This is a genomic window from Kitasatospora sp. NPDC053057, assembly GCF_044546945.1.
Classification (GTDB): Bacteria; Actinomycetota; Actinomycetes; order Streptomycetales; family Streptomycetaceae; genus Kitasatospora.
In genome coordinates this window covers 175,619-288,308 of record NZ_JBITZP010000003.1, presented here as the reverse complement: position 1 = coordinate 288,308, position 112,690 = coordinate 175,619, and the positions used below count along the sequence as shown (strand labels likewise).

Below are 112,690 nucleotides of genomic sequence, written 5' to 3'. Positions count from 1 at the left end.
GAACTCGTGCGCACACACCCGACGCACCGCCCCGGCCCCCTGCGGCAGATCCCCGTTGATCCACCGATGGCCCGCCTCCACCGCCTGCGCCCGCGAGATCACCCGTCCACCCCCGTCAACTCCGACTCCGAACCCCACCATCATCCAGCCCCGCCACACGGCCGTCAGTTCGGGCCGAAGACCTCGATGCGGCATTTCGCGGCACCGCCGCGTTCGATCCTCGCGTCAGACCCACGCCCGGGCCGCCGTGGGGCGGCCCGGCCGTGGCAGTGGGGAGGGATCAGGCGGCGGCCAGATCGAGGGGGCGGCCTTCCGGGGTGAGGGCGATGGCCCACAGGCCCTGGGCGGCGGGGTGGAGGGGGGTGGGGCTGTGGCGGGCGAGCTGGTGGTCGAGATAGGTGACGGTGTCCTGGTGGTTGACCGCGTTCCAGGCGTGGGGGCGGCCGTAGGCGTCGAGGGTGAGGAGGACGGCCTGGGCGCCGTGGCCGGCGCGGCGGAGTTCGTCGGTGAGGCGGGTGAAGGCCTGGCCGCCGTCGCCGAGGTCGCGGAAGGGGGCGCCGAGTTCGCGTTCGGCGCGGTCGCGGCCGCCGCGTTCGCCGGCGTCGCCCTCGGTGGGGATGCGCGGGGCCGCGCAGGTGGGGCGGCCGGTGTAGGTGTCGACGGCGGAGAGGGCGATCTCCAGGCTGTTGTTGGCCCGGCCGGGTTCGCCGTAGCCGCCCGCGTTGACGGCTTCGGCCCAGCCGCCGGCCGCCGGGTCGGGGTGGCGGAGGGGCAGGCCGTCCTCGTCGCGCGGCACCCGGCGTTCGAGTTCGGCCTGGTGCTCGGGGTCGACCGGGCCGAGCCCGCCGGGCAGGCCGTACGGGCGGCTGTCCGCGATGGTGCGCAGCCGGAGTTCCGGGTCCTCGGCGAGCGGGCCGCGCCGGGCGCGCAGGGCGAGCTGGAGGGCCATGGCGTGGGCGGTGGCGACCGGGACGGCGCCCCAGGCGAGGGTCGGGTCGGCGAGGGCGGCGGCGGTGTCCCGGCGGCGGCCGTCGGTGTGGTGCGGCTCGGGCCGGCCGATGACGGGTGTGGTGCCGACGATCGGCGGCTCGGCCGGGGCCGGGGGCGGGGCCGCGGGCCCGGGGGCGGCGCCCACCGGGGTGCGGGGCGCGCCCGGCCGGGCCTCGGTGCCGGGCTGGGGTCCGGCCACGGGGGCGCCGACGGGCGGGGACCCGGCCCCGGGTGTGCCCGTGCCGATGCCGCTGCCGAAGGGCGCGGCCACGTGCGCCGGGTACCCGGCGCCGGCCGCGAGCGGGCCCGGTCCGACGGTGCCCACGGTGCCGATCCCCGGGTAGCCGCCCGAGTAGGCCGGTGTCCCGAACTGCCCGGGCACGCCGACCACTCCGACCGGCCGGACGACCGACGGCGCGTCCGGGGCCGGGCCGTACGCCGGGCCGTACGCGGGGCCGTACGCGGGGCCGTACGCGGGAGCGCCGACGGACGGCTGGGCGGCGGGCGCGGGCGGTGCGCTCACCGAGTCGGTCCGTACGGTCACCGGCACGCTGCCGCCACCGCCGCCGTTGTGGGTGGGCGCCTGGAGCGGGTAGTCCCCGTCGGACCAGCTCGCCGCCACCGGTCCGCCGCCCTGGTGCGCGGCCACCCGTGCCGGCGACCAGTCGTCCCGCGCGGGCGGTGACCAGTCGGCGGCGGCCGTCACGGCCCGGTGCGAGCCGCTGTGGGAGGGGCCCGACGTCGTGACCGGTGCGGCGGCGACCACCGGATCGGCCGCCGAGGCCACGGACGGAACCGCGGACGGCCCAGCGGACGGGACCGCGGCGGGGTCCAGCACGGAATCCACGGCGGGGAGCGAGGCGGAGACCACGGACGGCGCCGCCGTCGGGTCCACCGGCGGCACCACGGCCGACGCCGTCACCGCACCGGGCACCTTGGGATCACCCTTGGCGTCGCGCGCGCCGGTGACGTCGGTGAGGTCGGCGAGCGGCAGCCCGTGCAGTTCCTTGCCCTGCTGGTCGGTGAGCACCGGCTGCCCGTGCTCGTCCAGCCGGACGGCCAGGTCGGCCACCCCGACCACCGGCTTGCCGTCCGGCCCGGTGACGACGAGCAGCCCGGCGGCGTCGGCCACCGGGGTGCCGTCGGAGCGCAGGATGACCGGTTTGCCGTCGGGGCCGAGGACGGGCTGCCCGTGGTCGTCGAGCTTGACGCTGAGCCCGGGCACGCCGACCAGGGGTTTGCCGTCCCGTCCGGAGAGGACGATCAGTCCGGTGCCGTCCTTGCCGAGCACGCCGGGCTCGCCGAGGGCGGCGGGCAGTCCGGCGGCGAGCGGGTCGAACCCGCCCTTGGTGCGGTAGGAGGCGGTGGTGACGCCCGTGCCGGGCGCGGTGCCGAGCCGTAGCAGGGCGACGGCGGCCGGCTCCTTGAGCGCGGTGGCCAGGGCGTCCTTCATGCTGCGGCCGAGTTCGGCGAGCAGCCCGGCGATCTTCAGTGCGGCGGTCTCCACCGCGACGGCCTCGACGCCTGCGGCGACCTGGGTGGTGGCCGCGTTCTTCACGCTGTCCGCGAAGCCGGCGACGGACTTCTCCAGCCCGCCGAAGACCCCGGTCTGCCCGGTCTGCCCGGTCTGCCCGGCGCTCCTGGCGACCACGGCCGCGGTCTGCTGGACCTTGGCGGCCTGCTCCTGGGCCTGCTTGAGCTCGGCGGCCAGGTTCTGCAGGGTGGCGATGATCTCGGCCTTGCAGCCGTCGACGGCCTGGGCGGCGGCGTCGAAGGCGGTGGCGATCAGCCCGACGGCGGTGTGCGCGTCCTGCAGGTGGCCCTTGCCGCCGTCGCTGTACGTCCGCCAGTACGCGGTGAACGAGTCGACGGCGTGACCGGAGTTGTCGGCGGCCACCCGCTGGACGGACTCCCCGCCGCGCCGGGTGATCCGGTCGGCCTCGGCGGCGAACTCCCGCCAGTGCGCGGCCGCCTTGCGCAGGGCCTCCTCGTCGGCCTGCGGCCACGGGTGGCCGGTCCTGGTCAGGAGCGGGACCAGTTCCTCGGGCAGTTTCCGGGACACGTGCTTCTCCCCCTTCGAGCCGGGCCGTTCAGACCGACATGTCCTGGGGGACGGCCGGTGCCGCCCCCGGGGTTGCCCCGGATCCCGAATAGACCGCCGGCCGGGCGACGGACCCCGGCGGGCCGGCCACCGGCGCGCCCGTCGAAGGATCCGGACTCCCCCCGAACCCGTCCGCCGTCGAGGTGTCGGTGTCCGTGGTCCGTGCCGCCATCGTGTGCAGCCCGGCGCCGACCTGCCCGACCTGGCCGGCCAACGCCCGCAGCCCGCCCATGAGTTCACCGTGCGCCGGGCCGTACACGGCGGCGAAGGCGCCGCCCGGCTGGTCGGTGCCCCAGGGCGCGCCGAGCACGGCGAGGCCCTTCTCCAGGGTGCTCACCGCCTTACCGAGTTCGCGCCCGAGCTTCTCGAACTCCCGCCCCTCGCCGTGCAGTTCCCACGGCTTGATGACGAACGCGCCGCTCCCGCCGTCGGACGTCCCGGTGCTGCCGCCTGCCATCCCCGTACCTCCCCGTAGCGGACTGGCCGCCATCCTAGGCACCCGCCCGCCCCGGCCCGCACGGACAGTCGGACCTCTTCACCCCGCCTTCACGCCGCCCCGAGCCCGCCCGGCGCCCGTCCGAAGCCCACCCGGCGCCCGTCCGAAGCCCACCCGAAGCCCGCCACCAGCAGCGCCCACCGGCCCGAAAGCCCCCGCGAAGCTCTACCCTTGCCGGGTGGCACCAGCAGAAACGTCCAAGAAGAAGGCCAAGGCGAAGCCCGAGGCCTCCCCCGCCCCCGTCGACCTCGCGATGCCGACCCTGCGCCGCGAGATCCCGCGCGACGAGGTCCCGCTCGACTTCCCGCGCGCCTGGGTCGAGTTCGCCGACCCCGCCGACGAGGAGCAGGTCTTCCGCTGCGACCTCACCTGGCTGACCTCCCGCTGGTCCTGTGTCTTCGGCCAGGGCTGCCACGGCATCCGCGAGGGCCGCGGCGAGTCGGACGGCTGCTGCACCCTGGGCGCCCACTACTCGGACGAGGACGACGAGAAGCGCGTCCTGGGGCACGCGGCGCGGCTGACGCCCGAGCTGTGGGAGAACTTCGCCGAGGGCACCGACGCCAAGGGCCGGATCAGGTCCGACGGCGGCGTGACCATGCTGGACGAGGACGGCGACCGCCAGACCCGCCGGGTCAACGGCGCCTGCATCTTCGTGAACAGCCCCGGCTTCGCGGGCGGCGCCGGCTGCGCCCTGCACGCGCTCGCCCTCAAGGAGGGCCGGGAGCCGCTGGAGACCAAGCCGGACGTCTGCTGGCAGCTGCCGATCCGCCGCACCTACGACTGGATCGACCGCCCCGACGACACCCGCTACCTCCAGGTCTCGATCGGCGAGTACGACCGCCGCGGCTGGGGCCCGGGCGGCCACGACCTGCACTGGTGGTGCACCGGCGCCCCGGCCGCGCACCAGGGTGCGGAGCCGGTGTACGTCAGCTACCGCCCCGAGCTCACCGAGCTGATGGGCAGGAAGGCGTACGAGGTGCTGGCCCGGCTGTGCGAGGAGCGGATCGCCACCAAGGGCGACCGCAAGGTGGCCCCGCACCCGGCGGACCCGGTCAAGAAGTCCAAGAAGAAGGACTGAGCCGAGTCCTACTTGTCGATGTCCCCGACCACGAAGAACATCGACCCCAGGATCGCCACCATGTCCGCCACCAGCGTCCCCGGCAGCAGCTCGGTCAGCGCCTGGATGTTGTTGAAGGACGCCGAGCGCAGCTTGAGCCGCCACGGCGTCTTGTCACCGCGCGAGACCAGGTAGTAGCCGTTGATCCCGAGCGGGTTCTCGGTCCACGCGTAGGTGCTGCCCTCGGGTGCCTTGAGCACCTTGGGCAGCCGCTGGTTGACCGGGCCGGGCGGCAGGGTGGCGATCTTGTCGAGGCAGGCGTCGGCGAGGTCCAGCGCGTTGAGGGTCTGCTCCAGCAGGCACTCGAAGCGGGCCAGGCAGTCGCCCTCCTCGCGGGTGACCACGGTGAGCACCTGCCGCAGTTCCTCGGAGCCGTACGCGAGGTAGGGCTCGTCGCGGCGCAGGTCGAGGTCGAGGCCGCTGGCCCGGGCGATCGGGCCGCTGACCCCGTACGCCTCAGCCTGGGCCCTGGTGAGGACGCCGACGCCGGCGGTGCGGGCGCGGAAGATGTCGTTGCCGAGGACGAGGTCCTCGAAGACCGGCATCTGCGAGCGGACGGTGGCGACGGCGGTGCGGACCCGGCCGAGCCAGCCGGCCGGGAGGTCCTCCTTGAGGCCGCCGACCCGGTTGAACATGTAGTGCATCCGGCCGCCGGAGGCCTCCTCCAGCACGTGCTGGAGGTCCTCGCGGCCGGTGAAGGCGTGGAAGATCGGGGTGATCCCGCCCAGTTCCAGCGGGTAGGAGCCGAGGAACATCAGGTGGTTGAGCACCCGGTTGAGCTCGGCGAGCAGGGTGCGGAGCCACACCGCCCGCTCGGGGACCTCCATGCCGAGCATCCGCTCGACGCCGAGCACGACGCCGAGTTCGTTGGAGAAGGCGGAGAGCCAGTCGTGCCGGTTGGCCAGCATGATGATCTGCCGGTAGTCGCGGGCCTCGAACAGCTTCTCCGCGCCCCGGTGCATGTAGCCGATCACCGGCTCGGCGGTGACGATCCGCTCGCCGTCGAGCAACAGGCGCAGGCGCAGCACGCCGTGGGTGGCCGGGTGCTGCGGGCCGATGTTGAGCACCATGTCGGTGGTGCCCGCCTCGCCGGTGAAGTTCTCGGCTCCCGCCCCGATGCCGACCGTGGTCTCCCTCATGACCCCAGAGTCTGCCATCCCGGCAGAGGCTCCAAGCTTTCCGGTACCGGCATGCGGACGGCCTGCAAGACCCACCCGAAGCCGCCCAGCCCCGCCGGGTCGGTGAGCTCGGCCCCCTCCCCCGCGCCACTCAGCGCCCGCAGGTACGCCGCCGGGTCGGTGGAGGCCAGCGTCAGCGGCGGGCGCCCGCCGCTGACCCCGAGCGCGCGCAGGGCCTCGCGCTGGGTTGTCCACAGGCTGTGGAGACCGGGCACGGCGATGGAGTCCAGCGCGACGTGCGCGGTCACGTCGCAGGAGCCGTCCGGCACCGGGGCCACCTCCCGGCCCTCCCGGAAGCCCGCGTGGGTGCCGAAGAACGGTCGCCGGTTCGCCGTGTGCCCGTAGTCGACGGCGACGGCCAGTCCGCGCTCCAGCCCGGCCACGGCCCGCGCCCAGGCGGCGTCCCGGGGCCCGCCGAACTCCACGAAGTCCCCGGGGTGCTCGACCGGCCACCAGCGCTCGGCCCAGGCCGCGTCCGCCGCCGAGACCGGCTCACCGAACCGCTCCTCACCGGTCGCGGTGTCCACCTCGACGTAGCGCAGCACCCCGTCCTCGTCCACCTCCCCGGCGTCCAGCGGCACGTTGTCCAGCCACTCGTTGGCGAACAGCAGCCCGGTCACGCCGCGCGGCGGCTCCGTCGTCCACAGGGCTGTGGACGAAAGGCCGTCGGGCCGCTCCGCGAGCTCCACGCCGTACGGGCGCAGCCGGGCGAGCACCTCGCCGGGCAGTTCGGCCAGCACGCCGGTCAGCAGTTCCCCGCGCCCGGCCCCGACGTCGACCAGGGCCAGCTCCTCCGGACGGCCGAGGGCCTCGTCAACCTCCAGCAGCAGCCGGGCCACCGCACGGGCGAACCTGGGCGAGGCGTGCACCGAGGTGCGGAAGTGCCCGGCCGGGCCCTCCGGCCTGCGGTAGAAACCGCCGTCCGGGTCGTACAGGGCCCGTTCCATGGCGGGCGCCCACCGCATCCAAGTCATGGGGCGGGACGCTACCGGGCCTCCGGGCCTCTCTGATAGAAGCGGGGGCCTCCCAACCGGAACCGGGACGTCTCCGACCTACGGAGTAGGACGGATCGCCCTACCGGCGGACCTGGGCACCTCGCACGACTGCCTAGGCTGGAGAGGTGCATCGACTCAACGCCTGGCTCCGCCGTCACCCCATGGTGGTCGACGCCGCCTGGGCGTCGATCGTGCTCTTCCTCGGCCTGCTGCCGGGCGACAACCTCCCCGACACCGGCTGGCGGCTCGACTCCGCGATCCTGGTCGCGGTGCTGCTGCCGCTGCTGATGGTCTTCCGCCGGCGCTTCCCCGACGTCACCGTCGCGGCCGCCGCCGGCGTCGCCGTCGGCCAGGTGGCCGCCGACATCGACCCGGGCGCCTCCTCCATCGCCTACCTGGTCTTCGCCTACACCGGCGCCGCCTTCGGCCAGAAGTGGACCTCCCGGCTCGCGCTGCTCGCCGGGCTCTCCGCCGGGCCGCTGGTGTTCTGGCGGATGCAGCCGATGAAGACCTCCGCCGACCACACCGGGATCTACGTCTCCCGTCCGTACGGCCTCGGCGAGGCGGTGCTGATCACCGTCCTGATGAGCACCCCGTTCATCCTCTGCTGGGCCTGGGGCCGGCTGACCCGGGTGCGCCGTGCCTACCTGACCGAGCTGGAGGACCGCGCGGCCCGGCTGGAGCGCGAGCGGGACGCCCAGTCCAAGGTGGCGGTCGCGGCCGAACGGGCCCGGATCGCCCGCGAGCTGCACGACGTGGTCGCGCACAACGTCTCGGTGATGATCGTCCAGGCCGACGGCGCCGCCTACGTGCTCGACAACTCCCCGCAGCAGGCGAAGGAGGCGCTCGGCACGATCGCCTCCACCGGACGGCAGGCCCTGGTCGAGATGCGCCGCCTGCTGGGCGTGCTGCGCACCGCCGACACCGCCGAGGAGTACGTCCCGCAGCCGGGCGTCGAGGAGCTGCCGGACCTCCTGGAGCAGGTCCGGACGGCCGGGCTGGCGGTGGACTACGCGACCTCCGGGCACCCGCGCGAGCTGCCGCGCGGCGTCGAGCTGACGGTCTACCGGATCGTCCAGGAGGCGCTGACCAACGTCCGCAAGCACGGTGGCCCCGACGCCCACGCCCGGGTCGCGGTCGACTTCGGTGAACGCGAGCTGGCCGTCCTGGTGGAGGACGACGGCCGCGGCAGCACCGACGAACAACTGGCCGCCGGCGGCGCGGACGGTCTGGGCCACGGCCTGATCGGCATGCGCGAGCGGGTCGGCATGGTCAGCGGCAGCCTCGACGTGGGCCCCCGCCCCGGCGGCGGCTTCCGGATCCGCGCCGTCCTCCCGCTCAAGGCGGCGCACTAACCCCCTCTTAGGAGCCCCCTTTGACCATCCGCGTGATGCTCGTCGACGACCAGGAGCTGCTGCGCACCGGCTTCCGGATGATCCTCCAGTCGCAGGGCGACATCGAGATCGCCGCCGAGGCGGGCGACGGCGCCCAGGCCCTGGAGCTGCTGCGGCACACGCCGGTGGACGTGATCCTGATGGACGTCCGGATGCCGCGCCTGGACGGGGTGCAGGCGACCCGCCGGATCTGCCTGGCCGCGGACGGCAGCCCGCTGCCGAACGCCCCGCACGTGCTCATCCTCACCACCTTCGACCTGGACGAGTACGCCTTCGCCGCGCTCAAGGCCGGGGCCAGCGGCTTCCTGCTCAAGGACGTCCCGCCGACCGAGCTGGTGGCCGCGATCCGCGCGGTGCACGGCGGGGACGCCGTGGTCGCCCCGACCACCACCCGCCGGATGATCGACCGCTTCGCCGAGGTGCTGCCCACCCCGCAGAGCGCGCCCGGCTCGGACGTCCTCGGCCGGCTGACCGAGCGCGAGCGGGAGGTGTTCCTGCTGGTCGCCCAGGGGCTGTCGAACGGCGAGATCGCGGCCCGGCTGGTGCTCTCCGAGGCCACCGTGAAGACCCACGTCGGCCGGATCCTGGCCAAGCTGGGGCTGCGCGACCGGGTCCAGGCCGTGGTGCTGGCCTACGAGGCCGGACTGATCCGGGCCGGGGCGGCGGACTGACGCGCCCGTACACTGGGGCGGTACGTCCGGTACCCGTTTGAGGACTGGAACGGTCATTCAGGGCAAGGGTGGGCGCGTGAGCGAGCGCAGCGAGCGAACCATCAAGAGGTGCGTGTGGGCGAATGCCCCTGCCGAGCGCAGCGAGGTGGGCGCATGAGTTCGTCCGACTTCGGTGACTTCGCCGAGTTCGCACCGCTCGGTGATCCCAGCGACCCCGCCAGCCGTCCGGCCCGGCTCGCGGTCGGTGTGCTCGGCACCGGCCGGGTCGGCCCGGCGCTGGGCGCCGCGCTGCAGCTCGCCGGGCACACCGTGGTCGCCGCCTCCGGGGTGTCCGCCGCCTCCCGGCGCCGCGCCGACACGCTGCTGCCGGGCGTGCGGATCGTCACCCCGCCGCAGGTCATGGCCGCCGCCGACCTGGTCCTACTGACCGTCCCGGACGACGCGCTGGCCGACCTGGTGACCGGCCTGGCCGCCACCGGCGCCGTCCGCCCCGGCCAGCTGCTGGTGCACACCTCCGGCGCGCACGGCGTCGGCATCCTGGAGCCCGCCACCCGGGCCGGGGCGCTGCCGCTGGCCCTGCACCCGGCGATGACCTTCACCGGCACCTCCGTCGACCTGGCCCGGCTGGCCGGCTGCCCGTTCGGCGTGACCGCCCCCGAGGAGCTGCGGCCGGTCGCCGAGGCCCTGGTGGTGGAGATGGGCGGCGAGCCCGAGTGGGTGCCCGAGGAGGTCCGCCCGCTCTACCACACCGCCCTCGCGCACGGCGCGAACCACCTGGTCACCCTGGTCGCCCAGGCCATCGAGCTGCTGCGCACGGCCGGTGTCGCCGAGCCCGGCCGGATGCTCGGCCCGCTGCTCGGCGCCGCCCTGGACAACAGCCTGCGCTCCGGCGACGCGGCCCTCACCGGCCCGGTCGCCCGGGGCGACGCGGGCACCGTGCGGCGCCATCTGGCGCAGCTCAGTACGGTGTCCCCGGACATCCCGGCGGCCTACCGGGCGATGGCCCGCGCCACCGCGCAGCGGGCGCTCGCCAACGGGACGATCGACGACGCGTCGGCGGCGGCGCTGCTGGACGTACTGAACGAGGAGAAGCCAGATGGCACGCGGTAAGCAGCCGAACAAGCCCCAGCGAACGCCGAAGGTCCACCGGGCCGTCGTCACCCGCACCGTGGACGACTTCGAGGCCGCGTTCTGGCCGGACGAGCAGCCGGTGGACAACGCCGTGGTGATGACCATGGGCGCCCTGCACGAGGGCCACGCCGCGCTGATCCGGGCCGCCCGCAAGCAGGTCGGCCGGGACGGCCGGGTGGCGGTGACGGTCTTCGTCAACCCGCTGCAGTTCGGCCCGTCCGAGGACCTGGAGCGCTACCCGCGCACCCTCGACGACGACGTGAGGCTGGCCGAGGAGAACGGCGCCGACGTGGTCTTCGCGCCCTCCGTGGAGGAGGTCTACCCGAACGGTGAGCCGCAGGTGCGCCTGGCGGCCGGCCCGATGGGCGACCGCTTCGAGGGCGCCACCCGGCCCGGCCACTTCGACGGCGTGCTGACCGTCGTCGCCAAGCTGCTGCACATCACCGACCCTGACTTCGCCTTCTTCGGCCAGAAGGACGCCCAGCAGCTGGCGGTCATCCAGCGGATGGTCGCCGACCTGGACTTCGACGTCGAGATCGTCGGCGTGCCGACCGTCCGCGAGGAGGACGGCCTGGCGCTGTCCTCGCGCAACCGCTACCTCTCCGAGGAGGAGCGCGGCCACGCCCTCGCCCTGTCCCGGGCCCTGTTCGCCGGCCGGGACGTCGCCGCCCAGGGCCCGAAGGCCGTGCGCGAGGCCGCCTCGGCCGTCCTGGACGGCGCCGAGGGTGTCACCCTTGACTACCTCGCCCTGATCGACCCGCACGACTTCTCGGAGGCGGCGGACGACTTCCAGGGCGAGGCGGTGCTGGCCGTCGCCGCGAAGGTGGGCTCGACCCGCCTGATCGACAACGTCCACGTCATCTGCCGCTAGGCGGATGACCGTCAAGCACAGAATCGTCCGGTAGTACCGGAAGCAAGAACCCCCCTTCAGGCATGCACTCACAGGAGGCGTGACCACATGCTCCGCACCATGCTCAAGTCCAAGATCCACCGGGCCACCGTGACCCAGGCCGACCTGCACTACGTCGGCTCCGTCACGGTGGACGAGGACCTGCTCGACGCCGCCGACCTGCTCCCCGGCGAGCTGGTCCACATCGTCGACATCAACAACGGCGCCCGGCTGGAGACCTACACGATCGCCGGCCCGCGCGGCACCGGCGTGATCGGCATCAACGGCGCCGCCGCCCGCCTGGTCCACCCGGGCGACCTGGTCATACTCATCGCCTACGGGCAGATGGACACGGCCGAGGCCAAGGGCTACGAGCCGAAGGTCGTCTTCGTGGACGAGCACAACCGGATCACCGGCCTCGGCGGGGACCCGGCCGAGGCCCAGGAGGGCACCGGACTGCTGCGCGGTGACCTGGGGGCACCTCCCGGCCGTCAGGCCGGGGGCGCGTACCGTGGCGAAGACGGCGCGGCCACCGCGGCCACGCGCTGAAGGAGCCACTGAGCCATGTCCGTTACGCATCGCCTCGCCGCCCCGACCCCCGGTTGGACCGCCACCACCGACGTGGTCGTGGTCGGCTCCGGGGTGGCCGGTCTCACCGTCGCCCTCAACGTCCGCAAGGCCGGCCTGCGGGCCATGGTGGTCACCAAGGCGATGCTGGACGAGGGCTCGACCCGCTGGGCCCAGGGCGGCGTCGCGGCCGCCCTGGGCGAGGGGGACACCCCCGAGCAGCACCTGGACGACACTCTGGTGGCCGGTGCCGGGGTCTGCGACGAGGAGGCCGTCCGCACCCTGGTCACCGAGGGCCCGGGCGCCGTCCGCCGGCTGATCGCCACCGGCGCCCTGTTCGACCGGGGCGAGGACGGCGAGATCCTGCTGACCCGGGAGGGCGGCCACCACCGCGACCGGATCGTCCACGCGGGCGGGGACGCCACCGGCGCCGAGATATCCCGCGCCCTGGTCGCCGCCGTCCGCACCGACCCGGAGATCGAGCTGATCGAGCACGCGCTCGTCCTCGACCTGCTGACCGACGCCGAGGGCCACGCCGCCGGGCTGACCCTGCACGTGATGGGCGAGGGCCAGCGGGACGGCGTCGGCGCCGTCCGCGCCCGCGCGGTGGTGCTCGCCACCGGCGGCATGGGCCAGGTGTTCTCCGCCACCACCAACCCGGCGGTCTCCACCGGCGACGGCGTGGCGCTGGCGCTGCGGGCCGGCGCCGCCGTCACCGACCTGGAGTTCGTCCAGTTCCACCCCACCGTGCTCTGGCTCGGCCCGGAGGCCGAGGGCCAGCAGCCGCTGGTCTCCGAGGCGGTGCGCGGCGAGGGCGCCCACCTGGTGGACGCCGACGGCGTCCGCTTCATGGTCGGGCAGCACGAGCTGGCCGAGCTGGCCCCGCGCGACATCGTCGCCAAGGCGATCACCCGGCGCATGCAGGAGCAGGGCGCCGAGCACATGTTCCTGGACGGGCGGCACTTCGGCGCCGAGATGTGGGAGCACCGCTTCCCGACCATCCTCGCCTCCTGCCGCGCGCACGGCATCGACCCGGTCACCGCGCCGATCCCGGTCGCCCCGGCCGCGCACTACGCCTCCGGCGGCGTCCGGACCGACCGGCGGGGCCGCACCAGCGTCCCGGGCCTGTACGCCTGCGGCGAGGTCGCCTGCACCGGGGTGCACGGCGCCAACCGCCTGGCCTCCAACTCGCTGCTGGAGGGCCTGGTCTTCGCCGAGCGGATCGCCGCCGACCTGGCCGGCCTGCACGCGGCCGGCGAGCTGCCCGAGCGCACGGTGGACGTCGCCGCCGCCCGGGCCGCCCGGCCGGTGCCGCTGCCGCCGTCCGAGGCGCGGGCCGAGATCCAGCGGCTGATGTCGCGCGGTACGGGCGTGCTGCGCTCGGCCGCCTCGATGGCCGGCACCGCGGCCGGGCTCGCCCTGATCGCCGAGCAGGCCCACTCGCACGTGGCCGAGGAGAAGCCGGCCGACCCCCGGGTGGAGACCTGGGAGGCCGCCAACCTGCTGCTGGTCGCCACCGCCCTGGTCGCGGCCGCCGCACAGCGCGAGGAGACCCGCGGCTGCCACTGGCGCGAGGACTTCCCCGAGCGCGACGACGCCCACTGGCGGCGCCACCTGATCACCACCCTCGCCGCCTCCGGCGACCCCGTCAGCACCCCTGAGGAGCAGTAGAACCATGACCCACTCCCACGAGGAACTCCCCCTGGCCGACCAGGGCGGCTGCGGCGACGGCTGCGCCTGCGGGGACGGCGAGGGCTACGAGACCGGCCTGGACCCGCAGCTCGCCGAGCTGCTGGAGCAGGCCGGGCTGGACCCGATCGAGGTCGAGGACATCGCCACCCTGGCGCTGGCCGAGGACCTGGCCGGCGGCGAGGACGTCACCTCGGTGGCCACCGTGCCCGCCGACGCCGTCGCGACCGCCGACTTCACCGCCCGCCAGGCCGGCGTGGTCGCCGGTCTGCGGGTCGCCGAGGCCGTCGTCTCGCTGGTCTGCGAGGAGGATTTCGAGGTCGAGCGGCACGTCGAGGACGGCGACCGGGTGGAGGCCGGCCAGGTGCTGCTGTCCGTCCGGTCCCGCACCCGCGACCTGCTGACCGCCGAGCGCAGCGCGCTCAACCTGCTCTGCCACCTGTCCGGCATCGCCACCGCGACCCGGGCCTGGGCGGACGCCCTGGAGGGCACCGGCGCGGTCGTCCGGGACACCCGCAAGACCACCCCTGGCCTGCGCGCGCTGGAGAAGTTCGCGGTGCGCTGCGGCGGCGGCGCCAACCACCGGATGGCGCTCTCGGACGCCGCCCTGGTGAAGGACAACCACGTGGTGGCGGCCGGCGGCGTGGCCGAGGCCTTCCGGGCCGTCCGGGCCGCGTACCCGGAGCTGCCGGTCGAGGTCGAGGTGGACGCCCTGGAGCAGATCGCGCCGGTGCTGGACGCCGGGGCGGACCTGATCCTGCTGGACAACTTCACCGTCGAGCAGCTGAAGGAGGCCGTCGCGCTGGTGGCCGGCCGGGCGAAGCTGGAGGCCTCCGGCGGACTCACCCTGGCCGGCGCGCGCGAGGTCGCCCAGACTGGTGTCGACTACCTGGCCGTGGGCGCGCTGACCCACTCCTCGCCGGTCCTGGACATCGGCCTGGACCTGCGCGCCTGACCGTCAGGTCGAGAGCAGTCCCTGCCCCGGCCCCGTCCCGACTCGCAGAAAGCGTCCCCGTGCTCCTCACCATCGACGTCGGCAACACCCAGACCACGCTCGGCCTGTTCGACGGCGAGGAAGTGGTGGAACACTGGCGGATCTCCACCGATCCGCGCCGCACGGCCGATGAACTGGCGGTGCTGCTGCAGGGGTTGATGGGCAACCACAACGCGGTCCGGGAGGCCAAGGTGGAGGGCCTGGCGATCTGCTCCTCCGTTCCCGCCGTGCTCCACGAGCTCCGCGAGGTGACCCGCCGTTACTACGGCGACGTCCCCGCGGTGATCGTGGAGCCCGGCGTGAAGACCGGGGTGCACGTCCTGATGGACAACCCCAAGGAGGTCGGCGCCGACCGGATCGTCAACGCGCTGGCCGCCAACCACCTGTACGGCGGCCCGTGCATCGTGGTCGACTTCGGCACCGCGACCACCTTCGACGCCGTCAACGCCCGCGGCGACTACGTCGGCGGCGCGATCGCCCCCGGCATCGAGATCTCGGTCGAGGCGCTCGGCGTCCGCGGCGCCCAGCTGCGCAAGATCGAGCTGGCCCGCCCGCGCAACGTGATCGGCAAGAACACCGTCGAGGGCATGCAGTCCGGCATCCTCTACGGCTTCGCCGGACAGGTCGACGGCCTGGTCGAGCGGATGGCCCGGGAGCTGGCCAAGGACCCGGACGACGTCCAGGTGATCGCCACCGGCGGCCTCGCCCCCCTGGTCCTCGGCGAGGCCACCACCATCGACGTCCACGAGCCCTGGCTGACCCTGATCGGCCTGCGCCTGGTGTACGAGCGCAACCGGCCCAGCTGACCGGCGAGGACGGGCCCTGGTTCCGTCGGGCCGATCGTGCGGAATTCCGCGTGACGTTACCGACAAATCGGATATTCCTCACGTAGTGTCAACCCATGCCTACGCCACACGGATCGCGCGGCGGCATGGCCTTCAGCGCCGACGAAGTCCGCGTGCTGCGCCGAGCCCTCGCCCAAGCCCTGCACCCCGCCGTCCCCGTCCACCTCCAGGGGCCCGACCGGACGGCGTTCGCCGGGCCGGGCGCCGAGCTGTGGGCGGAGGACGTCCAGGAAGCCCTGCGCCTGACCGAGGCGATCGACGAGGCCGTCCAGGAGGGCGGCCGGCTGCGCGCCTTCCTGCTCGCCGACCTCGGCCGCTACCGCTCCGCCCTGCCCGGCAGCGCCCCCGGCTACCTGGAGCGGCTGGAGGAGGCCGTGACCGACGGCTACCTGCCCGGCCCCGAGGACCTCACCGCACTGCGCGGGCTGACCCGCCAGCCCTGCGGCCACGGCGAACGGGCCCGCCGCTCCCGGCTGGCCGGGCGCTGCCACGCGCTGGCCGAGGCCGCCGTGCGCGAACGGCTCGCGCTCACCGCCGGGCACCCGCGCCACCTGGTAGCCGTACCGAACCCCGCCGCACCCCCGAGCAGTCACCCCACCCCTGTAGGAGGACGGACCACGATGAGCAGCAACGACTCCCGGGACTCCCGCCCGGAGCAGCCCGCCGCCACGCCGACCCCGCCCCGCCCGCACCGGATGCCCACCCCGGCCGAACTCTTCGGCCGCCGCCCCAAGCCCCCGGCCCGCCCGGCCGAGCCGGCCGAGGAGACCCCGGACGAGATCGAACTGCGCACCGGCACCGGCTGAGCCGCCCGACCCCCGGAGGGGAGGCCGTCGACCCGACGGCCTCCCCTCACGCGTCATCCGGTCGCGGAGCACGGTGTACGGCTGGCTACCCTTGTGGGGTGAGCGATCAGAGCCTTATTCCCGCGACCGACGACCTTCCCGAGCAGATGCGCGTCCGGCGCGAGAAGCTGGACCGGCTCCGGGCGGCCGGCGTCGACCCGTACCCGGTCGGATTCCCCCGCACCAGCACCATCGCCGACCTGCGCGCCAAGCACCCGGACCTCGAACCCGACACCGCGACCGGTGAGCGCGCCGGCATCACCGGCCGGGTGATCCTCTCCCGCACCGGTGGCAAGCTCTGCTTCGCGACCCTGCGCGACGGCACCGGCGACCTCCAGGTGATGTTCTCCCTGGACAAGCTCGGCCCCGAGCGGCTGGCGGCCTGGAAGTCCGACATCGACCTCGGCGACCAGGTCGGCGTCGAGGGCGAGGTGATCACCTCCAAGCGCGGCGAGCTGTCGGTGATGGTGGACCGCTGGGAGCTCACCGCCAAGTGCCTGCGCCCGCTGCCGGACAAGCACAAGGGCCTGACCGACCCGGAGGCCCGGGTCCGCCAGCGCTACCTCGACCTGATCGTGAACCCCGAGGCCCGCGAGATCCTGCACCTGCGCAGCAAGGTCGTCCGCTCGATCCGCCGCACCTACGAGGACCGCGGCTACATCGAGGTCGAGACCCCGATGCTGCAGCCCGTGCACGGCGGCGCCAACGCCCGTCCGTTCAAGACGCACATCAACGCGTACGACATCGACCTGTACATGCGCATCGCCCCCGAGCTGTACCTCAAGCGGCTGGTGGTCGGCGGCGCCGAGAAGGTCTTCGAGATCAACCGCAACTTCCGCAACGAGGGCGCGGACGCCACCCACAACCCGGAGTTCACCTCGCTGGAGTCGTACGAGGCCTACGGCGACTACGACACCCAGGCCGAGCTGATCCGCGAGACGATCGTCAACGCCGCCCGGGACGCCCTGGGCACCACCGTGATCAAGGGCGTGGACGCGCACGGCGTGGAGCACGAGATCGACCTGGCCGAGCCGTGGGAGGAGGTCAGCGTCTACCCGGGCATCTCCGCCCACCTGGGCGTCGAGGTCACCCCCGAGACCGGCGTCGAGGAGCTGCGCAAGCTGGCCACCGAGCACGGCATCCCGTTCGAGAAGAACTGGGGCCACGGTCAGATCGTGCTGGAGATGGTCGAGCGCCTGCTGGAGGAGAACGCCGTCCGGCCGACCTTCATCAAGGACTACCCGACCGAGGTCTCCCCGCTGACCCGCCAGCACCGCTCGGTCGCGGGCGTGGCCGAGAAGTGGGACCTGGTGATCTTCGGCACCGAGATCGGCACCGCCTACTCCGAGCTGATCGACCCGGTCGAGCAGCGCGCCCGCTTCACCGCCCAGTCCCTGCTGGCGGCCGGCGGCGACGTCGAGGCGATGCAGCTGGACGAGGACTTCCTGCGCGCCCTGGAGTACGCGATGCCCCCGACCGGTGGCCTCGGCCTCGGCGTGGACCGCCTGATCATGCTGCTGACCGGCAAGAACATCCGGGAGACCGTGCTCTTCCCGCTGGTGAAGCCGGAGCCGAAGGCTTCCGCCGCGCCGGCGGAGAAGACCGAGGAGGAGTGACCTGATGGACTACGTCAGCGCGATCGTGCCGCCGCTGGTCATGGCGATCGGCTTCGGATTCCTGGTGCGGGCGATCATCCGCAGCCAGGGCGGGGCCCAGAAGGCCAAGGAAGACGTCGACTGATCGACGGACGCCGTCAGCCGCTCCTGAACGACCCGTGCGCCGCCATTCCCGATTCCGGGGGTGGCGGCGCGCCGGTTTGGCGCACTTCACAAGATTTGCCCCATTCACTCCCTATCCTGGCCGCACTATGGTCCGGCAACTCGGCGAACTTGAGAACGCCATCATGACCCGGGTGTGGCGGTGGAACCGACCGGTGACGGTCCGCGAGGTTCTCCTGGATCTGCAGTCGGAACGCGAAATCGCGTACACCACGGTGATGACCGTCCTGGACAAGCTGCACAGAAAGGGCTGGTTGCGCCGCGAGCGGGCCGGCCGGGCCTATCGATATGAACCGGTCTCCTCGCGTGAGGCGTACACGGCGGCCCTGATGAACGACGCGTGGGCCACCAGTGACAATCCGGCGGCGGCCCTGGTGCACTTCTTCGGCCTGATGTCCCCCGAGCAGCGCGAGGCACTGCGGGACGCGTTGCGGGTGGCGGCACTGTTCCCGTCCGATCCGCCCGGCGCGGATTCCGCCGAGGACGGCCCGGATACCGGCGGCGCGGATACCGGGGAGACCGCGCCGGGCGCGACGCGATAACGTCCGGCCATGGAGGTCACCATCCGCCGCGCGCGGACCACGGACGTACGGACCGTACGCGGGCTCATCGACGCCTACTCGCGCGACGGCATTCTGCTCGACAAGCCCACAGTCACACTGTTCGAATCCGTCCAGGAGTTCTGGGTCGCGGAACGCGACGACAACGGCGCGGTGGTGGCCTGCGGCGCCCTGCACGTGATGTGGGAGGACCTCGCCGAGGTCCGCACGCTCGCGGTCGATCCGTCCTGCCGGGGCTTCGGGATCGGGCATCTGCTGTTGGAGAAGCTGGTGCAGACGGCCCGCTGGCTGGGCGTCCGTCGGATTTTCTGCTTGACGTTCGAGGTGCCGTTCTTCGCGAAACACGGTTTCGTCGAGATCGGAGAGGTTCAGGAAACCGACGATGGTACGACAGACCCGGCGGCGATCGCTACGGATGTCTATGAAGAACTCCTCCGCTCGTACGATGAAGGTGTCGCCGAGTTCCTTGACCTCGAGCGGGTGAAGCCCAACACACTGGGCAACTCGCGCATGCTGCTGCACCTCTGAGCGGCTCCGAGCCGGTCAAGGGTTTGTGTTTTCCGGAGAAAGGCGCTTTCCTTTCCTTAGGCAATGGGTCGTTTAGCGGAAAGGGAAGCCCGTGGCACAGAGGGTGCAGGTCATTCTTGAAGACGATCTCGATGGCGGTTCGGCGGACGAGACGGTGACGTTCGCGCTCGACGGCGTTGCCTACGAGATCGACCTGAAGAGCGCCAACGCGGACAAGCTGCGCGGTCTGCTGGCGCCCTACGTGGAGAAGGGCCGCAAGCAGAGCGGCCGGCTGGCCGGCGCTCGCCGTCCGGGCCGCGGCACCGCCGCGCGCCCGTCCGGCAGCGCTCCCGACACCGCGAAGATCCGCGCGTGGGCCAAGGAGCAGGGCATGGACGTCAACGACCGCGGCCGGGTGCCGAGCACCGTCCGCGAGGCCTACGACAAGGCCAACGCGTCCTGACCCCGGCGCCACCGGCCCGCCGGAGCGGATGCGGGGCCCCGGCGGCCGCGTACGGCACCGACGACACACGCGCGGGGCGCGGAGGGAACACCTCCGCGCCCCGCGGTGCGCACCCGCAGGACCGCGGCGCCACCGGCACCGGGGCCCGCGCCGGAACGACCGGCCGGGGCGGCGGGCTCGGGCGGCGGAACAATCACGAGCTGTGCAACGCTGTAGGAGCGAAGCGGTAACGCGGACACCCCGGGATGGCGTACGACCGACCCCGGCTGCCGTTGAACCACCGTCACCGCGGCCCGACTTCTCGCCAGGCGAACACCGCCACCGCGGAAACTGCGCGAGAAGCGCCCCGATACCGGGTATGAATGCAGGTGGCCGGGTTCTTCGACCCGTCCAGGGGCAGCACGTACGACCGGCCGAAGACGGTCCGGCTCCGCCCCGGCGGCTCTTGTTCGCCGATGGCGTAGCGGTTTCCGGTGCATCCGGCCCACCTGTGGGAACACCGATTCCCAGCATCAGGTTGGGATTGGTGTCGGCTGGTCGCGCAGCATCTCGCTCCTCTACCGGGGAGTGAATCCGTGGGCCGCGCCGCTGAGCGGGACTAGCATGCGGAAGGACAGGGCGGGGACGGACCCCGAACTGCCCGACCGCTCTGAGGAGCGATAAACGATGTTCGAGAGGTTCACCGACCGCGCGCGGCGGGTTGTCGTCCTGGCTCAGGAAGAAGCCCGGATGCTCAACCACAACTACATCGGCACCGAGCACATCCTCCTGGGTCTGATCCACGAGGGCGAGGGCGTCGCCGCCAAGGCCCTGGAGAGCCTCGGGATTTCTCTTGAGGCCGTTCGCCAGCAGGTCGAGGAGATCATCGGCCAGGGCCAGCAGGCCCCGTCCGGTCACATTCCCTTCACCCCCCGGGCGAAGAAGGTTCTGGAGCTGTCGCTCCGGGAGGCCCTGCAGCTCGGCCACAACTACATCGGCACCGAGCACATCCTGCTCGGCCTGATCCGCGAGGGCGAGGGCGTCGCCGCCCAGGTCCTGGTCAAGCTGGGTGCCGACCTCAACCGGGTGCGCCAGCAGGTCATCCAGCTGCTCTCCGGCTACCAGACCAGCGGCGGCAAGGAGTCGGCCACGGCCGGCGGCCCCGCCGAGGGCACCCCGTCGACCTCGCTGGTCCTGGACCAGTTCGGGCGCAACCTGACCCAGGCCGCCCGCGAGGCCAAGCTCGACCCGGTCATCGGGCGCGAGAAGGAGATCGAGCGGGTCATGCAGGTGCTGTCCCGCCGCACCAAGAACAACCCGGTCCTGATCGGTGAGCCCGGCGTCGGCAAGACGGCCGTGGTCGAGGGCCTGGCGCAGGCGATCGTCAAGGGCGAGGTCCCGGAGACGCTCAAGGACAAGCAGCTCTACACGCTGGACCTGGGCGCCCTGGTGGCCGGCTCGCGCTACCGCGGTGACTTCGAGGAGCGCCTGAAGAAGGTGCTCAAGGAGATCCGCACCCGCGGCGACATCATCCTGTTCATCGACGAGCTGCACACCCTGGTCGGCGCGGGCGCCGCCGAGGGCGCCATCGACGCCGCCAGCATCCTCAAGCCGATGCTGGCCCGCGGCGAGCTGCAGACCATCGGTGCCACCACCCTGGACGAGTACCGCAAGCACCTGGAGAAGGACGCCGCGCTGGAGCGCCGCTTCCAGCCGATCCAGGTCGCCGAGCCCTCGCTGCCGCACACCATCGAGATCCTCAAGGGTCTGCGCGACCGCTACGAGGCCCACCACCGGGTCTCCATCACGGACGCCGCCCTGGTCGCCGCCGCCACCCTGGCCGACCGGTACATCTCGGACCGCTTCCTGCCGGACAAGGCGATCGACCTGATCGACGAGGCCGGCTCCCGGATGCGCATCCGCCGGATGACCGCGCCGCCGGACCTGCGCGAGTTCGACGAGAAGATCGCCGACGTGCGCCGCGAGAAGGAGAGCGCGATCGACGCGCAGGACTTCGAGAAGGCCGCGTCCCTGCGCGACGACGAGAAGCAGCTCCTGCAGGCCAAGGCCAAGCGCGAGAAGGAGTGGAAGGCCGGCGACATGGACGTCGTCGCGGAGGTCAACGAGGAGCTCATCGCCGAGGTCCTGGCCACCGCCACCGGCATCCCGGTCTTCAAGCTGACCGAGGAGGAGACCTCCCGGCTGCTGCGCATGGAAGACGAGCTGCACAAGCGCGTCATCGGCCAGAAGGACGCCATCAAGGCGCTCTCCCAGGCCATCCGGCGCACCCGTGCGGGCCTCAAGGACCCGAAGCGTCCCGGCGGTTCGTTCATCTTCGCCGGCCCGTCCGGCGTCGGTAAGACCGAGCTGTCCAAGACGCTCGCCGAGTTCCTCTTCGGCGACGAAGACGCGCTGATCGCGCTCGACATGTCCGAGTTCTCCGAGAAGCACACCGTCTCCCGGCTGTTCGGCTCCCCGCCCGGATACGTGGGCTACGAGGAGGGCGGCCAGCTGACCGAGAAGGTCCGCCGCAAGCCGTTCTCGGTCGTCCTCTTCGACGAGGTCGAGAAGGCCCACCCGGACATCTTCAACTCGCTGCTGCAGATCCTGGAGGACGGTCGACTGACCGACTCCCAGGGCCGCGTGGTCGACTTCAAGAACACCGTCATCATCATGACGACCAACCTCGGCACCCGGGACATCTCCAAGGGCTTCAACCTGGGCTTCGCGGCCACGGGTGACACCCAGACCGGGTACGAGCGGATGAAGGCGAAGGTCGGCGAGGAGCTCAAGCAGCACTTCCGCCCCGAGTTCCTGAACCGCGTCGACGACATCGTGGTGTTCCACCAGCTGTCCGAGGACGACATCATCCAGATCGTCGACCTGATGATCGCCAAGGTGGACGAGCGGCTCAAGGACAAGGACATGGGCCTGGAGCTCAGCGTCGAGGCCAAGAAGCTGCTGGCCAAGCGCGGCTACGACCCGATCCTGGGTGCCCGTCCGCTGCGCCGCACCATCCAGCGCGAGATCGAGGACCACCTCTCCGAGAAGATCCTCTTCGGTGAGCTGCGGGCCGGCCACATCGTGGTCGTCGACGTGGAGGGCGAGGGCAAGGACGCCAAGTTCACCTTCCGCGGCGAGGAGAAGTCGGCCGTCGCGGACACCCCGGCCGCGGTCGCTTCGTCCGGTCCGGACCTGACGAAGTAAGGCAACATCCAACAGACAACTTCACATCCACCGAGCCCCCGGCGTTCGCGCCGGGGGCTCGGTGCGTTCCGCCTCCCTCCGCCTCCCCGCGCGGGGCTCGGGCCTGGGGTTCCCAACTGACCGTCAACTGACGGAAAATCGGCGAGCATAGCGCCGTGGCCATGTCAGGGTCAAGGTCTATCTTTTCCCGCCCCACTTCGGTCAAATGACGTCCACCTGTCTTTCATATTGGTTTACCGAGCCTTGGCCAAGAGTCGGCTCGGTCGGGGAGGGCGTCACAACGTTGAAGACCACCAGGAGGGCCGCAGCGGTCACCACCGCGGCGGCGGTCATAGTCACGCTCGGCGCGGGCCTGTTCCCGAGCAGCGCCGTCGCGGCCGGCTCGGCACCGGTTCCGAAGGACCCGGCCGACGCGGTCCAGGCCGTCAACACCGAGCACAACATCCCGGGCCCGCTGACCGCCAAGGTCGACGCCGAGAAGAAGGCTGCCACCGAGCAGCTGCTCAACGGCACCGCCCAGGTCGAGCAGCACAACGGCAGCACCAGCGTGAAGCTCGGCAAGGACAAGTACGTCGAGCTCGCCCGTGAGCGCACGGACAAGATCTTCACGATCCTGGTCGACTTCGGCGACCAGGTCGACAACACCACCAAGACCGCCGACGGCAAGGTCAAGTACGGCGGCGAGGCCGGCCCCAAGCACAACGAGATCGAGGCGCCGGACCGCGCCACGAACAACTCGACCGCCTGGCAGGCCGACTACAACCAGCAGCACTACCAGGACCTGTACTTCTCCAAGGACAAGCCCTCGCTGAAGACCTTCTACGAGAAGCAGTCCTCGGGCCGCTACTCGGTCGACGGCGTGGTCTCGGACTGGGTCCGGGTGCCGTGGAACGAGGCCCGGTACGGCTCCGACTACTGCGGCTCCAACGTCTGCTCCAGCGCCCAGGACCTGATCCGCGACGCCGTCGACATCTGGTACAAGGACCAGGTGGCGAAGGGTCAGACCGAAGCGCAGATCAAGGCGACCCTGGCCCAGTACGACCAGTGGGACCGCTACGGCTCGCACCACGACGGGAACTTCAACCAGCCCGACGGGTACATCGACCACTTCCAGATCGTGCACGCCGGTGAGGACAAGTCGGCCGGCGGCGGCAAGCAGGGCAGCAAGGCCCTGTGGGCCCACCGCTCGTACGTCTACGGCAACCTGACGGGCCAGGCCGGCCCCGACGGCAACAAGCTCGGCGGCGTCCAGGTCGGCAACACCGGCATGTGGATCGGCGACTACACGATGCAGCCGGAGAACGGCGGCCTCGGCGTCTTCGCCCACGAGTACGGCCACGACCTCGGTCTGCCGGACCTCTACGACACCGCCGGCAAGGGCATCGACAACTCGGTCGGCTTCTGGTCGCTGATGTCCTCCGGCTCCTGGCTCGGCGAGGGCAAGGACAGCATCGGCGACATGCCGAACGACCTCGACGCCTGGAGCAAGTACCAGCTCGGCTGGCTGAAGGTCGACCGCGCCAAGGCGGGCACCGAGTCGACGCACCACATCGGCCCGGTGGAGTACAACTCCGACCTGCCGCAGGCGCTCATCGTCGACCTGCCGAAGAAGAGCATCACCACCGACATCAACAAGCCCTTCGGGGGCAACAGCGAGTGGTGGAGCGGCAGCGCCGACAACCTGAACGTCACGCTGACCCGGGACATCGACCTGACCGGCAAGACCAAGGCCGTCATCAACGCCAAGGCCTGGTACGAGCTGGAGCAGGACTTCGACTACGCCTTCGGCGAGGTCTCCACCGACGGTGGCAAGACCTGGACCGTCGTGGACGGCACCTGGAACGGCGCCGCCCTGCCCAAGGAGAACGGCCGCCCGGCCCTCAGCGGCCTCACCGCCGCCTGGGGCGACCTGTCCTTCAACCTGGACGCCTACGCCGGCAAGAAGATCCAGTTCCGCTACCGCAACACCACCGACGGCGGCCTGCACTACCGCGGCTTCGCGGTGGACAACGTCTCGGTGGTCGCCGACGGCGCCACCGTGTTCAGCGACGACGTGGAGAACGGCGACAACGGCTGGACCGCCGCCGGCTTCACCCGCTTCGGCGGCTCGTACACCAAGGACTACGCGCAGTACTACATCGCGGAGAACAAGCAGTACGTGTCGTTCGACCAGACGCTGAAGACCGGCCCGTACAACTTCGGCTCGGCCGCCAAGCCCAACTGGGTCGAGCACTACTCGTACCAGCCCGGTCTGCTGATCTGGTACTGGGACGAGTCGCAGACCGACAACAACGTCAGCGCCCACCCGGGCCACGGCCTCGTCCTGCCGGTCGACTCGCACCCGACCCCGATGAAGTGGTCGGACGGCACCCTGATGCGTCCTCGCATGCAGGGCTTCGACTCCACCTTCGGCTCGCGCCGCGTCCCGGCGCTGACCCTGCACAAGGCGGACGTCGAGACGGTCATCCCGAAGTCCAAGGGCGTCGACGAGTTCTCCGACCTGAAGTCCTGGTGGTCGAAGGACAACCCGTACGCCGGTGTCGACGTGCCGAAGACCGGTACCAGCATCGAGGTCGAGAACGAGTCCGCGAACTACCTGGAGACCTGGATCCGGGTCCGCCCGGTCGACAACTGATCGTCCTGACGGTCAGGCCGTGATCGCACGGCACTGAAGTCCCCACGCCGGCCCGCCCCCGCATCGCGCGGGGGCGGGCCGGACGCTTTCGGGGCTCAGCCTGCGGCGCGGACGGGGTGGCTGATCCGGTCGCCGATCTCCAGCGCGACCGTCCGGGCGGCCTCCAGCGCCTCGTCCAGGTCGGCCACCGGCACCTTCTCGCCCCACACGTTCTCGGCAGGGAGGCTGTCCTTGCCGTCCTGCTGGAGCAGGAACATCGACGAGTGCATGGTGAACAGCGCCATCGCGGCGCGCAGCCGGTCCTGGAAGCTCGCCTCCGGCCCGTGCACCAGCTGCATCATGGTGATGATCCGCTCCTTGAAGGCCAGTCCGGCCGGGGACTCCCGAAGCGCGGGCTGATTCTCGTGGAAGAAGCGCAGCAGCGGGGCCCGCTCGGCCATCCCGTCCGCGAAGCGGCGGATCAGCTCGTCGCGCGTGTCCGGGCTCCACTCCTGCTCGCGGCCCCATGCGATGGTCTCGTCGATCGGCGCGGCCATCCGCTCGACGATGCCCAGGACGATGTCGTCCTTGGTCTTGAAGTGGTAGTAGAGCGCGGCCTTGGTGACGCCCAGGCGGTCGGCGATCTCGCGCAGTGAGGTCTGCTCGTAGCCCTGCTCCGCGAAGAGCTCCAACGACACCTCGATGATGCGAGCCCGGGTGTCGCTGCGGGGGCTGTGCGGAGTGCCCATGGCCTGCCTCATGACTGCGTCGGTGACTGCTGCGGACCCCCAGGGTGAGCGTCCGCCCCGGGCCCATTCTCCCTGCCCAGGGGGCCGGTCTTAAAACTGGCTTGACGACCGGCTAGGAAACAACCTACCGTGCCGACGATCGATAAACTAGCCGGGCGACAAGTAAGTGAGCCGCCACACGGCGCGACGCTCGTCCGAACCACCCCTCCGGGAGACCCCACCCCATGTCACAGTCCAAGACCGCCGGCCCGGTACCGGAGGACAAGACGGCCGAGGAGGAACAGCCGCGGTCGCCCCGCGAAATCCGCCTCGTGATGGTCGGCTTGGTCGTCACGATGCTGCTGGCCATGCTCGACAACCTGATCGTCGGCACCGCGATGCCGACCATCGTCGGCGACCTCGGCGGCGCCGAGCACCTGTCCTGGGTGGTCACCGCCTACACCCTGGCCACCGCCGCCTCCACCCCGATCTGGGGCAAGCTCGGCGACCTGTACGGCCGCAAGGGCACCTTCCTGACCTCGATCGTGATCTTCCTGGTGGGTTCGGCGCTGTCCGGCCTGTCGCAGAACATGAACGAGCTGATCGGCTTCCGCGCCGTGCAGGGCCTGGGCGCCGGCGGTCTGATGGTCGGCGTCATGTCGATCATGGGCGCGCTCGTCCCGCCACGTGACCGCGGCAAGTACCAGGGCATGTTCGCCGCCGTGATGGCCCTCGCCACCATCGGCGGCCCGCTGGTCGGCGGCTTCATCACCGACCACCTGAGCTGGCACTGGACCTTCTACATCAACCTGCCGCTCGGCGTGATCGCGCTCGCCGTCGTCATCGTCACCCTGAAGCTGCCGAAGGTCCGCAACACCGCCCGGATCGACTACCCGGGCGCCGTGCTGCTCACCGTCGGCATCACCTCGCTCGTGCTGATCACCACCTGGGGCGGCCAGCAGTACGCCTGGGGCTCCAAGGAGATCCTGGGCCTGGCCGCGCTCGCCGTCGCCTCGCTGATCGCCTTCTGCTACGTCGAGCAGCGCGCGCAGGAGCCGATGCTCCCGCTGAGCCTGTTCCGGAACCTGAACTTCACCCTGGTCTCGATCATCGGCTTCGTGGTCGGCTTCGTGATGTTCGGCTCGACCGTCTTCCTGCCGCTCTACCAGCAGATCGTCCAGGGCGCCTCGGCGACCAACTCCGGCCTGCTGCTGATGCCGATGATGTTCGGCATGCTGGTGGTCTCGCTGGTGGTCGGCCAGACCGTCACCAAGACCGGCAAGTACCGGATCTTCCCGATCATCGGCACCATCGTGATGACCGGCGGCCTGATCCTGCTCTCCACCATGGGCACCGCGACCAGCAGCTTCACCTCGGCCTGCTGGATGATCGTGCTCGGCGCCGGCATGGGCTTCCTGATGCAGATCACCATGCTGGTCGCGCAGAACAGCGTCGAGCTCAAGGACATGGGCGTGGCCAGCTCCACCGCCACCCTGTTCCGCACCATCGGCGGTTCCTTCGGCGTCGCGCTGTTCGGCGCGCTGTTCAACAACCGGGTGAAGGACACCATGGGCCAGCTGCTGGCCGGGAAGCCGCTGCCCCCGGGCGGCGCGAAGGACCCGGGGCAGACCAGCCCGGCCGAGCTGCGCAAGATGCCCGACTACATCCAGGACGCCTACCACCACGCGGTGTCCAACGGCATGCACACCGTCTTCCTGTGGGGCGCGGGGGTGGCCGTGATCGCCATCGCCGCCGCGGTGTTCCTGCGCGAGGTGCCGCTGCGCGGCACCGGCAAGGGCGAGAAGCCGGCCGAGACCTCGCTGGAGGCGGCGGCCGTCTGACGTCGCGGCTCGACGCCCGTAGATCCCCCTCCCGCCCACGGGAGGGGGATTTATTATTTACCGAATAAGCTATTTATATTGTTAATTTGAGTACGCATGAAACCGTCGAAGCATCCCCTATGATGCGAACGGTTGGAAATCCCACACCGAACAAAGGGGAACAGAATGAGCGGCAACGCCAGCACCCGGGCCCAGTTCGACGCGATCGACACCGACGGCGACGGCTTCATCAGCGCCGGCGAGCTGAAGACGTTCCTGCAGGAGAACCCCAAGGTCAGCGACGCGAACGCAAAGCAGGCCTTCGACTTCGCCGACGAGAACAGCGACAACCAGATCAGCTACGAGGAGTTCGCCAAGTTCGTCCGCTGACCACTCGGTAATTCCGGGGCGGCGACCGTTCGTGTCGCCGCCCCGGAATTACCGCGGCAGCCGGTAGACGCCCTGTTCGACGGGCTCGACCAGGCCGTCGGCGACCAGGCCGTCCAGGGCGCGGGCGCGCTGCACCGCGTCCGGCCAGACGGCGTCCAGCCGGGCCTGCGGCACCGTGCCGTGCGCCTCGCGCAGCACCGCGAGCAGCTTGCCGCGCACCTGGCGGTCGGTGCCCTCGTAGGTCTGACCGCGCCGGGCCGGGCCCTCGTACGGCGGGCGGCCGGCCCGCTGCCAGGCGCAGACGGTGAACAGCGGGCAGTCCCCGCACTCCGGGCCGCGGGCGGTGCAGACCAGCGCGCCCAGCTCCATCACGCCGACCGCCCAGGTGGCGGCCGTCCCGGCCTCGTCGGGCAGCAGGGCGGTCGCGGTGCGGCGCTCGGCGGCGGTGGTGGCGGTGGCCGGGTACTCGACGCCGGTCACCGCGCGGGCGAAGACCCGGCGGACGTTGGTGTCCAGCACCACGTGCCGCTGGCGGAAGGCGAAGGAGGCGACCGCGGCAGCGGTGTACTCCCCCACCCCGGGCAGCGAGAGCAGCGTGGCGTGGTCGTCCGGGACCTCGCCGCCGTGCTCCTCGGTGATCGCCACGGCGGCCGCGTGCAGCCGCAGGGCGCGGCGCGGGTAGCCCAGCCGGCCCCACATCCGGACCGCCTCGCCGGGCGCCTCGGCGGCGAGGTCGGCGGGGGTGGGCCAGCGGGTGAGCCAGGCCTGCCAGGCGGGCAGCACCCGCTTCACCGGGGTCTGCTGGAGCATGAACTCGCTCACCATGACCGCCCAGGGCGTCGCGTCCGCGGTCCGCCAGGGCAGGTCTCGCTTGCTGGCCTCGTACCAGTCGATGACGGTCGAGTGCAGCAGCGGCAGGGGCATCGGCGGCGAGGGGGCTTCGGTGGCGGTGATGGCAGTCATGGCCCTTCGATCCTCCCACGGCGGGGGGACGCGACCGAAGTGGAGACTTGCGTTCCGCTTTGACCGGAATGGCCCGGAAGTCACGGTTCGGGATCTCCCTCGAACGGATCAAATTGCGGATCATGTGAAAGAAGGGGCGACTGTGCGGTGTTGGTGAGTCAATCGCCACACACAGTCTCGTAGAGTTTGATCGTGCCCTCTCTGCGTCAACCCGTGGGACCGCTGCCGGCCTCGATCTACTGGCGTCGGCGCGTCGTCGTGCTCGTCGCCGTCGCGGCGGTCGTCGCCCTGATCGCCTGGCTGATGTCCGATCAGGGCGGGGGCGGTGACGGCGGTTCACAGAGCAAGGCCGCCCAGGCCGCACCCCCCCAGTCCGAGAGCCAGACGCCGGCTCAGGCGATCACGCCCGGCGCCTCGCCGAGCGGCCCTGCGGCGCACCCCGCCACTGGCGGCACCGGCGGCGGGCCGGTGGCCAGCGGTGGCGGCAGCGAGGTCGGCCTCAGCGGTGGCGGCACGGGTGGTGCCGGTGGCTCCGGCGGTGCCGGTGGCTCCGGTGGCTCGGGCGGCGGCAACCCGCCCCCGGCGGGCGGGTCCGGCGGCGGTTCGGCCGGCGGCTCGGGCGGCGGCGCCCCGGCGGTGAACACCCCCGAGGTGATGGCGCTTCCGGTCTGCTCCTCCTCGCAGGTGGCCCTGGAGCTGGCGGGCACCCAGAACTCGTACCAGCCCAAGGACAAGCCGAAGCTGGCCCTGACGGTCAAGAACTCCTCCGGCACCAACTGCCGGGTGGACCTGGGCCGCACCGCCTCCGTGATCACGGTCAGCAGCGGCAGCAACAACGACCGGGTCTGGTCCTCCGGCGACTGCCCGCCCGACAAGGGCAACATCTGGGTGCAGATCCCGGCGAACAGCAGCCAGACCGAGACCTTCACCTGGGACCGCAGCCGCAGCAAGCCGCAGTGCGCGACCGCCGACCAGACGGCGCCGGCGAGCGGCACGTACGTGGTGCTCGCGGAGCTCACCGGGCTCTCCGGGGACAAGGTGTCCGCGCGGACCTCGATCCGGCTGGACAACTGAGCGACCGTCAATCCACCACGGAGCCCTCGATCGCGTTGCGGTCGGGGGCTCCGGCGTCGTGGGCCCCGAAGATGCGGGACGGCCCCCGGGGAAGCGTTTCTCCGGGGGCCGTCCGCGGTCTGCCGCGCGTCGGGTCAGACGTAGCGTTCCAGGATGGACGATTCGGCAAGGCGGGACAGGCCCTCGCGGACCGAGCGGGCGCGGGTCTCGCCGACGCCCTCGACCGTCTGCAGGTCGTCGATGCTGGCGGCGAGCAGCTTCTGCAGGCCGCCGAAGTGCTCGACCAGGCGCTCTATGACCGTGTTGGGCAGGCGCGGGATCTTCGCCAGCAGGCGGTAGCCGCGCGGGGAGACGGCGGAGTCCAGGGACTCCGGCGAGCCGGAGTAGCCGAGCGCCTTGGCGACCGTCTGCAGGTCCAGCAGCTCGGCGTGGGTCAGCGCCTCCAGGTCACCCAGCACCTCGGTGACCGTCCGGCCCTTCTTCGCGGCGCGCTCCGGGAAGTAGTCCCGGGCGACCAGCTCGCGCTCCGGCTCCACTCCCGCGATCAGCTCGTCCAGCTGGAGCGAGAGCAGGCGGCCGTCGATGCCGAGCTCCAGCACGTAGCCGGCGATCTCGGTGGCGATCAGCCGGACCATCTCCAGGCGCTGGGCCACGGCGGTGACGTCCCGGACCGTCACCAGGTCCTCGATCTCCAGGGCGGAGAGCGTGCCGGCCACCTCGTCCAGGCGCAGCTTGTAGCGCTCCAGGGTGGCCAGCGCCTGGTTGGCGCGGGACAGGACGGTGGTGGAGTCCTCCAGCACCCGGCGGGTGCCGTTGACGTACATGGCGATCAGCCGCATCGAGTGCGAGACCGCGACCACCGGGTAGCCGGTCTGCCGGTTGACCCGCTCGGCGGTGCGGTGGCGGGTGCCGGTCTCGTCGGTGGGGATGGTGGAGTCCGGCATCAGGTGGACGCCGGCCCGGACGATCTTGGTGATGTCCTTGTCCAGCACCACCGCGCCGTCGAGCTTGCACAGCTCGCGCAGCCGGGTCGCGCTGAACTCGACGTCCAGCACGAAGCCGCCGGTGCACAGGGACTCTACGGTCCTGTCGAAACCCAGCACGATCAGGCCGCCGGTGTTGGCCCGCAGGACCCGTTCCAGGCCGTCACGAAGCGCGGTACCGGGCGCGATGGCGGTGAGGGAGGCCCGCAGCAGGGCCTCCTCACGGGAGGCCTTGTCCGCCCCCCGGTCGCTGGCTGCCACGTGACTCCTCCGGTCGACCCCGTGCCGCGCGCCTCGCGCCGTGCGCCGGTCCGCGGTCTGTTGCTCTGTCGCTCAGTACCGCTTCGGTACTGCCTTCTGGCCAATGAGACTGGGGAAAGTCTAACTGCGTGCGGCTTCGGCAGGGCTTGGGTCAGCGCAGTTCGTCGGAGTCGAGCGGCTCCCAGCCGTCCATCAGCTCCTCCGGGTACGCCGGGACCTTCGCCGCCCGGGGCGCCGGGGGGGCCGACGGGGCCTCACCACGCCCCTCGCCGCGCGGCTTGGCCGCGGCCCGGCGACGGCCGGGGATCGCCCGCAGCGCCTCGCCGATGTCGGCCACCTCGACCACCTTCATGCCCTGCGGCACCTTGCCCGGGTCCGGCGGGACCAGGGCGTGGGTGAAGCCCAGCCGGTGGGCCTCGGCGAGCCGGCGCTGCACACCCGTCACCCGCCGAACCTCGCCCGCCAGGCCGACCTCACCGATCGCCACCAGGTTGCTGGGCAACGGGGTGTCGGTGGAGGAGCTGGCCACCGCGAGCGCGACCGCGAGGTCGGCGGAGGGCTCGGTCAGCTTCACCCCGCCGACCGTCGCGGTGTAGATGTCCTGCTTGCCGAGCTTCACCCCGCCGTGCCGCTCGACCACGGCCAGGATCATCGCGATCCGGGGCGACTCCAGGCCGGAGGTGGTGCGGCGCGGGGAGGGGATCTGCGAATCCACCATCAGCGCCTGCACCTCGGCCACCAGCGGGCGCTTGCCCTCCAGGGTGACGGTGAGGCAGGTGCCGGGGACGGGCTTGTCACGCCTGGTCAGGAAGAGGCCGGACGGATCGGCCAGGCCGACGATGCCCTCGTCGTGCAGCTCGAAGCAGCCCACCTCGTCGGTGGCGCCGTAGCGGTTCTTGACCCCGCGGATGAGCCGCAGCCGGGCGTGCCGGTCGCCCTCGAAGCTCAGCACCACGTCCACCAGGTGCTCCAGCAGGCGCGGGCCGGCGATCTGGCCGTCCTTGGTGACGTGGCCGACCAGCAGGGTGGCCATGCCGCGCTCCTTGGAGGCCCGGATCAGCGCGCCCGCCACCTCGCGGACCTGGGCCGGGCCGCCGGGGGCGCCGTCCAGCTCGGCGGAGGCGATGGTCTGCACCGAGTCCAGGATCAGCAGGCCGGGGTTGACCGCCTCGATGTGCCCGAGCACCGCGCCGAGGTCGGACTCGGCGGCGAGGTAGAGGTGCTCGGAGAGGGCGTTGATCCGGTCGGCGCGCAGCCGGACCTGGCCGGCCGACTCCTCGCCGGTGACGTAGAGGGTGCGGTGCTGCCCGGTGGCCGCCTTGGCGGCGACGTCCAGCAGCAGGGTGGACTTGCCGACGCCGGGCTCACCGGCCAGCAGCACCACCGCGCCGGGGACCAGGCCGCCGCCGAGCACCCGGTCCAGCTCCGGCACGCCCGTCGAGCGGGCCGTCGCGACCTGGCCGTCGACCTGGGCGATCGGGCGGGCGGGCGCGCTGACCGGGCCGGCCGCGGTGGTGCGGATCGGCACCGCGCCGTACTCCTCGACCGTGCCCCAGGCGTTGCACTCCGGGCAGCGGCCGACCCACTTGGGCAACTGGTTGCCGCACTCGGTGCAGCGGTAGGCCGGGCGCGGCTTGGCGGTGGTCTTGGAACGCGGAGGCATGCGGCCCACGGTAGTGCCTGGGTGTGACAGCCGCGGTCCGCGACCCGACGCGCCGCGCGCCCACACAGATGGGCGATGTTGTTACCCGAAAGAAGTACATACGCGGCGAATGGCGGGGACGGGCGGCCCGTTGTCCCTACCGTCGGACGGGTGACAACGCGAACTGTTGGGCCCCTCGGGGCGCAGGACGCCGTGCTCGCGGCGTACGACCGGCAGGTGGACGGCCTGTTCACCTACTGCCTCTCGGTGCTGTGCGAACACGACGCGGCCGCCGACGCCCTGCGCGAGGTCCGGGAACTGGCCCGGCGGCACGGCGCCCGGCTGGCCGAACCCGGGCTGGTGCGGGCCTGGCTGTTCTCGCTGGCCCGGTACTGCTGCCTGCGGCGGCTGGCGGACGGGGGCGGCGGGGAGGCGGAACCCGGGGCGGAACCCGGAGCAGCGCCCGGGGCGGAGCCGACCGAGGCCGAGGCGGTCCGGCGGCGGCGCGAGCTGGCCTCGCTGGCCTGGCCGGAGGCGGCCGGGACGGACCCGGAGCAGCGCGAGGCGCTGGAGCTGTCCGTCCGGCACCGGCTGACTCCGCTGGAGGTGGCGGCCGTCCTGGGACTGCCGTTCGACCGGACCCGCGGGCTGCTCGCGGCCGCCGAGGCCGAGGTGGCCCGGACCAGGGCCGCGCTGCTGGTGCTCGGGGTGGGCAGTTGCCCCGAGCTGGACCGGCTGGGCGGGGCCGGGGCGGAGTCCTGGCGGGACTGGGTGCTCGGCCCGGCGCTGCGGCGGGAGCTGGTGCAGCACGTGGTGGACTGCCCGACCTGCCGGGGGACGGCGGAGCGGGTGGCCGCCGGGGAGGCGGCCGAGGGAGCGGCGGGGTTGTCGGGGCTGCCGCTGCTGACGGCGCCCTCCTCGGGGGGCGGGGTGGCTTCCTCGGCGGGCGCAGCGGCTTCCCCGGCGGGCGGGGCGGCGGGACGGCGGAACTCGGTGACGGCCGAGCCGGGGCTGCGGTTCGACCACGGCGGCTTCCCCCGGCACCGGGCGCCGGACGCGGGCCGGGGGCTGGCGGTCCGTCGGCGGGTGGTGACCACCGGGGTGCTCGCGGCCGTTCTGGCGGCGCCGGTGGTCGCGCTGTGGGCCGGGCACCGGGGCGGTGGCGGGGCGGGGTCGGCGGCCTCGGTCTCGGCGGTGCGGGTGGACGAGGCCGGGCGGGACGCCGGGGAGCGGTCGCCGTGGGCGGCGGGGTCGGCGGCCGGGGCGGATGCGGCCGGGGGTGCGGGGATGCCGGGGCTGGAGTTGGCGGGTGCGGGGGCCGGGGGTGCGGGCGGCGTGGGTGGCGCGGGTGGTGCAGAAACGTTGCTGCCCGGTTTTCCGCGGCTCACCTTCCAGGGACCGCTGGTCCCGGTGCCGGGCTGCGGCGCGACCCCGCTCGGCAGCCCCACCCTGGTGGCCGCGCCGGCCCCCGTGGTCGAACAGGCCTCCGCCCCCGGCCCGGCCGACCAGGCCCCGGCCGGGCTGCTCACCGTCGAGGCCGGGGAGTACGGCAGCCGGACGGTGCTCACCCTCACCAACTCCGGCACCACGGAGATCCGTTGGCACGCCGTGACGGACGCCGGCTGGCTCCGGCTCAGCCGCGACTCGGGGACGCTGGCGCCTGGGCAGCGGATCACCGTGATCGTCACCGTGGACGAGGACCTCGCGCCCACCACCCGCTGGACCGCCCGGATCGCACTGCCGCCCTCGCAGGCGGTGGTCACCCTGGAGGGCGGGCCGCAGAACCGCGGCGGGTCCGCGTCCCCCTCGGCGTCGCCGTCGTCGGAACCCTCGTCGACGCCGAGCGGGGGGCCGTCGGCGACGGCCACGGCCACGACCACCGCCACGGCTTCGCCCTCGTCGACGCCGAGCCGTACGGGCACGCCGTCGCCGTCGGGCTCGGGCGCGCCGTCGCCCTCCGGATCGCCGACCGGTACGGCGGCGCCCTCGGCGACTCCGACGGGCGGTGCGTCGCCGCACCCGACGGGGGCGGCGACGGCGTCGGGGCGGTAGGAGGAACCCGGGGCGGCCGGGCCGGGGGTGGCAGAGGTCGGCGTCAGGTGCGGTGGATCGGGGGGACCTGGTAGCTGCCGTCCAGCACCGACGGCTTCGGCTGGTAGAGCCGGATGATCGGGCGGAACTCGCCGAGCGGGGTGGGGAGCCAGTTGGCGGCGGCCGTCGGGTCCTCGGGCGGTTCGTGCTGGAGGGTGAGGGTCAGCGAGCCGTCCGGGCCGTACACCAGGCCGGGGGTGCGGTCACCGATCGAGTAGCGGCCGATCGGGTTCTCCACCAGGTAGTAGTCCGGCACCGAGTACATCGTGACGGACCAGAAGGCCTCGGCCGGCGGGGGCTGTTCGAAGCGGAGGGTGTAGCTGTTGGCGCCGGTGAGCGGGCGCCCGTCGGAGTCGTCGTAGGTCACCGCGTACGAGGCCTCGTAGGCGTGGTTGCCCCAGAGGCCGGCCCGGGCGGCGGCGGCGCGGCTGAGGTAGGCGGCGCGGCGGTCGGGGATGCGCCACTCGGGGTCGTCCAGGGTGCCGGGGCCCAGGTGGTCGAGGTTGTAGTCGAAGAGGTGGAGCGTGGAACGCCACTCGCCGGGCGGGTGCTCCTCGGGCGGGCGGGTGGCGTCCTCGACCCGTTCGCGTCCGGCGGCCAGGCCCTTGGCGAGCGCGAGGGTCCACTCCGCGGCGGCCGCGCGGTACGGCGAGGTGCCATCGTCCAGCAGGCCGAGCGGGGCAAACCGGCGCTGGTACTCGATGTCGGGGGTGGCCGGTGGGAAGGCCTGCATCCACACCCGCAGGCGCTCGAAGAAGGCCAGCCGCTCGGGGACGTCCGGGTCGGGCTCGGGCAGCCCGGCGACCAGGCCGCCGGGCTCCAGCGGCTCCAGGAGGAGCCCGGCCTGCAGCGTTCTGACCCGCGGGAGGTCGCGCGGGCCGTTGCAGGCGAAGCGGCCGATGATCGTGCCGAGGGTGGTGGGCAGTTCGATCACCCGGTCCGGGTGCGGGGCGGTGCCGTGCCAGTCGGGCGGGACGACCAGCCAGGTCTGCGCGGCGGTGCCGGTGGCACGGCTGCCGAGGTAGGCGATGTTGTCCGTCCAGGCGCCGATGAACTGCAGCACGTAGTAGGCGCCCTCGGTGTCCGGGACGTGCAGCACCTGCGGGCCCTCGGAGAGGTCGAGCTGGGCGATCGAGTAGATCGTGTCGTTGTTGACCGAGACGAACTGGTCGCCGGGGCCGGCCAGCCGGGTGGCGTGGCTGAAGTGGTTGAACGGCGCCGCCGGGAGGGTGCCCAGGCCGCCCTTGGCGAAGCGCTCGACCATGGTGAGGCCGGCGACGAGCGGATAGCCGTAGACGTAGGCGTCGGCGGCCAGGGCCTCCAGCTCGGGCAGGTTCATCGGGGGTCCTTCGTCGGGTCGAAGCCGGGTCGAAGCCGGGTCGGGTCGGGGCCTGGGGGCGCTGGTCAGCGCGGGGTGAGCGGCGGGGGCTGCCAGCGGCCGTCCAGGACGGACGCCTCCGGGCCGTGGATCCGGAGCACGACGGCGAACGGGCCGTCCGGGGCGGGCAGCCAGTTGGCGGAGTGCTCGGCGTTGGCGGGGCGCTTGTGCTGGACGTAGAGGGTGAGGCCGCCGTCCCGGTCGCGGACCAGGCCGGGGGTGTGGTCGCCGACCGAGTAGCGGTCCAGGGTGTTGTCGACCAGCCGGTGGCCGGGGAGCGCGTACATGGTCGCGGACCAGAAGAAGCGGGCCGGGGGCAGGGCGTCCGGGGCGAAGCGGATCAGGTGGTCGCGGTCGCTGGCGTTCGGCGGGCGGCGGCCCTCGGCGTCCGCCGCCCAGCGGCCGTACCAGACCTCCTCGACGGGCAGCCCGTACGGGCCGAGCTCGGCGGCAACGGCCTGCCGGAGGAAGTCCGCGCCGAGCTGCTCGCGGGTGCCGAACAGCCCGGCGGAGTCTCGGAGTTCGGCGACGGCGCGGGTCAGCCGGGCGCGGCCGTCGGCGATCCCGCGGTCGAGTTCGGCGCGGACCTCCAGCGGGAGGACGGCGGGCTCGAACTCGCCGCGGCCGTCGATGCCGAGGTCGGTGAGGCGGCCGCGCAGCTCGGTCTCGGCGGGCGGGAGTTCGTCGGTGAGGGGGAAGAAGCCGAGCAGGAAGTCCAGGAAGGTGAGGAACTCGACGCTCTCCAGGACCTCGTCGCGCCAGACCGGCCAGACCGGTTCGGGGGCGGGCGCGGGCGCCGGGGTGCCGGCGTACTCGTGCAGCGGGCGCAGCCGGTACTGGTCCTGGACGGCCCGCAGCGCGGCGAGGTCGGCGGGGGCGTTCCCGGTGAGGCGGGTGTGGCCGACCAGGCCGACCAGCCGGGTGGCGGTGCGGATCACGTCCTTGACGCCGGGTGGGGGCTCGCCCTGCCAGTCGGGGCCGGCCACCAGGTAGTCCCCCGCGTCCTGGCCGGTGGTCCGGGAACCGATCAACCCGGCCTGCAGGCCGTCGAGTTCGTGCACCGCGAGGACGTGGTAGCGGTCCTGGGCGGGGACCGAGAGCACCCAGGGTTCGGCGCGCAGGTCGAGCCAGGCACGGGAGGGGAGGGTGTCGTTGTCGGGGGTGACGGCGTCGGTGTCGGCGGGGGTGGCCGGGCGCGCGGTGTGGTGGAAGACGCCGAAGCCGCCGACGTAGCCGGGGTCCGCGTCGTCCAGGGCCTGGGCGTAGAGGGTGCCGTAGGTCCGCAGGACGGGGTGGCCGCGGATCCAGGCCTCGGCCGCGGTCGCGCGGATGGTGGCCGGATCGACGAGTGCCGGGTTGACCATGCTGTCGTTCTCCCAGGCCGGATCAGGTCATGGATCGACTCATATCGGTACATTTTGGATGCTAAGTGGGGCGGGGTGGGGTGGCACGTCGGGCGGCGCTCAGCCCGGCGCCCCGGCCGGTGCACCTGCTCCGGTGCACCTGCTCTGGCGCTCTGCCCAGCGCTAAGTCGGGCGTACCGGCGGGGCCGCTGGGGCAGGCTGGGCGGCATGAAGATCCTCCTGCTCGGGGGCTCGTCCTTCCTCGGACGCGCCTACGCCACCGAGGCACTCGCCCGCGGCCACCAGGTCACCACCTTCAACCGCGGCCGCCGCGCCCCCGACCTGCCCGGGGTCGAGGCCGTCCGGGGCGACCGCGACAGCGCCGAGGACCTGGCGCGGCTGGTCGAAGGCCGCCACTGGGACGCCGTCGTCGACACCTCCGCCCAGCAGCCCGCCCAGGTCGCGCTCTCCGCGCGGCTGCTGCGCGAGCGGGCCGACCACTACACCTTCGTCTCCTCGGTGCACGCCCACGCCGACTGGGCCACCCAGGTGATCACCGAGGACTCCCCGCTCCTCCCCTGCCCCGCCGACACCCCGCCCGACCAGCCGTTCGGCCGCGAGCTGAAGGCCGGCGGCGAGCGTGCGGCGCTGGGGGGCTTCGGCGCCGCACGCACCCTGGTGCTCAGCAGCGGGCTACTGGTCGGGCCCTACGAGGTCGGCGGCCGACTGCCCTGGTGGCTGGAGCGGATGACCCGCGGCGGGCGGGTGCTCGCCCCCGGCGATCCGGGGCGGGCCATCCAGGTGATCGACGTCCGGGACTTCGCCGCCTTCGGGCTCGACCTACTGACGGCCGGGACGGCGGGGCGCTTCCTCACCACGGCGCCGCCCGGGCAGCTCACCTTCGGGCAGTGGCTGGAGACCTGCCGGGAGGTCGCGGGCGCCCCGGACACCGAGCTCGTCCGGATCGACGACGGTCCGCTGCTGGCCGAGGGGCCGGACCGGGTCGAGCCCTGGTCCGAACTCCCCTTCTGGGCACCGGATCTGCCGGACTGGGCGTACGTCTGGCAGGTCGACAGCAGCCGCGCCCGGGAGGCCGGGCTGCGCTGCCGCCCGTTCGCGGAGACCGCGCGGGACACCTGGGAGTGGCTGCGCACCCGGGGACCGGTCGAGGACACCGACGCCGAGGGGCGCAAGGCCGCGCCGGGGTCGCTGTTCAAACAGGGCATCGAACCGGCCAAGGAGCAGCGGCTGTTGGCCGCGCACGGGTGACGCGCCGGAGTGGGAAGTCGGCCGGGCCGACTTCCCACTCCAGGAGGGGCCTCAGTGGGTGCGGCGGGTCACCAGCTCGGCGAGGGCCAGCAGTTCGTCGGCCGCGGACGGCTCCGGCACGGCCACGGCCAGCTGCGCCATCGCGGCGGCCATCCGCTCGCAGGACTCGCCCTGCGCCCAACCGCGCCCGCCGGCCGCCTCGACGGCGGCCGCGCACTGCGCCAACTCCTCCGGGCTGAGCGGGCGTTCGATCGCGTAGAGCTCGGCGAGCCGGGCGCCCTCGGCGGTGCCCGAGCCGAGCGCCTTGACCACCGGCAGCGACTTCTTCCGGGCGACCAGGTCCGCGCCGACCGGCTTGCCGGTGACCGCTGGGTCCCCCCAGATGCCGATCAGGTCGTCGATCAGCTGGAAGGCCAGGCCGATCTCGCGGCCGAAGCCGTCCATCGCCTGCGCCGCATCCTCGGACCCGCCGCCGTACAGCGCGCCCATCGCGCAGGCGGCGCCGAGCAGCGCGCCGGTCTTGGCCTCGGCCATCGCCAGGCACTCGGCGAGCGAGACGTCGTTGCGCCGCTCGAAGGCGCAGTCGATCTGCTGGCCCTCGCAGAGTTCGACCACGCAGTCGGCGAGTCGGCGGATCGAGCCGCGGGCGGCCGGGTGGGCGTCCTCGGCGACCAGGCGCAGCGCCAGGGAGTGCATCGCGTCGCCGGCCAGGATGGCCTCGGTGGTGCCGAACACCCGCCAGGCGGTGGCCCGGTGACGGCGGGTGTCGTCCCGGTCGATGACGTCGTCGTGGAGCAGGGTGAAGTTGTGCACCAGCTCCACCGCGGCGGCCGCGGAGACGGCCGTGCCCGGGCTGCCGCCGAGGGCCTGGGTGGCGGCGAGGACCAGGGCGGGCCGGATCGCCTTGCCGGAGGGGGCCTCGGCGGGCGTGCCGTCCGCCTCCCACCAGCCGAAGTGGTAGCCGGCCACCTTGCGCATCGTGCCGGGCAGTGAGTCGACGGCGGCCCGCAGGACCGGGTCGACCAGCCCGCGGGCGCGGGCGAGGATGTCGGCCGCCTCGTGGCCCTCTTTGTGGTCCCGCTCCAGCGTGGAGCTCGTCATGGGTTCCTCCCCCTGTAGGGCGCCTGTCGTGGGACGGCCGGCCCGTCGGGCGGCCGGGTGCGCCGGGACGGCGGGCCGGTGGCCGTACGCGCCGCGGCGCGCCGCCCGGCCGGGGCTGGTGCCCCCGGCCGGGCGGCGCGGATTCGGCTCGGAAGTCGAGCCGGCGGCTGTCGTCAGCGCTGGGCGACGTCCACGTTCTCCAGGACGCCGATGGCGTCCGGAACCAGGATCGCGGCCGAATAGTAGGCGCTCACCAGGTAGGAAATGATGGCCTTCTCGTCGATTCCCATGAACCGCACCGAAAGGCTCGGCTGGTATTCGTCCGGAATTCCGGTCTGGTGCAGGCCGATGACACCCTGGTTGTCCTCGCCGACGCGCATCGCGATGATCGAGCTGGTGTTCCCGTCGGCGATCGGGATCTTGTTGCACGGGAAGATCGGCACCCCGCGCCAGGCGCTGACCTGCTTGCCCTCGACCTCGACGGTGCCCGGGTAGAGGCCGCGCTTGTTGCACTCCCGGCCGAAGGCGGCGATGGCCATCGGGTGGGCCAGGAACATCCTGGTGCTGCGGCGGCGGCTGAGCAGCTCGTCCATGTCGTCCGGGGTGGGCGGGCCGGAGTGGGTCTGGATCCGCTGGTCGTACTCGGCGCTCTCCAGCAGGCCGAACTCGGGGTTGTTGATGAGCTCGTGCTCCTGGCGCTCGCGCAGGGCCTCGATGGTCAGCCGGAGCTGGTGCTCGGTCTGGTTCATCGGCTTGTTGTAGAGGTCGGCGACGCGGCTGTGCACCTTGAGGATGGTCTGCGCGACGCTCAGCTCGTACTCGCGCGGCTTGAGCTCGTAGTCCACGAAGGCGCCAGGCAGGTCGTACTCGCCCTGGTGGCCGGCGGAGAGGTCGATCGCGGCCTCGCCGTGCTTGTTCTGCGCCTGCTGGAAGCCGTTCAGGTACTCCATGATCTGCAGCTGGAGCGACTCGGAGCGGTCGTGCAGCTCCTGGAAGGACGGCCAGGAGAGCGCCATCACGGTGCCGGCGGTGGCGGCGCGGACGGTGTACGGCCAGCTGCCGTCCTCCTCCTGGAGCGCCTCGTCGCCCAGGTGGTCGCCGTCGGCCAGGGTGCCGACCACCGTCTCCTCGCCGTATTTGCCGGTGCCGAGCCGGTCGAGCTTGCCGTGCGCGATCAGGAAGACCTCGCTGATCGGCGTGCCGGCGGTGACCAGGACGTCGCCGGGGTTGAACTGCCGCTGCACGAAGCGGCCGGCCAGCTCCTCCAGCACGGCCTCGTCCTCGTAGCCGCGCAGCACCGGCACCTCGGCCAGCGTCTGCGGGACGATCCGCACCTCGGATCCGGTCTTGACGAAACTCACCCGGCCACGGCCGACCTTGTGGCGCAGGCGGCGGTTGACCCGGTAGGTGCCACCGGAGACCTGCACCCAGGGCAGCATCCTGAGCAGCCAGCGCGGGCTGATGCCCTGCATCTGGGGCGCGGACTTGGTGGTCGTGGCGAGGTTCCGCGCGCCCGCCGTGCTCAGGGACTGCTGCTGCCGGATTTCCGGCTGCCCGCCCGGCGCAGGAATACCGGCATTGGTTTCGGTCGACATAGGGGGAACCCTTCGCATGCCCGATGAAGTGTCGCCTTGCACATTCTTGTTGCAGCTTCATGGTGGGCCCGTTCGGGGGCGACCCGCAATCACTCGTTTGAGTGGTTCTGAATAACCGAACAAATAGTACGACTAGGTCACCTGATCGATATTTGTTCGACTATTTATTCGAAACCATCGGAACGTCGCACCACATCTTCCCCCATCGACCGTGCGGGTGACGCTACAGCGGGCCGTTCCAGTCCAGCGTCGGTTCCAGCACCCCCTCCAGGGTGAGCAGCCAGCGCTTCACGTCGATCCCGACCCGGCCGCCGCCGAAGCCGCCGATCCCGTCCGCCGCCACCACCCGGTGACAGGGCACCAGCAGGGCCACCGGGTTGGCGGCCATCATCTGGCCGACCGTCCGGGCGGCCAGGCCGGGTTCCGTGACGTCCTCGAACACCCCGCTGCGGGCGGCCAGTTCGCCGTAGGTGATGGTCCGGCCGTACGGCACCTGCTCCCAGAGCGTGCGCAGGACGGCGCGGTGCGGCCCGGAGCTGAGGCTCCAGTCGATCGGCAGCCCCAACTCCCGGGTGCGGCCCGCCAGGTAGGCGCCGATCCGCTCGGTGACGGCGGTGATCTTCGCGGGGTCGGTGCACGGCGGCGCCTCGCCGTCCCGTCCGCCGTAACCGGCGGCCGCCACGCCCAGCGGCGTCACCGCGACGTGCATCGGACCGCTGGGCAGCGGGGTCGGCACGGTCAGCCAGGACAACGACCAGGACTGCGGCACGCTCGGGCCCCCACCCTCCACCGGGCCGGCCGCCGACCAGCCCGGCGGCCGCGGGGCGTTCCGGACCGGCCCGCCCCGCGCGCCATCGTACGGCGGGCGGGGCGGGCGCTCGGTCGGTCCGGTCAGAGCTGCTCCTTCAACCTGCGGGCGGTCGACGCGCACCAGTGCACCAGTTCGGCGCGGTCCGGCGAGTGGCCCTCGCACAGCACGGCGAGCTGGGCCTCGGTGATCCGGTCCGGCGCCGGGATCTCCAGCAGGTACGCCAGGTCGGCCAGTACGGTGGCCAGCCGCTCCGCGTCCGCGTGGTCCAGGGTGGCCGCGGCCTGGTGGTGGCTGATGGTGAGCGAACCGGGCATGGTCAACCTCCTCCGTACCCCCTCCGTCCACGGTACGACCGACCCGGCCACCCCGCCCGCCGCGGAGGCACGCACGCGTGGGCGGAGCGACCGGCTGCGCTCCGGGGCCGGCCGGGTACGGTGCGCGGTGGGCCGCACCGGTGCCGGCCGGGGGTGCGCCCCGAAGCCGTCCGAGGGGTGAGTCAGTGGTCCGGGCCCTCCTCCCAGCGACGATTCCGTACGGCCGGTACGCCCAACACTACGGCCCCGGCCGCAACTTGCCAGACCGCTCCGACCAACAGCACCCCGCCGGCGCCGAACCGGGCCGACAGCGGACCGGCCGCCGCCAGGCCGAGCGGGCCGGCGACGAAGGCGCCGAGCGCCCCGAAGGAGGTCAGCCGGCCCAGCAGCTCCGGCGGGACCCAGTGCTGCATCGTGGTGTTGAACAGCGTCCCGCCGACCGCCGAACCGACCCCCGCCACCAGCGCGGCGGCCACCACCCAGGCCAGCGGCGCCCCGGCCGCCAGCGCGGCGGACGGCAGCGCCCAGCCGAGGGCGGCCACGGTGGCGACCGCGAGCGGCCGCTCCGGGCGGCGGCCGAGCATCAGCAGCCCGCCCAGCACCGCGCCGGCCCCGTACGCGCCCATCACCAGGCCCCAGGCCCGGGCGCCGCCGAGCTCCCGCTGCGAGATGAGCGGGCCGAGCACCAGGAACGGGGCCCAGACCAGCAGGTTGAACAGGCCCATCTGCGCGGTGGTGATCCACAGCCACGGGCGGGCGGTGAACTCCGACCAGCCGGCTCGCAGTTCCCCGAGCATCGAGTCCCCACCGTCCGCCTTCGGACGGTCGGGCAGCCGCAGACCGGTCAGCGCCAGGGCGCCGACGCCGTACGTCAGCGCGTCGATCAGCAGCACCGCCGCCGGGCCCCGCGCCGCCGTGACCAGGCCGGCCAGCGCGGGGCCGGCCACCGTGGACACCGAACGGGACAGGCCCAGCAGGGTGTTGCCGTCCGCCAGCAGCTCCTTGCGGCGCACCAGGTCGGGCACGATCGCGCCGAAGGCGGGCATGAACAGCCCCTCACCGATCCCCCAGACCGCCACCAGCGCCACCATCGCCCACACCGGCGCGTGCCCGGCCGCCAGCAGTGCGGCGAACAGTGCCTGGACGAGGCCGCGCAGGACGTCCGAGCCCAGCATCAGCCGCCGGCTGCCCAGCCGGTCGGCGATCACCCCGCCGGCCAGCAGGACCAGCACCACCGGGAGGATCCGGGCGGCCAGCACCCAGCCGAGGTCGGTGCCGCTCCCGCCGCTGTCGAGCACCGAGAAGGCGACGGCGACCGGCGCCATCGAGGAGCCGAGGAGGGAGGTGGTGTACCCGATGAAGAAGCGGGTGAATTCGCGCTCGCCCAGCACGGCGAGACGGTCTCCCAGGCGCCGTGGAGGGGCCGGGATCCGTTCTGTTTGCACTGCCATGGGCAGTCAGTCTGCGCTCGCGGGGGAACGGGGTTCAAGGGTTTCCGGCGAAAAACTTGAGCCTTTCATCCTCAATTTCGCGGGCAATGGATCCCGCCGCAGTAAATTGCCGATCGAATGGCTACTGAGCTGCGTTTTACTGCGGAGTGCGGATATATTTCCAGGGTGCTGATTCGACCCGTTTACTGCGGAAGAAGGCGGACGTGACGGAACTCCCCCCGGTCGAGTACGGCGTCGCCGTCGAGCGCTACCTGACCGCCTCCGGGCTCGCCGACGGCTCCCGGCGGATCTACCGGATCGCCCTGAGCACCTGGGCCTGGGCGCTCGCCGACCGGGCCGCCCCCACCGGCCCCGAACGGCGGCGCGCCCGCCCGCCCGTGCTGCCGCTCGCGCTGCTCGACCACCCGGACGCCGCCGAACGGCTGCGCACCGCCGTCGCCCGGCGCGCAGCCGCCACCGACCCGCGCACGCTCAACCGCGAACTCTCCACCCTGCGCGCGGCCGTGGCCTGGTGGCGGGCCCGGGGCTGGATCGACGGCGACCCGAGCACCGACCTGCGCCCCCACTCGCTGCCCGAACCGGCCGGGGCCGCGGCCCCGTTGACCGAGGAACAACTGCGCGCCCTGTTCGCCCGCCGGGCGCCGCTGCGCGAGCAGACGCTCTGGCACCTGCTGCACGAGTCCGGCGCCGCCATCGAGGCCGTACTGGCCCTGAACACCGACCAGTTGGACGTCCCCGGCCGCCGCACCCACCCCCGCTCCGACCGCGCCCGGCTCCACTGGGGCACCGGCACCGCCCGGCTGCTCCCCCTGCTGATCGCCGGCCGCTCCGGCGGCCCGCTCTTCCTCACCGACCGCCGCGCCCCGGCCGGCACCCCCGCCGCCGACCGCTGCCCCCACACCGGCCGCGCCCGCCTCTCCTACCGCCGCGCGGCCGAACTCTTCACCGCGCATACGAGCGCCCTCGGCCCGGGCTGGACGCTCCGGCAGCTGCGCTCAGCCGCGCCGCGCCGCCCATGAAACCCTTAGTGATCAAGAAGTAACGGTCCGACACTCACCGCGCGGCCGCCCTGGGAGGGGGCAACGGGTCGAGGGTGTCGGGGTGTGGGGCCAGCCGCGAGCCGGCCTGCCGGGTCGAGCCGCAGCGCAGATGTGTGCGGGGGCGTCTGATGGCCGGGGGCGGTCGGCGTTCCGGTGGGCAGCGGATCCCGGGTGTTCATCCGGCCCAGGTGGGGGTCGCGGCCCGGTCGAGGCGGGCGTAGCCGGCGTCCCGGGTGAGCAGTTCCCGGTGGCTGCCGGAGGCGGCGACGCGGCCTTCGCGCAGCAGGACGATCCGGTCGGCGTTCCGTACGGTGAGCAGGTTGTGCGAGATGATGATCGTCGTCCGTCCGCTCATCAGCCGGCCCAGCGGCTCCAGGATCCGCCGCCCCGACTCCGGGTCCAGCCCGGTGGTCGGCTCGTCCAGCAGCAGCACGGGCGCGTCCCGGACCATCGCCCGGGCGATCGCGATCCGCTGGCGCTGGCCGCCGGACAGCAGCCGCCCGTGCTGGCCCACCACCGTGTCGTAGCCCTCCGGCAGCCGGCTGACGAACTCGTGCGCATCGGCGGCCCGGGCGGCCGCCACGATCTGCGCGTCGGTGGCGTCCGGGCGGCCGTAGGCGATGTTGTCCCGGACGGTGCCGTGGACGACCAGGGTCTCCTGCAGCAGCACCGCGATGTGCTCGCGCAGGTCGGTCAGCGCCAGGTCGCGCAGGTCGGTGCCGTCCAGCCGGACGGCACCGTGCTCCGGGTCGTAGAAGCGCAACAGCAGTTTGGCGACGGTCGACTTGCCCGCCCCGCTCTCCCCGACCAGCGCCACCGTCTCGCCCGGTTCGGCACGGAAGGAGACGTCGTGCAGCGCCGCCAGGGTCGTGCCCGGGTAGCGGAACCGCACCCCGTCGAAGACCACCACCCCGCGCACCCGGGCCGGGCACAGCGGTCTCGGCGGATCGGCCACCTGCGGCTTCTGGTCCTGGAGTTCGATGATCCGCTCGGCGGCGGCCGCGGCCGAGAAGAAGCCGTTGCTGAGCCGTCCGATCCCCTGGACCGGCCCGTAGAGGCGGCTCAACAGGGCGACGAAGACGAGGAGTTCGCCGAGCGTGAGGCGGCCGCGGGTCAGTTCCCAGGCCCCCAGGCCGAGCACGATCAGCGCGCCGACCAGCTCCAGCAGCTCCACGATCGGCTCGAACAGCGCCCGTATCCGGGTCGCCGCCATGGTCGCCCGGAACCGCGCCAGGTTCTCCCGCAGGAAGCGCTGCTGCTCCCAGTCCTGCCGGTTGTACGCCTGGACGAGGGCGATGTTGCCGAGCGTCTCCTCGGCGAGGGCGCTGACCGAGCCGCTGCGGCGCCGCCGCTCGCGGGACGCCGCCTTCACCTTCACCGAGAAGCGCCGGGCGGTGATCCAGAACAGCGGTGCGACCACCAGCGCGGTCAGCGTGAGGTCCCAGCGCAGATAGAACAGCACGCCCAGGAAGACGGCCAGCTCGGCGACGTACGCGACCGCGTTCAGGACGCCCGAGAGCAGGAAGGTCTCGACCGCCTCGACATCCGCGGTCAGCCGCGACAGCACGTCGCCGAGCCGCCGCCGCTCGAAGAAGCCCAGTGACAGGCCCTGCAGGTGCCGGAACACGTCCGTGCGCAGCGCGAGCAGGAAGCGCTCGCTGACCCAGGTGGAGAGCGTCTCGTCGGCGAAGCCCAGGCCTCCTGCCAGCAGGGTCAGCCCGGCGTAACCGAGCGCCACCGGCAGGAACAGTCCGAGTCTGCGCGGCACCAGCACATCGTCGACGACGACCTTGAACAGCCAGATCATCGCCGCGTCGACCACCGGGCCGAGCAGGACGATCACCACCAGGAGGATCAGCCAGTGCCTTCCCCCTCGGGTGTAGGGCCAGAACTGCCGGAAGGTCCGCCGCAGCGGCACGGCCGGGGCCGGGGCGACGACCGGGTCCGCCCGACCGTCGCCGTCACGCGTGTCGACGGCCGTCAACCGCCGCAGGGACCACACCGGTTCGTCCTAGCCGGGGACCGCGATCGGTCCGTGGGCGTCAACCGTCAGTTCCAGTCCTTGTGGTGCCGACGGTGACGACGGCGGCGGCGGTCGTCGCCGAAGTCGTCCCTTTCGTCCCGGAAGTCGCCGCGGTCACCACGGTCACCGCGGTCGTCCCCGCGGCCACCGCGGTCGTCCCGCAGCGTCGGCAGGAGATTGGCGAGGATGCTCATCACTGCCACCTTTCTCTCGGTTTCTCCCCCACCGGGATGTACGGACGGGCGGGCGGGGGTGCTCAGCCCCGGGCACATGTCACCGGGCGTGTTCCGGCGTACGTGCCGGGTTCCGTCAGGGTCCCGGCAAGGGATCCGTCACGGGTCCGTCCCGATCGGCCCGGCGACCGTTACGAAGCCGACGGACGACCGTGACGCGGCCGGGCGGGCACCGCGACACGGCCCTCCTACCGTCACTGACGACGCACCGACCGGCCGTGCGGGCCGACCGTACGGGCCGGGGGCGTTCGCGAGAGCCGCGGTCTCGCCACTGACGCGTTCACCAGAGTCACGAAGGAGAACCACCGCATGAGCAGGAGCCGTACCCACCGTTCGCCCGCCCGTCGGATGCTGGCGGTCTGCGCACTGACCGGCGCCGCACTGGTGCCCGTCGTCACCGGCGGGCAGGCCTGGGCCGACGGGACCCCGCAGCCCGCCCCCACCGCCCACGCCCCCGCCAACGCGGCGCCGGCGGGCGCGGCCGCGGGCGGGGTCCGCCCCTCCGCCGCCCCCGCCACCGAGGCCGCGCCCCACTCCCCCGCCCAGCCCGCCCGCCCGGCCGGCTCCGCGCCGACGGCGCACCCCGCCCCGGCCGGCGCCCAGCCGCAGGTCCGCGAGGTGCCGAAGGGCGCGGCCCAGGCCGGTGACGGCTCGGGCGAGACCGACGGCAACGGTCTGATGCTGGCGGGCGGCGGCGCCGTCGCGGCCGTCGGCGCCGGTGCGCTGGGCTTCGCCCTGCTGCGCCGCCGTTCCAGTGCGCGTGGCTGACACCGGTCCCGAGTCCGCCGGGCACCCCGGCGCCCTTCCTCCGCACCCGGCCGGGCGGGGAAGCGGCGCCGGGGTGCCCCGGGCGGCGGGGACCGCCAAGCGGGACGGCCGTGGTCGGCGGCGCGCCGCCCGGCCCGCCCCGAGCATCCTGCGCCGGAGCGTCTTCGGCACGGCCGGTCTGCTCTGCCTGGTGCTCGGCACCTCGCTGGCGCTGTCCGGCCGGGACACCCCGGTGGTGCGGATCGAGACCTCCGGCCACGATCCGGCGGCCACCGCACCCACCGCGACCGCACCCACCGGCACCGCTCCCGTGGGTGCGCCGACGGCCGGTGCCCAGCCGCTCGCCGCCTCGCCGCCCACCCGTCTGCTGATCCCCTCCATCAGCGTGGACGCCCCGGTGACCGACCTCGGCCTGAACGCCGACGGCACCGTCCAGGTGCCCTCGGCCGACCACGCCGACCAGGTCGGCTGGTACCGCAACGGCCCCACGCCGGGCGAGGCCGGCCCGGCCGTCCTGATCGGGCACCTGGACACCAGGCACGGCGCGGCGGTCTTCCAGCACCTTCCCGAACTCCACCCGGGCGACCTGATCCGGATCCGGCGCGCGGACGGCGGCACCGTGGACTTCAAGGTCCGCGGCCTGGACCAGGCCGCCAAGGACCACTTCCCCACCGACGAGGTGTACGGCGACACCCCCGGCCCCGCACTGCGGCTGATCACCTGCGGCGGGCGGATCGGCTCGGACGGCCACTGGACGGACAACATCATCGTGCTGGCGGAACCGGCCTGACCGGGTCCGCCAGCACCGGCGGCGGAACCGCCGGTCACCGTCCGCGCGACCTACCCACCGGAACAGCCACCGGGCCAGACCGGCTACAACGGCTACGACAGCAGGACGGCCACAGGGACGACGAACCGGCACCGCACCGCGAACCAGGAGGACGAGCACCGACCGTGGCACCACCGACCCCGCTCCGCCGTCGCCCCGGCGCCGTACCCGCGGCCGCCCTCGCCACCCTGGCCGTCCTGGCCGTCCTCGGCGTCCTGGCCTTCGGCCGCCCCGCCCCCGGCGGCCTGCGGGACGACGGCCCGCGCGCGGCCGTCACCAAGCCGCCCTCGGCCAAGCCGCTCTGGCCCGGCCTGGCCACCGCGCCGCCGCCCGCCACCTCCGCAACCGGGTCCGCCACCCAGGCGCCGCCGCAGCCCGTACCCGACCTGACCGTCCCCGGGCACGACCTCACCGCGGTGGACGTCCACACCCTCCTCGCCAAGGACCCGGCGGTGAGCACGGAGGAGCGGCGCGCACTCGACTCCTGCACCGACTGCGAGGTGCGGGCGCCCGAGTTCCGCGACCTCACCGGCGACGGGCAGCCCGAGCTGATCGCCGCCGTCACCACCCCCGGACAGGTCGTCCTGCACGTCTACACCCTCGCCGGCGACCGCGTCCTGCCGATCCTGCGGGTGCAGGTCCAGCAGGGGTTCAGCGCCGCGACCATCGACTCCGACCTGTGGCTGTACGAGCCGACCACCGTCACCACCCGCACCACCAGCCACTACCAGTGGGACGGCGTCCGGCTCGCCCTGGTCGAGAAGCGGGTGGACGGCACCGGCCTGCTCGCGCCCACCGACCCGGGCGCCGACCCGCCGACCGGCCCCGGCCCCGGCCCCGGCGGCGCGGCGCCCGTCCCGGTGCGCCCCTCCGCGGGCGCTAAGCCGGGCGCCGGCGCGGCCTTCCCGTCCGCGCGCCCCGGCCGCCCCCAGCCCCAGCCCCAGCCCTCCCAGCCGCCCCAGCCGTCCGGCCCCGCCGTCGTCCCGGAAGCGAAGCGATGACCACCGCAGCCGCCCCCGCCCAGCCGCACATCCTGCTCGTCGAGGACGACGAGGTGATCCGGGAGGCCACCCGGATGGCCCTGGAGCGCTACGGCTTCCCGGTCACCACCGCCGCCGACGGCCTGGAGGGCCTGGAGGCCTTCCACGCCGTCCGCCCCGACCTGCTCCTGCTGGACGTCATGCTGCCGCTGCTCGACGGGGTCGGGCTGTGCCGCCGGATCAGGGAGGAGAGCCAGCTGCCGATCCTGATGATGTCGGCCCGCACCGACCCGGTGGACGTGGTGTCCGGCCTGGAGGCGGGCGCGGACGACTACGTGGTCAAGCCCTTCGAGAGCGCCGTCCTGGTCGCCCGGATCCGTACCGTGCTGCGCCGCGTCCGGGTGGCCCCGGCGGCCGTCCCCCCGCCTCCTGCCGCCCCTTCTCCTGACACCCCGGCAGCCCCCGTCGCCCTCTCCCCCTCCCCCGCCGTCCGCAACTTCGACGGCCTGCAGGTGGACACCGACAGCATGGAGGTGCGGGTCGACGGCCGCCTCGTCCCGCTCACCCCCACCGAGCTGCGGCTGCTGCTGGAGTTCACCGCCGCGCCCGGCATCGTGCTGGAACGCTCCGCGCTGCTGGAGCGCGTCTGGGACTACGAGTGGGGCGCCGACACCCGGGTGGTGGACGTCCATGTGCAGCGGCTGCGCGCCAAGATCGGCTCCGGCCGGATCGAGACCGTCCGCGGCTTCGGCTACAAGCTGCGGCGCCCCGCATGACCCTGCGCCTCCCCCGGCCGCCCCTCCCCCGGCTGACGCTGCGCCGGATGACCCTGCGCCGCCAGATCGCCACCGCCGTCGCCGCCATCTCCGTCCTGGTCGCGGTGGCCGTCGGCCTGCTGGTCCACCAGGCGATGATCCGTCAGCACGTCGGCCAGGCCCGCTCCTCGGCGACCACCGCCCTCAACTCCGCCCTGACCGACTACGGGCGCGACCTCCCCACCCCCGGCGCCGCCCTCGACGACCCGGCCCTCCCCACCCTGCTGCACGACCTCGCCGCCGGCGGACGGCAGGGCTCGCTGCTCGCGACCGACCAGCAGGGCGAGTCGATGTGGGCGGCGGCCCCGGTCCAGGGCGGGGTGCTCTCCGTCCGGGTGGACTTCACCCAGGACCGCCGGGCCATCGCCGACCTGGACCGGATCATCCTGATCACCGTCATCGCCGCGGTCTTCACCACCGTGCTGGCCGGCGTGCTCGTCGCGGACCGGATCAGCCGCCGCCTGCGCACCGCGGCCACCGCCGCCCGGGGCATCGCGGCCGGCGGCACCGACACCCGGATCGGCGAACTCGTCGACGGAAAGGACGAGGTCGCCGACCTCGCCGCCGCCGTCGACCTGATGTCCCGCACCCTGCACCGCCGCCTGGAGGACGAACAGCGCTTCACCGCGGACGTCGCCCACGAACTGCGCACCCCGCTCACCGGCCTGGTCACCGCCGCCGAACTGCTGCCGCCCGGCCGCCCCACCCAACTGGTGCAGAACCGGGTCCAGGCCCTGCGCGCCCTCGTCGAGGACCTCCTGGAGGTCTCCCGCCTGGACGCGGACGTCGAGTCCCCCGACCTCTCCGCCGTCCCCCTGGAACGCGCGGTGCGCCGCACCGTCACCCTCACCGGCCTCGACGTCTCCGTCGGGATCACCTCCGACCAGGAGGTCCGCACCGACCTGCGCCGCCTCGACCGCATCCTCGGCAACCTGCTGCTCAACGCCCACCGCCACGGCGCCGGCCCGGTCGAACTCCACGTCGACGGCCGCCGCATCACCGTCCGCGACCACGGCCCCGGCTACCCCGAGGACCTCCTCGACCACGGCCCCCAGCGCTTCCGCACCAACGCCCCCGAACGCGGCCGCGGCCACGGCCTCGGCCTCACCATCGCCACCGGCCACACCCGAGTCATCGGCGCCACCCTCACCTTCACCAACCACCCCGCCGGCGGCGCCCTCGCCACCCTCACCCTCCCCCCGGACTGACCTCCGCCCCGCCGCAGCCACGCCGCAGCCCCGCCGCTGCCGGCGATCCGGACGCCGAATCGGCCGCCGCCACTGGATTCCGGCGGCGCCGGACGGAACCCTGGTGCTCCCGGACGAAGGAGCAGGGTGTGATCGATGACAACGCGGCTTGGCAGCGGCGGGAGGAGCTCAGTCGGCTGGCCACCTCGCACACGGTCGCCATCGACGCACCGGGAAGCCTCGGCTCCGGATTCCTGGTCTCCGAGGACACGGTGCTGACCTGCGCCCACGTCGTACAGGGCTGCCGCGAGGTGTCGGTGACGACGCAGGGGCTCACCATCACGGCCGATGTGATCGAGGTGTTCCCGGAACACGACCCCGCGGCGCGCATCCACGGATTCCCCGATCTCGCCCTGCTGCGTCTCCGCGAGCCGCAACCGCTCCCCGGCGTGTGGCTGGGCGACCGCGCCCCGCAGGAGGGCGCCGAGGTGGTCGTCCACGGATTCAGCCGCCACACCCTGGAGTCCGGCCCACAGCCCGACAGCCTGCGCCTCCACGTGGCCGGAGCGAGCGGACAGTTCGTCAGGCTCCAGGGCGACCAGGTGGTGCCGGGGTTCAGCGGCAGCCCGGTGCTCGACCTGCGGACGGGCCGCGTGTGCGGGGTGCTCAAGACGTCACGCGACGACCGGCAGGTCTCGGGCGGCTGGCTGGTCCCGGTCGACGCGGTGCGGAGCCACTTCCCCGACCTGGCGGAGGCCAACGACGAGTACCACCGGACCGGCACCGCGTGGTGCGACCTCGCGCTGGACCGGGACGGGCGCCAGGCCAGACTGTTCGGACGCGACCGCCCGCGGTCGACCCGACGGCCGCCGACCCCGGCCCAGCTGCTCACCCACGGGGCGATGCCGTTCCTGGACCGCCCGGAGCTGGCCGACCTCAGGCAGTGGTGCGACGACGAGCCCGACCTCCTGCTGCGGCTGCTGCACGCACCGGGCGGCTCCGGCAAGACCAGGCTCGCCACCGAACTGTGCCGCCGCATGTACGAGGCGGGCTGGATCGCCGGCATCGTGGAGCGGAAGGCGATGGAGCGGCCGGAGTGGCCGGCTGAACTCACCGCCGCCCTCGCGGCCGGGATCCCCGCGCTCGTCGTCTTCGACTACGCCCAGGCCCGGCTGGAGGACATCTGCGCCCTGCTCGATCACGTGGACCGTCACGGGCCCGAGCGGATGCGGTTGCGCCTGCTCCTGCTCGCCCGTGCGGACAAGCCGCTCTGGCAGGCGCTGCAGAGCCGCGTCGACGACTGGGCGCTCGCCGACGCGAGCGTGGTCCAGCTCGCCAGGACCGTTCCCGCCCCCGGGGACACCTCTCTGGCCGTCACCGCGTTCAGGGTCTTCGCCGACCGGCTCGGCCACCCGCGGCTCCCCCCACCCCGCACGCTGGAGGCACGTGCCGACCGGGAGGATTCACTGCTGGGCGTGCTCGCGCTCGCGCTGGACGCCGTTCTCACCCTGCAACAGGGCCGCACCTGGTCTCCGGCCGGCGATCCGCTGGAGCGGATCTGCGACCACGAGATCCGGGTCTGGCACTCCTCGCTCACCGCGTGGCTGCCCGGGGAGACGGCGTTCGCCGGCGAGAGCGGCAGGCTCCTGGCCGCAGGGCTCCTCCTGGTCCCCACGCTGGCCAGCGGCAGGCAACGGGCCGATCTCGTCGCCGTGTTGGAGCAGGTGTACGCGGCGGCCTTCCCGCACCGACCGGCACCCGACATGCTCCGCGTCGGCACCGTCCTGGGTGCGCTCTACCCCGCCGAGGGCGACCTGATCGCCCCCCTGAGGCCGAACCGGATCAGCGAGGTCCTGGCCCGCCGGGTGCTCAGTACGCCGGAGAGTTCGGGCCACACCCACGCGTACCTCACCGCGCTGCTGACCCCCACCCGTCCGACCCCCGTGGAGGAGCGGTTCGAGGCGGCGAAGGCGGCCGTCGAGGTCCTCGCCCGAGCCCGCGGCTGCACGACCGTGGGCCGGGTCACCGACCACCCCGCACACCGCGCCCTGGACACCGCTCTGGCGCGTGCCGTCGCCGAGCAGCCGGACGTGCTCCTGCCCGCCCTGGCGGACAACGGCGCCGTGCTGCCCCACGCCGAGCCCCTCGCAGCCGTCATGCTGGCCGCCCTGGAGTCCTGCGCACCGCCGCTGCTCGCCGCCGTGGCGAGGCGGCTGCCCCGCTATCCGTCGAGCATGTCACCGGTCTCGGTCGTCGTCCTGCGCCGCCTCCTGGACCTTCCCGACGCGGAGTTCACCGAGGCGGATCAGCTGCTGAGGCTGCGCCGGCTCGTCGGCTACAGCCTGCGGCTCGACGACATCGACCACGACGGCGGCCGGAGCGAGGCCGCGCTGACCGCCGCCCGGCAGGCCGTCGGGCTCAGCCGCGACCTGGTCCAGCAGACCGGACGCCACCTGCCGGAGTACGCGGCGGCCCTCCACAACCTGAGCCTGCTGCTGCACCACGCCGGCCACACCGTGCCCGCCCTGGAGCAGAGCAGGTCCGCGGTCGCCCACTACGAGGAACTGCTCGCCGAGGAACTCCTCGCCCAGGACCTGCCCGCCGGAGCCGGACCGGGGAACGGCCTGCGGCAGGCCCGTCTGCTCGACACCGCGACCGCCCTGAGCTTCCTCGCCGTACTGCGCCTGGAGGACGGCCAGGTGGACGCGGCCCACGGCGAGGCGACGCGCAGTGTGCGGCTGTGCGAGGCGGCCGGCCCGGGAGCCCGGCAGGAGGACACCCTGCTGTCGTGCGTCGAGGTACTCGCCGAGTGCGACCGACGGACCGGCCGGATCGCCGAGGCGGTGACCTCCGCGGACCACGTCGTCACACTGCTGCGCGAACTGGCGGAACGTCACCCGGGCCGCTACCTGGCCAGGTTGCCCGAAGGGCTGCACCGGCAGGCACTCGCCCTGGCCGGCGCGGGTCGGGACCGGGAGGCGTACCTCGCCATGCGGGAGAGCGCGCAGCTGCGCGAGGACCTCCCGCCCGGAGACCGTCAACGCCGCGCGGCCCAGCGGCAGTCGCTGCGCGTCCTGGCCCAACTCAGCGGGGAGCTGCGGGAGTTCGCCGACGAACGGAAGTCGTGGGTGTCACAACTGGCCGCCATGAGCGATCATGACGAGCGAGGCCGCCTCGCCGGCGGTCCACGCGACGGCAGGCAGGAGCGCCATGACCACCGATGACCGGACGCCCGGCACGCCCGGCACGCCCGGCACGCCCGGCACGCCCGCACCGATCGTGCGTCACGAGGCCGTCGAGGTCTTCGCGAACCGCTTCGGGCAGCTCAACAACGACCTCGTCGTCGGGCCCGGGGGCGCACCCGGCAACTACCTCCGGTGGCAGTGGGCGCAGACCGGTGTCGTGGTGATCCCGGTCGGCCCCGAGGGCATCGCCCTGGTGCCCTCGTACCGCTACCCGGTGGGCGCCGTCTCCCTGGAGTTCCCGCGCGGCGGTTGCGAGCCGGGCGAGAGTCCGGAGGCGGCGGCCGCCCGCGAACTCCGGGAGGAGACCGGCCTCTCGGCCTCCTCCGTGCGGACGCTCGGGCTGGTCCACGCGGACACCGGCCTGATCGAGACCGGCATCCACGTCTGCTGCGCCACCGTCCGCCCCGCGGACAGCGGCTGCGCCCGGCCGGAGGCGATGGAGTCGGTGAGCCCTCCGGTGTGGGTCTCCCCGGAGGAGATGGCCCAGTGGCTGCGGCAGGGCCGGATCACCTGCGGGGTCACGCTCGCCGCCTACGCCCTCGCGACGGCCGACTCCGAAGTGCTGGCCCCGACCGTCAGAGCGTGATCATCCGGTGCAGCGGATCGAGGTGGTGCCGCGGGCCCGTCGCCACCCGGACCTCCTCGTCCCGCGCGGCCGCGCCGGGCTCGGCCACCACGTCGAGCGAAAGGTCCCGGGCCCCGTCGAGCGGCGCCCCGCGCACCTCCAGGCCCGCCCCCAAGCGACCGGTCAGCTGGTCCTCGTCCAGCCTGAAGCGCATCAACCGGGTCTCGCTCTGCAGGCGCGCCCACGCCAGGCCGTCCGTACCGCGGAAGGTGCGGTCGAACGCCTCCAGCATCCACGTGCTGAACTCGTCGACCGCCTCCCGCAGCACCCCGACGTCCGGAAGAAGGCCCCGACGCACTCGGCCGAGCTCCTGCACCAGGGCGTTCCGGGACGGCTGCTCGACGGCCTCCAGCGTTACCTCCAATGGGAGTTGGGACAGCAGCAGGTTGTCGAGCATGACGGCGGGCAGCCCGGTCTCCTCCACGATCCGACGGCTCCTGGCGGCCGACATGGTGCCCGACCCGTCCCTCGGGCCGGCCATGCCGACGTCCAGCACGCCGGGCAGGGCCCGCCGGTAGGACTCGCCCGCCCACTCGTCCACCGACTGCAGCGCGAGGATCAGCTCGGCGCTGCTGCCCGGGTCCTTCACCCGGTACTTGCCCAGCCAGTCCTTGAGCGCCTTGTAGTCGAACGGCTGCTGGTCCCTGATCCAACTCCGCGCGTCTTCCAGCGCGGTCCGCGTACCGCCGGTGGCGCACCGGCCCGCGGCGTCGATCCTGGCCAGCACGCCGGCCTTGAAGCGCGCCGCCACGGCCGTCCCGTCGTAGGACACCGAGTGCGCGGCCGACATCTCCGTCAGCTGCGCGACGTAGGCGGGCTCGGGCACGTTCTCCACGCTCCGCCGCTTGTGGTCGTCCCTGATCCCGTGGAGGGTCTGGCCCTCGCGCAGTGCCACCCGGATCCGGCCGGACTCCAGGAGCGGGGCGAGGTCCGGGAGTGCCGCGCCCCCCGCCGACCACGGGACGTGCCGGGACTCCTCGGCCGAGACGAGTGCCCTGAAGTACTTGTTGTTGAGGCTCTGCGAGTCCCCGATCAGCAGGGCGTCGGCGAAGAGCACGTGCAGCAGCACCCGCGATCGCAGATCCGAGGCCCGGTCGATCGGCGCCGCCGCGTGCGGCTCCACATCGGAGAGATAGATGCGCTCCGCACTCGACGGCGGCAGTTCCGTGCCCATCGGTACCACCCCTTCACCCCTCCATCGGGGTTCTCCTCGTGGATAATAGGACGCCGACTGCCGACCGGTCGCCGGAATTCCGCATTCGATTTCGCGGAATTGATGCCGTTGGAGGAAGAATGTCGGAAATCGTCCAGGTGGAGACGCCCGACGGAGGCACGTTCTGGGCCCGCATCGAGGACCAGGAAGGCCCCAGGGACGTGGCCCTCCGCGATCTCACCTACCGGCTGGACGACCTCACGGACACGCTCCACGCCGTCGTGGGCAGCGTCCGGTCGGGCCTGCGGGCCGCCGCCCCGGACGAGTTCACCCTCGAATTCGGAATCGAGCTCTCCATCAAGTCGGGCCTCCTGGTGAGCGCGGTGGCGGGTTCGAGCGGCAAGGCCGCCCTCAAGGTTTCGGCGACCTGGAAAAAGAACGAGGGGACCACCGCCGCCGTTCGGCCCCAAACGGAAGAGGCGGAAGAAACGGAAGAGTCCGAGGAGACGGAAGAAACGGGCACCTCGGTCGCTTCCGGCGATTGATGCCCTCCGGAGATGTCAGAACGCCCCGGGCCGATCACAGCCCGGGGCGTTCCGCGTTTCGGCCCTCTGACCTGGGCCGGAAGCTGAGCCCCCTGTCGGGTTCGAACCGACGACCCCCGCTTTACAAGAGCGGTGCTCTGGCCAGCTGAGCTAAGGAGGCACGGTGGCCGTCCGCGAAGGATCACGGCGGCACCGGGGGCAGTCTACCGGGCCGGGGTGGCTGGGTGGGGGGATATCCGGGGGTTGACGGGGTGGGCGGGTGCGGAGGGGGCGTGATGGAACCGATGTCGAAATCGGGGCGGAGGGGGCTGACAAGCGACGGAAGCGCAGGTAGCGTCGCCGGGAGTCGGTTCGGGTAGTGGTTCAGACCACTGACGGGCCGACGGAAACCAACGAACCCCCTTTACTCGGATCGTCCGGCACGTTCCTGCCGGTGAAGGAGAGAACGACCATGGCTTCTGTCACGTACGACCAGGCGACCCGCATCTACCCGGGGGCGACCAAGCCCTCGGTGGACGCGCTGGACCTGGAGATCGCGGACGGCGAGTTCCTCGTGCTGGTCGGCCCGTCGGGCTGCGGCAAGTCGACCAGCCTGCGCATGCTGGCCGGTCTGGAGGACGTCAACAGCGGCGCGATCCGGATCGGTGACCGGGACGTCACCCACCTGCCGCCGAAGGACCGGGACATCGCCATGGTGTTCCAGAACTACGCGCTCTACCCGCACATGACCGTCGCCGAGAACATGGGCTTCGCGCTCAAGATCGCCGGCGTGAACAAGGCGGACATCCGCACCAAGGTCGAGGAGGCGGCGAAGATCCTCGACCTCACCGAGTACCTGGACCGCAAGCCGAAGGCGCTCTCCGGCGGTCAGCGCCAGCGCGTCGCGATGGGCCGCGCGATCGTCCGCCAGCCGCAGGTCTTCCTGATGGACGAGCCGCTGTCGAACCTCGACGCCAAGCTCCGCGTCTCGACCCGCACCCAGATCGCCGGCCTGCAGCGCCGCCTGGGCATCACCACGGTCTACGTCACCCACGACCAGACCGAGGCGCTCACCATGGGCGACCGGGTCGCGGTGCTCAAGGACGGTCTGCTGCAGCAGGTCGACACCCCGCGCAACATGTACGACAAGCCCGCCAACCTGTTCGTGGCCGGCTTCATCGGCTCGCCCGCCATGAACCTGGTCGAGGTGCCGCTGGTGGACGGCGGCGTGAAGTTCGGCGGCTCGGTGGTCAACATCTCGCGCGAGAACCTGGCCGGCGCCGGCACCGACAAGACGGTGATCGTCGGCATCCGCCCCGAGCACTTCCAGGTCGTCGACGCCGGGGGCATCGAGGGCGTCGCGGTGACGGTGAACGTGGTCGAGGAGCTCGGCTCGGACGGCTTCGTCTACGGCACCACCCAGATCGGCGGCGTGGACAAGGACTTGGTCGTCCGGGTGCCCGGCCGCCAGATCCCGACCCGCGGCGAGACCATCCACGTGGTGCCGATCGCCCAGGAGACCCACGTCTTCGCCACCAGCAGCGGCGTGCGCCTGAGCGTCTGCGACTGAGGCAGCCGATACGCGTGACGGAGCCCGTCGGACCCCTTCCGGTCCGGCGGGCTCCGTCCGTACACCCCCACGTCAACACGGTGCAGGGACGAACCCGGACACCCTTCACTCGATGGTGTAACGGAGGGCGATACCGCCCGCACCCACCGCTACTCTCCTGAGGGTGAAGCAGCTTGTGCGCCGTATCGGCCAGACCGTCGCCCTGACCCTGCCGGTCGTCCTGGTGACCACCGGCACCCTCGCCGTGACCCGGGTCCCGTGGGCCCCACCGACCGGGCTCGACCAGCAGGTCGTGGCGGCGTCCAGCGGCGACGGCGCCGGGATCGGGCGCTCCGCCACCGCCACCACCAAGACGGACGGGCTCGCCCCGCAGGAGTCGCTGCGGGTGGCGCTGCTGGACGAGCTGCGCGCCAAGAACCCGTCGGCGGCGCTGGACCTGCTGGAGCGCTCGATGCGCGAGCAGCCCTCGCTGACGCCCTACTGCACCTCGCTGGCCACCGAGTTGGGCAAGGCCGCGGTGCGCAAGTACCAGGGCGACGTGCAGCGGGCCCGTTCCTTCGCCCGCCCGGTCTGCGACGGCTCCTTCGCGGCCGGCATCGCCGGCTGACGGTCGCCGGTCAGCGACTGTCGGCCAACAGTCGTCGACCGACAGTCGTCGGCCGACGTTCGCCGACCGGCGGAAGGCGTCAACCCCCGTCTGGCGTCCTATTGTTCAGGCATGACCGCTGACTCCGGCCCCACCGCCGACCTCGCGTCCTCGCAGCCCCACCAGCCCCGGCCGACCACGACGCCCGTCACCCAGGCCGTGATCCTGGCCGGCGGCCAGGGTTCCCGGCTGCGGCCCTACACGGACGACCGCCCCAAGCCGCTGGTCGAGATCCCGGGGACGGGCATCCCGATCCTCGGCCACCAGCTGGCCTGGCTGGCAGCCGAGGGCGTCACCGACGTCGTGGTGTCCTGCGGCCACCTCGCCGACGTGCTGGAGGAGTGGCTCGGCCGTGCGGACCTGCCGCTGCGGGTCCGCACGGTGGTCGAGGCCGAGCCGCTGGGGCGCGGCGGCGGCCTGAAGCTCGCCGCGAAGGCGCTGCCGCGCCCGGACGAGCCCTGGTACGCCACCAACGGCGACATCTGGACCCGCTTCAGCCTGCGCGACATGGCCGCCTTCCACCACGAGCGGGATGCCGTCGCGACGCTCGCGCTGGCCCGGCCGCGCATCCCGTGGGGCGCCGTGGAGACCGACCAGTTCGGCAACGTGCTGGACTTCATCGAGGCCCCGCCCTCGCCCTTCCTGATCAACGCCGGCCTGTACGTGTTCAGCCCGGAGTTCGCCGAGCTGCTGCCGGACGTGGGCGACCACGAGCGCACCACCTTCCCCCAGCTCGCCCGCAGCAAGCGGCTCGCCGGCTACCAGTTGGCGCTGGGCGTGTACTGGCGCGCCATCGACACGGCGAAGGACCTCACCGAGGCGGCCAAGGAGCTCGCCGCCTACCGCGACAGCGCCCAGTGACGGCCGTACCGCGACAGCGCCCAGTGACAGCCGCCCGATGACACCCGCGCAAAAGCGCTACGGCCGGGTGCTCCCCCACGGAGCACCCGGCCGTAGCGCGCCCGGCGGCCTCAGGTGGCGGTCGGCGTCCCCGGACGGGAGGACTGCCCACCGGACAGGTCCGCCAGCGGCCCGCTGCCCAGCACCCCGCCGAGCAGCCCGGAGCCGTTGCTCGGGCTGGGCTTGGGCGCCGTGCCCGAGCCGCCGGGGGCCGGGGTCCGCTGGGCCGGCGCGGAGCCGGACCCGGCGGACGGGGCGGACGCCGCCGGGGAGGAACCGCCGGTCTCGGCCTTGCCGGAGTGCTTGCCGCTCGGCGAGGCACCGGCCGACTTGGCGGGGGCGGTGGAGGGCGTGGTGGCGCTCGGCGTCGGGGTGGCCGGGTGCGGGGCCGCGGGCGGGGGCGAGGTGGACGTGCCCTGTCCGCCCGGGGCGCCGGACGGGCTGCCCGACGGCCAGACCGGGGTGCCGTAGTCGGTGGCCGGACGGCCCGGTGCCTGGTGCGGCCGGGCGCCGGTGCGGACGGCCGCGCCCAGCATCGAGCCGAGCAGCAGGGTCAGGCCGACCACGACGGTGGTGACCACCGCGCCCCGGCGCAGCACCCGGCGGCGCAGGACGCCCGGCGCGCCCGCGCCGATCCGCCGCCAGGCCTCCAGGTTGAGCCGCCCGTCGAGCGAGGCGAAGGGTGCCCCGGCGATCAGCAGCGGGCTCCAGGCCGCGAGGAAGATCAGGTCGGGGGTGTCGTAGACCGGTACGGCCCGCCAGCTGACGGTGAACAGCAGCGCGGCGGAGAGCAGCATCGCCGCTCCGGCCGCGAGCCGCTGCCAGAGGCCGAGGATGGTGAGCACGCCGACCACGATCTCGGTGAACGACACCACCAGGCCGGAGCCGACGGGGTGCCCCATCGCGAAGGCGAGCAGCGGCTCGGCGACCTTCCACGGGTGCAGCGAGGAGAGCCAGCGCATCATCGAGCCGCGCTCGCCGCCGTCGAAGTACACCGGGTCGCAGAGCTTGCTGAACCCGGCGTAGACGGAGAGCGAGCCGAGCACGGCGCGCAGCGGCAGCAGCACCAGGCCGAGGTCGACCCGGCGGCCGGGGTACCAGGGCTGCCTGCCCTCGGCCTCGGCGGCGGAGACCTCGGGCAGTTCGCCGCTGGGGGTCCAGCCGTGCGGCTCGCCGACCGGGCCGACGCCGGCGTGGGTGGCGGTGCCGGTGCCCTCGCGCGGCTGGCGGGGGACGGTCCGGGCGCCGGCGTAGGCCGGGAGCACCTGGGTGTCGGCCTCGTCCAGGTCGATGCCCGCCGGGGAGCCGTTGGTCCGCACCGCCTCCAGCAGCCGGGTGGCCGCGAGGTCCCCGGGGGCCGCCTGGCCGGTCCAGGTGACGGCGGTGACCCGGCCCTTGCGGCGCGGTGCGCCGCCGCCGGCCCCGGCGGCGGCCCCGGCCAGCGCCGGGACGGCGGAGGCGGGTACGACGACCTGCGGGGTGACCAGCGGACGGCGGATCAGGCCCTGGTTGGCGTACGGGTCGCCGAACGCGGCGCCGGTGGACAGGAGTCCGACCGGGGCCTCGATCAGCGGCGCCACCGGGGCGCCGAGCCGGAGCCGGAAGCTCGCCTGGGTGCTGCTGAGGCGCGAGGGGTCCGACGGCACCTTGACGGTGTCGAGCCCTGGGCCCGCGTCCATCCCGGTGCTGCCGCCGCCGAACAGGGGGCGTCGAGGTGTTCTGGTGTCCACGTCCACGCCCGTCTAACCGGGTGACGGCCGCTTAGGACACTCTCCCGAGTGGATGTCCGGCGCATACTTGAAGTGATCATGAGAAAAGCGATCGGACCCGGTCGGGCCCGATCGCTTTTCACTCGGATCGCGGGGAATTCAGAAGATCCCCTGCGGGCGGGACGCCCGCTGTGCTCAGCGCTTGGCGCGCAGCCGCGCGGCCTCGTACAGCACGATGCCCGCCGCGACACCGGCGTTCAGCGACTCGGTCAGGCCGCTCATCGGGATCCGAACCCGCATGTCGCAGGTCTCCGAGACCAGCCGGGACAGGCCCTTGCCCTCGCTGCCCGCGACGACCACCACGGGGCCGGTCAGCAGCTCCAGGTCGCCCAGCTCGGCCTCGCCGTCGGCGGCCAGGCCGACGACCATCAGGCCGGCCTTCTGGTAGGCCTCCAGGGTGCGGGTCAGGTTGGTGGCGCGGGCGACGGGCAGTCGGGCCGCGGCACCGGAGGAAGTCTTCCAGGCACCGGCGGTCATGCCGGCCGCGCGACGCTCGGGGATGACCACGCCGTGCGCGCCGAAGGCGGCGGCGGAGCGGACCACGGCGCCCAGGTTGCGCGAGTCGGTGACCCCGTCCAGCGCGATGATCAGCGCGTCCTGACCGGCGTCGGCGGCGTCGGCCAGCAGGTCCTCGGGGTGGGCGTACTCGTACGGCGGGACCTGCAGCACCAGGCCCTGGTGGTTCATCCCACCGGTCATCTGGTCCAGCTGCGCGCGCGGGGCCTCCATCAGCGGGATGCCACGGTCGTTGGCGGCCTGGAAGGCGTCGCGGACCCGGTCGTCGGTGTCGACGAACTGCTGCACGTACAGCGCGTTGGCCGGGACGTCGCCCTGCAGGGCCTCGACCACCGAGTTGCGGCCGAAGACCAGCTCGGCGCTGCCCGCGCCGCCGCGGCCGCCGCGGCCGCCGGCGCCGGCCCGGCGCATGCCGGCCCGGGCCTTGGCGTCCCGCTCGCGCTTGAGCGCGGCGTTGGCGGCCCGCTGCTTGGGGTGGCCCTTGCGCGCCTCACCGGGCGGGGTCGGGCCCTTGCCCTCCAGTGCCCTCCGGCTGTGCCCGCCGGTACCGACAGACGCGCCCTTCTTCGATCCGGGGTTGCGGCGGTTCCTGCGCTGGCTGTTGCCGGCCATGGCTGTACTTCCTGTCTGTCCGGCATGCCCGGCCGTCCCGCTCGGTGCGGCGGCGGCCGACGGCATGCGCTACGTCATGCGGGAGGGCCGCACCGGTCCGGTACGGCCCACCCATCACCCCTATCGTCAGATGGGGTTACTGGCTGTTGATCGTCCAGCGCGGGCCGGACGGGGTGTCCTCGATCACCAGCCCGGCCAGGCCGAGCTGGTCGCGGATGGCGTCCGCGGTGGCGAAGTCCTTGCGCTGGCGCGCCGCCTGCCGCTGGTCCAGGACCAGACGGACCAGCGAGTCGACCACGCCGTGGAGGTCCTCACCGCGCTCCGCCCCGGTCCACTGCGGGGCGAGCGGGTCGAGGCCCAGTACACCGAGCATCGCACGGACCTCGGCCAGTCGCGCCACCACGCTCTCCTTGTCGTCCGCGTTCAGGGCGCTGTTGCCCTGGCGGACGGCGGTGTGCACGACGGCCAGCGCCTGCGGGACGCCGAGGTCGTCGTCCATCGCCTCGGCGAAGGCCGGCGGCACCTCGGGCGCCGCGTCGACCTCGCCGCAGCGCTCGACGGCCCGCTGGATGAAACCCTCGATCCGGCCGAACCCGGCCTCGGCCTCGCGCAGCGCGTCCTCGCTGTACTCGATCATCGAGCGGTAGTGCGCGGCGCCCAGGTAGTAGCGGAGCACGATCGGCCGCCACCGCTGGACCATCTCGGAGACCAGCACCGAGTTGCCGAGCGACTTGCTCATCTTCTCGCCGGCCATGGTGACCCAGGCGTTGTGCACCCAGAAGGCGGCGAAGTCGTCGCCGTAGGCCTTGGACTGGGCGATCTCGTTCTCGTGGTGCGGGAAGATCAGGTCCAGCCCGCCGCCGTGGATGTCGAAGGCCGCGCCCAGGTACTTGTGGGCCATCGCCGAGCACTCCAGGTGCCAGCCCGGGCGGCCGCGGCCCCACGGGGTGTCCCAGCTCGGCTCGCCCGGCTTGGCGGACTTCCACATCGCGAAGTCGCGCTGGTCGCGCTTGCCGGTCTCGCCCTCGCCCTCGGGCTGGCGCAGGTCGGCCAGCTTCTGGTTGGAGAGCGCGAGGTAGTCGGGGTACGACTTCACGTCGAAGTAGACGTTGCCGTCGGCCGCGTAGGCGTGGCCCTTGGCGATCAGCCCCCGCATCATCTCGATCATCTCGGGGATGTGCCCGGTGGCCCGCGGCTCGACGGTCGGCGGCAGGCAGCCGAGCGCGCTGTAACCGTCGTTGAAGGCGCGCTCGTTCTCGTAGGCGATCTGCCACCACGGCGTGCCGAGCTCGCGCTCCTTGGCGATCACCTTGTCGTCGATGTCGGTGACGTTGCGGGCGAAGGTCACCTGGTAGCCGCGGTAGGCGAACCACCGCTGCATGATGTCGAAGTTGAGGCCGGACCGGATGTGCCCGATGTGTGGCGCCGACTGGACGGTAGCGCCGCACAGGTAGATCGAGACACAACCCGGTACAAGCGGGACGAAGTCGCGTACCTGGCGGGTGCTGGTGTCGTACAGACGAATGCTCACAGCGTCAAGCGTAGTGGGCAGCGGGGGGTGCCCCGCGACATTACCGGGGAACGGCAGGGCGTTCCCCAGGAACGGCGGGGTGCGATCCCGGGGAAACGCCGGCCGTCCGCAGCGGTCAGATGCTGCCGACCACCTTGCGCGGCGAGAGCCGGACGACCACCCGGACGTCCTCCGGACCGTCCCAGGTGTACTCGTCCACACCGCGGTACTTGGCGGCCAACTCGTTGATCAGCTCCCGGCCGCCCTCGGTGGTCAGCGTGACCGAACCGCGGGCCTCCAGGTACTCGTACGGGCTCTCCGCCGGGTTGATCAGGATCGAGACGCGCGGGTCCTTCACCAGGTTGAGGTGCTTACGGCGGCCCTCGACGGTGGAGAACAGGATGTCCTCACCGTCCCGCTTGACCCAGACCACCGAGGACTGGGGGCTGCCGTCGGGCTGGATCGTGGAGACCACGGCGAAGCTCTTGCCGTCGAGCAGTTCCTTGGCCTTGTCGGAGAGTTGCGCACTCATCGGGTTCCCTCTTCTCATCGGCGGCGGTACGAGCCCGGCAGGACGACCGCGCGGGCCCGGACCGAACACTATCGATCCGAGCCCTCACGACAACCGGTGAACACCCGTCAGCACCGAGTTATTCCAGGGCCGTTGAGCGCGCGGGCTCAACGCCGCTCGTACACCACCGCGGTGGCGATCGCGGCCAGCCCCTCGGCCCGGCCGGTCAGGCCCAGGCCGTCGGTGGTGGTGCCGGAGACCGAGACCGGCGCGCCGGCCGCCTCGGACAGCGCGGCCTGCGCCTCGGCGCGCCGCTTGCCGATCTTCGGCCGCACACCGATCACCTGGACCGCGATGTTGCCGATCTCGAAGCCCGCCTCGCGCACCAGCCGGGCCGCCTCGCCGAGCAGCTTCACCCCGGAGGCACCGGCCCACTCCGGGCGGTCGGTGCCGAAGTGGGCGCCCAGGTCGCCGATCCCGGCGGCCGAGAACAGGGCGTCGCAGGAGGCGTGGGCGGCGACGTCGGCGTCCGAGTGCCCGGCCAGCCCGAACTCGGCGTCCGGCCACTCCAGTCCGGCCACCCAGAGCGGGCGGCCGGCCTCGAAGGCGTGCACATCGGTGCCGATCCCCACCCGGGGGATCAGGGGCTCAGTAGGCATCGGCGGCCCTCCGGCGGGCGAGTACGGCCTCGGCGAGCACGAGGTCCAACGGACGGGTGACCTTGAACGCCTCCTCGTGGCCGGGCACCACGACGACGGTGCCGCCGTAGCGCTCCACCAGTCCGGCGTCGTCGGTGACGGGCGGGGCGTCGGCGCCGCCCGCGGCCTCCTCGGCCAGCGCCTTGGCGTGCACCTCGACCAGGGTGGCCCGGTCGAAGCCCTGCGGGGTCTGCACCGCGCGCAGGGTGGCCCGCTCGGGCGTGTCGACGACCGGCTCGGGGTGGCCCGGGTTGGGCTCGACCCGCTTCACGGTGTCGGCCAGCGGCACCGCGGGCACCACCGCCCCGGCCCCGGCCCGGACGGCGGCCGCGACGGCGTCCACCACCTCGACCGGGACGAGCGGGCGGGCCGCGTCGTGCACCAGGACGATCCCGACCTCCTCGGGGATAGCGGCCAGGCCCAGCCGGACCGACTCCTGGCGGGTCGCGCCGCCGGCCACCACCCGGATGTCCTTGCCGTCCAGCCCGTGGCTGTCCAGCAGGGCGACCACCTCGGCCACCCCGTCGGCGGGCGCGGCGACCACGACCAGGCCGACCGCCCGGCTGCGGGCGAGGGCCCGTACGGCGTGCACCAGGAGCGGCACGCCACCCAGTTCCCGCAGGGCCTTCGGGGCACCGGGCCCCAGCCGCTCACCGCGTCCGGCGGCGGGCACCACTGCTGCTGCGACTGCTCCTGAGGCGTTCAGGTTTCACTCCTTCGGCGAAGTGGGTATGGCCTTGGCGTGCCCGGCGGGCGCGGGGGCCCCTTCCGAAGAACCACTGGTCCACTGCCCGCCGCACACCTGCGCAGAAACGGTCTTGCAGGCCTGGGCCGGCTCGGGCGGGGGGGCGTCGTCCGGACACGCCTCAGCGCCCGGAGTGCCACTGCACCACCCCCGGACGATCCGTCCTGGGAGCGGCGCGCCGGCACCGGGCGCTGTGGGCGATGGGCGGCAGCCCGACTGCACTACGAGGCGAGGACCTCGTCGAGCAGCGTCTCCGCCTTGTCCTCGTTGGTGTTCTCCGCCAGCGCGAGCTCGCTGACGAGGATCTGGCGCGCCTTCGCGAGCATCCGCTTCTCGCCGGCCGAGAGGCCGCGCTCGCGCTCGCGACGCCAGAGGTCGCGCACGACCTCGGCGACCTTGATGACGTCGCCCGAGGCGAGCTTCTCCAGGTTCGCCTTGTAGCGACGGGACCAGTTGGTCGGCTCTTCGGTGTACGGTGCGCGAAGCACCTCGAAGACCCGGTCCAGACCCTCCTGGCCGACCACATCGCGCACGCCGACGAACTCCGCGTTCTCGGCGGGCACGCGGAGCGTCAGGTCTCCCTGCTGCACCTTGAGCACCAGGTAGGTCTTGTCCACACCTTTGATCTGGCGAATTTCGATGGCCTCGATCAGCGCGGCCCCGTGATGGGGGTAGACCACCGTGTCGCCAACCTTGAACGTCATGTGACAGGACCCCTTCCGTGGCTTTCCAGAATAACACGCCTTGCGGCGCACCCGAAGGGCGTTTTCGCAGGTCAGGGCCGGTCTCGGGGCTTGACAACCACCCCCATGACGTGCTGCGGCCGATGTTCGAGAGGGGCTTCCCGCAGGTCGGAGGCGGTTCCGACGTCGGACGAAACCCTTGCGCAACACCCCCGCAGCCATGATTGGATCTTGAGCTTTCGCCTCTTTTCCAGCCGTGACCCGATCGTTATTCGATCTTGGTCGAAGCTTGTCCTTCGACCGACCCGTTCATGCCACGGGTACCGCCGGACGGCCCCCGCAGGGCCCCGGGAGTGCGACACGGGGACCACCCCGTGAGGAGCGCATAAGTGAGGTCGATAATCTGAGACCTGACCTGTCGACACGTGACCTAGGAGAAGCCGCCGCCGTGAGCCGCAGCCTTCGACGCGGCAGCATCGCCGCCATCGCCGCCATCGCCATCGCCTCGCTGTCTTCCTGCGCCGCCGGCACCACGCCGGACACCTTGCAGGTCAAGCCCGACAACGCGGCGGCGACCCTGGGGACGACCCTTCGACTCAACAACATCGTGCTCGTCACCGGGGTCGGCACCTCGGGTGACTACACGGGCCCCGCCAACGTGGTCGTGAACATCTCCAACACGGCCAGCACCCCGGCGGAGCTGCAGTCGATCACCGTCGGCAACGCCGCCGCCACCTTCGCGGACGCCGCGGGCGCCCCCCAGTCCAGCATCATCGTGCCGGCCGGCGGCTCCGTGGTGCTCGGCGGCCAGGGCAACCCGTCCGCCACCGTCAGCTCGGCCGCCGTCCACATCGGCGGCTTCGCCACCACCACCTTCGCGTTCAAGGACGGCCAGAAGGTCGACGCCCAGGCCAGCGTGAGCCCGGACTCGGACAAGGGCCTGTACAAGGGCTTCGGCCCGACCCCGGCCGCCACGCCCACCCCGGCCGCCATGCCCACCAAGGCCGCCTCCACGGCCGCGACCGCCCCGGCCACGCCGTCCGCCGGTGCCACCGTCCCGGGCGCTCCGGTCACCCCGTCGGCCGCGGCCACCCCGTCGACGGGCGCCACCGTCGCGGGTACGCCGGTCGCCCCGGTCGCCGGTGCCACCGCGACGGCGACCGCTCCGGCCGCCCACTGACGCAGTCGTGGCAACGCGGAAGGCCCCCCGCCGGCAGTCGCCGGCGGGGGGCCTTCCGCGTCTTCGCGGGCCCGCGGTTTACGGCTCGAACTTGTAGCCCAGGCCGCGGACGGTGACCAGGTAGCGCGGCGCGCCCGGGTCGGGCTCGATCTTCGCCCGCAGGCGCTTCACGTGGACGTCCAGGGTCTTGGTGTCGCCGACGTAGTCCGCGCCCCAGACCCGGTCGATCAGCTGCATGCGGGTGAGCACCCGGCCCGCGTTGCGCAGCAGCATCTCCAGCAGGTCGAACTCCTTGAGCGGCAGGTCGACCTTGGCGCCGTCCACGGTCACCACGTGCCGGTCCACGTCCATCCGGACCGGGCCCGCCTCCAGGGCGCCCGGGCCGCCGCCGTTCTCGCCCGCGCCGCCGTCCTCACCGCGGCGGCGCAGCACCGCGCGGATCCGGGCGACCAGCTCACGGGTGGAGTACGGCTTGGTGACGTAGTCGTCAGCGCCTATCTCCAGGCCGACGACCTTGTCGATCTCGCTGTCCTTGGCGGTCACCATGATCACCGGGACGTTGGAGCGCACCCGGAGCTGGCGGCAGACCTCGGTGCCCGGCAGGCCCGGCAGCATCAGGTCGAGCAGGACGAGGTCGGCGCCGTTGCGTTCGAACTGCTCCAGGGCGTCGGGGCCGGTCGCGGCGACGGCCACCTCGAAGCCCTCCTTGCGGAGCATGTACGAGAGAGCGTCGCTGAACGACTCCTCGTCCTCGACCACCAGTACTCGGGTCACGATCAGGCCTCCGGGGCAAGCTGGGTTGTCTTTGTCAGGGGTAGTTGCCGCTCCCTGGCAGGGAGCGAACGGGCCGTACGGTCGGTGCGGTCCGTGGTGCGGGTTCGGGGTGCCACGGCGGGCCCGGCGGTGTCGGCACCGGGCTCGTCGGTGGGTTCGCGGTCGTCTGACTCGTCGGCGTCGAGGTCGTCGGCGTCGAGGTCGTCGGCGTCGAGGTCGTCGGAGTCGAAGTCGTCGGAGTCGAAGTCGTCGGCGAGGTCCTCGTCACCGTCCGCGTCGAACTCGTCGTCGGCGGGCGCCTGGCCGGCGGGCAGGCGCACGGTGAAGGTCGAGCCCTGCCCCTCGACGCTCCACACCGAGACGGTGCCGCCGTGCGAGGCGGCGACGTGCTTGACGATGGACAGGCCGAGGCCGGTGCCGCCGGTCTGCCGGGAGCGGGCCGGGTCGACCCGGTAGAAGCGTTCGAAGACCCGCTCGCGATCCTTCTCGGAGATGCCGATGCCCTGGTCGGTGACCGAGATCTCGATCAGCTCGCCGTCCGCCTCGCCGAGCGCCGCGGCGCTGGAGATCCGGCGGGTGGCGATGGCCACCCGGGTGCGGGGCGGGCTGTAGTTGACGGCGTTCTCCACCAGGTTGCCGAGCGCGGCGGCGAGCTGGCCGCGGTTGCCGTGCAGGTAGAGCCCGGCGATGCCGCCGGCCGCGATCAGGATCTGCTTGGCGGCGGCCTGCTGGCGGCAGCGGTCGATCGCCTCGGCGATCAGCTCGTCCACCGCGACCGGCTCCGGGTCGACCATCAGCCGGTCGTCCTGGACCCGGGAGAGGTCGATGATCTCTTGCACCAGGCTGGCCAGGCGGGTCGCCTCGACCTGCATCCGGCCGGCGAAGCGCTGCACCGCCTCCGGGTCGTCGGACGCGTCGGCGACCGCCTCGGAGAGCAGCGACAGGGCGCCGACCGGGGTCTTGAGCTCGTGGCTGACGTTGGCCACGAAGTCCCGGCGGACGGCCTCCACCCGGCGGCGCTCGGTCTGGTCCTCGACCAGCACCAGCACCAGCCGGGAGCCGAGCGGGGCGACCCGGACGGAGACCGCGAGCGGCTCGACCGCGCGGGCCGCGCCGGGGCGGGGCACCTCCAGTTCCACCTGCCGGATCTCGCCGTCCCGGCGGGTGGCGCGGGCCAGCGCGAGCATCTGGTCCACGGCGACCGCACCGCCGCGCACCAGGCCCATCGCGTACGCCGCCGAGCTGGCCTTGACCACCTCGTCGCCCTCGCCCAGCACGATCGCGCAGGAGCGGAGCACGGAGAGTACGGTGTCGACCCCCGGCGGTAGCGGGGGCTCCGGGGTGCCGGTGCCCAGTGGCTGGTGCCGGCCGTATTGCTTGCCGCTGGTGTACCTGCCCCTGGCCTGCTCGCGCTCGCTCCAGCGGAAGGCGATGGAGGCGGTGAGGCCGACGCCGAGCCCGGCTATGGCGCAGGCAGCGGCAGCGGCCACGTTCACGTCCATGTGGCCAGCGTAAGCGCACGGCCACGCCACTCCCCAAGGCCTGGATCAAGGCATCGACCGTGCGTTGCCGAGAATTCACCTCCACGTGGCTGCCGATTCACCGTAGCGGCCGTGCGTCGTCGCCCGAACGGCACAGAGTTGGCCATGCAGCCCGTGTGGGAGAGACCTGTGCGCCGAACGGCGGCCAAGGTCTCGGGTGTGCGCGTACCATTCGCGCCACCAGCAGCGGTCGCCCGAGCACCGGAACGATGGTCGGACGGGCTGACCGGTCGGCACCGCCACCGACACAGCTACTGAGGAGAGAACATGCGCGACGCGTACCACGAGGAACTCGATGCGATCGGCGACAGCCTGGTCGAGATGGCCCGGCTGGTCGGCTCGGCCCTGGGCCGGGCCACCACCGCTCTCCTCGACGCGGACCTGGCGCTGGCGGAGGGCGTGATCGCCGCCGACGAGAAGATCAACGATCTCCACCACGAGCTGGAGAACCGGGCCATCGACCTCCTCGCCCGTCAGCAGCCCGTCGCCACCGACCTGCGCATCGTGGTCACCTCGCTGCGGATGAGCGCCGACCTGGAGCGCTGCGGCGACCTCGCCCGGCACGTCGCCAAGGTCGCGCGGATGCGCTACCCGGAGTCGGCGGTGCCCGCCGACCTGCAGTCCACCGTCCTGGAGATGGGCCAGCTCGCCCAGCGCCTGGTGGCCAAGGCGGGCCTGGTGATCGCCACCAAGGACGTCGACAAGGCCCTGGAGATGGAGCAGGACGACGACCGGATCGACGCCCTGCACCGCGAGCTGCTGTCGCACCTGATCGACGAGCGCTGGCACCACGGCATCGAGACCGCCGTCGACATCACCCTGGTCGGCCGCTACTACGAGCGCTTCGCGGACCACGCGGTGTCGGTCGCCAAGCGCGTGGTGTACCTGGTGACCGGTGAGCACGTGGCCGAGTTCATGGCCGCCACCGAGGCTGCGGAGGCCGCCGGGGTGGAGTGACGGCGGGGTGGAGTGACCGCTGCTCACCCCCAGGGGTGAGTAAACCTGTGGCGGGGGTGGTGTGGACGCACGGTCATTCGTACGTCCCACCACTGCGCGCCCGTTGACGCTTCCGCCGAACGGCGGCTTCACTCGGGGGTGGGGCACCGCAGTGTGCCCGTCACTAGGAGGGAAGAGCTCGATGAAGGCCAACCCGACCCGACCGGCAACCGCCCATGACACCGTCGAGCCGCCCGCCCCGAAGCTGTTGCCCGTCCTCGCGGCCAACTGTGGCTGCAGCCCGGGCTGCGGCTGCGGCTGCCAGTCCGGCGCGCCCTGCCAGTGCGGCGGCGCGGACGGCGGCTGCTGCGGCGGCCACTGAGGAAGTCCACCGCCACTGAACCACGAGGCGGCCCGGGGTGCACGGTCGTGCACCCCGGGCCGCCTCACCCTGCGGGCGGCTGGTCAGAACTGCACGTCGGTGCAGGAGTAGAAGGCGTTCCCGGTGTCGGCGATCGTCCAGACCGCGACGACCACCTGGTGCCCGGTGCGCCCGCTCGGGACGGTCGCGGTGTGGCTGAGCGTGCTCGGCACCTGCACCCCGCCGTACGGGACGACCAGGAAGGGCGTCAGGTCGAGGCTGTCCCGGGTGATCGGCTGGGAGGCGTCGTAGCCCGGCTTGGTCAGGTAGTACTCGAAGTCGGTGGTCGCGTGCCTGGCGGTGAACCTCCAGGTGAAGGTGAGCTGCTGGCCCGCCGTCACCGGCGTGGTCGGCCAGGCGCCGCCGTGCGGGTCGTCCAGCTCGGCGAAGCGGGCGTTGCCGCCGGCGCAGATGGTGCCGTCGGAGGGCCCGGCGGCCGGGAAGCCCTTCGGGCCCTCGACACTCTGCGGCTCCCACTGGATGTCGCCGCAGTCCCACGGGACGGCGCTCGCCTCCGCGTCGCAGAGCGCGGCCCGGCTGGGCGGCGTGGTGATGTAGCCGTGGGACTGGGCCGGGACGGCCAGGGCGAGCGGGATCGCGAGCGCGGCGACGGCCGCCCCGACCAGATGACGTGTGCGCATGGTGCTCCTCCGTGGGGGTGGATGGAGATAGCGCCGGGGCGCAGACGCGCGCGCGTGGGGGTGCGGCGGCCCGGGACATGGGGGGTCCCTTGACATGCCTGCGCCAGCCCGGTGCCCTCACGGTAGGAGTCGGCACCACCACGCGTCAATGGTCTGAACCATTTTGGACGAGACCGCGACCCGACCGCCAGCCCCCCAACTCGCCCTCATCAAAGGCCGGTTGAACGCCGAGGGCCCCACCCCCGGCGAACCGGGTGCGGGGCCCTGAGACCTTCGGGCTTACTTCTTGCCCTGGTTCTTGACCGCCTCGATGGCTGCCGCGGCGGCGTCCGCGTCGAGGTAGCGGCCGCCCTTGGCGACCGGCTTGAAGTCGGCGTCGAGCTCGTAGACCAGCGGGATGCCGGTCGGGATGTTCAGGCCGGCGATGTCCGCGTCGGAGATGCCGTCGAGGTGCTTGACCAGCGCGCGCAGGCTGTTGCCGTGGGCGGTGACCAGGACGGTCTTGCCGGCGGCCAGGTCCGGGACGATGGCGTCGTACCAGTACGGGAGCATCCGCTCGACGACGTCCTTCAGGCACTCGGTGCGCGGACGCAGCTCGCTCGGGATCTCGGCGTAGCGGGCGTCTCCGGCCTGCGAGTACTCGGCGTCGTCGGCCAGCACCGGCGGCGGGGTGTCGTAGGAACGGCGCCACAGCTGGAACTGCTCCTCGCCGAACTCGGCCAGGGTCTGGGCCTTGTCCTTGCCCTGCAGCGCACCGTAGTGCCGCTCGTTCAGGCGCCAGCTGCGGTTGACCGGGATCCAGTGGCGGTCGGCCTTGTCCAGGGCGATCTGCGAGGTACGGATGGCGCGGCGCAGCAGCGAGGTGTGCACCACGTCGGGGAACAGGCCCTCGGCGGCCAGGAGCTCGCCACCGCGGGCGGCCTCCTTCTCGCCCTTCTCGTTGAGGTCGACGTCGACCCAACCGGTGAACAGGTTCTTCTGGTTCCACTGGCTCTCGCCGTGGCGGAGCAGGATGAGTCGGTACGTCGTGTCAGCCATGGCCCCCAGCTTAATGGAGGGCCGGAAAACCCCTGGTGGGGACCTTGGACGGCTGTGTAACGTGTGCCGCGGCTATCTGCCACTTACTCGCGTCGGCTGACCGGGCCTGCCCGCGCCGCTCAGCGGACGCCTGCCCTCGGGAGCCCCACATGCTCGTCGCCCTGGTCGCCAATCCCCGGATCCGAAGACTGGTCCGCGAGACGGTGGGCGGGTTGCCGCGGCAGTTCTGGTGGCTCTGGGTGAGCACGCTGGTGAACCGGCTGGGTTCCTTCGTCGTCACGTTCCTGGCCCTCTACCTGACCGCCGAGCGGGGGTACTCGGCGTCCTACGCCGGCCTGGTGGCCTCGCTGTTCGGCGCCGGTTCGGCGGTCGCGGCGGTCGGGGCGGGGGTGCTGACCGACCGGATCGGGCGCCGCCCGACGCTGGTCGCCGCCCAGCTCGGCACCGCGGCGTCCACCGCCGTGCTCGGCTTCATGGACGGCCAGACGGCGATCGCCGCGGTGGCCTTCCTGGTCGGCCTGTGCAACAACGCCACCCGGCCGCCCACCTCGGCGATCATCGCCGACCTCGTCCCGGCCGAGGACCGGGTCCGGGCGTACTCGCTGAACTACTGGGCGATCAACATCGGCTTCGGCCTCTCCGCCGCCGCGGCCGGCCTGATCGCCACCCACGGCTACCTCACGCTCTTCCTGCTGGACGCCCTCACCACTCTGGTCTGCGCGTTGGTGATCTTCATCCGGATCCCGGAGACCAGGCCGCAGGCCGCGCCCGGGAAGGCCGCGGACGAGACCGAGGCGAAGACCAGCCTGCTCACCGTGCTCCGGGACGCCCCCTTCATGGCGCTGGTCGGGCTGACCCTGCTGGTCGCCCTGGTCTTCCAACAGGGCAGCACCACCCTGGCCGTCGACATGGGCGCCGCCGGCATCACGTCCACCGAGTACGGGCTGGTCATCGGTCTGAACGGGCTGCTGATCGTGGTGCTGCAGATCCCGCTGACCCGCTGGCTGGAGGGCCGATCGCGGACCGCGATGCTGGTCGCCAGCTGCCTGCTCACCGGCTGGGGCTTCGGGCTGGCCGCGCTGGCCGGGTCCTCGGCCTGGCTGTTCGCGCTGTCGGTGGCGGTCTGGACGGTCGGCGAGATCCTCCACACCCCGGTGATGATGGGCCTGGTCAGCGAGCTGGCGCCGACCCACGGGCGCGGCCGCTACCAGGGCGTCTACTCGCTGTCCTGGTCGCTCGCCTCGCTGCTCGGCCCGGCTGGCGGCGGGCTGCTGCTGCAGTACGCCGGGCCGGCGGTGCTGTGGTCGGTCTGCGGGGTGATCGGGACGGCCGCCGCGCTCGGGTACGTGGTGCTGGCCCGCCGCACGGGTGCGACGGGGCACCGTCCCGGTGCGGTGGTCGAGGTGGCGGCGCCCGCTGCGGAGGTCGAGAAGGCCCCGGCGGGCGCCTGAGCGCCCCCGGTCAGTCGGCGGCCGGGGCGGCCAGGTGGGCGAAGGCGGCCAGGTTGCGGGTGGACTCCCCGCGCTTGGTGCGCCACTCCCACTCGCGCCGGATCGCCGAGGCGAAGCCCAGCTCCAGCAGGGTGTTGAAGGGCTCGTCGGCGTTCTCCAGCACCGTGCCGAGCAGCCGGTCGACGGCGTCCGGGGTGAGCGCCTCCAGCGGCAGGCGGCCGGCCAGGTAGACGTCGCCGAGTGCGTCGATCGCGTACGCGACGCCGTAGAGGCGGGTGTTGCGCTCCAGCAGCCAGCGGTAGACGGCCTCGTGGTTCTCGTCCGGGCGGCGGATCACGAAGGCGTTCACCGACAGGGTGTGGTCGCCGACCCGCAGGGCGCAGGCGGTGTTCAGCTTGCGGGTGCCCGGGAGGGTCGCCACCAGCGTGTACGGGTCGGCGGCGGCCGGCTCCCAGGCCACCCCGGCGTCGTCCAGGGCGGTGCGCAGGAGGGTCAGGGCCTCGTCCTTGGTGCGGATTGCCATGGGGGTGACGTTACTCGGCAGTACCCGGGCGGTGCAGCCGGGACCGCGCACGGGCGCGGGGCGCGGGCTGCGGGCTGCGGGCTGCGGGGGTCAGCGGCGCAGGGCCCCGGCCAGTCGGCCGGCCGGACGGGCCAGGCTGCCGGCATACACCTCGGCGGTGGTCGCCGCGGCCGTGTCCCAGCCGAAGGCGGCCGCGTGCCGGGCCGCCGCCGCGCCGCGCCGGGCCACCAGCGCCCGGTCGGTGACGTACGGCTCCAGTGCGTGCGACCACTCCACCGGGTCGTGGCCCTGCACCAGGGTGCCGGACTCGCCGTCCCGCACCGCGACCGGCAGGCCGCCGACCGCGGCCGCCACCACCGGGGTGCCGCAGGCCTGCGCCTCCAGCGCCACCAGGCCGAAGGACTCGCTGTACGAGGGCATCACCAGGGCCGTCGCCGCGCGGTACCAGTCCGCCAGCCGGGCCTGGCCGACCGGCGGGTGGAAGCGCACCACGTCGCCTATGCCCAGCTGGGCGGCGAGCTTGTGCAGGCTCTCCGGCCGGGCCAGCCCGGTGCCGGACGGCCCGCCGACCACCGGCACGACCAGCCGTTCGCGCAGCTCCGGACGGCGCTCCAGCAGGGCGGCGACCGCCCGCAGCAGCACGTCCGGCGCCTTCAGCGGCTGGATCCGCCCGGCGAACAGCAGCACCGCGGCGTCCTGCGGCAGGCCCAGCCGGGCCCGGGCGTCGGCCGCGGTCCGCGGGCCGCCCGGGCGGAAGACGTCCAGGTTGACCCCGGGGTGGACGACGGCCAGCTGGTCCGGCCGGGCGGCGTAGTGCAGCGCCAGTTCGGCGGCCTCCTCGGTGGTGTTGGCGATCAGCCGGTCGGCCGCCTCGACCACCTGGGTCTCGCCGATCACCCGGGCCGCGGGCTCGGGTGTGTCGCCCTCGGCCAGCGCGGCGTTCTTGACCTTCGCCATGGTGTGCATGGTGTGCACCAGCGGCACCCCCCAGCGCTGGGCGGCCAGCCAGCCGACCTGCCCGGACAGCCAGTAGTGCGAGTGCACCAGGTCGTAGTGGCCGGGGCGGTGGCCCGCCTCGGTCCGCAGCACGCCGTGGGTGAAGGCGCACAGCTGGGCCGGCAGGTCCTCCTTGACCAGGCCCTCGTACGGCCCGGCGGTGACGTGCCGGACCAGCACGCCCGGTGCCAGCTCGACCGTCGGCGCGTCGTCCGAGCAGATCGCCCGGGTGAACACCTCGACCTCGATGTTGAGCTCGGCCAGGCGCTTGGCCAGCTCGACGATGTAGACGTTCATCCCGCCCGCGTCCCCGGTGCCGGGCTGGTGCAGCGGCGAGGTGTGCACGCTGAGCATGGCTATCCGGCGCGGGCGGCGGCGGCCCGGGACGAGCGACTGGAGCCGGCCGCGCGCGGGCGCGGCGGACTGGGCACGGCGTACCGAACGGACGGGGTGCTGGATCACCTGGCTGAAGCCTCCTCGTGTGCGGCCCGTCTCGGCGGGTCCGCGTGAACGGGCCGCCGCATGTCCGGTGTGCGCTGCCCCGTCCCGGGCACACATCACCACCAGTGTGCCAACCACTGGGCGGTCGCCCGGCATTCCCGGTCCCGGCGATCAGCCGACCGGTCCGGCATCCGCCCAGGTCAGGGCGGGGGCCGACCGGTGCCACGGGCGCCGACTACCCTTCTGGGCATGGCTGCCTCCTTCGACTCCGCGACCGCCGCGCCCGCCCGCGGGCGGACCGGACGGCCGGTGGGGACGGTCACCCGGGGCACCACCAACACCAACCGGCTGCGCCGGATGGACCGCTGGATCGCCCACACCCTGGGCCGGGCGCTGCGCGCCGCCGAGCGGCCGCCGGTCGCGGTCGACCTCGGCTACGGAGCGGCGCCGTGGACGGCCGTGGAACTGGCCGGACGGCTGCGCACGGTGCGACCGGACGTCCGGGTGGTCGGGATCGAGATCGAGCCGGAGCGGGTCGCGGCCGCGCTGCCGTACGCCGAGCCGCCGCTGCTCACCTTCCGGCGCGGCGGCTTCGAGGTGCCGCTGGACGGCGGCGGGCCGGCCCAGCTGATCCGGGCGGCCAACGTGCTGCGGCAGTACGACGAGTCGGCGGTGGCCGGGGTGTGGGAACGGCTGTGCGCCCGGCTCGCCCCGGACGGGCTGCTGGTCGAGGGCACCTGCGACGAGGTCGGGCGGCGGCACGTCTGGGTCGCGCTCGGGCCGGAGGGGCCCCGGACGGTCACCTTCGCGACCCGGCTGGGCGGCCTCGGCCAGCCCTCCGACCTGGCCGAACGGCTGCCGAAGGCGCTGATCCACCACAACGTGCCGGGGCGGCCGGTGCACGCCTTCCTGACCGACTTCGACCGGGCCTGGGCGGCGGCCGCGCCGTACGGGGCGTTCGGGGCGCGGCAGCGCTGGGTGGCGGCGTGCACGGCGCTGGCGGGCAGCTGGCCGCTGGTGGACGCGCGGGGGCGGTGGCGGCAGGGCGAGGTCACGCTGCCCTGGACGGCGCTCGCGCCGTAGCGGGCCTCGCTCGCCGGAGCGCTGTGGCGCTGTGGCCCGGGTGAACCGGTGCGCGGGTGAACCGGCACGCAGGTGAACCGGTGCGCGGGTGAGCGACACGACGCATTCACTCGAACGAGTTATCGAATATCTCTGGCGTATTGACGCCTCGTCACGCCACGATGGAGGCCACCGAGCGGCGACACCACACGCCGTTCGGTGGCCGCCCTGCCCTGCCACGCACAGCACGCCCAGCAGTCGGTCGTCAGCCCTCCGGCCCGAGCAGCTCCCTCCGGGCCCGTTCGAACACCTGGTACATCTCCGCCCCGAACAGCACGAACCGCACCTCCGCCAGCTCCGCACCCGCCCGCGCGTCACCGCCGTCCAGCACCCCGGCGACGGTGCCGAGGGCGATCCGCGCCGCGTCCGCCGGCGGCCAGCCGTAGATCCCGGCCGACACGGCCGGGAAGGCCACCGTGCGCGCGCCCAACTCGGCCGCCGCGCGCAGCGACTCGCGATAACAGGAGGCCAGCAGCCCAGCCCGCTCCTCGTACTCCTCCGCCAGGTACACCGGCCCGACGGTGTGCACCACCCACCGGGCCGGCAGCCGCCCGGCCGTGGTCGCCACCGCCTGCCCGACGGGCAGCCCCTTGCCCCAGTGCGAGGCCCTCAGCCGACGGCACTCCTCCAGGATCTGCGGCCCGCCCCTGCGGTGGATCGCGCCGTCCACCCCGCCCCCGCCCAGCAGGGACGAGTTGGCGGCGTTCACCACCGCGTCCACCCGCTGTTCCGTGATGTCACCCTCGACGAGGGTGATCCGCGTCACCATCGACAATCCCCTTTCCCGGGCCCGCCCGGCAGCCGCCGGGCCGGAATCCGAGCCGTCGTCCGAATCCGATCACCACCCCGCCACCGGCGTGGCAATAACCACAACGGCGCCGGTCGGCCAGAGAAATCCCCGGAGATCACGTTATGGTCGCGAGAAGTTCCCCGACGCACGGTGCCAGGCGGGCACTGCGGACGGACGCCGGCCGTTACGCAGTCGGGGAAAGGGAGGAACCACCGATGCCCGCAACGGGAGACGGGCGGGCACCTGGTGCCGCGGACCTGCCGGGCGCCCATGACGGCGCCCCCGTCGGCCATGCCCGCAACCGCCCGACGACCGGCCCGGCCACGGCCACTCCCCCGATACCCCACCCCCGCTCGCAGCCGGTCCGGACGGCGCACGGCACCCGCCACCCCTCGCACGCCGCCGAGGCGGGAAACGTTCCGGCAGCCGGTGACGGGCCCGCCGACGGCAGCGCGCCACTGCGGCTGCTGGTCATCGAGGACGACGCCTCGGACGCCCAGCTGATCAAGGCGGCGGTCGCCGACAGCGGCACCTCGATCGAGATCCACTGGGCCCGCGGCCTCGAACAGGCCACCCGACTGCTCGCCCAGTCCTCCCCCGCCACCCGGCGCGGGCGCTCCCGCGGCAGCGAGTTCGGCTGCGTGCTGCTCGACCTGGCCTCCCCGGCCGACCTGCCGCACCCCGAACGGGGGCACCACCCAGCCGCCCAGGCTGGGGGAGCCTCGGACGGCCTGGAGGGCCTGCACGAGCTGCTCCGCCGCGCCCCGCACCTCCCCGTGGTGGTGCTCACCGACGCCGCCGGGGCCGAACTCGGCGCGGCCGCCGTCGCCGCGGGCGCCCAGGACTTCCTGCTCAAGCACGAGACGGACGGCCCGCTGCTGGCCCGCGCACTGCGCTACGCCGTCGAACGCAAGCGCGCCGACGAGTCCCAGCGCCGCCTGGTCGAGGCCGAGTTCCGCGGCCAGGAGAACGCCCGACTGCAGCGCCACCTGCTGCCCACCCCGCTGCTGGACGGCGCCGGGCTCTCCTTCACCCGGCGCTACCGCCCCGGCCGCCGCCGCGCCCTGCTCGGCGGCGACTTCTACGACGCCGTGCGCACCGACGACGGCACCGTCCACGTCGTGATCGGCGACGTCTGCGGCCACGGCCCGGACGAGGCCGCGCTCGGCGTCGCACTCCGGATAGCGTGGCGCACCCTGGTCTTCGCCGGCCTCACCGGTGAAACCCTGCTCACCACCCTCCAGCACGTGCTGGAACACGAACGGCGCAGCGACGAGATCTTCGCGACGCTCTGCATGCTCGTCATCGAACCCGCCACCGCCGCTGCCGACCCCGACTCGCCCGGCACCGGCGAGCGGGCCCGGCTCTACCTCGCCGGACACCCGGCGCCGCTGCTGCTCGGGCGCGACCACACCCCGGTCACCCTCCCCGCCGAACTCGCGGGGCCCGCGCTCGGACTGCTGCCGTGCCACGACGGGCAGGCCGCCTGGCCCGCCCAGGAGGTCGAACTCCAGCCCGGCTGGCGGCTGTTGCTCTACACCGACGGGCTGATCGAGGGCCGGGTCGGGGCCGGTTCGCGCCGCCTCGGCCAGGACGGGCTGGCCGACCTGATCGCCGACCACCAGTCCGCCGGGCTCACCCGGGGCCGGCTGGTCGACAGCGCGATCGCCGAGGTCGAGGAGCTGAACGGCGGTGCGCTGACCGACGACGTCGCGGTGCTGCTGCTGGAGCGCAACCCGGCGCAATTGTTCCTCGGCTGAGCCGAGTTGCCGGAACGCCGCAGCCCGGGCGGGTGAACTCCCGTCCCGGGCTGCGGCGTTGTCCGTCCGAGCGACCTACCAGGGGCCGTACGGGCCGGTGTTGCTCCGGCCGCCCCGGCCGCTGCCGCCGGTCAGCGCCCGGATCGCCGGGCGGACGTCCACCACGTAGACGATCGAGGCGACCAGGCCGGCCAGGGTGCCGATGCTGCCGAGGAAGTTCGCCCCGAACAGCAGGTCCCAGCCGAAGCTGATCGCGAGCACGGCCAGCCAGAACCCCTTGGTCTTCTTGTCCGCCGCCCGGTAGGCGTCCTCCCGGCGGGTGGCCGCGTCGACCAGCGCGAAGAACTTGTAGCCCAGGATGGCGACGGCCATCCACCAGAACGGGTTCAGGTAGGAAAAGGCCAGGATCTGGAACACTCCGGTCATCGCGATCTCCTACGTCTCTCGGCTTGCTGCGCCCCGGCCGCCGCCCATCCTGGCACGGCGGCCGCCCGCACGGTGTGAACGTCCCGCCGTCACCGGATGTGCCCCGGCGAGGCGGGGCCGGTCACTCCGAGGCGTCGGCGGTGCCCTTGCGGGCCTTGGCTGGCTTCTTCGGCGCGGAGGTGTCGGCGTCGTCCACCAGCTCGGCCCGGACGGGCTCGTCCGCGGGCTCCACGGCCTCGGCGCTCCCGCCCTGCGGGCGGGCCTTGTCCACGACGACCTTGCCGCGCTCGGCCAGCTCGTCGTACGTCTCCTTGGCCCGGACGGCCAGCTCCAGCGCGCGGGCCACCTGCTGCAGGGCGAAGCCCTGGGCCCGCTCCTGCAGGACCTTGAGGTCCGCGGGGAAGGCGGTGACGGCCTCGGTGACCTTGGCCGGAGCCCCGGCCAGCAGCTCCTGCGCCTCGTGCAGCCTGGCGGTCGCCTTCTCCTGCGCGCCCTGGCGGTCCGCCGCCAGCGCCTCGACCAGGCCAGGCACCTCGCGCAGCTTCTCGTACGCGAGGTCCCCGGCACCGGCCAGGGCGTACAGCGGGGTCGGGTCGGTGAGGGTCTTCTTGATCTCGTCGGTGATCGGCATGGTTACCGGTCCTCCCGGGGGGTGTGCTGGATGGCCGCGCCGTCGGTCGTCGGGGTGGAGGCCGAAGCGGCGTTCTCCTTGAGGAAGGCGTCGTAGACCGCGAGCAGCGCCTGCTTCTGCTGCTCGTTGATCAGCGGATCGGCCAGGATCGAGGCCCGTAGCTCCAGGCCCTCACCCCGCCGCTCCTCCAGGATCCCGGCCTGGACGTACAGCGTCTCCGCCGAGATCCGCAGCGCCTTCGCGATCTGCTGCAGGATCTCCGCGCTCGGCTTGCGCAACCCTCGCTCGATCTGGCTGAGGTAGGGGTTGGACACGCCGGCGGCCTCCGCCAGCTGGCGCAGTGAGTACTGCGCGTTGCGGCGTTGCTCGCGGATGTACTCGCCCAGCGAGCCGACGTTCAGTGAGGCCATGGGGACAGCCTGCAGCACCCTGCTTGCAATTGCAAGCAGGGTGCTAGCGGAGGGCAAACGAGTCGGGAGTCCTGCGGGGTGGTGGGCGTGGGAGCGCGGGTCTTGCCCTGCGCGCCCACAAGGGATGTGCGCGGCGTCAGCCGAGGTGGGAGAGGAGGGCGGCGACCCGTTTCGTCCGAACGGAGTCGGTGCTCATGCGAAGGATCCTCACAGACACGCCTCAGGGCAGGCGGACGGGCATCAGGACGGAGAAGGTGCCGGTTCGGCCGGGGGTGCGGATGGCGAGGGGGGCGATGGGGCCGCCGAGTTCGAGGAGGAGCTGTTCGGGGTGGCCGGCGCGCAGGGCGTCGAGGAGGAAGTCGCGGTTGACGGCCACCTGGAAGTCCTCGGGGGTGAGGTCGTCGGCGACGGTGAGGCGGCCGTCCTCGGTGAGGGTCAGGACGGTGACCTGGCAGTCGGCGCCCTGGGGGCCGGAGGGGAGGGTGCGGGTGGCGCCGGTTTCGATGGCGGTGCGCAGTTCGGCGGCGGGCAGGGTGATCCGGTGCTGGGGGGCGAGGCGGGTCAGGGTGCGGTGGTCGGGGTAGTCGAGGTCGAGCGGGGTGCCCTCGATGCGGTGGTCGGGGGTTTCGGCGCGGAAGGTGCCGCCGCCCAGGGTGAGGGTGATCTCGGTCGGGCCGTCGGGCAGGAGCGCGCGCAGGGCGTCCACCAGGGCGGTCGGGACGGTGGTGCCGGCGGTCGGCTGCTGGGGCGTGCCGAGGGCGGGCAGTTCGGCGAGCGCCATCCGGTAGCGGTCGGTGGCGACCAGGCGCAGCACCGGGCCGTCCGGCTCGAAGAGCACTCCGGCGAGGGAGGGGTGTTCCGGGTCGCCGCAGGCCGCGAAGCGGACCGCGTCCAGCGCGGCGGCCAGGCCCTCGGCACGGACGGTGAGGCGCAGGTCGGCGGGGGTGGTGGTCATCGGGTGCTCCCTCTGCTCGATCATCGTGCGGATCAGGGAGAGTTCGCGGCGGGCGTCGGACAGGCCGTCCTCCAGCCTGCGCAGGTGGGCGTCGAGGACGCGCTCGGCCTCGCCGCTGCCGGGGGCGGCGGCGAGTACGGCGCGGATCGCCGTCAGCGGCAGGCCGACCCGGCGCAGCCGGGCCAGCAGCCGGGCGTCGGCGAGTTGGCCGGGCCGGTACCAGCGGTAGCCGGTCTGCGGGTCGACCCAGGCGGGGGTGAGCACCTCGGCGCCGTCGTAGTAGCGCAGGGTGCCGACGCCCAGGCCGCTGGCGCGGGCCAGTTCGCCGATGCTGTGCAGCTCGCTCTCCATGCCGGTGACTCTCGGGGCTCGACCTGGTCGAGGGTCAAGCCGGGTCGACGAGGTGGGCGAGCTTGTGCGGGTTGCGGACGGCCCGGATCTCGGAGACCAGCGGTGTGCCGTCCGGCCCCTCGGTGAAGTCGAGCACCGAGACGGAGTCGACGGCGCCGTCGACGGTGATCAGCAGGCCGGGCTGGCCGTTGACCAGGACCGGGCGGGCGCCCACACCCTCGCCCAGCTTGCGGAGCAGGCCGAGCAGGAAGCGGGCGACGTTGTCGGCGCCGGTGACCGGCCGCACCGCCGCGGTGATCACGCCGCCGCCGTCGCTCCAGGTGGTGACGTCGGGGGCGAGCAGGGCGAGCACCCGGTTGAGGTCGCCGCCGACGCAGGCCGCCAGGAACTCGTCGGTGGCCCGGCGGCGCAGCTCCGGCGGGGCGTCGTAGCGGGGGCGGCGGGCGCGCACGTGCGCCCTGGCCCGGCTGCCGACCTGGCGGCAGGCGGTCTCGGTGCGGTCCAGCGCCTCGGCGATCTCCTGGTAGGAGAAGCCGAAGGCCTCCTTGAGCACGAACACCGCCCGTTCCAGCGGGGAGAGGCTCTCCAGCACCACCAGCAGGGCGAGCGAGACGGTCTCGGCGCGCTCGACGCCGTCGGTCGCGTCCGGTTCGGTGACCAGCGGCTCGGGCAGCCAGGGGCCGACGTAGGACTCGCGGCGGACGGCGGCCGAGTCGAGGCGGTTGAGGGAGAGGTTGGTGACCGTACGGGCCAGGTAGCCGCCGGGGCTGGCGACCGGGCCGGTGACCTGGCTCCAGCGCAGCCAGGTGTCCTGGACCAGGTCCTCGGCGTCGGCGACGCTGCCGAGCATCCGGTAGGCGATGCCGAAGACCGTCCGCCGGTGCTGTTCGAAGTCGGCGAGCCGGGTGTCGGGGGTGTCGGTCACGCTCGGGACGCTACCGCACGGTAGGCGCGCCGGGGTCAGCCGCTGCGGAAGGTGTCGTAGGCGGGGGCGAGGAGCGCGGCGAGGTCGCGGCCGTGCACGGTGATGCCGGAGCGGCCGAGGCGGTTCAGCGAGGGTTCGGCCGGTTCCTCGTCCTGGGGTTCCGGGCGCAGGGTGAAGTCGCCGCGCCAGTAGGCGGCGACGTTGACCATCTCGGGCCTCGGCTGTTCGGTCACGCGTCCTCCTCGGCGACGGCGTCCTCCCGGGTGAGGGCGACCAGTTCGCGCAGTGCCTCGACCGGCAGATCGGTGAGCCAGCGCTCCCCCTCGCCCACCACCGTCTCGGCCAACGAGCGCTTGGCGGTGAGGAGTTCGTCGATCCGCTCCTCGACGGTGCCGACGCAGACCAGGCGGCGGACCTGGACGTCGCGGCGCTGGCCGATCCGGAAGGCGCGGTCGGTGGCCTGCTCCTCGACCGCCGGGTTCCACCAACGGTCCAGGTGGATCACCTGGTTGGCGGCGGTCAGGTTGAGGCCGGTGCCGCCGGCCCGCAGCGAGAGCAGGAACACCCTTGGCCCGTCCGGGGACTGGAAGCGCTGGACGAGCTCCTCGCGACGGGCGCGCGGGACGCCGCCGTGCAGGAACAGCACCTCCTCGCTGAGCCGGCGCTCCAGGTACGGGCGGAGCATCGTGCCGAACTCGGCGTACTGGGTGAAGACCAGGGTGCGGCCACCCTCGGCCAGCGCCTCCTCCAGCAGTTCGGCGAGCCGGGCGACCTTGCCCGAGCGCTCGCCCAACGGCGAACCGTCGTGCAGCAGTTGGGCCGGATGGTTGCAGACCTGCTTGAGCTTGCCGATCGCCGCCAGCACCGTGCCCCGCCGCTCCACGCCCCGGATGCCCTCGACCCGCTGCAGCAGGTCGGCGACCACCGCCTGGTAGAGGCCGGCCTGTTCGGCGGTGAGGTTGCACCAGACGGTCATCTCCTGCTTGGCGGGCAGCTCGGCCGCCACCGCCGGGTCTGACTTGAGCCGGCGCAGCACGAACGGGGCGGTGCGGCGCCGGAGTTCGGCGGTGCGCTCGGGATTGCGGTGCACTTCGACCGGGATCGCGTAGCGCTCCTTGAAGCGCTCGGCCGGGCCGAGCAGGCCCGGGTTGGCGAAGTCCAGCACGGCGTGCAGCTCGGCGAGCCGGTTCTCCACCGGGGTGCCGGTGAGGGCGATCCGGTGCCGGGTGACGGGCAGCGCGCGGATCGCCCGGGACTGGGCGGTGCCGCTGTTCTTGATGTGCTGCGCCTCGTCGGCGACCACCCGGCGCCAGCGGATCGCGCGCAGTGCGGCGAGGTCGCGCTGGACCAGCCCGTAGGTGGTGATGACCAGGTCCACTCCCCTGACGGCGTCGGCGAGTTGCCCGGCGGCGAGGCGGCCGGCGCCGTGGTGGACGTGGCGGCGCAGGCCGGGGGCGAAGCGTTCCGCCTCGCGCTGCCAGTTGCCGACCAGGGACATCGGGCAGACGAGGAGGGTGGGGCCGGCCTCGCCGTCGTGCTTCTCGGCGGCGAGCAGGGCGAGGGTCTGGACGGTCTTGCCGAGGCCCATGTCGTCGGCCAGGACGGCGCCGAGGCCGAGTCCGGACATCGTCGCCAGCCAAGCGAGTCCGCGCCGCTGGTAGGGGCGCAGTTCGGCCCGGAAGTCCGGTGGGAGCGGCGGGTCCTCGGGGGCGGCGCCGGCGCCATCGGCGAGCAGGTCGCCGAGCGGGCCGTCCACCCGGACGCCGGTGACCGGCAACCCGGCGACCGTCGCGTCGGGGTCGAGGGCGAGCCGCAGCAGGTCGGCGGCGGCCAGCAGGCCGTCCCGCTGCTCGGTGAGGAAGGCGAGCGCGGCGGCGATCTGCGCCGGGTCGGCCTCCAGCCAGGTGCCCCGGACCCGCACCAACCCCTGCTTGGCGGCGGCGAGTTCGGCGAGTTCCTGCTCGGTGAGCGGGGTGCCGTCTGGGCCGAGCGCGGCCTGCCAGCGGAAGGCGACCACGGCGTCCCGGTCGACCTGGCTGGTGACGGCGAGCGTGCCGGGCGCGGGCGGGGTGGTGGCGCGCAGGGCGAGCCCGAGCCGGGGGCGGCGGCGCCACCAGGCGGGCAGCAGCACGCCGAAGCCGGCCGCGGCGAGGGCGGGCGCGGCGGTGCGCAGGAAGTCGAGGGCGCCGGTCCGGTCGAGCGGCAGGGCGGACGGGCGGGAGCGGTGGCGCAGCCCGTCCAGGGCGGGCCAGCGGTGGGCGGCGCGGGCGAGTTCGGCGGCCAGGACCTCGCTCGGTCCGGCGCCCTCGCCCGCCGGGGCCGCGGTCTGCGGGCGCTGCGCGGTCTGCGGGCTCCGCGCGGTCTTGCGGGCGAGTGCGGCGTACGCCGCGCCGCCCTCGTGCAGGTCGGCGGCGCGGACCAGCAGGGAGGGCTCGTCGACGGCCTGGAGCAGGAACTCCAGCTGCCAGGCGTCGTCGGAGGGGCGGCCCTCGGGGTCGTCGTCGGCGGGGCCGAGCGGTTCGACCAGGCGGAAGCAGAGCCGCAGCGCGGGGTCGACGGGCTCGGCGGTGGCGTACCAGTCGGCGATCCGGCGGCGCAGCTCGGCGACCTCCCCGGGCGGGGCGTCGACCGCGCCGGAGGGGATGGTGAGGGCGTGCAGCCAGCGGTCGGCGGCCGCCGAGCCGGAGTCGGGGAAGGGCGTGTCGGCCAGTGCGGCGCGGGCCTCGGCGTCCACCAGCGCGCCCAGGGCGGTGTCGAGCAGCGTCTCGCCGGTCGCCGTGCCGGTGGGCCATTCGCCGAGCAGGACGGGCGGACAGCCCGCCGCGAGTTCGGCGGCCTCGCGGCGCCCGGCCGGGGTGAGGTCGGGCCGCCAGCGGGCCTGCGGGGGGCCGTCGGCCAGGACGGGCAGTGGCAGCACCCGGCCCCGGCCGACCGTGCGCCAGGCGAGGTCGTGCACTCCGGTGAGCCAGCGCAGCGAGGGGCCGTACACCACCTCGACCCGGCCGGTGCCGGGCAGGTCGGTGTCGGTGACGGCCCAGTGCGGGTCGTGGACCTCGCCGAGCAGTTGGGCGGCGGCCCCGGCGTCGAAGAGGAGTGCGGGCACCCGCCAGGGGGTGAGGACGGCGCCGCCGCGCGGCGGGGTGACCGGCAGGTCGGGTGAGGGAGCGGGCAGGGTGCCGACGGTGGGCAGCAGCAGGGTGGCCCAGCGTTCGGGGGCCTGTCCGGCGAGCCAGCCGAGGCCCGGCCCGATGCCACCGAGGACGGCGGCCAGGCGCCCGGCCGGGCAGGCGTAGGGGTGGGCGCGCGGGACGGGCCGGTCGGGGTGGGGTTCGACGGGGCCGGGGTGGGCGCGGGCGTCCTCGGCCCAGAGGGCCAGCCGTCCGTCCGCCCGCCAGAGCGCGTGCAGGACGAACATGCGGGGCCTTTCGGGCGGATGGGACTGTTCTTCGCAGCCTAGCGGGGCGGTCCGACAGTGCCCGTCGGGCCGGGCCGCTGGGCCGTTCGGGTGGTCCGGGGAAGCCCTCGAAGCATGTGGTTGAAACTTGAACGAAAGCGGGCGTACGCTGGAGCCAAGAAGTTGAAGCCTAAACAAATGGCTTCGAACCCGAGGAGGAGCCATGGGCCTGTTCAACCGCACCAAGACCACCGCCACCACCGCCGTCCAGACCCCGGCCGTCGAGACCCCGGCCGGCCCGGACCGGTCGCACCTGACCGGCGACTGGACCGTCGACGCCATGCACAGCGAGATCGGCTTCTCGGTCCGCCACGCGATGGTCACCAACGTCAAGGGCCGCTTCACCGAGTACGACGGCAAGCTGCACCTGGACGGCGCCACGCCGGGCAACTCCTCGGCCGACCTGGTGATCAGGGTCGCCAGCATCGACACCAACCAGGCCCAGCGCGACGAGCACCTGCGCACCGGCGACTTCTTCGCCGCCGAGACCTACCCGGAGATCCGCTTCCGCAGCACCTCCACGGAGGCGGTCGGCGAGGACTCCTTCCGGATGAACGGCGAGCTCACCATCAAGGACACCACCCGCCCGGTCGTCCTGGACCTCGAGTACACCGGCAGCGCCACCGACGCCTACGGCGCCGAGCGGGTCGGCTTCGAGGGCAAGGCGGTCGTGGACCGCACCGACTTCGGCCTGACCTACAACGCGGCCCTGGAGACCGGCGGCGTGCTGATCGGCGAGAAGGTCAAGCTCAGCTTCGACATCTCCGCCGTCAAGGCGGCCTGACCCGGCCGTCCGTCGGCCCCGGCGGCCCGTGCCGCCCACCGAGCCCACCGCCCCTGCCTATCCCCCCGAGGCAGGGGCGGTGTTCTGCGCGGCGGCGACCAGCTCCGCGTCCGCCGCGGGCAGCCAGCTGCCCGCCGGGCGGCCCAACCAGCCCTCGGCCGCACCGAGTTCACCCGCCGCGGCGGCCAGCGCCCGCAGCCCCGGATGGCGCTCGCCGGGCCGGTGCACCAGGCTGACCAGGCACAGCGGCACCGGCTCCACCAGCGGCACGTTCACCGACCCCGGGATCCTCGGCCCGCCCACCGTGGTCAGCATCGGATCGCCGTGCCGGGCCAGGTAGCGGGCGGTCTCGTCCAGGCCCACCGGCGGGACGTACGGCTCGGCCGCGGTCAGCCCGTGCTCGCGCAGCAACCGGGCGCCGAGGTCGGCCCATTCGGTGGTCGCCGGGTTGCCCGCACAGATGTCGACGGGGTACCCGGCCAGGTCGGCCGGCCGCAGCACCGGGCGGCCGGCCAGCGGGTGGGTGTCCGCCATCATCACTGAGATCTGTTCCAACCTCACCGGCAGCTGGGCGAGTTGACCGCGCACCGGGGCGGGCAGACCGGCGAAGCGGCCGAACGAGGCGTCCAGCCGGTGCGCCAGCAGTTCGGCGGCGGCCGCGGCCAGGCCGCCGTGGAAGCGGGCCAGCAGCTCGCCCTCCGGCCAGGCGGCGCGGGCCCGTTGGAGCACCCGGTCGGCGGTGAGGTCCGGGCCGGTGACATCGCTGTTGAGGTCGAGCAGCAGCGGCCGGGCGGCGGCCCCGGCGCCGGTGCCGGCCTCGGCGAGGATCTCGTCGTGCAGCGCGAGCAGCCGGCGCGCCTTGGGCAGCAACCGGCGCCCGGCCGGGGTGAGTTCGACGCTGCGGGTGGTGCGGGTGAACAGCACGTCGCCGAGCAGTCCCTCCAGGGTGCGGACGTCCCGGCTCAGTGCCTGCTGGGCGACGTACAGCCGCTCGGCGGCCCGGCCGAAGTGCAGCGTCTCGGCGGTCGCGACGAAGCCGCGGAGCAGACGGGGATGCAGGTCACGGGGCATGGGCGAGAGATTAACAACAAGGTGTTGTGGGTGTGGCGAAACAGGTGTTGGACGCCCACCCCACGGCGCGGCGAGGCTTGGCGCATCCCCCTTCCGCCCTGTGTCCCAGGAGCCCGATTGCCCTCGCGCGCCCTCCTCGCCTCCTACCGCCGGCTGTTCGCGGCCCCCGGCGCCACCGCCTTCACCCTGGCCGGGCTGCTCGGCCGGCTCGCGCTGTCGATGAATGGCGTCTCGCTGGTGGTGCTGCTCGCCGAACGGCGCGGCTCCTACGCGCTGGCCGGGACGGTCTCGGCGGCCGGACTGGTCACCGGCGCGATCGGGATGCCGCTGCTCGGGCGCCTGGTGGACCGGTACGGGCAGTCGCGGGTCGCGGTACCGGCGGCGCTGTACAACGCCGTACCGCTCGTCGCCCTGCTGCTCTGCGTCCGGCTCGGCGCGCCGGACTGGGCGCTGTACGCCTGCTGGGCCGCCTGCGCCGCCGCGCCGAACCTCGGCGGCATGGCCCGGGCCCGCTGGGCGCACCTCCACCGGGACGACCAGGCCGCCCGGCACCTGGCCAACTCCTTCGAACAGGCGCTGGACGAACTCTGCTTCATGGCCGGTCCGGTGCTCGCGATGCTGCTCTGCACCACGCTCGCCCCGGAGGCCGGGCTGCTCGCCTCCGGCGCCCTCGGCACCACCGGCGCCCTGCTGTTCGCCGCCCAGCGGCGCACCGAACCGCCCCTGCCCGCCAGGGTGCCGGCCGGTCAGCGGCACGGCTCCCCGCTGCGGGTGCCCGGGCTGCGGGTGCTGGTGCTGACCTTCCTCGCCACCGGCATGGTCTTCGGCGCGACCGAGATCACCACCGTCGCCTATGCCGACTCGCTCGGTCACAAGGCCGCGGCCGGTGCGCTGCTGGCCCTGGTCGCGGCCGGATCCTGCGTGGCGGGGCTGCTGTTCGGGCTGCTGACCCCGCGTCGGGCGCCCGGGGTGCGCTTCCTGGTCGGGGCGGCCGCGATGGCGGCGGTCCTGCTGCTGCCGCTGGCCGCCGGACTCGGCGGGGCCGGGCTCGCGGTGCTCGGGGCGGTGCTGTTCGCGGCCGGCACGGCCACCGCGCCGACCATGGTGACCGGCATGACGCTGGTCCAGGAGCTGCTGCCGCAGCGGCAGTTCAACGAGGGGATGGCGGTGGCGGTGTCCGGCATCGTGGTCGGCATCTCGGCCGGGGCGGCGCTCGCCGGCACGGTCGCCGAGCACGCCGCGCCCGGCACCGGCTACGCCCTGCCCGCCGGGGCCGCCGCGCTCGCCCTGCTGATCGCGCTGGCCGGGCGGCGCCACCTGCGCGCGGCCGGGGCGCGGGAAAATGCCGAGCGGGTTGTCAGTGCCTCCGTCTAACTTCTAGGCATGGCGGAAATCACCTACGTCCGAGGCGATGCCACCACGCCCCGTGGCAAGGGCGTGAAGGTGATCGCGCACGTCTGCAACGATCTGGGCGGCTGGGGAAAGGGCTTCGTGCTCGCGCTCTCCAGACGCTGGCCCGAGCCCGAGGCCGCGTTCCGACGCTGGCACCGGGAGCGGGCGAAGAACGACTTCGGTCTCGGCGCCCTGCAAATGGTGCAGGTCGAGCCGTACGTCTGGGTGGCCAACCTGGTCGGCCAGCGCGGCATCCGGACAGCGCGCTCCACCGGAGTGCCGGTGCGGTACGAGGCCATCGACACCGGGCTGGCCGCCCTCGGCGAGCACGCGCTCGAACTCGGCGCCTCCGTCCACATGCCGCGGATCGGCTGCGGACTGGCGGGCGGGCGCTGGTCGAAGGTCGAGCCGCTGGTAGCGGACCGGCTGACGGCGCGCGGCGTGCCGGTGACGGTCTACGACGTCGGCTGAGTCGACTGAGTCGACTCAGCCGAGTCACCGACAGCCGAGCCGGGCGCCGACCCGGGCTCGGCCGGCCAGGCGTACACGTACTCGGGCAGTAGGTGCCCGCCCGGGAACACGCCCTCCTGCGCCCTGATCCGCACGCCGCCCTCGCGCTCGTAGAAGGCGATCGCGCGGGTGTTGGCGCTCAGCACCTCCAGGTACAGCTCGGCGCCGGGGTACCGCGTGGCGACCTCGGCGCGGGCGGCGGCCAGCAGTTCCCGGCCGATGCCACCGCCGGTGAGGCCCGGGCGGACGTGCAGGTTGTCCACCAGCACCCCGCCGTCGGGCTGCGGCACCAGGTAGACGAACCCGGCCGGTTCTCCGGCCCGTTCGGCGATCAGCAGCACGGGCGTGTTCTCCGGCGTCCCGTAGTCGACCGTCAGGCGCAGCTCCCACAGCTCGCGCCGCTGGGCGGCCAGTCCGTCCCCGAGCGCTCCGTCGGGGACGATCCCGCGGTAGCTGGTGCACCAACTCTCGGTGTGCAGGTCCGCGATGCGCACGGCATCCCGCTCTCCGCCGTGCCGAATGGTGATCCGCCCTGATCCGGTCATGTGACGAGCCTCCCACAGAGATGGAGTTGAACATGTTCAACCACTACGTCTACAGTTCTGCCAAGCTTTTGAACGCGTTCAAAATCACCGGGGCGGTGGGCGCGGCACCGGATGCGGAGGGGGCATCCGGTGCCGCGAGCACCGACAGCACCGACACCGGGTGGAGCGTCGTCTCCGGCTAGGCTCGTGCCCGTGGACGACCTGGCAGCGACGAACCGAACGGACGGCGAGAAGGGTGCGGCCGGCGCCTCGGCCGCACCCGGCACGGACGGCGGGCCCATGCCCGGCGGCCGGGCCCAGCCCAAGACCGACAAGAGCGAGGCGACCCGGGCACTGATCCTGGAGACGGCCATGCGGCTGTTCCAGGAGCGGGGCTACGAGAAGACCACGATGCGCGCCATCGCCACCGAGGCGGGCGTGTCGGTCGGCAACGCCTACTACTACTTCTCCGCGAAGGAATTCCTGATCCAGGGGTTCTACGACCGGATGACCCACGACCACGCGGCCGACGCCAGGCGGCGCATGGCCCACACCCGCGACTTCGCCGAGCGACTGCAGATCGCGCTGACCTCCTGGCTCGACACGGCCGCGCCGTACCACGAGTTCGCCGCCCAGTTCTTCCGCACCGCGGCCGACCCGACCAGTTCGCTGAGCCCGTTCTCCAACGAGTCCCACCCCGCCCGGGCGACGGCCGTCGAGCTGTTCCGCGACGTCCTGCAGGGCTCCGACCTGGCACCGAAGTTGGACGCCGAACTGGTCGAGCTGCTGCCCGACGTGCTCTGGCTGAACCTGATGGTCGTGGTGCTCTACTGGGTCTTCGACCGGACCGAGGACACCGAGCGGACCAGGGAGTTCGTCCGCCGCTCGACGCCGATGGCCGCCCGGGTGATCAACCTGTCGCGCTATCGGGTATTCCGGCCGATCGTGCGGGACGCCAAGGGGCTGATCCAGGACTTCATCCTGCCCACGATCGGGAAGACGGCCGTCAAGTAGGCTTCCGCTCCCAGTAGTTGCGCAATGACGGAGGCCGGCCCACGATCCGTGGGCCGGCCTCCGCCGTGGTTCCCGGCGGCTCAGAACTCGGTCGGCGTCCAGGCCCGCAGCGGGGTGCGCAGCAGCAGGTCGGCGGCGGCCGCCGCGCCCGGACGCAGTTCGGTCAGCAGTCCGGCCGCGGCCAGCCTCGGGGCCGTCTCGGAACCCAGGTACAGCGAGCCCAACTCGGAGGCGTCCAGGGCGAGATCGGCGCCGTCGGTGGTGCGGGTGCAGCGACCGGTGCCGTCCTCGGCGACCTCGATCGCGAAGCGGCCGGAGGCGTAGCCGAGCCGGTCCTCGACCTCCAGCACCACCCGGCCCGCGGCGCCGTACGTCCGGGCGCCGAACGCGGCCTCGACGTCCAGCAGCCGCAGCCACATGAGGTCGGCGTTCGCCTCGTGGGGGGTGGCCGCGCGCGGGTCCTGGAGCAGCAGCGGCAGCGGGTCGTCCGGGGCGACGCTGTCCACCACGACCTTGCTCACCCAGTCGACGGACAGCACCAGGCGCCACAGCTCGACGGCGGTGGGCAGGTCGAGGGCGATGAACTCGTCCACGGTGAGCGTGCAGTCGGGGTAGGCGCCGTCCCACTTGTTGTCGATCCGGTAGATCACCAGACCGGTGACCTGGCCGTCGGCGTCCCGGTGGACGGCGGTGAACGGCTCCTTGAAGTCGTCGCCCGGCACCTGGATCTCGTTGGCGTTGCGCTCCCACCAGATCTCGTCGCGGGCGATCGCGCCCGGCTGGGTGAGCCGCCAGCGGTCGTACAGTTCGGCGCCGAGCTCGCGCTGCTCCGCCAGCGTCACGAAGTCGATCCGGCCGCCGGGCACACCGGGCAGTCCCTCGCGCAGACCGCGGGTGCGCCGCAGGTCGATGCGCCAGCCGCAGCCCCGGGTGGCGGGGCCGAAGCCGAACCGGCCGTAGATGTTGTACTCGGCGGCGGCCAGGATGGCGACCGCGCAGCCGCGCTCGGCGGCGGAGGCGAGGTCCCGCCGCATCATCGCGCTGAGCAGGCCGCGGCGGCGGTGGGTGGCGCTGACCGTGACGTTGGTGATCGCGTCGGCCTGGACGACAGCCCCACCCGGGACGGTCAGTTCGACGTCGAAGCTGCGGAAGGTGGCGACTTGGCGGCCGTCGTCGACGCCGGCCAGCATCCGGCCCGGCTGCCACTTGCGGCGGCGCAGCTCCAGCGCGATGCCCCTGTGCGGCTGCAGGAAGCCGAAGTTGAGCGCGCGGTTCCATTCCTCCACTTCGTCCACGGAGACGGCCCGGACCTGGACCCCGTTCACGGCGTCGACGGCCGTGTCATCGATGTTCTTGCCCATCCGGCCACCGTACGGCTGCTGACCTGGGGCGTCACCCGGTTTATTCGGTGCTCGACCCGGCCGGCGATCCGTGGTGCCGCCCGGGCGTCACGACCCAGTGGTTGGTGCGCAGGATCCGGTCCGCGAAGTCGACGTCCCGCTCGCCGAGCAGCCGGAAACCGAGCGAGCGGCAGATCCCGTTCGACGGGCCGTTGGTCACCCCCGGGTTGGCGTGTACCTCGCCCCACCGGCCGTCCGCCGCGGCGGCGTCCAGCACCTGCCGCACCGCGGCCTTGGCGAGGCCGCGGCCCTGGAACTCGGGCAGCACCATCCAGCCGATCTCGGAGACGGCGACGCCGTCCTCCTCGTCCTGCCAGAGCGTGACCAGACCGGCCGCCCCGCCGCCCCCGGCCTCGCCGTCCGGCACGATCACCTTGATCCAGGCGCGGTCCACCGCCACCAGGGCGAGGTCCTTGCGCAGCCGCGCCTCCACCTTCTCCCGGGGCAGCGGGCCACCCAGCTCGGCCATCATCGCCTCGTCGCACCGCATTCGGACGTACGCCTCGGCGTCGCCCGGTTCGACGTTCCGCAGCTGCACGACGCCTCCTCAGAAGTGGTCGGGGCGGCCACGCTAGCGCGAGCCACCGACATCCGCGCCCGGGAGCCCTCGCGAGCTGCTGGCCCCGGTCCGGGAGCTGACCGGTCGGCCGTAGGCGCGGGCGCAGTACGCCGGCCTGCTACGGCCGGGCGTAGTAGTCCGGGGTGCCCATGATCCAGAGGCTGGCCTGCTTGACCGGCATGCCGACCCGCGGGGCCTCGATCATCTGGTCGTCGCCGATGTAGAGGCCGACGTGGTGGATGTCGGCGGAGCGGCCGGTGTCGGTCCAGAAGACCAGGTCGCCGGGGCGCAGTTGGCGGTAGCTGATCGGGGTGGACTGGGCGTACTGGTCGGCCGCGAAGTGGTTGAGCTGCTTGCCGCCCTCGCGCCAGGCCATCATGGTCAGCCCGGAGCAGTCGTAGCCCTCCGGCCCCTCGCCGCCCCAGATGTAGGGCAGGCCGATCTTGGACTTGGCGAAGGCGACGGCGGCGGACGCGCCCTCCGCCGACCAGGGGTGGGCGGAGGGCGGTAGCGCCTGGGCCCTGGCCGCGTCAGCAGCAGCCGCCGCGGCCGCTTCGACCTCCCGGGCGGCCTGCTCGGCGGCGGCGCGGGCGGCCGCCTCCGCCTCCCGGGTGGCGATCGCCTCCAGTGCCTCGCGGCGCTCGCGCTCCAGCTCGACGGTGGTGTTCCGGGCGGCGGCCAGCTCGGTGAGCAGCTGTTCCCGGCGCCGGCCGGCGGCGGCGACCTCGCCCTGCTGGGCGGCGAGCCGCTGCTGCGCCCTGGTCCTGGCCGCGCCGACCTCGGCGGCGGCCTTCTCGGCGGCCCCGGTGGCGGTGCGGGCGGCGGCGGAGGCGCTGCGGGCGGCGGCGGCCGTGGAGGTGGCGGCGTCGAGGATCTGCCGGGTGCGCTCGCTGACCACGCCGACCACGGCGGCGCGGTCGCCCGCCTCGCGCGGGCCGTGGGCGCCGAGCAGGGCGTTGAGCGCGGACAGTTCGGCGCCCGCGCCCTGGCGGTACGTTTCGGCGGCGAGCCGGGCCGCGTCCTCGGCGGCCTCGGAACGCGCGGCCTCGGCGGCGGCCGCGTGCCGGTTGGCGGCGGTCTCCTCGGCCCGGGCCCGGGTGAGCGCGAGCTGGGCACCGTTGTAGGCCTCGACGGCCTGTTCGGCGCTGCGGCCGGCCCGGTCGAGTTCGGCCCGGGCGGCGGTGAGCGCGGCCTCCAGCGCGGCCGCGGAGGCGGCCTTGCCGTCGGCCTCGGCGCGGGAGCGGTCGATCTCCTCGGTGGACGGGTACGGGCCCTGGCCCGCCGGGGACTGAACGCCCGGAGGCTGACCCACCGGGGACCGGCCGCCCGAGAGCTGACCGCCCGGTGGCCGGCCGGCCGCCGGGTCGGGATCCACCGGGTCGGCCTGGGCCGCGGGGAGCAGCCCGAGCAGAGCGGTGAGGGACAACAGGAGGGTCGGCAGGATCCTGCGCGCCACGAGACATCCCTTCTCACGGGTCCGGAGGGGACGGCGACGGATGCCGAGCGGCGCGCGGGCGGGCGGCGGGCGGGCGGCGGGAGCTCCGACGAATCATCCCATCACGTGACAGAACGGTCACTCTTCGCCCATGTTCTCAACTCCTGCGCCGTTCACACCTCGAACGCGCTCCGCCGGCCGGGTGACCATCCGATGATCCGACCAGGCATCAACTCCAGCCAGGCGCACAGGGCATACGAACTACCGGTGGATCCGGCGGGTCCTCGTCCGCACGTGGGGGTGCCGCTCGGGTCGGCGCTCCGCCCCGGTCGGGCCGACCCCGTACGTCCGGTTGCGCCCGGCGCGGACCGTACGGCGGCGCTGCTGCGCCCCGGCCGAGCGGCCCGGGACGCTACCGGCGGCCCCCTCCACCGGTTGCGGGTGCGCCACGGGCGGGTGCGCCGCCGCCACGGCCGCGGAGCGGCGGTCGGCCAGCCGCGCCCGGCGGCGGGCCAGCGCCCGGGCGGCGTGCGCGTCGAGGTGGGCGGAGGCCCGGGCGGCCATCCGCTCGGCGACCCGGTGGGCGGCCGGGTGGTTGGCGGGCACCTTGTCGGGCGCGCCGGCGATCAGGTCGAAGAGCCAGGTGCGGGCACGGTCCGCCCGCCGGTGCAGCAGGCGTTCGCGCCGGAGCGCACGCGCCCGGCGGCGGGAGCGCGTGGTGTACCGCCAGCGGGCCCACGGGCTGCTCGGGCGGGCCAGCCGGACCGCGCCGATCCAGGACAGGCCGGGGATCATGATCCCGAGCAGACCGGTCCACACCTTGCCCTTGAGCAAGGTGATCACCGAGGCCAGCGCGTTCACCGAGATCACGGTGATCAGGCCCCAGCGGGTGTCCTCGCCGGGCAGCGCGCCGAACGGCACGTACCCGATCAGCAGCAGGGCGGTGAACAGGATCCCGAAGATCACCGCGTCCACCGACTTGCGGCCCTGTTCGCTCCAGTACACGTCGTCCAGGTGGAGGATCAGCGCGAACTCGTCCAGCACCAGGCCGCAGCCGATGCCGAAGAGCAGCCCGAACCAGTCGATCCACGGGGGCGTGCCGTAGGCGGCGAACACCCCCATGCCGCCGACCAGCAGGAAGCCCAGACCGAACACCATGTGGTGGATGTGCAGGCCGCCGGGGGTGACGTTGCCGGGCCACCAGCGCACCTGGGCACGGATCATCCGCACGCTGAACCGGATGAAGACGAAGGAGGTGATGAAGCCGATCAGCAGCAGGAACAGCGGTTGCTTTTGCGCGTTGACGATGTGCTCGCGGTAGCTGTCCAGCAGTGTCGACATGGGTCTTACCTTCGTTCCTGGTGCTGCGTCCTGCCTGCCGCGACATGGCCCGGAAGCCAATACCGGCCCAATACCGGCCCAATACCGGTCCGACACGGATCCCGGCGTTCCCGTCACCGGGTCCGGGGCCCGGCCCCCGGTCAGAATCCCCGGGTGCGCTTGGCCGCCCGGCGCGGCACCGCCGGGTAGAGCGAGGGCAGCTCGGCTCCCACCGGCAGTTTCAGGAACAGCCGGGCGATCTCGCCACCGAGGTTCACCCCGACCGCCAGCGCCATCGCGATCGCCGCCGCCCGGAAGACCGAGACCAGACCGGTGCTGGAGTGGCCCTGGGCGAAGGCGAGCATCCCGAGGTAGAGCGCCGAACCCGGCATCAGCGGGCCGATCGCGGCGGTCACGTACGGCAGCGCCGAGCCGTTGCGGTAGCGCGCCATCAGCTGGCCGAACAGGCCGACCAGGCCGGCCGCCACCCCGGTCGCCGCGATCGGATTGACGTGCGCGTTGTAGACCAGCGCGCCGTAGCTGGCCCAGCCGATGCCGCTGTTGACGGTGACCAGCGCGAGGGTGCGGCGGTCGGTCTGCAGCAGCATCGCGAAGGCCAGGGTGAGCAGCATCGCGGCGACCATCTGGACGGGCGGGTAGCTGATGCCCACCAGGCTCTCGTCCGGCTTGAGCCTCGCCTCGAAGCCGACGCCCAGGTAGAGGATCATGATCACGCCGATCACGATGCCCGCGACCAGGTAGATCACTTCCAGCAGCCGGGCCGCGGCGGTGATGTAGAAGCCGGTCAGGCCGTCCTGGACGGCGGCGACCAGGGCGCGCCCGGGCAGCAGGGCGAACAGGCCACCGGTGATCACCACCGAGCCGCGCAGGCCCCAGTCGTTGAAGGACAGGATGATCCCGGACGCGGCGGCCGGCATCGCGGCCGCCACGAACTGGTAGAACTCCGGCAGCCGACGGCGGGCCAGCGCGGAGGCCAGCCGGTCACCGAGGACGGCCGCGATGAAGGCGCTGGCGAAGACCAGCCAGGCCTTGTCGTCGATCCGCCCGCCGACCAGGAAGGTCGCCGCGCCGGCCAGCAGACCGGTGGTCAGGGCGAGCAGCCACGCCGGGTACGGGTGCCGGTTGCGGCGGATCAGGGCCAGTCGGCGGTAGGCGTCGTTGACCGTCACCTTCTCCGCGGTGATGTCGGCCACCAGCTGGTAGACCGCGTTCAGCCGGGTGTAGTCGGAGGTCCGGCGGCGCACCACGCGGTCGGCGGTGACCGGCGGCTCGACCAGCGAGGGCTGGTGCGAGATCCCGATCAGGGTGAAGGTCACCTGCGGCTCGCAGCGGTCCAGCCGGTAGGCGTGCGCGATGCCGAGCATCGCCGCCTCGACGTCCTCGGCGGCCTCGCCGCTGGCCAGCAGCAGTTCGCCGATGCGCAGCGTCAGGTCGAGGATGCGCGGGACGTTGCGGGCGGCGCCCGCGGAGGGGTGCATCTCGCGGGCGGTCCGCTCGAAGGCGGGGCGCTCGGACATCGGGGTGCGCAGCAGGGTGCGCATCCGGTCCGGCCAGGGCACCTCGCCGGGGGCGCCGGTGGTCAGCTCGGGGAGCGGGATGCCGGTGGGCGGGGTGTAGCCGGCCGCGCGCCACTCCTCGGGGGTGAGGGTGTCCTCGGCGACCGAACGACGGCGGGCCGGGCGCTCGGAGGCCGGGCGCTCGGAGGCCGGGCGCCCGGGGACCGCGTCCCGGGGGCGCAGGTCGACGGTCAGCTCGGGGTGCGGCTCCAGCGGCGGCTGCGACGGCTCGGGCCGCGGCTCGGCCTGCGGCTCCGGCTCGGGGGCCAGCAGGCCCCTGGTCTCCGGGACGGGCGGGGCGAACGGCACCTCGATGGTGGGCTCGACGGGCGGAGCGGGGTGGCCGAGCAGGCCCTCGGTGGGCGGCGCCTCGGCGGGGTGCACCGGCTTGGGCGGTGTCTGCCCCACCTGGCGGACCGCCCGGCCTCCCCTCGCCCGCTTGCCCGCACCCGGTCGGCCCCGCTTAGGCACTTCCGCTCCTTGCCGCCCCTGGTGGCCGCCGGCCACCGTTCGATCTCGGGTTACACCTTGCCTGATCGAACAGCTGGACGCACATGTACGCGACGTCCCGCCGCGGCGGCCCCGGGCGCCTACCCGGCGCGGTGGCTGGCGGCGGGCTCCGCTCCGGAGCGGCGGGCCCGGAGCGGTTCGACCGCCACCGGGACCACCGGGACCAGCACGATGCCGACCAGGATGGCCTCGACGTTGTCCTGGACGAAGGGGACCGGCTCCGCGCGGGGCCCGCCGACCGCACCGGGCCGGGGAACCGGACGGCTCAGATGTCGTAGCGCTCGATGATCTCCGTGTGCCGGCGGAGGTCCGCCCCCGCCGCGTCGGCCAGGTCGAGCCAGGTCACCGGGTGCTCCCAGCCGGCCGTGAGCTCGTGCAGCAGCGCGTCGGCGTGCTCGGCCGAGGCGGTCGGCGGGACGCCGAGGGCGGCGTAGACGCCGGGCAGGTCGCCGTCCTCCCGCTCCGGGTCCGAGAGCCGGTACTGCTCCCCGCTGTACACCCAGAGCGCGTAGCCGGCCGCCCGCAGTTCGTCCCGGAACCCGACCCAGGCCTCGGCCCCGGGCCGGACGCCGTCGATCCAGTAGGTGGTGTAGCCGGCCGGGTCGAGCAGGGTCAGCAGCCCGAAGGTGGGGCGCCAGTTCTCCCGCTCCTCCTCGGCGGCGTCCTCGGCCGGCGGGCGCTCCAGCAGGGCCGGGGCGAAGACCACCACGTCGCCGTGGTTGAGCGTCAGGTCCGCGCCCAGCACCGGCAGGATCCGGGCGGTGGCCGGGCCCGTCCGGACGGCGGGCAGGTCGGCCTTGGTGCCGTTGGTGCGGGTGGCGCGGACGCTGATCAGCTGCCACTCCTCGTCCACCGGGCCCTCGGGCTCGTCGAACTCGATGCCGATCCGCGCGCCGGCGGAGCGGACCACGGCCCAGTCCCGGTTGGCGCTGGCCGCGGTGATCAGGTGCCAGAGGTCGGGCTCCTGGACCGTCCGGTGGAGCTCCTCCTCCCCCGCCTCCTCGGCGGGCAGGGCGTGCTCCAGCAGCTCCTGGTAGAGGCGCTGCGCCGTGGCGTGGTCGCCCAGCTCGGTGGCGGCGGCCGCGGCCAGCCGGCGGGTGTTGATCCGGCTCGCCTCCAGCGCCAGGATCGCCTCGCACTGCTCCAGCACCTCGGCCCAGCGCTCCTCGGCGGCGGCCCAGCGGGCGCGTATCCAGTGCCCGTCGGCCGGGCTGGTCGCGGCCAGCCGGTCGGCGAGGCGGCGCACGCCCTCGGCGTCCCGGGCCTCGATCAGGGCCTGGCCGAGCGTGCCGGTCAGCTCCTGGCTGCCCGGGTCGGCGTCCAGCCGCTGCCACAGCAGGTCGACGGCGGCCCGGGCGTGGCCGAGGCCGCCGAGCACGTTGGCCAGCAGCACGGCCAGGTCGGTGGCGCCGGCCTGCTCACCCCGGTACCGGCCCAGGGCGACGGAGAGCAGGTCGGCGCCGGTCTCGAAGGGCACCCGGGCCTCGGCCAGGTACGCCGTCAGTTCGCCGGGCGGGACGGGCAGCTCGGGCACCGGCAGTGCTTCGGCGGCCGCGCGCAGGGCGGCGACCTGCTCGGCCACGCCGGCGGTGCGACGCAACCGGGTGAGCTTACGCTCCCCGGTGGCCGCGAGCGTGAGCGCCACCGTACGGGCGCCGCGGGCGAGCGCCAGCCGACCGGCCGCCAGCAGCAGGTCCACGCACGGGCGGTGCGAACCGGTGCCGTCCAGGTAGCCGACCCAGCCGGCCAGCACAGCGCCCAGCTCGGCGTCGTTCTCCCAGGCGCCGGCCGCGATCAGCAGCTCGACCGTCTCCGTCCAGCTCTGGCGCAGGTCGGCGTGCCGCTCGGCCTCGGCCCGCTCGGGCAGCAGGGCGAGCGCCTCCTCGGTGCGCCCGAGCGAGGCGAGCGCGCGGGCCCGCTGCAGGGCGCCCGAGCGCCGGTCGCTCTCGTCGAGCTTCTCACCCCGGGCCCTGGCCGCCTGGTCGGCGGTGTCCAGCAGGGTGAGCACCTCCTCGTGCCGGCCCAGCAGGTGCAGGGTGCCGGCCCGGGCCCGGTGGAAGCGGAGCGAGACCTGCTGGCCCGCGGTCCGCATCCGGGCGGCGGCGGTGTCCAGGTGGGCGAGCGCGTCGGCGGGCCGGCCGTCGTCCTCCAGGGCGTCGGAGTACTCGCGGGAGAGGCAGTCGAAGCAGGCGCGGCCGGGCTCGATCCGGTCCAGCGTCTCGCCGACCACCTCAAGGCGCTCCCGCACGTAGCCGGGGCCGTCGACCCGGGCGTGGCAGATCGCGAAGTCCTGCACCACGCAGACGGACTGGGGGCAGCCAGCCGTCTCCTCCCGGTGCGCGAAGTCCAGCAGGTCGACCACCTCGGGCAGGACGGACTCGCCCTGCTGGCGCTTGTTCAGCAGGTTCTGCATCCGCCAGTGCCGCAGGTAGACCTCGACCCAGGGCAGGCCGAGGGCCCGCGCGGAGGCGACGGCCTCCGGGTAGACCGCGTCGAGCTGCTCGTTGCGCCCCTCGGTGGCGTGCTCGGGCAGCTCGTACATGGCGTCGGCCAGCCGCCCGTGGCCGGCCGCGTGCAGCTGCTGGTGGGTGTCGCGCACCCAGGCCCAGATGTCGGTGGTCATGTCCGTTCCCCCTGCGTCGTGCTGATGAGTTGTCTACCGCGGGCCACTGACAGTCCGCCCGCCGGGCGGTCCGTCACGCCTGGTCCCGGAGGTCGCCGGGGCTGTCCGGGACGTCCGGGAGGCCGGCCGGGACGGCGGCGGTCAGGGCGGAGACGGCGGTGCCGATGCCGGCCAGCGCGACGCCGAGGTCCCCCTCGGCGGGGCCGGTCGAGGCCGCCGCCATGATCACCTTGAGCGAGCGGAGCAGCCCGGCCGCAGTGGCGCTGCCGGTGTGCCCGGCCCGGTAGGCGACGAGCAGGTCCTGGACGGCCGGGCAGGCCAGGTTGAGGTACAGCCGGGCCCTGACCTCGCCGTCGGTGCGGGCGGTGAACGCCCGGGCCAGCCGCAGCGCGGCGGAGGGGATCCGGGCGTCGGCCTGGTCGTCCTCGATCCGGGCCTTCAGTTCGGCCTCGCGGTCCGGCACCAGGACCAGCGGCAGGCCGGGCGGGTCGAAGCGGGCCGGGACGAGCTGCTCGCCCCGGTCGGCGAGGGCGCCGGACAGCCAGGCCGACTCCTCGGGCGGCAGCGGGCGCTCCGGGTCGCGGAACAGTTCGCGGTTGCCCTGCTCGCTGCCCAACTCGACCAGCCGACAGCCGCGCAGCTGGGCGTAGCGGCGCAGGAACGGCAGCACGGCGTAGCGCTCGCCGCGGGCGATCGGCACCCGCATCGCCCGGTACAGCATCTCCTCGAAGCCGCCGCCGCTGCCGAGCGCGACGTGCACGGCTCCCCCGCCGGCCGCCCGCAGCCCGCCCGCGGTGAGGTCGCCCTGCGAGGTGGGCACCGGGACGTCGTCGGCGAGCAGGGTGAACAGCCGCTCGTCGCAGAGCGCGGCGCCGAGCAGGTCCTGACCGTGCCGGGTGAGGATCCGGCGCCAGGCGGCCGGCCGCAGCCGGGCCGTCTCGTACAGGCCGTCCACGATGGCGTCGGTGAGGGCCTGCTGCAGCGCGCGGTAGTGCTCGTCGCGCTGGAGGTCCTCGCGGCTGGCGGTGGGGGTGAGCCGGTTGGACTCGATCACTCCGCCGATGAACCCGGCCCAGCTGGGCAGCAGGTCGCGGGCGTCCTCGGCGAGCAGCATGCCGCGCAGGTAGACGGCGAGGTCGCGGTTGTCGCTGCTGCCGTAGGTGCCGCCGTCCTGGACCCAGAGCAGGCCGACCGCGTCGGTGGCGCCGTCGTCGGCCCCTTCCCCCTGGACGGGCGGCACGGGGAAGGCGGTGAGCGGTTCGAAGCGGCGGCCGAAGGCGGTGGCGAAGCGCATCCGGGCGGCGTACTGGTCCCCCGGCACCGGCCGGCGCCAGGGCACCTGGACCGAGTTGACGGGCTGCTCGTCCTCACCGACGAAGACCGGGATGGGCAGCAACACGCAGTAGCGGGCGAGGACTTCGCGCAGCGCGTGCTCGTCGGCGAGGTGGGCGTGCTCGGGCTTGAGGGCCAGCTCGACCACGGTGCCGGGTTGCGGACGGGCGGGCACCGGCTCGACCTGGTAGTGCTCGCCGCCGCGGCTGCGGTAGCGGTGGCCGAGCTGCGGCTCGCGGTGCGAGGTGGTGGTGACGGTCACCTCGTCGGCGACCGAGAAGGCGGAGAGGAAGCCCAGGCCGAAGGCGCCGATCAGCTCCTGGTTGCCGGTGAGTTCGCGCAGCATCCGGGTGTAGCCGGTGCCGACGGTGGCGAGGTAGGCGTGGATCTCCGGTTCGGTGAGGCCGGCCCCGGTGTCCTCGATGGCGACGGTCCGCCGCGCGGCGTCGGCGCGCACCCGGATCAGCGGACGGTGCTCGCCGTCCGGGTCCTCCAGGAGCCGGCGGGTGTGGGAGTCGTGGGCGTTCTGGACGAGTTCGCGCAGGGCGACCAGCGGGGTGGAGTAGAGATGGGTGGCGAGGACGTTCACCAGGCCGCCGAGGTCGACCTCGGTGGTGCGCAGGTCCTCGGCGGGGGTGGGCTCGGTCGTGGCACCTTCAGACATGGGTCCCCAGTGTGCCAGTGCGACAATCTGTCGACCATTTCTTTCTATGCATCAGCCCGCCCTGCCGAAATGACGGATTCTGGTCAACTCCAATTGACCGATTCCCCACGATCGAGGGAATTGCCACCCGTATGGTGGAGTTCGTCCACGGCGCTGGTGAATGCTGATCATGCGACGTCAGGCAACGGCGCTCCGGGGCGGCCACTCCGGATCGCGCCACATTCGCACTTCCAGTCCAGGGAGACCAGCGTGTCCCGTATTCGCGCAGCCACCGCCGTCACCGCCCTCGGGGCCTTCCTCCTCGTCGGCGTCGGTGCCGCCACCGCGCACGCCGACAACGGCGCCGGCGCGAACGACCACTCCAACAGCAGCGTCGTGAGCAACGTCGGTTCCGGCAACGTCATCGGCACGGTCACCGGCAACGTGGTCAACACCCAGCAGACCGCCACCGGTTCGGGTGCGAGCAACCAGAACAACGGCCTCGCCGTGACCGGCAACGGCGGCAACATCGGCGCCCTGCAGGGCAACGGGAACTTCGACGCCCGGGTCTACTACCCGCACGTCCTCTACTAGGCCGTCCTCCCGTTCCGGGCCGGGTGCCCGCCCCGTCGACTCGGGGCCGGGCCTCGGCCCGCGCGTTACTCCCGCACCCCCAGCACCGCCCGCCCCAGCCGCCGCAGGCAGTCGCCGAGGTCCGGCCTGGCGCTGTGCGGAGGGTTCCGCACCCCGTCGTTGACCAGCGAGAACAGCGCGTGCACCCGGATCCGGGCGGCCACCGCGTCGTCCTCCGGGCGCACCTGCCGCAGCAGGCCGACCCAGGTGCGCAGGAAGTCGCGCCGGAAGTCCACCGCGACCCGGCGGTCCGGCGGGTCCAGCCGCTCGGTCTCGCTGAGCATCGCGCCCAGGTAGTCGCCGTTGCGCAGCGCGAAGTCGACGTACGCGCCGAGCCCGGCCGCCAGCGCCGCCCGCGGCCCGGCGGCGGTCGCGATCGCGCCGTCCACCTCGTGCCAGAGCCGCTCCCGGCTGCGCACCAGGGAGGCGGCCAGCAGGTGGGCCTTGCTGTCGAAGTGCCGGTACACGCTGGGGCCGGAGATGCCGACGGCGGCGCCGAGTTGGTCGGTGCTGACGTTGTCGAAGCCGCGCTGGTGGAACAGCCGGACGGCCGCCGCGAGCAGTTCCTCCCGGCGCGCCTGCGGCCTCGGCTGCGGCACCGCTACGGCACCGGGCCCGGCGGCCGTGCCGTCCAGGGACACCGCGAGGACGGCCGCGACCATTTCGCGCAGCAGCGCCTCGGCCCGGCGGGGCTGCGGCGCGGCCGACTGGTAGGACAGCCCGGCGCAGCCGGAGAGCGCCGACCAGCAGAGCAACTCCGCGTCGGCAGCCGACAGTTCGGGCCGTTCGGCGCGCAGCACCGCAGCCATCAGGGCGACGTCCGCACGGAGTTCACGGCGCAGCTCGGCCCGGCGAGCGGGCGGCAGCAGCCGGGCGTCGCGCTGCACCAGGGTGCCGAGCGGGCGGTGGCCGACCGCCACCGCGGCCAGTGCGGCGCCGAGTTCGGCGGTGGTGCCGGCCGCGCGCAGGCCGTCGGCGAGCGCGTCCAGGCCCAACCGGACGGCGCGGTCGAGCAGTTCGGGCTTGCCGCGGAAGTGCCGGTAGAGGGCGGGCGCGGTGATGCCCACCCCGGCGGCGACCTCGGTCATCGAGACCTGGTGGTAGCCGCTGCGGTGGAAGCGGTCGGCGGCCACGGCGAGGATCTGGGCGCGTCGGCCGGGCGGCCGTCGGACCACCATGGCGGGCCTCCCTCGCGTTCGTCCGTAACCCGCCCGAAGGCTAGCAAGGATTCACTTCGCGGCCTCGCCGAACGACTCCTCCCGGCCCGTTCCCCAGGCCCCTTCCCCGGCGCCGGAATGCTGGACAGTCGAGGCTACCCGGGATTAACTTGTCGGGCCACCACCTGGCACGTTCCGCCTCCGCCGGCCCGCCGGCCGGCACCGTCGAAGGGAGCGCCGCCGTGCGCCGCACCGTGTTCAACGAGGACCACGAGGCCTTCCGGGAGACCATCCGGGACTTCATCGCCAACGAGGTCGTCCCGGTCTACGAGAGCTGGGAGGCCGACGGCCACCCGCCCCGCGACTTCTACCGCCAGCTCGGCGCACTCGGCGTCTACGGCATCGAGGTGCCGGAGGAGTACGGCGGCGCGGGTGAGAGCGGGTTCAAGTACCAGGCGGTGATCGCCGAGGAGACCGCCCGGGCGGGCGTGAGCTTCGGCTCCTCCGGCGTGCACACCGGGCTGGTGCTGCCGTACCTGCTGGAGTACGCCGACGAGGAGCAGAAGCAACGCTGGCTGCCCGGCTTCGTCTCCGGCGACATCATGACCGCGATCGCGATGACCGAGCCGGGCGCCGGCTCCGACCTCGCGGGCATCTCCACCACCGCCCGGCTCTCCGAGGACGGCACCCACTACGTCCTGAACGGTGCCAAGACCTTCATCACCGGCGGCGTGCTGGCCGACCTCGTCCTGGTGGTCTGCCGCACCACGCCGTACGACCCGGAGAACCGCCGGGCCGGGCTGTCCATCCTGTGCGTGGACACCACCTCGCCGGGCTACTCGGTCGGCCGCAAGCTGCAGAAGATCGGCCTGCGCACCTCGGACACCGCGGAGTTGGCGTTCAGCGACGTCAAGGTCCCGGTGGAGAACCTGCTCGGCGAGGAGGGCCGGGCCTTCTCCTACCTGACCCACAACCTGGTGCAGGAGCGGCTGGCGATCGCCGTCGGCGCGTACGCGGCGGCCGCGGCGGCGGTGCGGTTCGCGGTGCAGTACGTCAAGGACCGCAAGGTGTTCGGCAAGGCGGTGGCCGAGTTCCAGAACACCAAGTTCACCCTGGCCGACTGCCAGGCGCAGGTGCTGGCGCAGCAGTCGATGGTGGACCGCGCGCTGGAGCTCTACCAGGACGGCGAGCTGACCGTCGCGGACGCGGCCGCGGCGAAGCTGTTCTGCACCGAGTCGGCCTCCACCGTCATCGACAAGTGCCTGCAGCTGCACGGTGGTTACGGCTACATCCTGGAGTACCCGATCGCCCGGCTCTACACCGACAACCGGGTGTTCCGGATCTACGGCGGCACCAGCGAGGTCATGCGCAGCATCATCGCCAAGTCGCTGGGGCTGTGAGCGCGTCACGGCCGCGTCAAGCTGCGGCGGGCCGCACCCCCATGGCGGCCCGCCGCGTCCGTCCGCACGGGCGCGCCCGGTCGGCTCAGTTGGGTGAACCGTGCTCCGCCCGCCAGGCCTCCCAGCCGGCCGCGGAGGCCACCCTCGCCTCGTGCAGGGCCCGCTGGGCGAGCGCGGTCGGCGGTGTCTCCAGGCCGCGCACCCAGCTGCGGCCCGCGCTGAACAGCGCCGCGCACACCAGCGCCGCCCCGGCCGCGCCGAGCACCGATCCGATGCCGGTCAGTGCCACGCCGCCGACCAGCAGCGAGCGGTTGACCTGGAACCCGTTGAAGATCCTCTGGTTGGTCGCCATGCCTCCACGATGCGGGCAGTCGGCGGCGGCTGCACCTCGGGTGGCCCGCTCCGGGGCTCTCCGGGTGCGCGTCGCCGGTGCGTCCGCCAGCCTGGGCACACGGCCTGGGCACCCCCGGCTTGAGGAGGAGGCGGCGTGATGCCCGATCTCGAACGGCTCGCCGTGGAGCACGCCGCCCGCGCGGCCGAGAGTCCGCACGGGCGCAGCGCCCACCTGGTGCTGCACGACGGGATGCTGCGGCAGACCGTGATCGCGATGACCGCGGGCACCGCGCTGGACGAGCACACCCCGCCCACCGCCGGGAGCGTCCAGGTGCTGCGCGGCCGGGTCTCGTTGACCATCGCCGGGCGCCGGCTGGAGCTCTCCGTCGGCGAGCTGGAGCCCGTCCCGCAGGAGCGGCACGGGCTGCTGGCCCACGTCGACTCGGTGGTGCTGCTGACGGCGGTCACCGCGTAGTGCCGGCCCCCAGCACGCTGCCGCTGACCAGCCGGAGCCCGCGCAGGAACTCCTGCCCGTTCGGAGCCAGTTCGGGCGCGGCCAGCCACTGGGCGACGTAGCCGGCCAGCAGGATCTGGTAGAAGGCGCCGCGGGCGAGCTCCTCGTCGGTGTCCGGCACCTCGGTCACCCCCTGGAACACCGCGGCGAGGCCGAGCCGGCCCTCCTTCTGCACCTCCTCGAAGGCCTGCGCCAGCTCGGGGTTGTGCCCGGCCTGGGCGAGGGCCTCGAACTGGGCCGCCCAGAGCCCGCGGTGCTCGACGAAGACGTCCCGGAGGCCGTCCCAGACCGCCGCGAAGCGCACCTCCGGATCGTCCGACACCTGGTTGGCGCCGTACACCACCGCCCCCAGGGCCTCACCCATCTCGCCGATCGCCTCGATCATCGCGGCGTTGAGCAGCGCGTCCTTCGAGCCGAAGTGGTAGCCGATCGCGGCCAGGCTGACGCCCGAGGCGGTCGCGATGTCGCGGGCCGTGGTGCGTCCGTAGCCCTTCTCGTACAGGCAGCGCTTGGCACCGGCCATCAGGTCTTCGCGGTTTCCCATGTCCTGAATCCTACGGAAGGACTGCACAGATGTCTTGCACGGATGTCTCGGACTAACGTTTTACACATACGTACTAGACAAGCGTCTGACACGCCCGTACTGTCCTTCCCATGACCGCAACCACCGGCCGCGCAGGCCGTCGCGAATGGATCGGCCTGGCCGTCCTCCTGCTCCCGACGCTCGTCCTGTCCATGGACATGGGCGTGCTGTTCTTCGCCGTCCCGTACATCTCCACCGAGCTGGCGCCCAGCGGCACCCAACAGCTGTGGATCATGGACGTGTACTCGTTCCTGCTGGCCGGGCTGCTCATCACGATGGGCGCGCTGGGCGACCGGATCGGCCGCCGCCGACTGCTGATGATCGGCGCCGCGGGCTTCACCGTGGCCTCCCTGCTGGCCGCCTGGTCCGGCAGCGCCGAACAGCTGATCGCCGCCCGCGCCCTGCTCGGCGCCGCCGGGGCCACCGTGATGCCCTCGACCCTCGCGCTGATCCGCAACACCTTCCACGACGCCAAGCAGCGGCAGATCGCGCTCGGCGCCTGGGGCGGCGTGCTCACCGCCGGGGCCACCCTCGGCCCGGTCGCGGGCGGACTGCTGCTCGACCACTACTGGTGGGGCTCGGCCTTCCTGGTGGCCGTCCCGGTGATGGTCCTGGTGCTGCTGACCGCGCCCGTCCTGCTGCCCGAGTACCGCACCGCCGCCCGCACCGGCCGCTTCGACCTGCCCGGCGCCGCGCTCTCGCTCGCCGCGATCCTGCCGCTGGTCTACGGCGTCAAGACGCTCGCCGTGGACGGCTGGAGCCCGCTGCCCGCCCTCGCCGCCGCGGCCGGCCTGCTGCTGGCCGGTGCGTTCGGGTGGCGCCAGCGCACCGCGGCGAACCCGCTGATCGACCTGGGCCTGTTCCGGATCCGCACCTTCAGCGGGGCGATCAGCGTCAACACCCTCGCGATGTTCGCGATGATGGGCTTCGCCCTCTTCACCTCGCAGTACCTGCAGCTGGTCAAGGGCATGAGCCCGTTCACCGCCTCGCTCTGGTCGCTGGTGCCGAGCGTCGGCGTCGGCGCGGCGATCGGGATCAGCTCGGCGCTGGCCGGCAAGGTCCGCCCGGCGGCCCTGATGGGCGGCGGCTTCGTGGTCGGCGCGGCCGGCTTCGCGATGATGACCCAGGTCGGCCCCCACTCGCCGCTGGCGCTCATCCTCACCGCGGCGGGCGTCCTGGCCGCGGGCACCGTCGGCACCATGACGATGACCGCCGAGATGGTCGTCACCGCCGCCCCGGCCGAGCAGGCCGGCGCCGCCTCCGCCACCTCCGAGACCGCCGTCGAACTCGGCAGCTCCCTCGGCATCGCCCTGCTGGGCGCTGCGGGCGCCGCGGTCTACCGCCACCAGCTGGACGGCGCCCTCCCGGCGGGTGTCGACGGCGCGGCCGCCCACACCGCGCAGGACACCCTCGGCGGCGCCGTCTCCGTCGCCGCCCACCTGCCCGGACGGCTCGGCCCGGACCTGCTGGAGACCGCCCGCGGCGCCTTCACCGACGGCCTGCACGTCGCCGCCGTCGTCGGCCTGGTCTTCGCCCTCGGCGCCGCCCTCCTGGCCCACCGCCTCCTGCGCCACCTCCCCGCCGCCACCCCGGCTCCGGCCCCGGAGCGGGAGCCCGTCGCCGCCTGACCCGTCCACGGCCCCGATCCACGCGAGTCATCGAGAGCCCCCGCCCACCCGGGCGGGGGCTCTCCGCCGTGCGGGCCGGGCCCGGACCGGGATTCGGAAAGACCCGGAGCGGGGGCGGGCGGGCGTGCCAGGGTGGGGACATGGTGAACGGTCACGGGCGGGTGCGCGGGAGTTACGACACGGTGGCGGAGGAGTACCTGGAGCGGATCGGGGGTGAGCTGGCGCACAAGGCGGTGGACCGGGCGTTGCTGGGGGCGGTCGTGGAGGAGGCGGCCGACGGGGTGGTGGCGGACCTGGGGTGCGGGCCGGGGCACGTGGCCGGGTGGCTGGCCGGACGGGGCGCGCGGGTGGTCGGGATCGACCTCTCGCCGCGGATGGTCGAACTGGCCGGACGCGAGCATCCCGGGGCCGAGTTCCGCACCGGCGACCTGCTGGCGCTTCCCGCCGCCGACGGGGAGTTCGCGGCCGCCGTGGCGCTGTACTCGGTGATCCACCTGGAACCGGACGAACTGCTGCCCGCGTTCACCGAGGTGCGGCGGGTGCTGCGGCCCGGCGGGGTGCTGCTGGTCTCCTTCCACCTGGGCACGGAGGTGCGGCGGCTGGACGAGTGGTGGGGACACCGGGTCGACGTGGACTTCCACTTCCTGGAGACCGACGCCGTCGCCGCCCGCCTCACCGAGGCCGGCTTCGCCGTCGAGGCGCGGCTGGAGCGGGAGGGCCTGCCCGAGGAGGCCGACACCCGGCGCGGCTACCTGCTGGCGCGGCGGCCGTAGCGGGTCGGCCGTAGGGCGGGTCGGACACGCCCCGGGCGCCGTCCACCCGGGGTGGACACCGGTGCTGGACCGCCTACGAGCTGCTGCTGCGACGCCGCGAGGACAGCGCGGCCGCTGAGGAGCGGCTGCTGCTGGCCTCCTTCGGCCCGGCGTACGCGGAGTACCGGAAGGAGTCCAAGCGGCTGGTGCCGTTCGTCCACTGATCGCACCGGCCGTGGTGCGGGGTGTGAACGGGCACCCCGGTGGGGCCCTGTCGTTCACGATCCGCTCGCACAGCACCTGGTTTTCGGCCAGCGTTTCCCGGCCGGTGTATCCGTTCGCCGTCAGGTCCAGGCATACTGGCGAGCATGGGCGCTCGCGCCCACCCGTGACTCTAGACAAGAAGGGACCGGTGGCCAGGGAT

The 112,690-nt window shown here is 73.4% G+C and carries 102 protein-coding genes and 1 tRNA gene (2 of these 103 cut by a window edge); 50 read left to right on the top strand and 53 right to left on the bottom strand.

What is annotated here, in order from left to right:
• From ACIG5E_RS05910 to ACIG5E_RS05900, 3 genes are all read right to left on the bottom strand, one after another.
• Positions 1-102, bottom strand: partial view of an SUKH-4 family immunity protein gene (locus tag ACIG5E_RS05910; protein WP_396531746.1) — the 5' portion only. The gene continues 1,191 nt to the left of window position 1, outside the view; 102 of the gene's 1,293 nt are visible here — the first part of the coding sequence; the start codon lies at positions 100-102; its stop codon lies beyond the left edge, outside the window.
• A 178-nt stretch (positions 103-280) separates the two neighbouring features.
• Positions 281-3,052 (bottom strand): toxin glutamine deamidase domain-containing protein, encoded by a 2,772-nt coding sequence (locus tag ACIG5E_RS05905; protein WP_396531745.1) that lies wholly within the window; start codon positions 3,050-3,052, stop codon positions 281-283.
• A gap of 28 nt (positions 3,053-3,080) precedes the next feature.
• On the bottom strand, positions 3,081-3,548 hold the full coding sequence (locus tag ACIG5E_RS05900) for a hypothetical protein (RefSeq protein ID WP_396531743.1): 468 nt from the start codon (positions 3,546-3,548) through the stop codon (positions 3,081-3,083).
• A gap of 292 nt (positions 3,549-3,840) precedes the next feature.
• On the opposite strand from ACIG5E_RS05900, the gene ACIG5E_RS05895 reads away from it, so the two are divergent.
• The gene (locus ACIG5E_RS05895; protein ID WP_396531908.1) at positions 3,841-4,665 is read left to right on the top strand and encodes a hypothetical protein; all 825 of its coding nucleotides are present in this window, start codon (positions 3,841-3,843) and stop codon (positions 4,663-4,665) included.
• A gap of 8 nt (positions 4,666-4,673) precedes the next feature.
• Here ACIG5E_RS05895 and ACIG5E_RS05890 read toward each other — a convergent pair whose 3' ends face one another.
• Together ACIG5E_RS05890 and ACIG5E_RS05885 are read right to left on the bottom strand one after the other, a co-directional pair.
• Positions 4,674-5,843: an NADH-quinone oxidoreductase subunit D gene (locus ACIG5E_RS05890; RefSeq protein WP_396531741.1), complete on the bottom strand. Its 1,170-nt coding sequence runs from the start codon at positions 5,841-5,843 to the stop codon at positions 4,674-4,676.
• A complete protein-coding gene (locus ACIG5E_RS05885; RefSeq protein ID WP_396531740.1) occupies positions 5,840-6,856 on the bottom strand; it encodes an SAM-dependent methyltransferase in 1,017 nt (338 codons plus the stop codon). The genes ACIG5E_RS05890 and ACIG5E_RS05885 overlap by 4 nt, the downstream gene beginning before the upstream one ends.
• Before the next feature lie 182 nt (positions 6,857-7,038).
• Here ACIG5E_RS05885 and ACIG5E_RS05880 point away from each other — a divergent pair, with 182 nt between their 5' ends.
• The 15 genes from ACIG5E_RS05880 (at position 7,039) to ACIG5E_RS05810 (ending at position 25,031) form a co-directional block, all read left to right on the top strand.
• Positions 7,039-8,232 carry a sensor histidine kinase gene (locus ACIG5E_RS05880; protein WP_396531906.1) on the top strand — a complete coding sequence of 398 codons (1,194 nt, stop codon included), beginning with the start codon at positions 7,039-7,041 and terminating at the stop codon, positions 8,230-8,232.
• A gap of 20 nt (positions 8,233-8,252) precedes the next feature.
• Positions 8,253-8,942, top strand: coding sequence for a response regulator (locus tag ACIG5E_RS05875; RefSeq protein ID WP_396531738.1), 690 nt, complete (start codon positions 8,253-8,255; stop codon positions 8,940-8,942).
• Positions 8,943-9,095: 153 nt separating this feature from the next.
• Positions 9,096-10,052, top strand: a complete 957-nt coding sequence (locus ACIG5E_RS05870) for a Rossmann-like and DUF2520 domain-containing protein (RefSeq protein ID WP_396531736.1) — start codon at positions 9,096-9,098, stop codon at positions 10,050-10,052.
• Positions 10,039-10,944, top strand: a complete 906-nt coding sequence (gene panC / locus ACIG5E_RS05865; RefSeq protein ID WP_396531735.1) for a pantoate--beta-alanine ligase — start codon at positions 10,039-10,041, stop codon at positions 10,942-10,944. Before ACIG5E_RS05870 ends, panC begins: the two co-directional genes overlap by 14 nt.
• Positions 10,945-11,031: 87 nt before the next feature.
• A complete protein-coding gene (gene panD, locus ACIG5E_RS05860; RefSeq protein ID WP_396531733.1) occupies positions 11,032-11,511 on the top strand; it encodes an aspartate 1-decarboxylase in 480 nt (159 codons plus the stop codon).
• A gap of 15 nt (positions 11,512-11,526) precedes the next feature.
• Positions 11,527-13,200 carry an L-aspartate oxidase gene (locus ACIG5E_RS05855; protein WP_396531731.1) on the top strand — a complete coding sequence of 558 codons (1,674 nt, stop codon included), beginning with the start codon at positions 11,527-11,529 and terminating at the stop codon, positions 13,198-13,200.
• A 4-nt stretch (positions 13,201-13,204) separates the two neighbouring features.
• The gene (nadC, locus tag ACIG5E_RS05850) at positions 13,205-14,173 is read left to right on the top strand and encodes a carboxylating nicotinate-nucleotide diphosphorylase (protein ID WP_396531729.1); all 969 of its coding nucleotides are present in this window, start codon (positions 13,205-13,207) and stop codon (positions 14,171-14,173) included.
• 59 nt (positions 14,174-14,232) lie between these two features.
• Positions 14,233-15,018, top strand: coding sequence for a type III pantothenate kinase (locus ACIG5E_RS05845; RefSeq protein ID WP_396531727.1), 786 nt, complete (start codon positions 14,233-14,235; stop codon positions 15,016-15,018).
• Between the two features lie 95 nt (positions 15,019-15,113).
• Entirely contained in the window at positions 15,114-15,863 is a 750-nt protein-coding gene (locus ACIG5E_RS05840) for a hypothetical protein (RefSeq protein ID WP_396531725.1), read from the top strand.
• 98 nt (positions 15,864-15,961) lie between these two features.
• Positions 15,962-17,518, top strand: a complete 1,557-nt coding sequence (gene lysX / locus ACIG5E_RS05835) for a bifunctional lysylphosphatidylglycerol synthetase/lysine--tRNA ligase LysX (protein ID WP_396531723.1) — start codon at positions 15,962-15,964, stop codon at positions 17,516-17,518.
• A 251-nt stretch (positions 17,519-17,769) separates the two neighbouring features.
• The gene (locus tag ACIG5E_RS05830; protein WP_396531721.1) at positions 17,770-18,222 is read left to right on the top strand and encodes a BlaI/MecI/CopY family transcriptional regulator; all 453 of its coding nucleotides are present in this window, start codon (positions 17,770-17,772) and stop codon (positions 18,220-18,222) included.
• 9 nt (positions 18,223-18,231) lie between these two features.
• Positions 18,232-18,768, top strand: a complete 537-nt coding sequence (locus ACIG5E_RS05825; protein ID WP_396531719.1) for an amino-acid N-acetyltransferase — start codon at positions 18,232-18,234, stop codon at positions 18,766-18,768.
• A gap of 91 nt (positions 18,769-18,859) precedes the next feature.
• A complete protein-coding gene (locus tag ACIG5E_RS05820) occupies positions 18,860-19,210 on the top strand; it encodes an Lsr2 family protein (RefSeq protein WP_030284382.1) in 351 nt (116 codons plus the stop codon).
• Between the two features lie 666 nt (positions 19,211-19,876).
• The gene (locus ACIG5E_RS05815) at positions 19,877-22,396 is read left to right on the top strand and encodes an ATP-dependent Clp protease ATP-binding subunit (RefSeq protein WP_270146220.1); all 2,520 of its coding nucleotides are present in this window, start codon (positions 19,877-19,879) and stop codon (positions 22,394-22,396) included.
• Positions 22,397-22,679: 283 nt separating this feature from the next.
• Positions 22,680-25,031 (top strand): immune inhibitor A domain-containing protein, encoded by a 2,352-nt coding sequence (locus tag ACIG5E_RS05810; RefSeq protein ID WP_396531717.1) that lies wholly within the window; start codon positions 22,680-22,682, stop codon positions 25,029-25,031.
• A gap of 95 nt (positions 25,032-25,126) precedes the next feature.
• On the opposite strand, the gene ACIG5E_RS05805 is transcribed toward ACIG5E_RS05810, so the two are convergent.
• A complete protein-coding gene (locus tag ACIG5E_RS05805; RefSeq protein ID WP_396531716.1) occupies positions 25,127-25,759 on the bottom strand; it encodes a TetR/AcrR family transcriptional regulator in 633 nt (210 codons plus the stop codon).
• 224 nt (positions 25,760-25,983) lie between these two features.
• Between ACIG5E_RS05805 and ACIG5E_RS05800 the strand changes: the two genes are divergently transcribed.
• Together ACIG5E_RS05800 and ACIG5E_RS05795 are read left to right on the top strand one after the other, a co-directional pair.
• A complete protein-coding gene (locus tag ACIG5E_RS05800) occupies positions 25,984-27,579 on the top strand; it encodes an MDR family MFS transporter (protein ID WP_396531715.1) in 1,596 nt (531 codons plus the stop codon).
• Positions 27,580-27,744: 165 nt separating this feature from the next.
• Positions 27,745-27,948 carry an EF-hand domain-containing protein gene (locus ACIG5E_RS05795; RefSeq protein WP_396531713.1) on the top strand — a complete coding sequence of 68 codons (204 nt, stop codon included), beginning with the start codon at positions 27,745-27,747 and terminating at the stop codon, positions 27,946-27,948.
• Positions 27,949-27,996: 48 nt separating this feature from the next.
• Here ACIG5E_RS05795 and ACIG5E_RS05790 read toward each other — a convergent pair whose 3' ends face one another.
• Positions 27,997-28,911 (bottom strand): A/G-specific adenine glycosylase, encoded by a 915-nt coding sequence (locus ACIG5E_RS05790; RefSeq protein WP_396531711.1) that lies wholly within the window; start codon positions 28,909-28,911, stop codon positions 27,997-27,999.
• A 192-nt stretch (positions 28,912-29,103) separates the two neighbouring features.
• On the opposite strand from ACIG5E_RS05790, the gene ACIG5E_RS05785 reads away from it, so the two are divergent.
• Entirely contained in the window at positions 29,104-29,985 is an 882-nt protein-coding gene (locus tag ACIG5E_RS05785; protein ID WP_396531709.1) for a hypothetical protein, read from the top strand.
• Between the two features lie 134 nt (positions 29,986-30,119).
• Here ACIG5E_RS05785 and disA read toward each other — a convergent pair whose 3' ends face one another.
• Together disA and radA are read right to left on the bottom strand one after the other, a co-directional pair.
• Entirely contained in the window at positions 30,120-31,178 is a 1,059-nt protein-coding gene (gene disA, locus ACIG5E_RS05780; protein WP_030284398.1) for a DNA integrity scanning diadenylate cyclase DisA, read from the bottom strand.
• A 202-nt stretch (positions 31,179-31,380) separates the two neighbouring features.
• Positions 31,381-32,892: a DNA repair protein RadA gene (gene radA, locus ACIG5E_RS05775; protein ID WP_396531707.1), complete on the bottom strand. Its 1,512-nt coding sequence runs from the start codon at positions 32,890-32,892 to the stop codon at positions 31,381-31,383.
• A 150-nt stretch (positions 32,893-33,042) separates the two neighbouring features.
• On the opposite strand from radA, the gene ACIG5E_RS05770 reads away from it, so the two are divergent.
• Entirely contained in the window at positions 33,043-34,923 is a 1,881-nt protein-coding gene (locus ACIG5E_RS05770) for a sigma-70 family RNA polymerase sigma factor (protein WP_396531705.1), read from the top strand.
• A 43-nt stretch (positions 34,924-34,966) separates the two neighbouring features.
• On the opposite strand, the gene ACIG5E_RS05765 is transcribed toward ACIG5E_RS05770, so the two are convergent.
• Together ACIG5E_RS05765 and ACIG5E_RS05760 are read right to left on the bottom strand one after the other, a co-directional pair.
• A complete protein-coding gene (locus ACIG5E_RS05765; protein ID WP_396531704.1) occupies positions 34,967-36,301 on the bottom strand; it encodes a DUF1254 domain-containing protein in 1,335 nt (444 codons plus the stop codon).
• A 65-nt stretch (positions 36,302-36,366) separates the two neighbouring features.
• Complete coding sequence (locus tag ACIG5E_RS05760; protein ID WP_396531702.1) at positions 36,367-37,704, bottom strand: DUF1254 domain-containing protein; 1,338 nt, start codon at positions 37,702-37,704, stop codon at positions 36,367-36,369.
• A gap of 207 nt (positions 37,705-37,911) precedes the next feature.
• On the opposite strand from ACIG5E_RS05760, the gene ACIG5E_RS05755 reads away from it, so the two are divergent.
• Complete coding sequence (locus ACIG5E_RS05755; protein WP_396531700.1) at positions 37,912-38,952, top strand: NAD-dependent epimerase/dehydratase family protein; 1,041 nt, start codon at positions 37,912-37,914, stop codon at positions 38,950-38,952.
• Between the two features lie 51 nt (positions 38,953-39,003).
• Here the strand turns inward: ACIG5E_RS05755 and ACIG5E_RS05750 are convergent, their stop codons facing one another.
• The 5 genes from ACIG5E_RS05750 to ACIG5E_RS05730 form a co-directional block, all read right to left on the bottom strand.
• Positions 39,004-40,053: a family 2 encapsulin nanocompartment cargo protein polyprenyl transferase gene (locus ACIG5E_RS05750; protein WP_396531698.1), complete on the bottom strand. Its 1,050-nt coding sequence runs from the start codon at positions 40,051-40,053 to the stop codon at positions 39,004-39,006.
• 173 nt (positions 40,054-40,226) lie between these two features.
• Positions 40,227-41,648, bottom strand: coding sequence for a family 2B encapsulin nanocompartment shell protein (locus tag ACIG5E_RS05745; RefSeq protein ID WP_396531696.1), 1,422 nt, complete (start codon positions 41,646-41,648; stop codon positions 40,227-40,229).
• A gap of 223 nt (positions 41,649-41,871) precedes the next feature.
• Complete coding sequence (locus ACIG5E_RS05740) at positions 41,872-42,417, bottom strand: methylated-DNA--[protein]-cysteine S-methyltransferase (protein WP_396531694.1); 546 nt, start codon at positions 42,415-42,417, stop codon at positions 41,872-41,874.
• Positions 42,418-42,539: 122 nt separating this feature from the next.
• Entirely contained in the window at positions 42,540-42,773 is a 234-nt protein-coding gene (locus tag ACIG5E_RS05735) for a hypothetical protein (RefSeq protein WP_396531692.1), read from the bottom strand.
• 182 nt (positions 42,774-42,955) lie between these two features.
• A complete protein-coding gene (locus ACIG5E_RS05730; protein ID WP_396531690.1) occupies positions 42,956-44,164 on the bottom strand; it encodes an MFS transporter in 1,209 nt (402 codons plus the stop codon).
• A gap of 263 nt (positions 44,165-44,427) precedes the next feature.
• Here ACIG5E_RS05730 and ACIG5E_RS05725 point away from each other — a divergent pair, with 263 nt between their 5' ends.
• Positions 44,428-45,243 (top strand): hypothetical protein, encoded by an 816-nt coding sequence (locus ACIG5E_RS05725; protein WP_396531688.1) that lies wholly within the window; start codon positions 44,428-44,430, stop codon positions 45,241-45,243.
• A 196-nt stretch (positions 45,244-45,439) separates the two neighbouring features.
• On the opposite strand, the gene ACIG5E_RS05720 is transcribed toward ACIG5E_RS05725, so the two are convergent.
• Both ACIG5E_RS05720 and ACIG5E_RS05715 read right to left on the bottom strand, forming a co-directional pair.
• Positions 45,440-47,248 carry an ABC transporter ATP-binding protein gene (locus ACIG5E_RS05720; RefSeq protein WP_396531687.1) on the bottom strand — a complete coding sequence of 603 codons (1,809 nt, stop codon included), beginning with the start codon at positions 47,246-47,248 and terminating at the stop codon, positions 45,440-45,442.
• A gap of 65 nt (positions 47,249-47,313) precedes the next feature.
• On the bottom strand, positions 47,314-47,481 hold the full coding sequence (locus ACIG5E_RS05715; protein ID WP_396531685.1) for a hypothetical protein: 168 nt from the start codon (positions 47,479-47,481) through the stop codon (positions 47,314-47,316).
• A gap of 348 nt (positions 47,482-47,829) precedes the next feature.
• Between ACIG5E_RS05715 and ACIG5E_RS05710 the strand changes: the two genes are divergently transcribed.
• From ACIG5E_RS05710 to ACIG5E_RS05680, 7 genes are all read left to right on the top strand, one after another.
• Positions 47,830-48,288, top strand: a complete 459-nt coding sequence (locus ACIG5E_RS05710; RefSeq protein ID WP_396531684.1) for a hypothetical protein — start codon at positions 47,830-47,832, stop codon at positions 48,286-48,288.
• Complete coding sequence (locus ACIG5E_RS05705) at positions 48,281-49,078, top strand: class F sortase (protein ID WP_396531682.1); 798 nt, start codon at positions 48,281-48,283, stop codon at positions 49,076-49,078. Before ACIG5E_RS05710 ends, ACIG5E_RS05705 begins: the two co-directional genes overlap by 8 nt.
• Before the next feature lie 164 nt (positions 49,079-49,242).
• Entirely contained in the window at positions 49,243-50,118 is an 876-nt protein-coding gene (locus ACIG5E_RS05700) for a hypothetical protein (RefSeq protein ID WP_396531680.1), read from the top strand.
• Positions 50,115-50,873: a two-component system response regulator CseB gene (gene cseB, locus ACIG5E_RS05695; RefSeq protein WP_396531679.1), complete on the top strand. Its 759-nt coding sequence runs from the start codon at positions 50,115-50,117 to the stop codon at positions 50,871-50,873. Before ACIG5E_RS05700 ends, cseB begins: the two co-directional genes overlap by 4 nt.
• Positions 50,870-52,120 (top strand): sensor histidine kinase, encoded by a 1,251-nt coding sequence (locus tag ACIG5E_RS05690; protein ID WP_396531677.1) that lies wholly within the window; start codon positions 50,870-50,872, stop codon positions 52,118-52,120. The genes cseB and ACIG5E_RS05690 overlap by 4 nt, the downstream gene beginning before the upstream one ends.
• A gap of 128 nt (positions 52,121-52,248) precedes the next feature.
• A complete protein-coding gene (locus ACIG5E_RS05685; protein WP_396531675.1) occupies positions 52,249-55,323 on the top strand; it encodes a trypsin-like peptidase domain-containing protein in 3,075 nt (1,024 codons plus the stop codon).
• Positions 55,310-55,930, top strand: coding sequence for an NUDIX hydrolase (locus tag ACIG5E_RS05680; RefSeq protein ID WP_396531673.1), 621 nt, complete (start codon positions 55,310-55,312; stop codon positions 55,928-55,930). The genes ACIG5E_RS05685 and ACIG5E_RS05680 overlap by 14 nt, the downstream gene beginning before the upstream one ends.
• Here the strand turns inward: ACIG5E_RS05680 and ACIG5E_RS05675 are convergent.
• Positions 55,920-57,143, bottom strand: coding sequence for a hypothetical protein (locus tag ACIG5E_RS05675; protein ID WP_396531671.1), 1,224 nt, complete (start codon positions 57,141-57,143; stop codon positions 55,920-55,922). The genes ACIG5E_RS05680 and ACIG5E_RS05675 overlap by 11 nt on opposite strands.
• Before the next feature lie 119 nt (positions 57,144-57,262).
• Between ACIG5E_RS05675 and ACIG5E_RS05670 the strand changes: the two genes are divergently transcribed.
• Positions 57,263-57,667 (top strand): CU044_2847 family protein, encoded by a 405-nt coding sequence (locus ACIG5E_RS05670; RefSeq protein ID WP_396531670.1) that lies wholly within the window; start codon positions 57,263-57,265, stop codon positions 57,665-57,667.
• An 86-nt stretch (positions 57,668-57,753) separates the two neighbouring features.
• Here ACIG5E_RS05670 and ACIG5E_RS05665 read toward each other — a convergent pair.
• Positions 57,754-57,827: transfer RNA gene (locus ACIG5E_RS05665), tRNA-Thr, on the bottom strand.
• A 291-nt stretch (positions 57,828-58,118) separates the two neighbouring features.
• On the opposite strand from ACIG5E_RS05665, the gene ACIG5E_RS05660 reads away from it, so the two are divergent.
• The 3 genes from ACIG5E_RS05660 (at position 58,119) to ACIG5E_RS05650 (ending at position 60,723) form a co-directional block, all read left to right on the top strand.
• Positions 58,119-59,216 (top strand): ABC transporter ATP-binding protein, encoded by a 1,098-nt coding sequence (locus ACIG5E_RS05660; RefSeq protein WP_396531669.1) that lies wholly within the window; start codon positions 58,119-58,121, stop codon positions 59,214-59,216.
• Between the two features lie 163 nt (positions 59,217-59,379).
• Positions 59,380-59,823 (top strand): hypothetical protein, encoded by a 444-nt coding sequence (locus tag ACIG5E_RS05655; protein ID WP_396531667.1) that lies wholly within the window; start codon positions 59,380-59,382, stop codon positions 59,821-59,823.
• Positions 59,824-59,934: 111 nt separating this feature from the next.
• Entirely contained in the window at positions 59,935-60,723 is a 789-nt protein-coding gene (locus ACIG5E_RS05650) for an NDP-sugar synthase (protein WP_396531665.1), read from the top strand.
• A 110-nt stretch (positions 60,724-60,833) separates the two neighbouring features.
• On the opposite strand, the gene ACIG5E_RS05645 is transcribed toward ACIG5E_RS05650, so the two are convergent.
• The 7 genes from ACIG5E_RS05645 to ACIG5E_RS05615 form a co-directional block, all read right to left on the bottom strand.
• Entirely contained in the window at positions 60,834-62,498 is a 1,665-nt protein-coding gene (locus tag ACIG5E_RS05645) for a DoxX family membrane protein (protein WP_396531664.1), read from the bottom strand.
• Between the two features lie 168 nt (positions 62,499-62,666).
• A complete protein-coding gene (gene rlmB, locus ACIG5E_RS05640) occupies positions 62,667-63,659 on the bottom strand; it encodes a 23S rRNA (guanosine(2251)-2'-O)-methyltransferase RlmB (protein WP_396531662.1) in 993 nt (330 codons plus the stop codon).
• 136 nt (positions 63,660-63,795) lie between these two features.
• A complete protein-coding gene (gene cysS, locus ACIG5E_RS05635; RefSeq protein WP_396531660.1) occupies positions 63,796-65,190 on the bottom strand; it encodes a cysteine--tRNA ligase in 1,395 nt (464 codons plus the stop codon).
• A gap of 115 nt (positions 65,191-65,305) precedes the next feature.
• Positions 65,306-65,701: a PPOX class F420-dependent oxidoreductase gene (locus ACIG5E_RS05630; protein WP_396531658.1), complete on the bottom strand. Its 396-nt coding sequence runs from the start codon at positions 65,699-65,701 to the stop codon at positions 65,306-65,308.
• Between the two features lie 146 nt (positions 65,702-65,847).
• Positions 65,848-66,339 (bottom strand): 2-C-methyl-D-erythritol 2,4-cyclodiphosphate synthase, encoded by a 492-nt coding sequence (ispF, locus tag ACIG5E_RS05625; RefSeq protein WP_396531656.1) that lies wholly within the window; start codon positions 66,337-66,339, stop codon positions 65,848-65,850.
• Positions 66,329-67,084, bottom strand: coding sequence for a 2-C-methyl-D-erythritol 4-phosphate cytidylyltransferase (gene ispD, locus ACIG5E_RS05620; protein ID WP_396531904.1), 756 nt, complete (start codon positions 67,082-67,084; stop codon positions 66,329-66,331). The genes ispF and ispD overlap by 11 nt, the downstream gene beginning before the upstream one ends.
• Positions 67,085-67,344: 260 nt before the next feature.
• Positions 67,345-67,827 (bottom strand): CarD family transcriptional regulator, encoded by a 483-nt coding sequence (locus ACIG5E_RS05615; RefSeq protein WP_030244332.1) that lies wholly within the window; start codon positions 67,825-67,827, stop codon positions 67,345-67,347.
• A gap of 427 nt (positions 67,828-68,254) precedes the next feature.
• On the opposite strand from ACIG5E_RS05615, the gene ACIG5E_RS05610 reads away from it, so the two are divergent.
• Positions 68,255-68,986, top strand: a complete 732-nt coding sequence (locus ACIG5E_RS05610; RefSeq protein ID WP_396531654.1) for a DUF461 domain-containing protein — start codon at positions 68,255-68,257, stop codon at positions 68,984-68,986.
• Positions 68,987-69,064: 78 nt separating this feature from the next.
• On the opposite strand, the gene ACIG5E_RS05605 is transcribed toward ACIG5E_RS05610, so the two are convergent.
• Both ACIG5E_RS05605 and ACIG5E_RS05600 read right to left on the bottom strand, forming a co-directional pair.
• The gene (locus tag ACIG5E_RS05605) at positions 69,065-69,760 is read right to left on the bottom strand and encodes a response regulator transcription factor (protein WP_030061050.1); all 696 of its coding nucleotides are present in this window, start codon (positions 69,758-69,760) and stop codon (positions 69,065-69,067) included.
• 2 nt (positions 69,761-69,762) lie between these two features.
• A complete protein-coding gene (locus ACIG5E_RS05600) occupies positions 69,763-71,262 on the bottom strand; it encodes a sensor histidine kinase (protein ID WP_396531652.1) in 1,500 nt (499 codons plus the stop codon).
• Between the two features lie 306 nt (positions 71,263-71,568).
• On the opposite strand from ACIG5E_RS05600, the gene phoU reads away from it, so the two are divergent.
• Together phoU and ACIG5E_RS05590 are read left to right on the top strand one after the other, a co-directional pair.
• Positions 71,569-72,258: a phosphate signaling complex protein PhoU gene (gene phoU, locus ACIG5E_RS05595; protein ID WP_396531650.1), complete on the top strand. Its 690-nt coding sequence runs from the start codon at positions 71,569-71,571 to the stop codon at positions 72,256-72,258.
• A 181-nt stretch (positions 72,259-72,439) separates the two neighbouring features.
• Positions 72,440-72,619, top strand: a complete 180-nt coding sequence (locus ACIG5E_RS05590; RefSeq protein ID WP_396531649.1) for a hypothetical protein — start codon at positions 72,440-72,442, stop codon at positions 72,617-72,619.
• Between the two features lie 83 nt (positions 72,620-72,702).
• Here ACIG5E_RS05590 and ACIG5E_RS05585 read toward each other — a convergent pair whose 3' ends face one another.
• On the bottom strand, positions 72,703-73,299 hold the full coding sequence (locus ACIG5E_RS05585) for a lytic polysaccharide monooxygenase (protein ID WP_396531647.1): 597 nt from the start codon (positions 73,297-73,299) through the stop codon (positions 72,703-72,705).
• A gap of 279 nt (positions 73,300-73,578) precedes the next feature.
• Positions 73,579-74,337: a phosphoglyceromutase gene (locus ACIG5E_RS05580; protein WP_396531646.1), complete on the bottom strand. Its 759-nt coding sequence runs from the start codon at positions 74,335-74,337 to the stop codon at positions 73,579-73,581.
• A 149-nt stretch (positions 74,338-74,486) separates the two neighbouring features.
• On the opposite strand from ACIG5E_RS05580, the gene ACIG5E_RS05575 reads away from it, so the two are divergent.
• Positions 74,487-75,788 (top strand): MDR family MFS transporter, encoded by a 1,302-nt coding sequence (locus tag ACIG5E_RS05575; RefSeq protein ID WP_396531645.1) that lies wholly within the window; start codon positions 74,487-74,489, stop codon positions 75,786-75,788.
• Between the two features lie 10 nt (positions 75,789-75,798).
• Here ACIG5E_RS05575 and ACIG5E_RS05570 read toward each other — a convergent pair whose 3' ends face one another.
• A complete protein-coding gene (locus ACIG5E_RS05570) occupies positions 75,799-76,311 on the bottom strand; it encodes a YbjN domain-containing protein (protein ID WP_396531644.1) in 513 nt (170 codons plus the stop codon).
• 90 nt (positions 76,312-76,401) lie between these two features.
• Positions 76,402-77,769, bottom strand: a complete 1,368-nt coding sequence (mshA, locus tag ACIG5E_RS05565; RefSeq protein WP_396531642.1) for a D-inositol-3-phosphate glycosyltransferase — start codon at positions 77,767-77,769, stop codon at positions 76,402-76,404.
• A gap of 228 nt (positions 77,770-77,997) precedes the next feature.
• On the opposite strand from mshA, the gene ACIG5E_RS05560 reads away from it, so the two are divergent.
• Entirely contained in the window at positions 77,998-78,831 is an 834-nt protein-coding gene (locus ACIG5E_RS05560) for a class I SAM-dependent methyltransferase (RefSeq protein WP_396531641.1), read from the top strand.
• A 244-nt stretch (positions 78,832-79,075) separates the two neighbouring features.
• On the opposite strand, the gene ACIG5E_RS05555 is transcribed toward ACIG5E_RS05560, so the two are convergent.
• The gene (locus ACIG5E_RS05555) at positions 79,076-79,636 is read right to left on the bottom strand and encodes an O-acetyl-ADP-ribose deacetylase (RefSeq protein WP_396531903.1); all 561 of its coding nucleotides are present in this window, start codon (positions 79,634-79,636) and stop codon (positions 79,076-79,078) included.
• Between the two features lie 239 nt (positions 79,637-79,875).
• On the opposite strand from ACIG5E_RS05555, the gene ACIG5E_RS05550 reads away from it, so the two are divergent.
• A complete protein-coding gene (locus tag ACIG5E_RS05550) occupies positions 79,876-81,420 on the top strand; it encodes a SpoIIE family protein phosphatase (RefSeq protein WP_396531640.1) in 1,545 nt (514 codons plus the stop codon).
• Positions 81,421-81,495: 75 nt separating this feature from the next.
• Here ACIG5E_RS05550 and ACIG5E_RS05545 read toward each other — a convergent pair whose 3' ends face one another.
• The 7 genes from ACIG5E_RS05545 to ACIG5E_RS05515 all read right to left on the bottom strand — a co-directional run bounded on the left by ACIG5E_RS05545 (position 81,496) and on the right by ACIG5E_RS05515 (position 88,533).
• Entirely contained in the window at positions 81,496-81,846 is a 351-nt protein-coding gene (locus ACIG5E_RS05545; RefSeq protein ID WP_396531638.1) for a DUF2516 family protein, read from the bottom strand.
• Between the two features lie 121 nt (positions 81,847-81,967).
• Positions 81,968-82,477 (bottom strand): hypothetical protein, encoded by a 510-nt coding sequence (locus ACIG5E_RS05540; protein WP_396531637.1) that lies wholly within the window; start codon positions 82,475-82,477, stop codon positions 81,968-81,970.
• 2 nt (positions 82,478-82,479) lie between these two features.
• Positions 82,480-82,887 (bottom strand): helix-turn-helix domain-containing protein, encoded by a 408-nt coding sequence (locus tag ACIG5E_RS05535; RefSeq protein WP_396531636.1) that lies wholly within the window; start codon positions 82,885-82,887, stop codon positions 82,480-82,482.
• A gap of 220 nt (positions 82,888-83,107) precedes the next feature.
• Positions 83,108-84,193: a MerR family transcriptional regulator gene (locus ACIG5E_RS05530; RefSeq protein WP_396531634.1), complete on the bottom strand. Its 1,086-nt coding sequence runs from the start codon at positions 84,191-84,193 to the stop codon at positions 83,108-83,110.
• 34 nt (positions 84,194-84,227) lie between these two features.
• Positions 84,228-85,043, bottom strand: a complete 816-nt coding sequence (gene sigJ / locus ACIG5E_RS05525) for an RNA polymerase sigma factor SigJ (protein WP_396531901.1) — start codon at positions 85,041-85,043, stop codon at positions 84,228-84,230.
• Between the two features lie 110 nt (positions 85,044-85,153).
• The gene (locus ACIG5E_RS05520; RefSeq protein WP_396531632.1) at positions 85,154-85,351 is read right to left on the bottom strand and encodes a hypothetical protein; all 198 of its coding nucleotides are present in this window, start codon (positions 85,349-85,351) and stop codon (positions 85,154-85,156) included.
• Positions 85,348-88,533: an SNF2-related protein gene (locus ACIG5E_RS05515; protein WP_396531631.1), complete on the bottom strand. Its 3,186-nt coding sequence runs from the start codon at positions 88,531-88,533 to the stop codon at positions 85,348-85,350. The genes ACIG5E_RS05520 and ACIG5E_RS05515 overlap by 4 nt, the downstream gene beginning before the upstream one ends.
• Before the next feature lie 202 nt (positions 88,534-88,735).
• On the opposite strand from ACIG5E_RS05515, the gene ACIG5E_RS05510 reads away from it, so the two are divergent.
• Positions 88,736-89,356 (top strand): YceI family protein, encoded by a 621-nt coding sequence (locus ACIG5E_RS05510; RefSeq protein ID WP_396531629.1) that lies wholly within the window; start codon positions 88,736-88,738, stop codon positions 89,354-89,356.
• A gap of 57 nt (positions 89,357-89,413) precedes the next feature.
• On the opposite strand, the gene ACIG5E_RS05505 is transcribed toward ACIG5E_RS05510, so the two are convergent.
• Complete coding sequence (locus ACIG5E_RS05505) at positions 89,414-90,427, bottom strand: LysR family transcriptional regulator (RefSeq protein WP_396531627.1); 1,014 nt, start codon at positions 90,425-90,427, stop codon at positions 89,414-89,416.
• A gap of 117 nt (positions 90,428-90,544) precedes the next feature.
• On the opposite strand from ACIG5E_RS05505, the gene ACIG5E_RS05500 reads away from it, so the two are divergent.
• Complete coding sequence (locus ACIG5E_RS05500) at positions 90,545-91,801, top strand: MFS transporter (protein WP_396531626.1); 1,257 nt, start codon at positions 90,545-90,547, stop codon at positions 91,799-91,801.
• A 9-nt stretch (positions 91,802-91,810) separates the two neighbouring features.
• Positions 91,811-92,290, top strand: a complete 480-nt coding sequence (locus ACIG5E_RS05495) for a macro domain-containing protein (protein WP_396531624.1) — start codon at positions 91,811-91,813, stop codon at positions 92,288-92,290.
• On the opposite strand, the gene ACIG5E_RS05490 is transcribed toward ACIG5E_RS05495, so the two are convergent.
• Positions 92,275-92,823 carry a GNAT family N-acetyltransferase gene (locus ACIG5E_RS05490; RefSeq protein ID WP_396531622.1) on the bottom strand — a complete coding sequence of 183 codons (549 nt, stop codon included), beginning with the start codon at positions 92,821-92,823 and terminating at the stop codon, positions 92,275-92,277. The two genes, ACIG5E_RS05495 and ACIG5E_RS05490, sit on opposite strands and share 16 nt — an antisense overlap.
• Before the next feature lie 83 nt (positions 92,824-92,906).
• Here ACIG5E_RS05490 and ACIG5E_RS05485 point away from each other — a divergent pair, with 83 nt between their 5' ends.
• Together ACIG5E_RS05485 and ACIG5E_RS05480 are read left to right on the top strand one after the other, a co-directional pair.
• Positions 92,907-93,056 (top strand): hypothetical protein, encoded by a 150-nt coding sequence (locus tag ACIG5E_RS05485; RefSeq protein WP_396531621.1) that lies wholly within the window; start codon positions 92,907-92,909, stop codon positions 93,054-93,056.
• Positions 93,057-93,066: 10 nt separating this feature from the next.
• Positions 93,067-93,867: a TetR family transcriptional regulator gene (locus tag ACIG5E_RS05480; RefSeq protein WP_396531619.1), complete on the top strand. Its 801-nt coding sequence runs from the start codon at positions 93,067-93,069 to the stop codon at positions 93,865-93,867.
• Positions 93,868-93,947: 80 nt separating this feature from the next.
• Here the strand turns inward: ACIG5E_RS05480 and ACIG5E_RS05475 are convergent, their stop codons facing one another.
• The 7 genes from ACIG5E_RS05475 to ACIG5E_RS05445 form a co-directional block, all read right to left on the bottom strand.
• On the bottom strand, positions 93,948-95,228 hold the full coding sequence (locus ACIG5E_RS05475) for a GNAT family N-acetyltransferase (protein WP_396531618.1): 1,281 nt from the start codon (positions 95,226-95,228) through the stop codon (positions 93,948-93,950).
• Positions 95,229-95,268: 40 nt separating this feature from the next.
• Positions 95,269-95,805: a GNAT family N-acetyltransferase gene (locus ACIG5E_RS05470; RefSeq protein WP_396531616.1), complete on the bottom strand. Its 537-nt coding sequence runs from the start codon at positions 95,803-95,805 to the stop codon at positions 95,269-95,271.
• Positions 95,806-95,944: 139 nt separating this feature from the next.
• Entirely contained in the window at positions 95,945-97,282 is a 1,338-nt protein-coding gene (locus ACIG5E_RS05465) for a C40 family peptidase (protein WP_396531614.1), read from the bottom strand.
• 240 nt (positions 97,283-97,522) lie between these two features.
• Entirely contained in the window at positions 97,523-98,602 is a 1,080-nt protein-coding gene (locus ACIG5E_RS05460; protein WP_396531612.1) for a hypothetical protein, read from the bottom strand.
• Positions 98,603-98,742: 140 nt separating this feature from the next.
• Positions 98,743-100,509 carry a threonine/serine exporter family protein gene (locus ACIG5E_RS05455; protein WP_396531899.1) on the bottom strand — a complete coding sequence of 589 codons (1,767 nt, stop codon included), beginning with the start codon at positions 100,507-100,509 and terminating at the stop codon, positions 98,743-98,745.
• Positions 100,510-100,933: 424 nt separating this feature from the next.
• Positions 100,934-103,291 carry a hypothetical protein gene (locus tag ACIG5E_RS05450; protein ID WP_396531610.1) on the bottom strand — a complete coding sequence of 786 codons (2,358 nt, stop codon included), beginning with the start codon at positions 103,289-103,291 and terminating at the stop codon, positions 100,934-100,936.
• A 73-nt stretch (positions 103,292-103,364) separates the two neighbouring features.
• The gene (locus tag ACIG5E_RS05445; protein ID WP_396531608.1) at positions 103,365-105,287 is read right to left on the bottom strand and encodes an ATP-binding protein; all 1,923 of its coding nucleotides are present in this window, start codon (positions 105,285-105,287) and stop codon (positions 103,365-103,367) included.
• 249 nt (positions 105,288-105,536) lie between these two features.
• Between ACIG5E_RS05445 and ACIG5E_RS05440 the strand changes: the two genes are divergently transcribed.
• A complete protein-coding gene (locus ACIG5E_RS05440) occupies positions 105,537-105,860 on the top strand; it encodes a hypothetical protein (RefSeq protein ID WP_396531607.1) in 324 nt (107 codons plus the stop codon).
• Positions 105,861-105,925: 65 nt separating this feature from the next.
• Here the strand turns inward: ACIG5E_RS05440 and ACIG5E_RS05435 are convergent, their stop codons facing one another.
• Complete coding sequence (locus ACIG5E_RS05435) at positions 105,926-107,077, bottom strand: TetR/AcrR family transcriptional regulator (protein ID WP_396531606.1); 1,152 nt, start codon at positions 107,075-107,077, stop codon at positions 105,926-105,928.
• A gap of 221 nt (positions 107,078-107,298) precedes the next feature.
• Between ACIG5E_RS05435 and ACIG5E_RS05430 the strand changes: the two genes are divergently transcribed.
• Positions 107,299-108,456, top strand: coding sequence for an acyl-CoA dehydrogenase family protein (locus ACIG5E_RS05430; protein ID WP_396531605.1), 1,158 nt, complete (start codon positions 107,299-107,301; stop codon positions 108,454-108,456).
• 85 nt (positions 108,457-108,541) lie between these two features.
• Here ACIG5E_RS05430 and ACIG5E_RS05425 read toward each other — a convergent pair whose 3' ends face one another.
• Entirely contained in the window at positions 108,542-108,808 is a 267-nt protein-coding gene (locus ACIG5E_RS05425) for a hypothetical protein (protein ID WP_396531604.1), read from the bottom strand.
• A gap of 138 nt (positions 108,809-108,946) precedes the next feature.
• On the opposite strand from ACIG5E_RS05425, the gene ACIG5E_RS05420 reads away from it, so the two are divergent.
• Positions 108,947-109,264 (top strand): cupin, encoded by a 318-nt coding sequence (locus ACIG5E_RS05420; protein ID WP_396531603.1) that lies wholly within the window; start codon positions 108,947-108,949, stop codon positions 109,262-109,264.
• On the opposite strand, the gene ACIG5E_RS05415 is transcribed toward ACIG5E_RS05420, so the two are convergent.
• Complete coding sequence (locus ACIG5E_RS05415; protein ID WP_396531601.1) at positions 109,254-109,847, bottom strand: TetR/AcrR family transcriptional regulator; 594 nt, start codon at positions 109,845-109,847, stop codon at positions 109,254-109,256. The two genes, ACIG5E_RS05420 and ACIG5E_RS05415, sit on opposite strands and share 11 nt — an antisense overlap.
• A 110-nt stretch (positions 109,848-109,957) precedes the next feature.
• Between ACIG5E_RS05415 and ACIG5E_RS05410 the strand changes: the two genes are divergently transcribed.
• The 3 genes from ACIG5E_RS05410 to tatA form a co-directional block, all read left to right on the top strand.
• Complete coding sequence (locus ACIG5E_RS05410) at positions 109,958-111,514, top strand: MFS transporter (protein ID WP_396531600.1); 1,557 nt, start codon at positions 109,958-109,960, stop codon at positions 111,512-111,514.
• A 140-nt stretch (positions 111,515-111,654) separates the two neighbouring features.
• Complete coding sequence (locus ACIG5E_RS05405; RefSeq protein ID WP_396531599.1) at positions 111,655-112,287, top strand: methyltransferase domain-containing protein; 633 nt, start codon at positions 111,655-111,657, stop codon at positions 112,285-112,287.
• Between the two features lie 401 nt (positions 112,288-112,688).
• Positions 112,689-112,690: a 2-nt sliver of a Sec-independent protein translocase subunit TatA gene (gene tatA / locus ACIG5E_RS05400; RefSeq protein ID WP_396531598.1), read on the top strand. It continues 280 nt past the right edge of the window; just 2 of its 282 coding nucleotides fall inside the window; its start codon straddles the right edge of the window (only 2 of its three bases are visible, at positions 112,689-112,690); the stop codon falls past the right edge of the window.

What these genes read in the sequence shown, in the direction of transcription:
- ACIG5E_RS05900 (WP_396531743.1), bottom strand. Translation starts at nt 3,548, where the DNA reads ATGGCAGGCGGCAGCACCGGGACGTCCGACGGCGGGAGCGGCGCGTTC.
- ACIG5E_RS05895 (WP_396531908.1), top strand. Translation starts at nt 3,841, where the DNA reads ATGCCGACCCTGCGCCGCGAGATCCCGCGCGACGAGGTCCCGCTCGAC.
- ACIG5E_RS05890 (WP_396531741.1), bottom strand. Translation starts at nt 5,843, where the DNA reads ATGAGGGAGACCACGGTCGGCATCGGGGCGGGAGCCGAGAACTTCACC.
- ACIG5E_RS05885 (WP_396531740.1), bottom strand. Translation starts at nt 6,856, where the DNA reads ATGACTTGGATGCGGTGGGCGCCCGCCATGGAACGGGCCCTGTACGAC.
- ACIG5E_RS05880 (WP_396531906.1), top strand. Translation starts at nt 7,039, where the DNA reads ATGGTGGTCGACGCCGCCTGGGCGTCGATCGTGCTCTTCCTCGGCCTG.
- ACIG5E_RS05870 (WP_396531736.1), top strand. Translation starts at nt 9,096, where the DNA reads ATGAGTTCGTCCGACTTCGGTGACTTCGCCGAGTTCGCACCGCTCGGT.
- panC (WP_396531735.1), top strand. Translation starts at nt 10,039, where the DNA reads ATGGCACGCGGTAAGCAGCCGAACAAGCCCCAGCGAACGCCGAAGGTC.
- panD (WP_396531733.1), top strand. Translation starts at nt 11,032, where the DNA reads ATGCTCCGCACCATGCTCAAGTCCAAGATCCACCGGGCCACCGTGACC.
- ACIG5E_RS05855 (WP_396531731.1), top strand. Translation starts at nt 11,527, where the DNA reads ATGTCCGTTACGCATCGCCTCGCCGCCCCGACCCCCGGTTGGACCGCC.
- nadC (WP_396531729.1), top strand. Translation starts at nt 13,205, where the DNA reads ATGACCCACTCCCACGAGGAACTCCCCCTGGCCGACCAGGGCGGCTGC.
- ACIG5E_RS05840 (WP_396531725.1), top strand. Translation starts at nt 15,114, where the DNA reads ATGCCTACGCCACACGGATCGCGCGGCGGCATGGCCTTCAGCGCCGAC.
- ACIG5E_RS05830 (WP_396531721.1), top strand. Translation starts at nt 17,770, where the DNA reads ATGGTCCGGCAACTCGGCGAACTTGAGAACGCCATCATGACCCGGGTG.
- ACIG5E_RS05825 (WP_396531719.1), top strand. Translation starts at nt 18,232, where the DNA reads ATGGAGGTCACCATCCGCCGCGCGCGGACCACGGACGTACGGACCGTA.
- ACIG5E_RS05815 (WP_270146220.1), top strand. Translation starts at nt 19,877, where the DNA reads ATGTTCGAGAGGTTCACCGACCGCGCGCGGCGGGTTGTCGTCCTGGCT.
- ACIG5E_RS05805 (WP_396531716.1), bottom strand. Translation starts at nt 25,759, where the DNA reads ATGGGCACTCCGCACAGCCCCCGCAGCGACACCCGGGCTCGCATCATC.
- ACIG5E_RS05800 (WP_396531715.1), top strand. Translation starts at nt 25,984, where the DNA reads ATGTCACAGTCCAAGACCGCCGGCCCGGTACCGGAGGACAAGACGGCC.
- ACIG5E_RS05795 (WP_396531713.1), top strand. Translation starts at nt 27,745, where the DNA reads ATGAGCGGCAACGCCAGCACCCGGGCCCAGTTCGACGCGATCGACACC.
- ACIG5E_RS05790 (WP_396531711.1), bottom strand. Translation starts at nt 28,911, where the DNA reads ATGACTGCCATCACCGCCACCGAAGCCCCCTCGCCGCCGATGCCCCTG.
- radA (WP_396531707.1), bottom strand. Translation starts at nt 32,892, where the DNA reads ATGCCTCCGCGTTCCAAGACCACCGCCAAGCCGCGCCCGGCCTACCGC.
- ACIG5E_RS05765 (WP_396531704.1), bottom strand. Translation starts at nt 36,301, where the DNA reads ATGAACCTGCCCGAGCTGGAGGCCCTGGCCGCCGACGCCTACGTCTAC.
- ACIG5E_RS05760 (WP_396531702.1), bottom strand. Translation starts at nt 37,704, where the DNA reads ATGGTCAACCCGGCACTCGTCGATCCGGCCACCATCCGCGCGACCGCG.
- ACIG5E_RS05755 (WP_396531700.1), top strand. Translation starts at nt 37,912, where the DNA reads ATGAAGATCCTCCTGCTCGGGGGCTCGTCCTTCCTCGGACGCGCCTAC.
- ACIG5E_RS05750 (WP_396531698.1), bottom strand. Translation starts at nt 40,053, where the DNA reads ATGACGAGCTCCACGCTGGAGCGGGACCACAAAGAGGGCCACGAGGCG.
- ACIG5E_RS05745 (WP_396531696.1), bottom strand. Translation starts at nt 41,648, where the DNA reads ATGTCGACCGAAACCAATGCCGGTATTCCTGCGCCGGGCGGGCAGCCG.
- ACIG5E_RS05735 (WP_396531692.1), bottom strand. Translation starts at nt 42,773, where the DNA reads ATGCCCGGTTCGCTCACCATCAGCCACCACCAGGCCGCGGCCACCCTG.
- ACIG5E_RS05715 (WP_396531685.1), bottom strand. Translation starts at nt 47,481, where the DNA reads ATGAGCATCCTCGCCAATCTCCTGCCGACGCTGCGGGACGACCGCGGT.
- ACIG5E_RS05710 (WP_396531684.1), top strand. Translation starts at nt 47,830, where the DNA reads ATGAGCAGGAGCCGTACCCACCGTTCGCCCGCCCGTCGGATGCTGGCG.
- cseB (WP_396531679.1), top strand. Translation starts at nt 50,115, where the DNA reads ATGACCACCGCAGCCGCCCCCGCCCAGCCGCACATCCTGCTCGTCGAG.
- ACIG5E_RS05690 (WP_396531677.1), top strand. Translation starts at nt 50,870, where the DNA reads ATGACCCTGCGCCTCCCCCGGCCGCCCCTCCCCCGGCTGACGCTGCGC.
- ACIG5E_RS05680 (WP_396531673.1), top strand. Translation starts at nt 55,310, where the DNA reads ATGACCACCGATGACCGGACGCCCGGCACGCCCGGCACGCCCGGCACG.
- ACIG5E_RS05675 (WP_396531671.1), bottom strand. Translation starts at nt 57,143, where the DNA reads ATGGGCACGGAACTGCCGCCGTCGAGTGCGGAGCGCATCTATCTCTCC.
- ACIG5E_RS05670 (WP_396531670.1), top strand. Translation starts at nt 57,263, where the DNA reads ATGTCGGAAATCGTCCAGGTGGAGACGCCCGACGGAGGCACGTTCTGG.
- ACIG5E_RS05660 (WP_396531669.1), top strand. Translation starts at nt 58,119, where the DNA reads ATGGCTTCTGTCACGTACGACCAGGCGACCCGCATCTACCCGGGGGCG.
- ACIG5E_RS05650 (WP_396531665.1), top strand. Translation starts at nt 59,935, where the DNA reads ATGACCGCTGACTCCGGCCCCACCGCCGACCTCGCGTCCTCGCAGCCC.
- rlmB (WP_396531662.1), bottom strand. Translation starts at nt 63,659, where the DNA reads ATGGCCGGCAACAGCCAGCGCAGGAACCGCCGCAACCCCGGATCGAAG.
- ACIG5E_RS05630 (WP_396531658.1), bottom strand. Translation starts at nt 65,701, where the DNA reads ATGAGTGCGCAACTCTCCGACAAGGCCAAGGAACTGCTCGACGGCAAG.
- ispF (WP_396531656.1), bottom strand. Translation starts at nt 66,339, where the DNA reads ATGCCTACTGAGCCCCTGATCCCCCGGGTGGGGATCGGCACCGATGTG.
- ACIG5E_RS05615 (WP_030244332.1), bottom strand. Translation starts at nt 67,827, where the DNA reads ATGACGTTCAAGGTTGGCGACACGGTGGTCTACCCCCATCACGGGGCC.
- ACIG5E_RS05600 (WP_396531652.1), bottom strand. Translation starts at nt 71,262, where the DNA reads ATGGACGTGAACGTGGCCGCTGCCGCTGCCTGCGCCATAGCCGGGCTC.
- phoU (WP_396531650.1), top strand. Translation starts at nt 71,569, where the DNA reads ATGCGCGACGCGTACCACGAGGAACTCGATGCGATCGGCGACAGCCTG.
- ACIG5E_RS05590 (WP_396531649.1), top strand. Translation starts at nt 72,440, where the DNA reads ATGAAGGCCAACCCGACCCGACCGGCAACCGCCCATGACACCGTCGAG.
- ACIG5E_RS05585 (WP_396531647.1), bottom strand. Translation starts at nt 73,299, where the DNA reads ATGCGCACACGTCATCTGGTCGGGGCGGCCGTCGCCGCGCTCGCGATC.
- ACIG5E_RS05580 (WP_396531646.1), bottom strand. Translation starts at nt 74,337, where the DNA reads ATGGCTGACACGACGTACCGACTCATCCTGCTCCGCCACGGCGAGAGC.
- ACIG5E_RS05575 (WP_396531645.1), top strand. Translation starts at nt 74,487, where the DNA reads ATGCTCGTCGCCCTGGTCGCCAATCCCCGGATCCGAAGACTGGTCCGC.
- ACIG5E_RS05570 (WP_396531644.1), bottom strand. Translation starts at nt 76,311, where the DNA reads ATGGCAATCCGCACCAAGGACGAGGCCCTGACCCTCCTGCGCACCGCC.
- ACIG5E_RS05560 (WP_396531641.1), top strand. Translation starts at nt 77,998, where the DNA reads ATGGCTGCCTCCTTCGACTCCGCGACCGCCGCGCCCGCCCGCGGGCGG.
- ACIG5E_RS05550 (WP_396531640.1), top strand. Translation starts at nt 79,876, where the DNA reads ATGCCCGCAACGGGAGACGGGCGGGCACCTGGTGCCGCGGACCTGCCG.
- ACIG5E_RS05545 (WP_396531638.1), bottom strand. Translation starts at nt 81,846, where the DNA reads ATGACCGGAGTGTTCCAGATCCTGGCCTTTTCCTACCTGAACCCGTTC.
- ACIG5E_RS05540 (WP_396531637.1), bottom strand. Translation starts at nt 82,477, where the DNA reads ATGCCGATCACCGACGAGATCAAGAAGACCCTCACCGACCCGACCCCG.
- ACIG5E_RS05535 (WP_396531636.1), bottom strand. Translation starts at nt 82,887, where the DNA reads ATGGCCTCACTGAACGTCGGCTCGCTGGGCGAGTACATCCGCGAGCAA.
- ACIG5E_RS05530 (WP_396531634.1), bottom strand. Translation starts at nt 84,193, where the DNA reads ATGGAGAGCGAGCTGCACAGCATCGGCGAACTGGCCCGCGCCAGCGGC.
- sigJ (WP_396531901.1), bottom strand. Translation starts at nt 85,043, where the DNA reads ATGCTCGGCAGCGTCGCCGACGCCGAGGACCTGGTCCAGGACACCTGG.
- ACIG5E_RS05515 (WP_396531631.1), bottom strand. Translation starts at nt 88,533, where the DNA reads ATGTTCGTCCTGCACGCGCTCTGGCGGGCGGACGGACGGCTGGCCCTC.
- ACIG5E_RS05510 (WP_396531629.1), top strand. Translation starts at nt 88,736, where the DNA reads ATGGGCCTGTTCAACCGCACCAAGACCACCGCCACCACCGCCGTCCAG.
- ACIG5E_RS05505 (WP_396531627.1), bottom strand. Translation starts at nt 90,427, where the DNA reads ATGCCCCGTGACCTGCATCCCCGTCTGCTCCGCGGCTTCGTCGCGACC.
- ACIG5E_RS05495 (WP_396531624.1), top strand. Translation starts at nt 91,811, where the DNA reads ATGGCGGAAATCACCTACGTCCGAGGCGATGCCACCACGCCCCGTGGC.
- ACIG5E_RS05485 (WP_396531621.1), top strand. Translation starts at nt 92,907, where the DNA reads ATGTTCAACCACTACGTCTACAGTTCTGCCAAGCTTTTGAACGCGTTC.
- ACIG5E_RS05475 (WP_396531618.1), bottom strand. Translation starts at nt 95,228, where the DNA reads ATGGGCAAGAACATCGATGACACGGCCGTCGACGCCGTGAACGGGGTC.
- ACIG5E_RS05460 (WP_396531612.1), bottom strand. Translation starts at nt 98,602, where the DNA reads ATGTCGACACTGCTGGACAGCTACCGCGAGCACATCGTCAACGCGCAA.
- ACIG5E_RS05450 (WP_396531610.1), bottom strand. Translation starts at nt 103,291, where the DNA reads ATGACCACCGACATCTGGGCCTGGGTGCGCGACACCCACCAGCAGCTG.
- ACIG5E_RS05445 (WP_396531608.1), bottom strand. Translation starts at nt 105,287, where the DNA reads ATGTCTGAAGGTGCCACGACCGAGCCCACCCCCGCCGAGGACCTGCGC.
- ACIG5E_RS05435 (WP_396531606.1), bottom strand. Translation starts at nt 107,077, where the DNA reads ATGGTGGTCCGACGGCCGCCCGGCCGACGCGCCCAGATCCTCGCCGTG.
- ACIG5E_RS05425 (WP_396531604.1), bottom strand. Translation starts at nt 108,808, where the DNA reads ATGGCGACCAACCAGAGGATCTTCAACGGGTTCCAGGTCAACCGCTCG.
- ACIG5E_RS05420 (WP_396531603.1), top strand. Translation starts at nt 108,947, where the DNA reads ATGCCCGATCTCGAACGGCTCGCCGTGGAGCACGCCGCCCGCGCGGCC.
- ACIG5E_RS05415 (WP_396531601.1), bottom strand. Translation starts at nt 109,847, where the DNA reads ATGGGAAACCGCGAAGACCTGATGGCCGGTGCCAAGCGCTGCCTGTAC.
- ACIG5E_RS05410 (WP_396531600.1), top strand. Translation starts at nt 109,958, where the DNA reads ATGACCGCAACCACCGGCCGCGCAGGCCGTCGCGAATGGATCGGCCTG.
- ACIG5E_RS05405 (WP_396531599.1), top strand. Translation starts at nt 111,655, where the DNA reads ATGGTGAACGGTCACGGGCGGGTGCGCGGGAGTTACGACACGGTGGCG.